The sequence below is a fragment of the Bacteroidales bacterium genome (genome assembly GCA_041671145.1).
Taxonomy (GTDB): domain Bacteria; phylum Bacteroidota; class Bacteroidia; order Bacteroidales; family JAHJDW01; genus JAQUPB01.
The window spans coordinates 1-115,343 of the sequence record JBAZBZ010000005.1; the positions used below are offsets into that span (position 1 = coordinate 1).

Sequence of the window (115,343 nt, forward strand, 5' to 3'; positions counted from 1 at the left end):
CACTGCAGAAATAATTACCGAACCGCCTGTGATTGTTAATGTATCTATATGCTTATATTTTATACATGAGTTATCTGTAATTGTTACTGTATAAATGCCGGATGGAACATTAAAGATACAGCTGGTGGTAGCTCCTGTATTCCATATATAACTATATGGAGGCGTCCCTCCGCTTAAAACTTCCACGCATGCCGTTGCGTTTGTGCAGGTTCCTGATATAGTATTATTAACGACTAACTGCTCACAGACAATTGCATTTGCAACAGTTAAAAATCCATTGCCGCCTACAATCAATCTGCTTAATGATTGATCCAACCTTACATCATAAACCTCACCGGAAATACCTGTTGTTATTGTGCTAACAGTGGTAAATGTGCTTCCATCAAAATTATAAACGTGCACTTTGTTTTTTCCTCCAACATAAACATTATTGCACTCATCCGCATCAATTCCCATTCGTTCAAGTGCATTATATGAAGCATCTGCGACAACACTGCCAAGTGCAGCTCCGTCTGTTTTTCTCCATGCTTTAACTGTTTTGCCATCATAACTAAATAAGTAATCCTTGTTTACTGCCAGAGCATTGAATTTACAACCTGAGGCAAGAGCCACACCCTCTATCGTATTTAAAAACTTTGTTTCTATGTTATTAAATGCAGTATAACCTGTAGGCACTATCCATGTTTCGGGAGCATTATAGTTTGGAGCTAATGATTTCATCAACTTGTTGTCAAAACTGGCGTTTATCATGCAGGTCAACAACAAATACGCATCTCCATTCACATCTTGCACAACATCAGAAATATCATTATCTTTTTGAGCATTGGTATTAATATTTTTTTTCTGAATAGCTGTAATAGTTGTATCAAGTATTTGGCAATTTGTGGCTTCCATGTTGCCTCCACCAAAACCATACAACCTATTTGTGCAATTATTATAGAACATGTTCCACATTTCGTTGTTTCCTGCAATTAGAGCATATGGACCCGACATTGTTCCGGCAGCATTAAGTTTCAACGTCTGTAAATTGGCAGGACCATCAAAATGAAGCCCTTCTCCTTTAATAACTGTACCGGAATGTCTTAAAATTGTAGGTCGTGAATAAAAATGATTTACGGGCGTATGTTCCCATGTAGCAGCCGTTGTATAAGAATAAACCAGCGTTCCGGCAGAGGTATATTTGGCTATTCTGTGGGGACCCGGTCTGTATCCTGAAACAAATACGTTTCCGAAATCGTCATAATCCACATTCAATGCAATATTGGCACCTCCGAAAGGACCTATTGTCCAAGGGTCGATAATTAAAGTTAGTTGTTGGTTGTTAGTTGTTAGTTGCTGGTTATTGGCACTTGGTATTTTGAATGAAACTGTATTTTCTTTTAGTTCAAAAAATGAAGGTACTGTTGCTCTGCTGTCTTTGTAATAACTTTGCGGAGCGTGGTCGGTAATGTCGCCTGCTTCGGTTTTTATTATTATATTTCCTTCATTATCTGTTTTTATTTTTTCTACATCTCCGGTATAGTTCATTTTTACTAAACTTAAGTCGGCTCCATGTTGCACAATCAATGAATATTTTATTCCTCCTTTTTCGGGAATAATGTATTCAACATCTATTCCCGGATAAAGATTCTTGTAAGTAAGTTTTTTATATCCTTTTGCTTTTACATTTTCATAGCCCTTTTCTCCAAAAGTGTAATATCCTTCAGATTGTTCGCTTACTTCCATGATTGCATTAGGGTTACAACCCTTCCAATTCATATTCACATAAAAAGTTTTTGCCTGGGACTTAGGTTTTTCTCCATGTTCTATTTTTTCAAATTCTTCTTTGCTAAAATTTATGACTTCATTTAATTTGAATGTTACACCATGTTGAGTGAAGAAAATCCCGGAACCGCTGTTAATGGCGTATTTAATAGCAGAAGGTGTTTTCGCCCATGTATTAAATTGTCCATCGTTCTCCACAAAAACATTAGCCCCGAATGGATCGGATAGAACTGTCCAGCTTCCTTTTTGTTGAGGATGTCGACTGTTTTTGTTTGACAAATTCTGAGCTGTAGCATTTCCGTTCAGGAATGGATTTAATAAAAACATGCAAATAATGCAATTGCGAACATTTATTAATCTTTTTCTCATAAAACTTTAATTTAAAATGTAAATTTTGAATATTGAAAGTTTGTTTTATTATATCATAGACATAATTATGGTGCGTAAAGTGTGGCAAAACATATCATTGCTTATGTCAATAATGACTTTTTTTATGTCATTAAATATGTCATATTTGTAAAATAATTTTATGATTATCAGGGGAGGATGATTTTTTTAGAAAAAATATCAGGTAGTGCGATTTTGCGGATTTTTCCTGCTAAATAGAATTTAAAAACGATGAAAGATTTTCATCTGATTCCAAATTCATTTTTTTCCTTGTCAAGTAGCGGTAATTATCAACACTTCTTGAATTAATATTGAAAAGAGCACCTATTTCCTTTGAAGAAAGATTATATTTTAATAAAGCACATAATTGTTTTTCATATTTATTTAATGTAGGAAATTTTTGAGCAAGTCTGAAATAAAAACCTTCACTGGAGAGTTCCAAATGCTTAATGAATTTTTCCCTGTCTTGTTCTATATTCAAATTGTATCTAATAGTTTTTGTAAGTTTTTTTATTTCGGATAAAGTCAAAGTTTGATTCAATTTTAGATTTTTCTCAATGTCCTTAAGATTTTCAATTATATTTTCCAGAAAATCATTTTTCTGAACAATTTGCATGCCTATACTCATCAACTCTTTGTTTTTATAATTTAATTCTGCTTCCATCAGTGATTTTTGTGTCTCTTGTATTTGCAGGTTCTTTTCAGCTTTTAGTGTTTTAATTCGTTGCCTGTTATAAATTAATATACCAACTATAACAATAAGCAATAAAGTTACAGCAAGCATATACAACTTTAACAGAGTAATCTTTTTATCGCGTTGTAATATTTCGATTTTTTTATTATTCAATATAATTTCCTTATCTTTTCTTTCGGTCTCGTATTTTGTATTGATTTCAATAATCTGTTTATGGGTTTCTTTATTGTAAACCGAATCGTTTAAAGCATAATATTGCCTAAGATATTTATCGGAAGTTTTATAGTCATTCATCTTTTCAAATAAATCGGACATGTCTTTATAATTTTTGATACTGAGGTCGCCAAATTTATTTATAGAATCTGTTATTGAAATACTTTGTTTGAAATATTTTAATGCAACATTATAATTTCCGAGTTTTTTATAAGTATTTCCGAAATTGTTCAGTAATCCGGCAATTATTTCAATACTTTTCTTATCCACTAAATAATAGGACTTCTTATAATAATATAATGCTTTCTGAAAATCACCTTGTCTTTCGTAAACATCCCCAATATTTTTATAAGCTGTGAGTATCACACCTTTGTTTTTTAATTCATTTTGTATATCTAATATTTTTGTAAAATTTTTCAACGCGTCGCCATACTTACCAATCTTTTTATAAATTAAACCAATGTTATTCAAAACCATTGAAATATTTTCTTTGTTTTTTATTTCTTCTGCTATTTTTAAAGCTCTTTGAAAATACTTTAATGCAGTTTCATTATTTTCCCACATAACATATATGGTTCCTATATTATTTAATACTCTACTTATTTCTTTTTTTAATCCTAGTTCGTATAATATTGTTAAGGATTTCTGATAATAATATTCCGCTTCCCTATATTGATTTTTAAATTTAAAAACATTTCCTATGTTTTTTAATGCTATCGCAATGTTGGCTTTGTCATTTAGCTCTTTATACGTTTGCAGAGCTTTCTTATATCTTTTCATCGCCTCGTCATAATTGTTCCAAGCAAGGTATATGGCGCCGGTATTAGTAGTGATTTTAGCAATGTCTTTTTTATCGGCTTTTTGAATATAAATACTTAATGCTCGTTCATAATAATTATTGGAAACTTTAAGGTTTCCTGTTTTATAATTAATTAATCCTAAAATTCCCAAAGCATTTGCTTTTTCACTTATGTTACCTGTTTGCTCAGCCATTTTTAATGCTTCATTGGCGTATTTGAGAGCTGTTTCATAAGAAACATCAATATATTTTTCAGCAAACTCATTATAAACCTTGGGTTTCCCTTTATTATCAGTAGTTTTTAAAACTTGCTTCAAACTGTCTATTGTGTGCAATTGTTTTTTTGTGAGTGGGGTGTTTTCGGCTGCAAAAGAAAATGAAGAATGAAGAATGAAGTATGAGGTAAGAATAAATATTGCGGAAATGATTTTTCTCATAATGAAATTAATTTGAAGACGTAAAAATAGAAAATAAAATGGAAATGGAAAGATTTTATTAGGCGAGACAGCTACAAATCATAAGCAGTCAATGTTATTTGTAAAAATGAAATAGCAAATAAATTTATAGGTATAGGTGTTTGAGATACTGCTTCAAAGTTTTTTTTAATTTATTCATATTATTTTTCGAAAGGATTATAAGCAATTTGCTTATTCAGTAAACGCCCACCGTCAGAGACAGTGGGTTTTTAAGTAAAACTAAAAAAAGTTAAATAACAATAATGTACATTCAAACCAGAAAAACACTAACTATTTTTTGCAGCATTACTTTTTTAAAATAACCTTAAGAATCTCTTGAGCAGCTTGAGTTTTTGTTTTCAAGCCGAACTTCACAATTTCGCCTTTCTTGCTAATGATGGTAATTTTATTTGTATCGTAACCGAAAGCCGAATTTTTATCGTTGGGCGAGTTTAAAATTATATAATCAAGATTTTTATTTTTAAGTTTTTCTTTTGCATTCGCAATTTCATTTTCAGTTTCGAGAGCAAAACCAATAATAATTTGATTTCTCTTTTTTCTTTTTCCGAGTTCTGCCAGAATATCTTTTGTTGGTACTAATTCAATAACGAGGTTTTTTCCTGTTTTTTTTATTTTTTGCTTTGATGTTTTAAGAGGTGTAAAATCAGCCACTGCTGCTGGCATTACAATAATGTCGCTTTGCAGAGCATACTTTAAACAGGCATCATACATCTGTTTTGCAGATATTACATTGGTTCTTGAAATTTTTGGATTTTTTACTTGAAGAGAAGTTGGTCCTGAAATTAATTTTACTTTTGCGCCTGCTTTTGCAAATGCTTCGGCTATGGTAAATCCCATTTTGCCTGATGAATGATTTCCGATAAATCTTATTGGGTCTATTGCTTCGTAAGTTGGTCCTGCGGTTACAAGAACATTTTTACCTTTGAAATTCATTGGAGTACTTTATTAATTGCTTCAACAATTTTTTCGGGTTCTTCCATTCTGCCTTCACCCTCGGTGCCGCAGGCAAGTTCGCCTTTTACGGGTTCAACAAAATAAATTTCGTTGTCTTTCAGATATTTTATATTTTGTTTTACTGCAAAGTTTTTAAGCATTTCGCTGTTCATTGCAGGTGCAATAAAAATTTTTTTATTGAAAGCAAGAAGTGATGTGGAAAGTGCATCATCAGCAATTCCATTTGCGAATTTTCCTATAATATTTGCAGAGGCAGGAGCAACAACAAAAATATCAGCCCATTCTGAAAGAGTAATATGTTCGGTAGAAAAATTATTTTGCTCATCGAAAACTTCCGAATAAATTTTATTATGTGAAAGTGTTTCGAGAGTGAGCTTTGTAATAAACTGCAAAGCATTTTTTGTGGTTACAACTTTTACTTCTGCCTTTTCTTTTATAAATAATCTTATAAGGTAAGCCGCTTTGTATGCAGCAATACTGCCAGAAATACCAACTATTATTTTTTTATTTTTTAACATATAAAAAACTATATTGCTAAATTGTTTTATTGTTAAATTGTTATTAAAAAATATTCAGCAGTATATAAAAAAAACAAAAACAACAATCACCGATATGCTTCACTTTAGTGATAACCTGCCTTAAAGAAAGAATTTAGCAATTTAACAATAAAACAATTTAAGTATTTGCAGTTTTAATCAATTAATTTATTCTTTTTCTTTTTCGTTATTAGGATTTCTGTGATAAATTTTACCATCAGCAAATTCACGTATAGCAATTGAAGCAGGTTTTGGCAGATGTTCGTAAAATCTTGAAATTTCTATTTGTTCCCTGTTTTCAAAAATTTCTTCAAGATTGTCGGTAGTTGATGAAAATTCTTCAAGCTTTGAATTCAGCTCTTCTTTAAGTTCCGAAGCAATCTGGTTTGCCCTTTTAGAAATTATCACAACAGTTTCGTAAAAATTATCACTCGATTTTCCAAAATCTTTTGTGTTTCTTGTAATTGTGGTTAAGTCGGCTTTTACTTTTTTGTAATCCATAAATTTAGATATTATAGTTTTTATTTTTAATTTCTTTTAATACGTTTTGATAAATTGCTTCAACTTCTTTTATGTATATCCCTTGCGGATATTTGCTTGTATATTGCTTGTATGCAGCAACTGTTAATTTCAATCTTTCCTGTTTTTTATTTTCAATACTGTTTTTTGCATAAAAATAATTTGCTTTTAGTGTCAGAAATATTATTTCTTCCCTGAATTTTGTGTCTGGAAAATCTTTAATTACATTATCAAATGCTACAATTGCTGCCTTATATTCTTCGGTTTTTAAATATAGTTTTGCAATTTCAAAAGCTTTCAATTCAAGTTTGTGGCGCAGTTCGTCAATAATTCTGTTACATTCTTCCACTTTGCTGCTCTTTGGATATTTGTTTACAAATAACTGAAGTTCATTAATTGCTTTGTAAGTATTTGTCTGGTCTAAGCTGTAAATCGGTGAATCGAAATAATAGCAGTACGCCGACATGAATAAGCACTCTTCTGCCTTGCTGCTTTGTGGAAATGTCATTGCAAAATTTTTGAAATGATAGCTTGCCATGACATAATCCTGCTGACCATAATAGCAATAAGCATAATAATAATAAACTTTTTCGGCTTTTTCTGTCCCGCGGAAATATGTCAGCAAATCTTCAAGCAATTGCTGGGCTTTGTAAAAATCTTCCTGCTTGTAATATTTTTCTGCTGCTTCAAATTTCTTTTCATTATCGTTGCCCTTTAGCAGTTTGTTGTATTTACTGCAAGAAGTGAAAAAAATAATAAAAGAGGAAATAAATAATATATATCTGAATTTAGACATGCTTTTCAAAAAGTGTGCAAAGTTATAAAATTTATTTAATTTTACACTAAAAAATTATGGTATTAACACAATATTTTTGAAATTATTGCCTTATTAATAATAAGTTCAGTTGAAATTTGTCTTTGTAAATTTAAAATTATTTAATTGTTTAATGGCTAAAAGTCAACTATTAACAGCATAAGTAAAATAAACAACAATTCAGCAATTAAACAATTTAACAATAAATACTAATAAAATATTATGATTTTAAAAAAAATCTTGTTAAGAATTTTAATATTTGTATTTTTCGTTTCAATGCTTTTTTCCTGCAGAAAAGAACCTGCCTTACTTGATAAAACTTCAATGCTTTCTTTTTCTTCCGATTCGGTATTGTTCGATACGGTTTTTACTACTGTGGGCTCAACTACAAAGCAATTGAAAGTTTATAACCACAGTAATAAAAAAATTCTTATTTCATCTATTAAGCTTGGCAAAGGGCAATCATCAAACTTTAAAATGAATATAAACGGAACACCTGCAATTTCTCTTTCGAATATTGAAATTGCTGCTAAAGACAGCATGTATATTTTTATTAAAGTTACTGTTGACCCTAATAATCAAAATTCACCATTAGTTATTTCCGATTCAATCATTTTTGAAACTAACGGAAAGATACAGGATGTAAATCTTGTTGCATGGGGACAGGATGCTTATTATTATACTCCTAACACTTTTATACAGGGATTTCCGGCATATTCGATAATAAATTGCAACGATACCTGGACAAACGATAAGCCGCATGTAATATATGGATGGGCAGTTGTTGACTCTGCTTCCACGCTCACCATGCAACCCGGAACAAGAGTTTATCTTCATGGTAATGCAGTACTTTGGGTATTTAAAGACGGCACATTGAAAATTAATGGCACAAATGATAATCCTGTAACTATTCAGGGCGACCGGCTGGAGCAGAGTTATAAAGATGTTCCCGGACAATGGGGGAAAATATGGCTTTCGGCAGGCAGCATTGACAATGAAATAAATTATGCAATTATTAAAAACGGTACAATAGGCATACAAATTGATACTTTAGGCAATTCATCAAACCCCACTCTGAAACTCAATAATACCATAATAAAAAATATGACGGTAGTTGGAATTTATGCTCAGGGAACTTCACTCGAAGCTGTAAATTCTGTTGTCGCAAACTGTGGTCAGTATTGCGTATTGCTGAATATCGGAGGTAGTTATGATTTCAAGCAATGTACATTTGCAAACTATTGGAATTACAGTACACGCGGCACCCCATCACTTTTGCTTAATAACTGGTATGAAGATATTTATCATAATATTCAGGTAAGACCTTTAACAAAAGCATATTTCGGCAATTGCATAATTTATGGAAGTAATGAAAATGAAATTACTTTCGACCATAAATATGGAGGTACCTTCAATTATAAATTCGACAATTGCATTTTTAAAACTTATGATACTCTAAACATATCTTCACCTGTGTATTACGAAAATGTTTACAAAAACACAGACCCTCAGTTCAATGATTATGCAAAAAACGATTATTCGCTTAAAAGCAATTCTCCTGCAATTGACAAAGGAAAAGATTTAGGAATACCATTTGATATTACTGGTACTAAAGCCCGCAGCAACCCTCCCGATATTGGTGCTTATGAATATTGATATACGAATAAAAAATTGTGAAGTAGTGAAAAACTTTTACCTTTTTTACAATTAACAATTACCTTTTTATGAATTATGTTGAACTAAAATGCAAACTGAAAAATAAAACTTATCCAAAAGATGTAATAATTGCACGCTTAAGTGAAATGGGTTTTGAAAGTTTTGTTGAAAATGCTCACGAAGTTTTGGCATATATTCCCGAAAATTATTTCAGTGAAAAATTATTGAAAATCCTTTCAAAAAAAATTCCTGAAGTTACTTTTAAAAAAAAAATTATAAAAAACAAAAACTGGAATGCTTTGTGGGAAAGCAATTACAAACCGGTTATTGTTTCCGAAAAATGTATTATAAAAGCACCTTTTCATAAAATTAAAAAAATATATAAATACGAAATTATCGTTCAGCCCAAAATGTCATTCGGAACCGGACATCACGAAACAACAAAACTTATGATAGAGCAAATGCTGAAAATGAAATTTAAAAATAAAAGTATTCTCGATATGGGCTGCGGTACCGGCGTGCTGGCAATTCTTGCTTCCATGGCAGGTGCAAAAAAAGTTACAGCAATTGATAATAATGAGTGGGCTTATAAAAACTCGCTTGAAAATGTTAAAATCAACAATGCCCGAAATGTAAAAGTTATTGCTGGAGATGCCCGAAATATAAGAAATAAAAAATTTGACGTTATCTTAGCAAATATTAACAGAAATATTTTATTAAAGGATTTTGAAAATTATGTAAATTCGCTTTCAGTTAACGGCATTATTTTAATGAGTGGTTTTTTTACAAATGATATTTACATATTAAAAAAAAAATCAACAAGTTTAAATCTGAAATTAATTGACAAATCTGAAGAAAACCATTGGGCTGTTTTAAAATTTGTTAAAAAACTTTTTTGATTTCATTATTTTAAAAATTTTATTTTATGATGTTTCCTCAGAAAATCAATTGTTAAATTAGGATTCATTAAAAATAATTAAAAATGAAAAATCCGAAATACATTTTTATTCTATTGTTCATTATTTCTTTTACTTGTCGTTTGCAGAGTCAGACAATTAAAAAATTTACTGAGGAGCCTCAGAAATTTATTGTAGAGCTGAAAGATTTTATGGGAAAAGAAGATAACCAGCTTACAAAAGAAATAATGGAAAAGTTCGAACCTGTATGGGTAGATAAATTAACACCCGAAAGAAAAAATAAAGTTTATTCTGTTGCCAACTACATGCTCAAAAAGAAAATGAAGGCATTTCCTCATTTCAACAATTTTTTGACAGCACTTGTAAATTTTACTAATTCAACTCAGGGCGAAAGCAGTTTCAATGCGTGGATTTCAAGTTTGGAAAAACTAATGCAGCGTTCTACAAGTTCAAAATTTCTGTTTTACATTGAAATGACCAATACATTACTTACGGAAAATGCTATTTATAAATCAAACTTCACTAAATGGGTTGTTACAAAATGCAATTATACTTTTGAATTTGATACTGTACCCAAATTGGTCTTTACTTCAAAAATAAATCTCAGATGTGTTTCAAAAGAAGACAGTACTTCAATTTATAATACGACAGGAACATATTATCCGACTGAAAATTTGTGGAAAGGTAATGGAGGAACAGTTTACTGGGACAGGGCGGGATTTAGCAAGGACTCGGTATATGCGGAACTCAGAAATTATAAAATTGAAATAAAATCAATTAAATACGATGCCGATTCAGTTACTTTTTATATGAAAATGTATTTCGACCAGCCATTGTTAGGACAGCTTACTGACAAAGTTCAGTTCGAAGTTACAGCTGATAAATCAAGTTATCCGTCATTCATTTCGTATAATAAACGGCTTCAGATACCCGGTATTTTCCCGGGAATAGATTATGATGGAGGTTTTGCTTTACACGGTTCAAAAATTATGGGCACAGGAATAAAAGAACAAAAGGCAATTCTGACTTTTTATAAAAATAATGAAAAATTCATTGTCGCCCGTTCACTCAGTTTCATGATTAGAAAAAACTTGATTTCAGGTGAAAAAGTTTCCGTATCAATTCGCCTTGAACAGGATTCTTTATTTCATCCTGCCATACAGTTGAAATACATGAAAGAAAAAAATGAATTATCACTTATGAGATTAGGTGAAGGCATAGTGCAAACATTTTTTTATGATTCTTATCACAAAATTGATATGAACATTGAATCGATAACATGGAAAATGGATGAACAGAAAATTAATCTTACAATGATTCAGTCTGTGGGCAGCGATAGGGAAGCAATAATACAGTCGGAAGACTATTTCACAGAAAGAGTATATGTGAGAAATCAGGGAGCAGCCGATATTCATCCTTTTCAGATGATTAAAAATTATGCCGAAACAGTTAAATCAAAAGAAATTTCCGTTGCCAAACTTGCCAATTACATGACATTACAAAACGAAGATGTGAGGGCTATGATTATTAACATGGCTTGCCAGGGCTTTTTCGAGTATGACCCGTTGACAGATAAATTCACCATCAAGAAAAAACTTTATCATTATCTAAAATCTCATACAGGGAAAGAAGATTATGATATCTTGCAGTTCCACTCAATTGTTACACGCGGAGCAAATGCAACAATTGACCTTACAAATTTTGATTTGAAAGTGAACGGGATTTACAGCATTCTCCTCAGCGACTCACACAATGTTGTTATTAATCCTTATGAACAAAAAATTGTTATCAAGAAAAACCGTGACTTTGACTTTCTTGGAAAAATTCAAGCCGGTTTATTCGATTTCTATGGAAAGGATTTTAATTTTTTATATGATGATTTTAAAATAAATCTTAATAATGTGGATTCTTTTGCTTTCAGGGTTCCCACAGGTGAAAAAGATGAAAACGGTCAGCCCAAATATGAACAAATTAAGACAATGATAGAAAGTGTAAACGGCGAACTTCTTATCGATGAACCTAAAAATAAATCGGGATTTAAATCATTGAAAAAATATCCGGTTTTCAACAGTAAAAAAGACTCGTATGCTTATTATGATAAAAAAACAATCTTTGGAGGAGTATATAATCGCGAAAACTTTTTTTATCAGTTAGAGCCATTTTCATTCGACAGCTTGGATGTATTTAAAACAGAAGGAATACGATTCGGAGGAACTTTTGCATCAGCAGGAATTTTTCCCGATTTCGATGACAGCTTAACTGTTCGCCCCGACTACTCTCTCGGTTTTGCACGCGTAACACCAAAAGATGGATTTCCTGTTTATGACGGAAAAGGAACTTATTTTAATAAAATTGATTTAAGTAATAAAGGACTTCACGGAGACGGTGCACTGAAATATATAACTTCTACTTCAAAATCTCCCGATTTTATTTTCTTTCCCGACTCTGCAAATGCTCAGCTTGACTCTTTTGATATTAAAGAACAGATTGGCAAAGTTGAATATCCTAATGTTAAAGGCGAAGATGTTTTTATGCACTGGATGCCTTATGAAGACCTTATGCAAGTTTATAAAAAACGAAAACCATTTGATTTTTATGCAGGACAATGTAAAATGCACGGAAGAATTGACCTCACGCCATTAGGACTCTCGGGTGAAGGTACAATGGAATTTCCTACTGCAGAAATAAAATCAAGAAATTTCAAATACCAGCAAATTGTCTTCGATGCCGATTCATCCGATTTCCAGATGAAATCTTTTGGACAAAAAGACCTTTCTTTTGTTACCGTAAATTATAAGGCACACATTGACTTGAAAGAAAAAAAAGGAGAGTTCAAATCAAACAGCGAAACTTCATCAAAAGTTGAGTTTCCCGTAAACCAATATATAAGCTTTATGGATGAGTTTGTATGGTATATGGAAAAAGAGGAAATTGAAATGACATCAGAAGAAAAAAACACTGTCGCAGTTAAAGATACAAGTAAGACACCTAATGAATATGCAGATATTAATTTGTCCGGTTCGAGATTTGTTTCTGTTCATCCGGCACAGGATTCATTAACTTTCTATTCTCCGAAAGCAAAATATAGTTTGAAAGAAAATACTATTTACGCCGAAGGTGTTAAATTTATAAAAGTAGCAGATGCTGCGATAATTCCCGACAGTGGTAAAGTTACGGTCTTGAAAAGAGCAGAAATGAAAACTTTTACAAAAGCTAAAGTTGTCGCAAATACAACCACACAATATCATAATTTCTATAATGCTACGGTCAACGTACTGGCACGAAATAATTACACGGCTTCGGCAAATTATGATTATATAGATGAAACAAATAAAAAGCAAATTCTCTTTTTTAATAAGATTACTGTTGATTCTACTTATCAGACTTATGGTATAGGCGATATCAGCGACAATGCCGTATTTACCTTAAGTCCCTATTTTGATTATTTCGGAAGCGCCAAGATTACTGCAAATAATCAGTATCTTAAATTTACGGGTTGCTGCAAAATTAAACACAACTGCTCGCTTCTTGCAAAAAGCTGGCTGCGTTTTTCTGCCGATATAAACCCTAATGAAATATACATTCCTATTCCCGAACAATCGTATAATGAAAAAGTCGAAAAAATATATACCGGTATTCTGCATGCAACTGACTCTGCAGTATATTCATCGTTCATTGCAAAAAAAATCAGAGAGTCGGATGAAGAATTAATTCTTTCAAAAGGATATTTATATTTCGATAAAAATCTGAAAGAATATCATATTGCAGAAATGGAAAGAATAAAAGATAATAAACTGACCGGCAATTTTCTGAGCTTAAACAATTATTGCGATGTTTATACTGAAGGAAGAATAAATTTCAGCCGCTCATTAGGACAGGTGAATCTGCTTGCTTTTGGCAATGGTGTTAATAAAACAAAAAGCAATACAACAAAATTCGATTTGGTTACAAGTATTGATTTCTTTTTCTCGGAAAAATGTTTGAAAATTATGGAAGATAATTTTTCAAACGACCCCAATGCACAACCTTTAAACATAAGCCGCGAAACTTATTATAAGGCACTTGTTGACATTCTCGGTCAAGCCGAAGCCGACCGACTGGTAGGTGAAATAAGCTTATATGGCACTTTTAAAAAATTGCCATCTGAACTTGAACATACACTTTTCCTTCCCGATATGAAATTAAAATGGAACCCATTAACTCAGTCGTATATATCGGAAGGGAAAATTGGTATAGGAAATATAAACAGAACTCAAATTAATAAGTTGTTTACCGGCTTCATCGAATTATACAAAAGAAAAAGCGGTGACCAACTTATAATTTATCTTGAAGACGGAAATAAAAATTGGTTTTATTTCGATTATAAAAGGGGAACAATGCAGGTGGTTTCATCATCCCAAGAATTTAATAATATAGTTAAAGAAATGAAGCCCGACGACCGCCAGAAAAAAGCCGAAAAAAACGATAAAGGCGAAAAAGAACCTTATACTTTCATGCTGACTACTGAAAAAAGGAAAAAAGATTTTCTTAAAAAAATGGGAGTGGAAAAATAATTTGTGAAATGGTGAATTTTTGGCATTTTTATAAAACATTATTTATTGTTAAATTAGGTTGCAATGTGGGTTAAGACAGCATCAACAGAGGTATGTCTTTTCAAACTACAAAAAACCCTGCAAGGGTTTGTAACCCTTGCAGGGTTCAAGATACAAACATCAAAATCCCAAAATTTTAAACATCAAACTTTTTATCGAACATCAAATGTCAAAGTTTTTTTACTAATGACTATTGTCTAATAAATAAACTTCTTAATAGCACTTTTCTTACCATCGCTCACTCTCATGAAATACATTGCACCCTTTGCCAGATTATAAGCCGGTAATTTTAAAACAATACTTTTATCATTACCTGTTTCGTAGGTCTTATAGCAAACCAATCCTCCTGTATAATCAATAATTTCTACACTTAAAGCCGAGCCATCAATGTTTGCAACGGTCGTATTGATTTCTTTTTCATTAAAATATGGTTGTGTTAATGATAAATTTGTATTTTTATCATCTGTATTTATTGCAATCACATTGCTGTATTCGTATTTTCCATCAAAATCAGTTTGTTTCAAACGGTAATAAATAATTCCTGTACCTGGCTCATTATCTTTTGTCGAATAGTTGAGAGTAGCATTGCTGTTGCCTGCTCCTTTAACAGTAGTTAACATTTTAAAATTCTTCGCATCCGTAGCTTTTTCTATTGTAAAGTAATCATTATTTATTTCTGATGCGGTTGCCCATCTTAAAATTGCCGTTTTCTCAGGTGCAATATATTCTGCTTTAAATTCAGTAAGTTCTATAGGTAATACTCCGTCTGAACCGCCAAATGCAGCATACGCATAAACAGTACCGTTTGCATAGCAACCTGTTCCTGCCTGAAAAGCATCGGAAGAAAACGCTTGAATGTAATTAGCTGCACCGGCACCCGCAGAAAAAGGCAAAGCATTGTCAGTTGTTATTGCTCCATTTCGCATGTGATTTGTTCCGGCTACTCCAAATTCATATGTAACAACAAAATTTGGTTGAAAACCTAAACCTGAAATATCTACGTTGTCACTTCCAGTGCCCGTATATTTGCCTACTTTCATTCCTCCTGAATACGCATTCCATGCTGCATAATTATATACCTTGCCGCTTGTATTCAAAACACTTATTCCTACTGCATAAAGAGCATTGAACCCATCAGTACTGGCACCTGCATATGAGCTGGTGCCACCACCGGAAGCCGAACCATCATAATAACCAGTGCCAGCATTATCAAATCCAAGGTGAGTGGCTTGGCAGCCCGAATAATACGCAGGTATTGTAATAATAAAATCTGCTCTCCACGCTCCACTACCCACAGTGATATTCCTACTGCCTGTTGTACCATCACCGGTATAAGAACCTACTACAAAATTAGTATTCTGTTTAAATGCTTCGTAATAATAAACGGTAGTATTGTTATTAACTCCTGTGTTTGTGCCAAGAGTGAAACCATTGGCATCAAACGAAGTTATGGCATCTGTTAAATAAGCCGAGGTAGAAGTTGCATCTTGTGATTCGTTTGAAGCCATAGTGCTGGTTTTTATTACCGCTGGATATGCGGCATCAGCTTTTATTATTACGAAATCGGGCATAAATCCAATTTCTGTAATTGATTTAGTAGAACCTGTACCCGTATATTTACTGCAATACCATGAATAAGAAATAATATTAAAACTGTTGCTTGTTACATCCCAGTCAAGCGTTCCGTCACGTTCAGCATTGAGAGTTACCCCCGTTGCTGTTGCGGAAAATTGCAGAGTAGAAAATGTTGCCAGACCACTGGAAGCAACAGCGGTAACAGGCGAACCGGTTAATGTTCCGCCTGAAGCTGTAATCCTGATGGTACTTGTAAAATCAAGGTCGCGCATACCATTGGCATCTTTTGCTTCAACTGTTACAGCAGGTGACACATTGGTGTTAGTAAGTGTGCCGGTAGGTTGTTGCACATAGCCGAGTGCCGTTGCCGTAACTTCTATCCTGTCGTTATCGCCGGTTACGCTGCTCGAAGCATCGCTGAAAGAGGCAAATTGCGAGGATGTACTTGATGTTGCAGCCGTTGAATTAGCACTGGTTATTTTAAACTGAAATTGCTGATTATCCGTGATATTGGTAGTTTCAAAAGTAAGGTATAAATCAAGTGTTTTGCTTCCCCCATCGGCAGCCGTAACATTTGCTCCACTCATACCCGAAAATGCAATGGACTCACCGGTTACCGACACTTCCTGTATTTTAGTGCTACCATCAAACAAAGCAGCTTCTTTTATTGTGTTTGCCCAACTAGTAACTCCATCACTGCTTCCTTTGGTTAAGGTAACAGCTGTGAGAATTGTTGGAAAAGCATCTGCATCGGCAGAGCCGCCGCCGTCGCGTACTGTGAATGACCACACACGTATAGCATCGGTTGTGGCTGTAATGGAACTTCCCGTTTTGGATGCGTAGTCAATATTGGCTGTTTCATTGCTGGCTGCAATGATATCTGAACTTGCGCTCGCTCCTAATACACTTATGCTTTGCGAAGGGTCATAAAAGCCCGATGTTGGCAAACTTCCTGCGGTACTAAAAGTAAGACCGCAAGTTGCAACCTTGCAACTGAGAATATCGGCATTTGTTGCCGTAGCCGAAACGTCATAAGCTACCCAAAGATAACGGGTAACACTGGTTCCTATTGCCCATGAGATGCTGCTGAAGACAGCATTTCCTCCTGAAAAAGACGCAGAGCCAATCAGGTTTGTGGTTGCAAAAGTTGTAGTTGTTGTCCAGTATAATTTTACTGATGTTACATCGGCATCGTTAGTATTTTTAGAAGTTATTGTAGCTGCAGTTAAAGTGGCACCACTAAAACCGGTAGCGATAGTCATATAAATTATAGCCACGTTTGAAGTGCCCGCATTAGCAGTTGTAACTGATGATTTCGTTGTAGTCACAGAAGAAACATAGAAAGCGGAAGGAGCAGAACAGCGATATTCTTGTGCGAAAGTACTATAGTTCGCCGCCGCTATCATTCCGATGGTGAGAAGCGAAAAAAATACGAGTTTATATATGTTTGTTTTCATAGCTTTGCGAGTTTTTCTTATGTTAATAAATAACAAAAAGAAGTATATTTTTACGTTAATATTAGATAAACTATTAAAAAGTACTTATCAAATATACAACATTTTTGTTTAAAAAGCAAATATTTTTAATAAAAAAATAGAAAAAATGCATTTTGTTAAATATTATGTATGAATTAATGTGTATTTTTCTTATATTTATCGATATTTTTTATTTTTAACTCTTGATTCGCACAATATACTAAATTTATAACTAAGAAGAATAAGAAGAATTTGTCAATAAAGTTAAAAAAATTAACCACATAGATTCTGTTTTAATATCCAAATTTATTTTTTGTTTTTTTCTTTGCGTCCCTGTGTCTTGGCAAGAAATACTTTTTTATCTCGCAGCGCTAAGTTTTTTGCAAAGTTCGTTAATCCTTTATTACTAATACTTTACGGTTTCATAAAATCTAATATTATGTACATACAATAGATTCTGCATATAAATTAAACTAATAATTGCCAGGCGGTAGCTATCGAAACCGTTAGCTTGCAAACAAACAATTAAATTGAAATAAACTTTATATTATTTTTCTTTTCCGTACGATAAACAGTATATATAAGAAAAGTTGCAATAATAGTACTTGTAAAAATAATTAACATTTGATTTTGCTGTTTACCGACATCATCAATATCTGAAGGCAGATATCCCTTGTTAGACAAGAATGAAAAAATCACAGCACTTGCATTATTTACAAAATGACAACAAATCGGCAGCCATAATGACTTGCTCCACAAAAGAAGATATCCGAAAAGTACACCCATAAGAAAGCGTGGCAGAAATGTAAAAAACTGAAAATGAAAAAAACCAAAAACAAACGAAGCAATAATTATTGATAAATGCTTTCGCTTTGTGGCTTCAATTAGGAGTTTCTGAAGAATACCCCTGAAAATGAATTCTTCTCCGAGTGCAGGTATTATTGCAACCATAAGAATATTCACAAAGAAATCTTTTTTATTGTTTACATCAAGAAAAACTTCAGTAAGTTTTTCTGCATCTTTTTCGGAGCTTCGCATCCAGCTTTCAATGCCACCTATGAATTTTGGAAGTACAAGCATTTTGTTTATTTCTCCCAGCCAGTTCATTAAAGGAAACCCCGCAAACATTATAAGACAGCAGAAAAATATTGATTGTATTTTTACTTTACCCGAAATACTTAAATATTCCAGCGGCTTGGAACTTGCAAGAAAAGAGAAAATCAAAGGGGGTAAAATAAATAATGATGTTGAACTTATTATTTGCAAAATTTTCATTGCAGATAAAACTTCTTTGTTATGGATTTCGGATAAAATATTGAGATTACCGATAATATTGACATTAGGTAAAAAATAAACCGATAATGATGTAAAAAAATAAAGAGAAATCAACATTATTCCGCCAAGAAATAAAAGTTTAATCGAAGCAGGTTTTTGTTCAAGAAAAGGACTGTACATAAATTTTGTAATTTTGCATTTAAAATAAAATGTTTTGGTAAATATAGGAAAAATTTGTTTAGAAAAATTTCCGTTATTTTTGGCGCCGATGGAAAACCTCACCGATTCTGCATTTCGTAGAATATGCAAAGCAATGGGTGCCGATGTGGTTTATACTGAATTTGTTTCTTCAGACGGCTTAATAAGGAATACTGAAAAATTCCAAAAAAAAATAAGTATTTTTGAAGATGAACGACCGGTTGGTATTCAGATATTCGGCGGTAATATTGATTCTATGAAAATGGCTGCGGAAATTGCAGAAAAAGAAGAGCCCGACCTTATTGATATTAATTTCGGCTGTCCTGTTAAAAAAATTGTCTTAAAAGGTGCAGGCGCAGGCATTTTTACCGATATAAAAAAAATGCTCGAACTGACGAAAGTTGTTGTTAACTCAACAAAACTTCCTGTAACCGTTAAAACACGCCTGGGCTGGGATGATAAAAGCAAATGTATAGTTGAAATTGCAGAACAATTGCAGGATGCGGGAATAAAAGCAATAACAATTCATGGAAGAACTCGCATGCAAATGTATAAAGGCAATGCCGACTGGACTTTAATCGGTGAAGTAAAAAATAATCCGAGAATGAAAATTCCTGTAATAGGTAATGGTGATGTTGATACTCCGCAGAAAGCAAAAGAAATGTTTGATAGATACGGAGTAGATGGAATAATGCTCGGCAGAGCTGCAATCGGAAATCCCTGGATATTTGATGAAATAAAACATTATTTAAAAACATCGGAAATACTTCCTGCTCCGGATTTAAAAAAAAGAATTCAGGTTTGTAAAGAACATTTGAGAAATTCTATTGAATGTAAAGGAGAAAAAACAGGCATTCTCGAAATGCGTCCACATTATTCGGGTTATTTTAAAGCAATAGAAAATTTCAAACCATATAAATTAAAACTTATGAGCAAAAATTCTTATGATGAATTGTTAGAAGTATTTTCGGAGATAGAAGAAGGTTTTTGCTAAAGATAAGTTTTATAATTTCAATTTTATTACTTCCAAAATCGTAGTAAAATAATTTCAAAAGCAAAAAATAGCAAATTAAAAATTACAAATAATTTCCAGAGTTTTTTTCCCTGATTGTATTCAATAATAGTTTTTGTCAAAGAAGAGTTTTTTGTATAAATTACAGATGAATTTGAAAGTTTTGCCTGAGCGGATAAATCTTCTATTTCTTTTTCATCATAATAATTCAGTATTGATTCTTTGCGATTGAAGTTAAATGAAACTCCCATTAAACTTTTATCTTTTACCGAAACAATATAATTTCCTGCATCAGCAATCTGATTATGAATATTCAGAAAATATTGAGAATTCAAAAATTTATGTTCGGGAATTACATTAAAGTCGGATGTAAAATTTTTTATTTTAAAAATATCTTCACCCGATAAATTAATATTGTTTATTTCAATATTTTCATCTTTACCAATAGTATAAAAAAGCGGATACACCGACTGACTCTGCAATGCAATATTATAAAGTGCAGGTACGAAAAGTGCCTGTTTTTGAAAATTTCCCGATTCATCATCAAGAGGCGAACATAAAAGATATATTTTTCCTTTATTGAAATTCTGTTTGCTTAAAAAAATGTCACCGTTCTGAAGCTTTAAAATATATTCCTCCATAGAATAGATATTTTTACTCAAAGAATAATGATATTCTACTTTCGGAAGTTCAATGTTATCGGGTATTTTATCAAAAACATCTTTAAAAATACTATTTTCAAAATTCACTTGTGCAACTTTCAATTCTGAGGAATCAGCTTTTTCGAAATACTTTGACTGAAGTGATGATAAAAAACTTTTATAAGAATCAAAATCAATTTTTCTGCCAGGAACAACAAGCAAACTACCGCCATTGCTGACAAATTTTTGCAATTCCTGCGACAAGCCACTTGATATTTTTTCAATTTCATTTATTGTTATGAATGAATTTTCAGGTAATTTTGAATAGTCAATTTGAGATTCCTGTGAATTTGCCAGCACAATGGCAGAGTCATTAAGAAATAAAGAATTCAAATATTTGTTTTCATTTTTTCCGTTGATAATTGCAACGTAAATTTTATTATTAACGGTGAATGAAAAATAAAATTTATCATCAAAAACAACAGGATAATCAGTTATCTCCAGCCGGCAGTTTTGAATTCCTGCTTCATTTATATTGAACGAAAGTAAAATATCTGTTTGTGAATTTTCACCGATATCAATGCTCGCAAGTGCCTTTTGTTTATTATTTATAAATAATTTAAGCGGGATATTTTCAAGAGATTTTCCGGAAATATTTTTTATTCTCACCATTAATTTTTCCACTTTGTTCAACTGCCTCACCGGTGATAAAAACCAACAGGAATCAATGTAAAGATTACTGCCTTCTTTAACATTCAATGGAATAAAATTAATATTTGTGCTGCTGTCTTTATTTATTTTTTCAATATTGGAAATGCTTTTCTGAAAATCGGAAATCAGATAAATATATTTTCCGATGGAATAATTATTTATTAAATCATTCTGCCGAGAAACTACTTCCGACAATGTTTTCACTGATGGTGAAATTTTTATTTCATTTATCATTTCCGGAAATTCATCACGATTAAAAAGGCGTTGGTGCCTGCCTTCAAAATCATTTGTCAGCAGTTGAAATTCGTCGCTTTGCCTGTAAGCCATTGCGATTTCTTTTGCTTTTCGTTTTGCTTCGTCAAATAGAGTGCCGTTTTCATTCACTGCTTCCATGCTGAAGGAATTGTCAACATAAATGCTAATAACTTTATTTTTTAAGTTTATTTCTTTATTGCCAAGAGGAATATAGGGTTGTGCAAAAGCAATAACAAGTGAACTTATTGCAAGAATCCGTGAAATCAAAACAAGCAAATGTTTAAGTTTCGACTTTGATTGTGTTTCCTGTTTTACCGATTTTAAAAATCTTATATCGGGAAAATTAACTTTTTTAAATTTCCTGAAATTAAATAAATGAATAATTATCGGAATTACAATCGCAGAAAGAGCAAAGAGAAACGATGGATAAATGAATTTCATTTTACAAAGGTAAAAAAAACTTTTCACCGCAAAGACACAGAGACGCAAAGAGAAAATAATTTTCTATAAAAACTCTGCGTCTCCGCGTCTTAGCGGTGAAAAAAAATTACATCTCCACAACTTTCTTATAAGCAACCTTATCGTTCACCTGTAACTTAATAAAATAAACTCCTTTCGATGAGCCAATATCTTTTGTAGAAAAACAATATTTGTAGTTTCCTGCGTTCTGCCTGCTGTTTATTATGGTACTTACCTTTTCTCCCAAAATATTAAATGCCTCAAGCTTCACATTTGAACTTTCGCTGAGCGAATATGTTATTTGAGCTTGGGTGTTGAATGGATTTGGAAAAATTTCAAATGCAATGTTTTTATCATTTATTTCTTTAACACCGTTTGTAACATTAACTATCGAACAAGCAAAATTAGTACAACCGTTTAAATCTGTTCCTGTAACGCAATATGTTGTATTTACTGTTGGTGCAACGGTAATACATTTACCTCCTCCGGCACTCCATTGATATGTGCCTCCTGATTGTTCTAATCCGCTTGCACATAAGGTTATTGCTCCTCCTTGTGTTATTGTTCCTCCATTTGCAGTTATTATTGGTTCAGGATTAACCATTATTACTTTGTAACTTGTGTTAAGAGAGCAAGAATTGGTGGCAGTATATGTTGTTGTTACAGTTGGGCAAACAGTTATATGCTGAAAACTATTTGATGTTTGCCCTGTACTCCATGAATATAATCCATCTCCTCCACTTATTTCCAAAGATGAACAATTTCCTGCACATATTGTATCCTGTGAGGAATAAATAGTAAAATACCCACCATAATCAACATTAACAACTGTATGTTCTATGCCCGTACAACCCGTTATGAATGTTACTGAAACAATATATGTAGTAGTAAAAGATGGACTAACTTGAATACAAGAAGTGTTTGCACCTGTATCCCACGTAAAAGTTGTATTTATGTTAGTTGCACAAATTAAAGCCATTTGTCCGTTACATATTGTTTTTCCCGGAATAGTTATATTAATTGGTTCACTAACAGTAACCACGCAAAAAGCAGAACCAGTGCAACCGTTCGCATCTGTTCCAGTTACCGTATATGTTGTGGTAACTGTCGGGCTGACTGTTTTTGGATTTCCTGTGCCTAAAACTGACCATGTGTAAGTGCTTGCTCCTCCGGCTGTGAGTATTGCCATATCTCCGAAGCATACTGAGGCATTGTTAGCTGTTACTATTGGATGCTGATTTACTACTACCATACAGGAAGCAGTATTCGTGCATCCTGTAGCGGTTCCTGTGACATAATAAGAAGCTGTGGAATTAGGACATATAATGATAGGATTCCCTGTCATTCCAGTACTCCAAGTATATGCAATTCCTCCGCTTGCTGAAAGTGATGTGCATTCACCCTGACAAACTATAACATTTGTTGCTGTGATTGTTGGTAAAGGATAAACTGTTACCACACAAGAAGCACTACCAGTACAACCAGCAAAACTCACTCCTGTTACTGTATACGTTGTGGTAAGAGTTGGACAAACTGTAATAAAATTTAAATTGCTTCCTACATCCCATGTATATGAATTTGCTCCGCTTGCTATAATTGCTGCACATGAACCGTTACAAATAGTAGGATTATTAGTAAAAATAGTTAAGTTAGAATTTACAACTACAACACACGTAGAAGTACCAGTACATCCATTTGCATCAGTGCCGGTTACTGTGTAAGTTGTAGTTATGCTTGGATTAACAGTAATACAATTTGATGGGTTTCCAGTATTCCAACTATAAATTATACCTCCACTAGCACATATTGCAATTGCGCTCCCCATACATATTGTTCCACCAGTTGCTGTTATATTTGGCGCCGGATAAACAGTTACCACTGCCTGAGTACTGGCAGTAGAAGGATTGCTATCGATTACAGTTAATGTGTATGTTGTTGTGTTCGTTGGAGTAACATTAATCGAAGAGGTTACTTGACCTGTATTCCACGAAAAAGAATATGGCGGCGCTCCACCACTTAATATTGGTATCAATGTTACAGAGTTTCCTGCACAAATAGGAACTCCATTAACCGATACATTTAACTGAGCAAAAACACTTGTAATTGCCAATGTTAAAGAAACTGAAAGAAGAATTAATTTTTTCATAAAAAGATAAGTTTTTTGATTTTAAATACGAACGGTATTTTTTATAAGACAAAATAAGTTATTAAATAGTTGCATGAGTTTTTGAAAAACTTTTCTTTACCGCTAAGACGCTGAGACACAAAGAAAAAATAATTTTAAAAAATAAAAAAGCCACAGATTCACAGATAAAATATAATTTATTGCTAAATTGTTTAATTGTTAAGTTGCTGAATTTTCATATTTCGTACTTCATACATCATTCATCATACTTATAGTATATCTATAACCATAAATCAATCTGTGAATCTGTGGCTGTTTTTTAAACAAATATAGATACAAAATATTTAATGTCAAGCATATTTTAGAATTTGCATGGGTTCTTTGAGAATTCGCTGTGATTTTTTTAGAATTCATTTTTTATCAATGAAATCTTTCACGAGTGTTATTGTTTCTTTCACCGCAGTTTCCAAATCATCATTTATAATTATTTTATCAAATTTATCTTTATAAGTCAGCTCCATTTTTGCTCTGTCAATTCTTATTTTCAGAGTTTTTTCGGTTTCAGTTCCTCTTTTTCTAAGGCGTTCTTCAAGAACTTCAATTGAAGGTGGCATAATAAAAATCAATAAAGCTTTTTCTTTGTATAATTTTTTAATATTAACACCTCCTATAACATCAACATCAAAAACTATGTTATTTCCATTATTCCAGATTCTGTCAGCTTCCGATTTTAATGTCCCGTAAAAACAATTTTTATAAACTTCAACCCATTCGAGAAATTCTCCATTATCAATTTTTTCTTTAAAGTTTTCAGCACTTAAAAAATAATAATCTTTTCCTTCTGTTTCGTAATATCTTTTAGGACGGCTTGTTGCCGAAACCGAAAATTCAAGATTCATTCCCGATTCGAGTAAACGTTTTGCAATTGTTGTTTTTCCCGAACCCGACGGCGCCGATAGTATGATTAGCTTATTATTCATTTAAAATATTTTTTTTCAAATTTTTGTGTTTAACTTTTTAAATGCAAGTTTTCAGTTTATAGTCTTCAGTTTCCGGTTATTGAAAAAAATTATTTTTCTTCCAGAGAATAATATGATTTTATTTTTTTGTTTATTTTATTATAACTAATTAGTCCGATAACTCCGGTAATTATAGCTATTACGATTAATGAAATTCCTAAAATGATTACAAAAATTTCCTTTTCAAAAAATTTTATTAAAGTAATTCCTGAAGCAAGCAACATAATTACAGTGCGTGAATATGCCAGAATTGTCCTTACATTTGCAAGTTTGGTTCTGTCAATTGCCAGACGGTCGCGAACTATTAATTTTGAATCTTCCATTTTTTATTTAACTGCAAACTAAAAACTGTGAACTGGAAACTATTAAAGTACATTCATAAGTTGTTCTTTTATTTTTTCAAGCTCATCTTTCATAATAACAACTTTTTTCTGAATATCGGCATTATTTGCTTTTGAACCAAGAGTATTGATTTCCCTGCCCATTTCCTGCGAAATAAAACCGAGTTTTTTCCCCTGAGAATTTTTATCTACTAAAGTTTCTAAAAAGTAATTGCAATGACTCTTCAGCCGCACTTTTTCTTCGGTAATGTCAATTTTTTCAATATAAAAAACTAATTCCTGCTCCAAACGATTTTCATCAATTTTACTTTTATCAATTACATCCAGCAGGTTATTTCGTAACCGCTGCTTTATACTTTTTAATCTTATTGGGTCGAGTTTTTCAATTTCTTTAAGAAGTTTAAAAATAAAATCTATTCTTTTTCTGAAGTCCCTTTCAAGTTTTATACCTTCATTTTTTCTTGATTTATCAAGTTCTTCCAACGCTTTTACAACTGTTTTATAAATGATGTCCCATTCTTTTTCATCAATTACCGATTTTTCAGGTTTCAACACATCAGGCAATTTCATTATTAATCCGATGTAATCAGTATTATTTTCAGTATTAATTTCTTTTGCGAGAGATTTAAGTTCTGAATAATATTTTAAAGCAAGCGTTTTATTAAATGAAAAATTTGGATTTTCTGCCGAATTTCCAATATATAGAGTTAATTCAATATTTCCTCTTTCGAGTGATTGAGCAATTAAAGAACGTAACAAAATTTCCTTTTCATTGTAAACTGAAGGCATGCGGATTTTTATGTCGGATTGTTTGCCATTAACTGATTTTATTTCCACAGTTACCTTAAAATTCGGACTTTCGCAAATTGTCTTACCAAAACCCGTCATTGATTTTATCATAAATTTTATTTTTAAAAGCCAAATTTAGCAAATACTCTTTATTTTTTTAATAAAATATATTCTTTAATCAAATTTTTCTATTTTTGATAAAATAATTTTTAATAAAATAATGAATATTCTTCATCCTCTTGATGAACTAAAAAAAAGACCAGTACTATTGAGCTTATTATGCATATTTACAATTATAGGAAATTGCATAATGATATTAAGCGGTTTATTTTCATTACTTGCTTTAAAGCTTGTAAATTATTTTTCCATATTGCCAGTTCACAATGAGTTTATTTCTTATATTTTATCAGGAGGTTCGGTTTTTGCAATAACCTCAATAGTATTATGTTTTTTTACTATCATTGGAACAATTAAAATGTGGAACCTCCGTAAAATGGGGTTTTATCTTTATCTGATTTCCAAAATTGCTTTTATTTTAACACCTTTCATTTTTTTGGTTCCTCAGATTTTAGAATTTAATTCTGTTTTAAGAGGATTAATTCCATATTTTGCATTAACTTTTTTATTTGTAATTTTATATTGTTTAAATTTGAAATATATGCATGCATAATATTGCTTAATTGTTAAATTGTCGTTTTTTTTAACAATTTAGCAATTTAGCAATCAACATCAATAGAAACATTAAACATAAAAATCACGTAAAATATAGTTTATAATTGAAAATTAAATTAATTTAAAAATTCAAAAATATAATCGGAGGAAATTTCAATGGCTAAAAAAAATGAAAATTCACAAAATAGTTTAATTCTGCATCTAGAAGATGTTATCAATGGTGAGCGTCGCTTCGAAAATGTTTTTCAGTCGGTATCAAGAATGATACTTGAGGATTCGAGAAAAATCGAAAAAGTTACCGTTAATGGCAGAAGTACTTATGACTTCAGAATTTTCCGCGAAGGAAAAAAACATATAATCGGAATGTTCGATGAAATCAATAGCTTTGTTTCTTTTGTGAAAGATGCTGCCGAAGGCGGCTCATCTGCGGAAATGGCTTATGTTTTAATAGGTGAACCCGGCAATGGTAAAACATTTTTTGTGGATTTTCTTTGCAAAACGTACAGGGAATTTATTTCTCTTCCTCAAAATAAAAGATATACTTTTCGATTTAAAAATCTTGCTCAACTCGGCGGATACGGCAAAATCACAAGTATAGAATCACAAACATTCGAAGACCCCATGATTCTTGCAATGAATCTTTTTGAAACAAAAGCCGAAAATGTTGAATTCCTTGCAAAAAACGGTGCAGACGAAAAACAAATCGAAAAATTTTATAAAAATTACAGAACACTTGGCGCTTGCACATATTATATTTTTAATCAAATTAAAAATCATTGCGATGGAAATATTGATAAAACACTTGATTTTATTGATATAATTCCTGTTCAGGTTAGTGAATCGCGCGGAACTATTACCGGAAAATATGCTGCAAAAGATAAAATAACTTCTTCTGCTGTTGATTTGCTCGGCGAAGAATCTATTTCACGACTTCTGCATATTGCCGAAACCGATAATCCTTATCGCTTTGATTTACGCAGAGGAGCTTTGGCAAGAGTTGCCGGCGGCGGAATTCACTTTGCCGATGAGGTTTTCAAAAACAAACGCGACCTTGTTCAGGTTTATCTCGGAGTTATTCAAAACAGAACAATAGAAATCGAAGGATTCAAATGGCCTCTCGATACTTTAATAGTTGCAACAAGTAATAATTCGGAGTTTGCCCGTTTTCTTGAAGAAAAAGAACAGGCACCGATTGTTGACAGATGCCGCTTGACCTATATGTCACATAATACAAATTTCCAAATGCAAAAAGAATTAACATCATTTTCCCTCGGCAGCTTGGAAAAAACAACATTTGTCGGTGATAAATTACATATTGACCCGAATTTGAATTATGGAATTTCAGTGTCGGTAGTACTTTCACGTATGCCTTCATCCGACAAACTCACTCCTGTTGAAATGATGAAACTCGCTGCCGGTGAAGTTGCAGGCGAAAAAAGTATCAGAACATTAGCCGAAGTTATTGACGAACTAAACCGCGACCCCGATATTACAAAGCGTTTCGGGCAAAAAGGTCTCGGTCACAGAAACCTCGGAAGAGCAATTCAGATTTTACTCGAACGCTCGGAAACGCAGGAAGGTAAGTGTATGTACGCAGGCGATGTTTTCAAAGCATTGGAAAGCGTTATTCTTGATTATGTTCAGGATGCAAACGACAGAATTAAATATTTCAACGATTTGAAAATTGCAAAAGGATTGCATCGCAAAAATGTAATGACAACAATTTTCAATGCCTACATGGACGAGCCAAATGCAGTTGAAAGAGATGTTATGAATTATGTAAATATGATTATCGGTATTGATGCTAAAAATCTCGGACCCGATAAAATATGGACATATCGCGACCCGCAAACAAATAAACTCATTCCACTGAAAATTGACGAAACATTTATCAACAGCGTTGAAGAGCGTATGGGTTTGAAAAACGAAGAACAGAAACAAAGTTACAGAACTACAGTTGCCAAGATATACGGACAAAAAATGATTACCGACCCTAACTATAATTTCATGGACAACAACGACCTTGTGAAAGCAGTTACCGATGTTCGTCTGAAATCTGATGTTGCAGGAGCAGGCAGTTTGGTTGGTGCTTTATCAAACAGAACCAACGAAGAAAATCAAAAACTTTATAACAGGATGATTGATACAATGGTTAATAAACTTGGCTATTGCACAACCTGTGCTCAAAAAACAATTGAGTATTTCTGCACACAGGATGATGCAAATTAAACACAATTGAAAAAAGCTTCGAGCTTTGAGTTTCGAGCCATGAGAAAGAAGAGAATAGTTAATAGTGAATAATGAATAGTTTAAAAATTTGTTTTTAAAGTCAATTTATTGAAATAAAACCCGTAGGGTTTAAATATTGGTAACCCCGTGCTTTAGCACGGGGGCAAAGAAATAACAGAGTTTAGCGTCGCAAGTAGAAAATTAATTAATTGTTAAAATGTTTGATGCGACGCAAAGTAGAAAGTTTATTAAAAAATATGAATTCTCAAATACAAAATATAAATATTAATACATCTGATAAACTTACCCGTTTTTCAGAAATTGTTGAATATTTTAAATCGAAAAAAAATACTGTAAAAATCTCAAGAAGCGAAAAATATTTAAAGTATGAACAGATAGTAAAAGATAAAGAAGAAATTAAACCTTAAATTATTAATGAAAACCTTAAATAAAAATATAATTATCTCAACAATTATTGCCGAAAAACAAAACATAAAAAAATTCGGTATTAATGAAATTGGTTTGTTTGGCTCGTTTGCAAAGGATAAGCAAACATCAAAAAGTGATATTGATATTTTAGTAAGCTTCGATAGCGATAAAGAAACTTTTGATAATTTTATAAATCTTTGTTTTTTATTTGATAAATTATTTAAAGGGAAAAAAGTTGAAGTTGTTACTAAGAATTCATTGAGTCCGTATATTTCTTCACGAATTTTAAAAGATATAAAATATGTGCAAATTACAGATTAGTTACATATTACATATACTTGAAGAATGTACTTTTATTATTTCTACAACTAAAGATGTAGATAAAAATGATTTTTTGAAAAATGAAATAATGAAAAGAGCTATTGTCAGAAGTATTGAGATTATTGGCGAAGCTACAAAGAAAACGGATATTGATTTTAAAAAGAAATGGAATGAAATAGAATGGAAGCAACTTGCCGGAATGCGGGATAAGCTTATTCACGATTATTTTGGTATAAACTATAACATTGTTTGGGATGTTGCAAAAAATAAAATACCACAACTTAAAATTGATATTGAAAAAATAATTAAAAACGAAGAAAAGTATAATCAAAAGAATTTATTCTGAAACTTACTATTTAATAAATGCAAAAAAAATACTTAAAAACATACAATAAACTCAAAAAGTCAGGTCTTTCAAAGGAGCAGGAAAAATTAATAAACCGCGAAATAGAAATCATAAAATCTTTTGAAAACAGCAAGGGTAAAATTCCCGAAAAGCCCAGTTTTCAAGGATTATATTCTCAAAATGATTTGGAAGTTTTTCAGAAAATAAAACCCGATTTTGAAAAAGATTTTGTACGCACTTCTTTAAGAACTCTTGATGAACTTCTTGACAAAGACAAAAAAAGAGAAGCAGACGGGTTTCCACGAAGAATTAGAATTGGCAAACTTGTTAAACCAGGCAAAGGCGATAAAGGAAAAGTTGTTGTTGTTCCATCTACTACCGAGCCAAAATTTTATCACGACGATTCAATAACCGAAGAAAACGAAACCGGTGGCAACGGCGAAGGCGAAGAAGGTGAAGTAATAGGTGAACAACAAGCACAACCTCAGCAGGGCGAAGGCGATGCACAAGGCGCAGGCCAGGGTGAAGGCGGCGACCACGATATGAGTCAGGAAGCATTTGATTTAGGTAGAGTGCTTACTGAAAAATTTGAATTACCGAATCTAAAAGATAAAGGAAAAAAACGTTCGTTTTCAAAATATACTTACGACCTTACCGATATTAATCGCGGTTTTGGTCAGGTGCTTGATAAAAAGGCAACTTTAAAAAAAATAATAGAAACCAATATTCAACTCGGAAAAATAGATGGAATAAAACAATTCTCGGGCGAAGACCTGCTGGCAAGTCCGCAGGATTACGTTTACAGAATTCTTTCAAGAGAAAAAGATTTTGAAACGCAGGCAGTGGTTTTTTTCCTTCGCGATTATTCCGGTTCGATGCAGGGAAAACCAACTGAAGTTGTAACAACACAGCATTTGCTTATTTACAGCTGGCTTATGTTTCAATATCAGAATAATGTTGTAACTCGATTTATTTTACACGATACCGAAGCAAAAGAAGTTCCTGATTTTTACACTTATTATCGTTCGCAGATTGCAGGCGGAACACGCGTTGCTCCTGCTTTTCAGCTTGTAAATAAAATTGTGGAAGAAGAACGTTTGGCAAAAGATTATAATATTTATGTTTTTCACGGAACCGATGGTGATGACTGGGATACCGATGGAAAAGAACTTTTAGATGCAATAGACAAAATGACACTTTATGCAAACAGAATAGGAATAACTGTTGCAAAAAATTCGTGGTCGGGAGAAAACAATACTGTAGTTGAGATTAATTTTGAAAATTCGGGAATATTAAAAGAAAAACCGCAGTTGGTAAGAATTGACGGCTTCTCCGCAGAAGAAGGAACAGAAGATAGGATTATTGAGGGAATAAAAAAGTTGGTGGGGTGATTTTTTAAAATCTGTGAATCTGTGGCATTTTTTTATTAAATATTTAAAAACTTGTAAATCTTTAATTTTTTTAATCTTTTAATTTTTCAATCTTTTAATGGAATTAATAGGACAACATACAAAAAAAATAATGGAGGAATGCAAAGTCAGGGCTCGTGGAGCCGGACTTAAGTTCGACAACGAATCACTTGAATATATTGTTTCGAACTCCGATATGCTTGAACTTCATCCGAAAGTTATGATTCCGACTTTGTACGATTACTGGGTTAACGATGTTGAAGTTCTCAAAGAAAAAGGGAAGTATTCGCTTTATCCTAATAATCCTTATGAAACGGTAATAAATTCACGTCCGGCAATTTCATTTTACAACGACAATAATCCCGATTGGATGAACATAATGATTTTTTATCATGTTCTCGCACATATTGATTGTTTTCAGAATAATATTTTATTTGAAAAAACATGGAATGATGATTTTGTGGGACAGGCACTTGCCGATAAGCGGCTTATTGCAAGTTTACGGAGCGAACATGGACGCTGGCTTGATTATGTGATTGAATTCAGCAGAAATATTGATAATCTTACAGGATATTTTAAAATTTTATCGCTTCAAAATTTCCCCAAAAACATTGAAACATCAACAAAAGTAAAATATTATTTTGCTACGTTTTTGCAGGAAAAAATTAAAATGCCTGCAAATGAAATTTTCAAGGAAGTTGAAAAATTTAATAACTTCATAGAAAAACAGGGAGAAATGGGAGAGATACTGTTTTTCACAGAAGTAAAAATTAAACACCCCGAATTTCAGGCGTTATATGAACGTTTTGGTGAAGTTGAAAAACACGAAGCAATAGATGTGATGGAATTTATTAAAGATAATTCCCCATTTTTAAAAAAGGATAGCAACGGCTGGATGAAATCTGTGATGAGTGTTGTGAGAAATACTGCATTATATTTTGCTCCGCAAATAAGAACGAAAATACTAAACGAAGGATGGGCAAGTTACTGGCACGACCGACTTTTCATTTCCGATAACAGAATTAAAGGACATGAAATAGGATATGCAAAATTAAATGCAGGTGTTACTTCAATAAGTCGTATCGGGTTGAATCCGTATGCTATTGGCTTGAGATTGATTCAGTATATTGAAATGCTTGCCGATAAAGGAAAACTTAATTATGATTTTCAAAAGCTCCAAAATATTGATGAACGCGGAAGTTATGATAAAAAAACAAAAAAAGGTAACGCAGCAATATTTGAAATAAGAAAAAATTTCTCCGACTTCATGCTCATCAATACTTTCGTTAATCAGGATTTTGTTGATATGCATGGCTTGTTTGTTGTCGGCATACGTTATAATCCGCAAAGAAATACTTACGAATATTATGTAAAAAGCCGCAAAGCCGAAGATTATAAAAAAATGCTGCTTGATTCACTTTATCATCCGCCTTCTATAACAGTGAATACAAAAAAAACTACCGATGAAAAAATTTATCTTGAACATAAATTTGAAGGCAAACAATTAATAAAAGATTTTATTCCAGATACAATGCTTGGTATTTCATATTTATGGGGCGGACAAGTTCAACTCGAAACCACCGAAATTATTAAAAAAGAACAAAACCAGCTTTTTGATGCAGAAGAATCACAGGAAGAAAAATTTGAATACAGAAAAGTACTTTATACATATCAAGATAAAAACATAAATAAAGTTTACTTGTAAAAATAACTTGAATAAAATGCTACAAAGAAACTAAGTCATTAAGTTTTTTTGCGATTTCTTTGTGTCTTAGCAACTTTGCGGTAAAAAATACTTCCGAATATGTTAAAAATAAATCTAAAAATAATTATTCTATTTTTTTCATTTTTAAATATTTTTTGTGCAGGCTCACAAAAATCAAATAAAAAAACAACTGACACTTTATCTATGAAAATTGTTTTAAAAAGCAACGGATTTAATGATGGTGAAATGATGCCCGCAAAATTTTCATGCGACGGCGAAAATGTTTCACCTCCGTTATCATGGGATTCAGTTCCAGAAAAGGCAAAAACATTCGCAATAATCTGCGATGACCCCGATGCACCAATGAAAACATGGGTGCATTGGGTGATATTCAATATTCCTTCAAATGTAAAAGAATTAAAGGAAGGAATGAAGAAGGACGCAGTTTTGGGAAACAAAATTATACAGGGTACAACTGATTTTGGTAAAAGCGGTTATGGCGGTCCTTGTCCTCCCGGTGGAACACACAGATACTTTTTTAAAATTTATGCATTGGATTGTGAAATGAATTTAAAAGCAGCTACAACAAAAGAACAACTCCTGAAAGCGATGGAAGGACATATATTAGCTCAAGGTGAATTAATCGGAAAGTATAAAAGAAAATAAAATTTTTATAAATGAGCATTTATTCTAAAATACTTGAAAACATTAAGAAAAATAAAAAGCAATTTGCTGTTTTAATTGACCCCGATAAATTAGAAAAAGAAGAAATTTCAAAAATTTCAAAAACCGCGATTGAGGCAGAAGTTGATTTTTTCTTTGTTGGCGGAAGTTTACTCACTAATGATAATTTTGCTCACTGCATTAAAATTTTAAAGCAAAATTCTGAAATTCCTGTATTGATTTTCCCCGGAAATAATTTACAGATAAACCAAAATGCTGACGGAATACTTTTCCTTTCGCTTATTTCGGGCAGAAATGCTGAAATGCTTATCGGGAAGCACGTTATTGCTGCCCCGTACATCAAAGCATTTGGACTCGAAACTATTCCTACCGGTTATATGCTTATTGACAGCGGAAAAGCAACTACCGCTTTATACATGAGCAATTCATTTCCTATTCCTTGTGATAAAGATGAAATTGCAATGTGTACAGCAATGGCAGGAGAAATGCTCGGTTTGAAAATGATATATATGGATGCCGGAAGCGGTGCTGCAAGTACAATTTCAACCAAAATGATTTCAAAAGTAAAACAAAATATTTCTGTTCCTTTAGTTATAGGTGGAGGAATAAAAACTCCCGAAAAAGCCGTTGAATGCTGTAAAGCTGGTGCCGATATTATTGTGGTTGGAAATGCAATTGAAGAAAACTTTCCGCTCATTAGAAATATTTCTGATGCTTTGAAAATGGTATAATTTGCTGCTGGATTTATACCAATCTTAGCTCAAAAGCACAAAACTAACAGGTTTTTAATCTGTTGAGCCAATCTCCTGACAGAGTCGTCAGACCTGTCAGAGTTTATAAGGTATCATAAATTTTTATCAATATTTTCTTGCTAAATCTTTATCCAGCACGTAAACACAAATTTGTTTTGCTCCGTCTTGCGTATAGCCGAATTTACATTTAAGATTTGTGATAAGCATTTTAATTTCCTTTTTGAGTTTTTCGTCATAAGCATTGAAAGTTTGCGAGCCGAAATCTATTATTCCCCTGCGGAAATTAGCGTTATCAATATATGGAGTTAAAGAATTTTCTTTCAAGTTTCTTGTAAATTTGCTCAAAAGATTTTTGTATTGTTCGGTATCAGTGATTTTCTTTCCCTGAAGTTTTATTTCCTGCGATAATGTTTTTGAAACATATTCGCTTTGCATATCTTTTCTGAATTGTATTCTTTGTTCTTCCGAGCTTGTTGTTCCGAGAAACATTGCTTCAAAGTTTTTGAAAAAATTATCAGTGATTTCAATTAAGTGTCCTGTATTAGTACATTTAACAGTTTCGCCAATTTCATAATTTATTGCAAACAGGTAATCCTGAATATCGTTTGAAATCTGGGTTTCGTTGAAATAATACATTGCTTCTTTCACTTCCTGCAATACATTGAAATCATATAAGTCCTCAAGCGATTGAACAAATCCATCGGGAATGTAATCAGTAAGCTTTTCGCTGTCTTGCAGGAAAAATGATTTTACCATATCCATTGTTATAGGTTTTCCTGTTTTTGTGTATTTTGAAATGAAAGAATTAAAAACATTAAGTGATTGACGCCCTGAAATGCCTCTTGTACCTTCATTTTCAGAATCGGCAATTATTTCTTTTCTTGTTTGCCTGTCGAAAGTTTTTATATCTTCTTCGGAAAGCCATGTGGGTATTTTGCCGGTATAAATGTCCATTTTCAATAACAACAAATTTCTGTCGATATATTTTCTGTATTTCTCAGAATCCTGTATCCATCGATTTATTGAGGGTGAATCTAAATTTAATCTTGTGGAAACAATAATTTTTGCAAAATTACTTAATACTCTCGGTAAAAATTTTGAAATAGCCGATTCGCCGAATTTGTTTTTATAAATTTCAACTTCGGTATTATAATCAAGAATATAAGGAATATTAACGGTAATAATTCTGTCCTGAAATGATTTTACATTTTCATAATGTCGTTTGTCTTCAGGATTTATCAAGCCAACGAATAAAGTTTTTATTCTTTCTTCAACAAGCTCAACTTTGTGAATTCCATCACTTATTATACCGTGCAAAGCCATCAATCTTTCCACGTTGTGTTCTTTGATGTCCATGATTGTATGAACGCCGTTATTAGTGCTTGCGAGATGAGAATGAATATATTTTATTTCATCGTTTTTAAATAATTCATTTATATTTTTTTGCAATGTGGGATTTGCTATCGGATTTTTAAGAACCTCATCTCCGGGATTATAAACGCTTATGCCGCTTCCGAATTGCCTGCTGAAATCCATTCTTCGTGCATTAATCATATTGAAAATTTCCAGCGGGTCACAAACTTTGTTTATTAAATTATTATAAATAGAGCTGCAGATATGGCAAGGCGAATCCTTTAATATCCATTCAAATTCTTTATCATTAAAAATTTTATTTTTAAATTTTTCATCAGAAATAAGTTCATCAATAAATTTTTTTCTGAATGCCTTTGGTATTTGAAGAATAGGATGGTCGTGGCTCGGACATGAAATATCCAAAAACTTTTTCGGATGAGTAGTTTTCAGATATTCTTCTGATGATTGCCTATCATTGTTTTTACTTATTTCTTCTTTGCAAAAAAGATTTATTTGATTTTGAAATTCCTGAAAATTGGTGATTTTATCAACATCTAATCTCCAGTATGTTTCAAACATAAAACCTTCAGGAGCTTTTGTATATGATTCGAGTTTCAGAAGAAGATTATTAAGAAAAGTACTTTTGCCGCTTCCCGGAGGTCCTTCAAAAAGATAAATATGATTGTTTTGTATTCCTTTTTTAAAACTTTTTGCAAGATTAATGAAACGATTTGCAAACAAGCGGTCGGCAAAGAAAGGGTCATCACAATCCTTTACAAACATTTTTGAAAAATCATATTGAACAAAACCTATTGAATCATTTGAAACCTCATATTCATCTTTACCTTCAGGGACATAGTAATTAACCATATCGTAGAATAACTGAAAAATATTTCTGAGTGCGAGTTCGGGCTGGTCTGCCACGTAATAAAGAAAATCGTTAAAGAGAATCGGCAACCGGTTTTCTTTTTCGCGAATATCATTGCTCAGGTTTATCAATACTTCGAGGCGTTTACCTCTACCTTGAACATCTTCGAAATTTTCGATTTTTTTTACTTTTATTTTTTTCTTCGGCTTTGCCATAAATTTTGTGTTTTATATTGTAAAGATATTATTTATGCAAAATAACTCCAAATAAATTTTATCTTCCTTTTTCAAATATTAAAAATCAAATTTACTTACTTTATTTTGAAGTACATTTAAATTCTTTGTTAATTTTGTTAATGATAAAACGATTTAATATGTCAATAAAAAAAATCATTGTAGTGATATTTATTTTAATTATAATTTTAGCTATGGCTTGGTTATTCAGGAGTCGTGGTTATTTAAAAAAAATATATATTGAATCACGAACTGAGTTGAAAATACCTTATTACACGGGTAAAGGAACAGCATCAAACATAAGCTTCAATAATATAAACTGGGTTCATAGAGTTGACGGCATTCAACGCTATTTTGAAGTTTGCGAAAAATATAACGGAATTGAAATTGATGTAAATTTTGATAGCAAAAAAAATTGTTTTGATGTATTTCATGCGCCAAAACCATCAATAAATCTTTGTTTGGATGACTTGATAAAAAACATTAAAAATCCCGAAGAAACTTTTTACTGGTTGGATTTTAAAAATCTTGATTCCACTAATTACATTGAAGCTTTGAATAATCTCAATGGTATTTGCAAAAAATTTAATATAAAAAACAATTTAATAGTTGAATCTTCAAATCCTGTTTTACTAACACATTTTACCGATTCGGGATTTTATACAAGCTATTATATTTTTACTTTCAACCCTTTTACTATTTCAGATTCTCTCGCAAATGATTATTATAAAAAAACATGTGCGATTCTTGATAAAAGCAGAGTATGCGCAATATCAAGTTATTCGGAGCAGCTTGTTTTTATGAAACATTTTCCCAATTACGATTTTTTAATATGGAACCTTGAAAGTAATAAATTCTGGAATAATTTCTTTTATAAAAGATATAAGTCAATAAAGAATGTAAAAGTAATTTTGGTTAAAGACATTACGAAAAGCTATATATGAGAATATTTGAAAGAAAATATGATTTGGCATTTATTTTATATGCGGTGTGCTTTCCTGTAATTGCATGTTTATATGCAGATGGCATCACGGTTAATGATTTTATATTAAGGTTAGCTTTATCTTTATTAATAGGAGCATTTGTTTATCTTATTTCACTTAATTTTGATGGAATAAGCAGAAAAATATTTTTATCATTATTTTATATTGTTGTCATAGTTCCTTCTATTATTGTTTTATCATACATAATAATTGACGGAACTCTGATAAAAGGTTCAAATTTTTTTATAGTATTTGAAACAAATTTTAATGAATCATCCGAGTTTGTGAGTGGGTATTTATCTGCAAAAGCAATAATCATATTACTGATTTACGTTTTGCCTTCGGTTGCTTATCTTGTCTTTTCGAAAAAAAGTATTCTCGGTTTCGGAAATAAAAAGCTTATTTCATTCGCAATCATAAAAAATAAAAAATTGTTAATATTAAAGTATAAATACACTGGAATTGCTTTATTGTTATGCCTTGTTTTTTTTTTAAAAAATGAAAATATTGCAAAAAATAATTACACTCTGGATTTCTATAGAAGCTTTTATTATTTCAGAAAAATAATAATAAAATATAAAGAATATGAAAGCAAAAGAAATGTAAAAAATTTTATTGTTACAACTTCTTTGCCAAATAATGAAGACAAGACATTTGTGATTATAATTGGAGAGGCGTTATCAAAACATCATTTGTCTTTATATGGATATAAAAGAAAAACAAACCCCTTACTTGAAAAAATTAAAAACGAACTTCTCGTTTATAATGATGTGATTTCTCCGCACACACATACACTTGAAGTGATGAGATGTTTATTAACTTTTGCCGATAATGAAAATATAAAACCTTACTTTGAAAAACCTTCAATAATTGAATTATTTAATAATGCTGGCTTCGAAACATATTGGCTCGAAAATCAGATTTCCGTGGGTAAATGGGAGAATACAGGAATAATTTCAAAAAAAGCAAAACATTTTTATATAACAAATTCTGATGATACATGGTTTTATAATAATTCTATTTTTGATGAAATCGCACTTAAATATCTTGATAAAATTTTAACAGATAAAACAAAGAAGAATAAAATGATTTTTATTCATTTGATGGGAAGTCATCCAATATATGATAAAAGATATCCTCCTTTTTTTGCGGCTTTTGATAACAATAAAAATTTATATCTGGTAAAAGATAATTTGAAAAATGACGAAAAAAAGATTGTTAATGAATACGATAATTCGGTATTATATAATGATTTTGTGGTTTCATCAATTATCGGTAAAATTAAAAAATCCGAAAAATTTTCATTTGTACTTTATATGCCCGACCATGGAGAAGAAGTTTATAATTTCAGAGAATATTACGGACATACTTTTTCCCACAAGTCAAGTTATATGTGTGAAATACCTTTTATACTATGGCGTTCGGAAGAGTTTAAAAAAGAAGTTGCTATTTCTGTTGACACAACAAGACCATATTCAACTGAAAATTTAATATACTCTGTATCCGATTTGGCAAAATTAAATTATAAAGATTATGATGCCGGCAAAAGCATATTTTCCGAAAAATTTATAGTAAGAGAAAGAAAAGTAGGGGAATTAAAATATGAAGAACTAAAAGCAAAAACGCAATTACAGTGCAAAAAATAATAGAATTATTGCCAAACCCTGCAAGGGTTTTAAACCCTTGCAGGGTTTGGCAATTATAAACTAACCTATAATTTCCTCTAAAACTTCATCTTTTTCTATTCGCAGATTTTCGATAATAAAATTTTGTCTTTCGGGAGTATTTTTGCCCATGTAATAACTGAGAATCGCATCAACGGAATCATCTTTCCGCATGATGACAGGGTCGAGACGCATTGATTTTCCAATAAATTGCTTGAACTCATCGGGTGAAATTTCACCGAGACCTTTAAATCGAGTAATTTCGGGTTTTACACCAAGTTTGTTTATTGCATTTGTTTTTTCTTCATCAGAATAACAATAAATTGTTTCTTTTTTATTTCTCACTCTGAACAGTGGCGTTTGCAAAATGTACAAGTGTCCGTTTTTCACAAGGTCGGGAAAAAACTGAATGAAAAAAGTAATAAGCAGCAGGCGGATATGCATTCCGTCAACATCGGCATCAGTGGCAATTATTATATTGTTATATCTTAAATTTTCAAGGTCTTCTTCAATATCCAATGCACTTTGCAAAAGGTTGAATTCTTCATTTTCGTAAACGATTTTTTTCGACATTCCGAAACAATTCAGTGGTTTCCCTTTTAAGCTGAAAACTGCCTGAACATTCACATCGCGCGCTTTTGTAATTGAACCGCTTGCTGAATCTCCTTCGGTGATAAACAATGTTGAATCGAGCCGGTCATCGTGATTTGTATTGTAATGAGTGCGGCAATCACGAAGTTTTTTATTATGAAGATTTGCCTTACGTGCAGTTTCACGCGATATTTTTTTAATGCTTGCAATATCTTTTCTTTCTTTTTCCGATTGAAGAATTTTTCCCAGCAGTGCTTCCGCAACATCGGAATGAATATGAAGATAATTATCCAATTGTCGTTTTACAACATCATTGATATAATTTCTCACAGTAGTGCCGTTCGGCTCCATCAATGTTGAACCGAGTTTTGTTTTTGTCTGTGATTCAAAAACCGGCTCATGAACTTTAACGCTTATTGCTGCAATTATTGAAGTTCTTATATCCGAAGGGTCAAAATCTTTTTTATAAAATTCGCGGGTTGTTTTTACAACAGCTTCTCTGAAAGCTGCCTGATGCGTGCCACCTTGCGTTGTATGTTGTCCGTTTACAAATGAATAATATTCTTCACCATATTGACTTGTTAAATGAGTCATTGCAAATTCAAAATCATTTTCAACAACATGAATAATCGGATAAATCAGAGAACTGCTGATATTTCTTTCGAGCAAATCGGCTAATCCGTTTTCTGAAATAAATGAATTACCATTATAATTTATTGTGAGTTGCTTATTCAGAAAAACATAATTCCAAATAAGGTTTTCAATATATTCATTGAAAAAATGATATTTCCCGAATATATTTTCGTCGGGAATAAAAGAAATTATTGTTCCGTCATCCAAATCACATTTGTGTTCTTTTTCTTCTTTTATAACATCTCCCTGCTGAAATTCCACAATCTTGGTTCTTTTATCCCGTATTGCCTGCACGCAGAAATAACTCGACAAAGCATTAACAGCTTTTGAACCAACACCATTCAATCCTACTGTTTTTTTAAAAACTTTTGAGTCGTATTTGGCACCTGTATTTATTGATGAAACGCAATCTATAACCTTGCCAAGCGGAATACCCCTGCCATAATCTCTTATGGTTACTTTATTTTCTTTAATTGAAATATCTATTTTTTTCCCGTAACCCATTATAAACTCATCAATTGCATTATCAATGGTTTCCTTAATGAGCACATAAATACCGTCATCATGGGAAGAACCGTCTCCAAGCTTTCCGATATACATTCCGGGACGAAACCGTATGTGTTCTTTCCAGTCAAGCGATTTTATACTATCTTCTGTATATTTTTCAACAATCATGACTTTTTTTTGCAAAGATAGTTAAATCCAAATTTAAAATTAAAGTAAAAATTTATTGAATTTTAAGAAAAATTCAATGTAAAATAACGTGAGTTAGAAATTATAAATATTAAAATTCAAAAGTTTAATTTAAGGAAATTATTAAATTTTGAGGAAACTCCAAAAAAATCAACAATTAAACGATTCGGTAATTTAAAGTATAAAAATAAATAACTTTGTATCCTTTTTTTAAAACTTAAACTTTTAAAATTATGGCAAAAATAAATTTTGGCGGAACAATTGAAAACATTGTTACCAGAGAAGAATATCCTTTAGAAAAAGCAAGAGAAATTCTTAAAAATGAAATTGTGGCTGTTATAGGTTATGGTGTGCAGGGACCTGCGCAGGCATTGAACATGAAAGACAACGGCGTGAACGTTATAATCGGGCAAGCACCTGAATTTAAAAAGGACTGGGACAAAGCAATTGCCGACGGCTGGGTACCCGATAAAACTTTATTTTCAGTTGAAGTTGCTGCGACTAAAGGAACAATTGTAATGTATCTTGTTTCCGATGCAGCTCAAAAAATTTTATGGACTAAATTAAAATCGTGTCTTAAAAAAGGCGATGCACTTTATTTTTCACATGGTTTTTCCATCACATACAAAGAACTTACAGGTGTCGTTCCTCCGGCAGATATTGATGTTATTATGATTGCACCAAAAGGATCTGGAACAAGTGTTCGCAGGAATTTTCTTGCAGGCACAGGAATAAATTCGAGTTATGCAGTATTTCAGGATGCAACGGGCAGAGCCGAAGAACGAACTATTGCCCTCGGGATAACCATAGGTTCGGAATATTTATTTCCTACAACTTTCCTGAGAGAAGTTCATAGCGACCTAACAGGCGAAAGAGGCGTGCTTATGGGAGCTCTTACCGGCATCATTGAAGCACAATATCAAACACTAAGAAAAAACGGGCATACTCCGAGTGAAGCATTTAATGAATCGGTTGAAGAGCTTACACAAAGCTTGATTCGTCTTGTTGATGAAAACGGCATGGACTGGATGTACGCCAATTGCAGTGCCACTGCACAAAGAGGAGCACTCGACTGGCGGCATAAATTCCGCGAAGCTGTTCTTCCTGTGTTTGACAAGCTTTATGAAAGTGTGAAAACAGGTAAGGAAGCTCAAATTGTTATTGATAAACTTAGCAGCCCCACTTACCAGAATGACCTTGCAAAAGAGTTAAAAGAAATGCACGATTCGGAACTTTGGCAGGCAGGTGCAGCAGTGAGAAAATTACGTCCATAAATTTTTATAGTTGTCTTTTGGTAGTTGTTAGAAAAAATTGTGAATTGTTTTATTGTTAAAATTGTCCCATCAGTATACGAATGTTTAATTTTTTTTGTTATTCATTTTTTTTATCTTTACAATGTTTAAAATTATTTTACTTTGCCCGAAAGTAACTACAATATATTAGTAAACAAACTTGATGAGTTCATACGAAAGTATTATAAAAATCAGCTTATTCGTGGAAGTATTTATTTTTTTTCTACTGCAATTTTATTTTTAATAATTATCGCAACTGTCGAATATTTCGGACATTTCGGAGCAACAATAAGGACAATTATTTTTTACACTTATATTATTTTAAATGCTGTAATTATTACAAAACTTGCTGTAATTCCATTATTAAATCTTAATAAAATAGGAAAATTCATTTCGCACAATCAGGCGGCAGCAATTATCGGAAGCCATTTTGCAGAGGTGCATGATAAACTTCTAAACATTCTTCAGCTTCATGAAATTTCAAAAATTTCTCAAAAACAAAAGGAGCTTATCGAAGCAAGCATACGCCAGAAAATAAAAGAAATAAAGCCCATTCCGTTTACGCTTGCAATAGATTTAAAACAAAACATAAAATATCTGAAATATGCACTCATTCCTGTTTTGGTGATTTTCTTCACTTTGTTTTCATCTACAAAGGTTATTCAAAAAGGCACAACACGAATTATTTCGCACAATAAATATTTTGAAGAAGAAGCACCTTTTAGATTTCAGGTTTTAAATAATAAACTTGAAACAGTTCAGCAAAAGGACTTTGAGCTTGATGTAAAACTTACGGGAAACGAAATTCCCGAAAATATTTTCATCGAAACCGGCAAAACACAATTCAAACTTGAAAAAGAAAACACCGTTCTTTTTCATTTCACTTTTAAAAGTCCGTTGAAAAATATAAAATTCAGATTTACTGCCGACGGTTACGAATCACGGGAATATGAACTTAAAGTATTGCCAAATCCCATTGTGCTTAATTTTCAGATTTTTCTGGATTATCCGAAATATTTAAACAAGAAATCCGAAACACTTAATAATACAGGTGATTTACTTATTCCCGAAGGAACAAAAGTTACATGGAAATTTCTGACTAAAGACACGAAAATTCTGAGAATAGGATATAAAGACAGCGTAATTTCGATAAAACCTTCGGATGAAAATCACTTTGATTATACGCGTCAAATCAGGGAAAATCTGAATTATAAAATTTCAACAACAAATGATTTTGTGAACAATAGTGATTCCATAACTTATCTTATAAATGTTATTTCCGATGCTTATCCTGTTATAAAAGTTGACGAATTCAAAGATACGCTGTCGCTGAAACGTCTTTATTACAAGGGAAACTTAAAAGATGATTATGGTTTCAGTAAACTCACTTTTAATTACAGGTATTTAAAACGCGAAGATTCTTTATCTACCGATGTTTCCAAAAAAATAATTTCAAAAAATATTATTATAAGTAATTCCATTACTCAGCAGGACTTTTACTATTACTGGGATTTGAATACAGTTGATATTTCACCCGGTGATGAAGTAGAATATTATTTTGAAGTTTGGGACAATGATGGTGTGAATGGCAGTAAATCCGCCCGTTCCGAAAAACTTATTTATAAAGTTCCTTCGCTAAAAGAATTAAATGAAAGTGCTTCGAAAAATAATGACAAGCTTAAACAGGATTTGGAAAACAATATCGCGCAAACAAAAAAGCTTCAGAAAGACATTGAAAATTTACGCCTTGATTTATTGCAGAAAAAAAACCTCGACTGGAACGACAAAAATAAGCTTAAGGATATAATCAGCAGACAAAATGAACTTCAAAAAAGTATTGACAATGCTGAAAAAGAAAATAAAGAAAATAATATCCGTCAATCCGAATCAGGCAAAACCGATGAAAGAATTCTTGAAAAACAAAAACAACTTGAAGAATTATTTAAAAATGTGATGACCGATGAAATGAAAAAGCTCATGGAAGAAATTCAGAAATTGCTTGACAAGGTTGATAAAAACGAAATACAGCAGATGCTTGAAAAAATGCAGTTGTCAACAAAAGACCTTGAAAAAGAAATTGACCGTAATCTTGAAATTTTCAAACAACTTGAATTCGAACAAAAACTCCAGCAGAATATAGACAACTTGAAGGACATGGCAAAAAAGGAAGAAAATCTTTCAAAAGAAACCGATAAAAAAAATCCGGACAACAAGCAACTTGAAGAAAAACAAAAAGACATAAATAAAGATTTCGAAGATTTTAAAAAAGACATGAAGGAGCTTGAAAAGAAAAATCAGCAACTTGAAAAGCCAAACAATTTGAAAAATACCGACGCCAAACAAAATGAAATACAACAAGAAATTAAAAACAGCACAGAACAACTTGAAAACAAAAAGAACAGCAAGGCATCACAATCGCAGAAAAATGCTTCCAATAAGATGAATGAGCTATCAGAGCAACTTGAACAGATGCAGAAAGAAATGGAGGAGCAAAATGATGCAGAAGATGCCGAAGCGCTGAGAGAAATTCTTGAAAACCTTCTCAGGGTGTCATTTTCGCAGGAAGCTCTTATGAACAAGTTGAATAAAACGAGTATTAATGACCCTCAATATCCAAAAATCATGCAAGAGCAGAAAAAGCTCAAAGATTATTCCCAAATGATAGAAGATTCGATGTATGCATTAAGCAAGCGTCAGGTCCAACTTCAATCTGTAGTAAATCGAGAAATAAGCTCCATAAACATAAATATTGGCAAGGCAATTGGATTTCTTGAAGCCCGTAATTCTTCAATGGCAAGCAGTCGTCAGCAGTATGTTATGACTTCGCTTAATAATCTTGCATTAATATTGGACGAATCGCTAAAACAGGCACAAATGAAAGCTTCATCAAAGAAATGCAAGGGCAATTGTAAGAAGAGCGGGATGTGCAGCAAACCAGGTTCGCAAAAGTCGAGTATAAGTTCGGTACGGCAGATGCAGCAAGAATTAAACAAACAAATTCAAAAACTTAAGGAAGAGCTTGAAAAACAAGGGAACTTAAAAAGCCCGAAACAAAATAATCAAAAAAGCGGAATGAGCGAAAAAATTTCTAAATTAGCTGCTGAACAAGAAGCTTTGCGTAATGAATTGCAAAAATTAAGTCAAGAGTTAAAGGATAATCCTAAAGGCAATTCTGGCGAGATTGAAAAGATTGCAAAGCAAATGGATGAGACAGAAACAGATTTGGTAAATAAAATTTTATCAAACGAAACTTTAAAGCGGCAACAAGAAATTTTAACACGTCTTTTGGATGCCGAAAAAGCTGAAAGAGAGAGGGGTGAAGAAGAAAAAAGAGAATCGAGGGAAGCAAAAGATGAAAATTATAGTAACTTTTTTAAAAAATTTAAGTATAATTATATAAAAATAAATGAAACGGAGTTGCTGAAAACAGTTCCACCTACATTTAATATTTTTTATAAGAATAAAGTAAACGAATATTTTAATAATTTTGGGCTAAAGTAAAAAATGATAATCACCGATAAGCATAATATAGAATTCAGCGCTTCGTTAAATAATATTTCGTTGGTTGAAAAGTTTGCAGAAGAACTCTGTGACTATTTCAATGTAAATAACGATTATTATGGAAATATTCTTATCGCACTTACCGAAGCCGCCAGCAATGCTATAATTCACGGCAATAAATCCGATGCAAACAAAAATGTCTTTATATCTTTTCAGGCAAAAAACGGTTGTTTGTCATTTACAGTAAAAGACCAGGGCGAAGGTTTTGATTTCAATAACATTCCCGACCCTACCGACCCCAATAATGAAAACGAAAATGCCGGCAGAGGTATTTATCTTATAAAATCACTTTCCGATGAAGTTAACTTTCTCGAAAACGGCAGAGTTGTTGAAATAAATTTTAAAATCACAAACATCAACAACAGCCTATCTACAAAACGCATACAGCAATATCAAAAGCATTTGCAGGAAAAGAAAGTTGGAGCGAAAAAGAAATAACAAGAATAATATTCTTAAATAAAAACCTTTGCGGAATTAGTGCAAAGGTTTTTTTATTTTGTTGTTCGTAGAACCCTTTGATTTTCTACTTTGCAATAATATAAATGCTTTTGAGTGAAAAGAAAAAGGTCTGATTGTTGATTTTAACAATCAGACCTGTGGGTTGTCCGTAGAGCCATTAGTTCGAACCGATTTGTTAGTGATCTGAAGATAATATGTGGAATTACTGGTTAATAAGCATTCATTATTTTATTTTGAATTACTAATATCCTCACAGGAAAATAAATAATTTTATTAATAAATTTATTTGTACTTTAGTAGCATTGATTGCTTAAGCATAAGCGGTTGACGGTTAATAATTAAAGAAAGCATCAAATGAAAATAATCTTTTACATTTTATTTTTTTTTAATTTAAGTTTTGTTACACAAGCTCAAGTTCGAGTATGGACAAATGAACAGCTTTCTGCGGCTAATACTGCCAAAAACGCCAATTATTTAACACAAGCTGAAAGGGATGTTATTTTATATATAAATTTAGCAAGATTATATCCTCAACAATTTTTAAAAAATGAAGTAATAAAATATCAGAGTCCTCCTAAATACGGTCATATTCAGGAAAATTCAAAATACATGAAAGCATTAATAGCAAATCTAAAAACAAGAAAACCTGTTAAAGCTCTTTTTCCTAGTAATGAGTGTTATGAGAATGCTAAATGCTTTGCAAAAGAGTCCGGAGATGCGGGTTATGAAGGACATGAAAGAAAGAAATGCCCCCGGAAAAACTTTGCAGAGTGTTGCTCGTATGGAATGGAAACTGGTAGGGATATTGTAATGCAATGGCTGATTGATTTAGATGTTCCGGAATTTGGACACAGGGAAATCTGTTTGGATAAAATGTTTACTAAAGTTGGAGTAAGCATACAATATCATAAAAAATGGGGTAAATGCGCTGTCGCTGAATTCCATTGATAAAAATTAATGAATATTAGTTACTATATATATTATGTTCATTATAAATTTATATAAGCATGAAGAAATTATTTATTAAAATTTCATTATTAAATTCGATTTTATTTTTTTGTTGTTTTAATTTGTTTTCTCAAATGGATTCTGAATATGCATTATTCAATTTACGAATGCAATCAAAGGCATATAATGAAAATGGAATATATGGCGTATCTCGGTCGAAATGCGAAAGTGAATCTGAGCATATAGTTAAATCGTTAAAAGATTTTGAGCAGAACACGGGATATTCTGTTGTTTTTGATGCTGAAAGTTTCTGGAAAAAACGAAATTTATGGAGCGATAACACAATATACAGGTATTATAAATTTGGCGATTATCTGGGAAAAGAAGATGGTTATTGCGAACCATACAGAACAGGTAATGAAGTTAAATTATATAATAATATTAAAAACTGGATTGTAAATCGTAAGCCCGGAGAAAGCCTGAGCATGGAAGAAATGCTGAAAATGGGCTTGAAGTCTTGTGTTGAACAAAATAATAAAGTTAATGTTCAGGAAGCATTATTAACAATACATAATGTGGTTCGTCTGCTTGCCAGGCCAACTCAGTGGAGCAATGATGTTGAAGGTGACTTTGGTCATCCCAAAACAGATCCTGTATATCCTATACTTCAAGATATAAGAGGAGTTGAATCAACAGAAGGAAAATCTATTGCTGAGCTTATGTTTAATAAAAACGGCAGATATTCTTCTTCCATGAGGGCTGAACATGTTAATGACTGGACAAACGATTTATTTGCCAAAGGCGAAGGAGGTATTTTCGAAATGCGTGAAGGTACTGAGTATGCTGCAAAATCAATGGGTGCAAATAATCCAAAAGCATGTGCAGGTGCGGAAGCAAAATGGAATGGCGGATGTCATTATTATTATTGGATGGGAGCATTGGCTAGAACTACAATGAATCAGTTGTCTGTAATATATGGCGGAACCAACGAGGAAGAGTTAAAATTGAATGAAAGCTATCAAGTTAAAGGAACCGACTTGCAGGGAATTACTGAAGTTAGCCATTTATACTGCGGTGCAGCATTGGGTTCTGAACTGGAAAAACGCAATAAAGACATAACATCGGAAACAATAAATGTAGAACCGGTTAAAACTGAAAATCAACCCGAAACTTCTAAAATTTCAGACTTTACAGGTATTTATGCTTCAATTAATACATATAGGGGTAATTCTGAAAGTGAAATACAAATAACTCATAAAAGTAAAACAATAAATATTAAAATGTTAAACTCAGGGAAGTCTCAATTTATTAATATATATGGAACATTGGCAGAAGTTGAACCGGAACTGGATTATACAAATGAGTTTAAGGGAAAATTAGTGTATGTTTATGCTGATGATAATTCCAAAACAGGTTATTCTCTCGAAACTATAATAATACTTTCTACTGCAGATTCTCGTCAATATGGTAGTATGCGTATATTAGTAAAAGGGAGTATAAATGGATGGTATCAGGGAAAACCTGATGGACCGCCTGATAATGACTGGAAGAATTTGTTTTATGAGAAAAAAAAATAACCTCAAACTTTTTATTGCTACTTTCTGCTGTTTGCCGAATAATTCTTATTTTCATCTAATTTACCATAAAAATTGTAATACTTCCATGTTCCACTCCTTTCTCCTTTCTCGTAAAATCCTTCGGCTAACTTTTCTCCATTAACATGAAATATTTGCCAGAAACCTATTTTTTTATTATTAAAATAATAACCTTTCTCACTATAAATTCCATTGGGATAAATGCTGTAATACTCACCTTCAAGATTACCATTTAACCATGTTTGTGATATTTTAATTTTGCCTTCTTTATTGTAAATTATTCTTTTGCCGTTAAGTTTATTTTTTTCATAAGAACTTTCTGATATCAATTTTCCTTCAGAATAGTACTTGCAAACACCGTTCTTTTCACCATCTTTATATTCTTTCTCAAATACAAGTTCGTTTTCTATAGAATAGTTATACCATTTACCATTTAATTTATCATCAATATAATTTTTAGAATCACTTAAGATTCCGTTGTCATACCAGTATTTCCATAGTGATTCTTTTTTGCCTTCTTTAAATAATCCTTGTATTTTGATTTTCCCATTTTTGTGATAATGAGTTTCAAACCCCTCTCTTTTGTTATTTACATAATTTGAAATAACTTCAAGTTGACCGTTATCATAATAAAAAGTCCATTTTCCATTTGGTTCCCCTTTTATATAATTACCTTGCGATTTTAATTGTCCGTTGGGATGATAATATGTGTTTGTTTCATTTCTAAGTCCGGTAACAAGAAATTCAACAGCTTTAAGTTGTCCGCTTTCATAATAGTATTTCCATTGGCCATTCTGCTTGCCATCCAAATAATTTCCTTGTGATTTTATTTGCCCGTTTTCATAATAATATGTTGTTTCACCATTAAGAAGGCCATCTTTAATATTCTCTATTGTATTTAAATTACCATCTTCAAACCAATATTTCCATGTTCCTGTTTTTTTTCCATTATCATAGCTGCCACTGGCTTTTAAATTTCCATTGCTATAGAAATACTTCCATAAACCTTGATTATTACCATTTTTATCTTTTTTGCCTTCTTCTTTCTGAGCTGAAAGAGAAAAAGAAATTAGCATTATAAATGTAAAAAAGGAATAATAAAGAAACTGGTTTAACCTATTAACTATGTTATTTTTTATCATCTTTAATAATATCTTACTTCTAATATTATAAGTTTTCAAAACCCTAAAAATTATAGCGGTGCACAAAACAGAAAAAGTAATTTAACAAAATTACTGAAAAATATTTTACTCCTCAAAAATAAAAATATAGTTCCCTGTATTTTATTTGCAACTATAAGTTTGCTCACGGTTGAAAATAATTATGTTTATAAACAGAATATTTGCCCTCTTTCTCGCCCCCTTAAAAAAAATAACCTTTGTAATTAATTAAATTACAAAGGTTTTATTTTCAACTTGTTGTCCGATCAGGGGTCGAACCTGAACTCTTCTGATCCAGAGACAGACGTGTTGCCAGTTACACCATCGGACAATTAAGTTTACAGTTAAAAAAAATTTAGTTTTCAGTTTAAATTTGGAAATATTAACAACTAACTGTTAACTATTATATGCCCATTTTAAATAAATAGAGCCCCATGTAAATCCACCGCCAAAAGCCGAAAGTATAATATTATCTCCTTTTTTCAGCTTTTTTTCCCATTCCCACAAACACAAAGGAATAGTAGCGTTAGTAGTATTTCCATACTTTTGAATGTTAATCATTACTTTATCTTTGTTGACTCCCATTCTGTTTGCAGTAGCATCAATAATTCTGAGATTTGCCTGATGCGGTACAACCCAAGCAACATCATCAGATTTCAGATTATTTTTTTCCATTATTTCAGCTGAAACGTCAGCCATGTTTTTAACGGCAAATTTAAAAACTGGTTGTCCTTCCTGATAAATATAATGTTCTCTTGCATCAACAGTTTCATGAGAAGGTGGTTTAACGGAACCACCGGCTTTCATGTGTAAATGTATTCTTCCGAAGCCATCTGATTTTAAAATAGAATCAATTATACCATAGCCCTCATTATTAGGTTCGAGTAGAACAGCTGTACCTGCATCACCAAAAAGAACACATGTCTGGCGGTCGGTATAATCGGTAATTGATGACATTTTATCAGCACCAACAATAATAACTTTTTTATATAAACCGCTTTCTATATATTTAGAACCGGTAATAAGTGCATAAATAAATCCTGAACAAGCAGCATTTAAATCAAAACTAAATGCGTTTTTAATTCCTACTTTATCGGAAATAATATTGGCTGTTGCAGGAAATAACATATCGGGTGTAACAGTTGCACAAATTAGCAAATCTATTTCATCCGGAGAAACACCTGTTTTTTCGAGCAGCGATTTAACTGCGCCTGCACCCATATCAGAAGTGCCTTTCCCTTCACCTTTTAAAATTCTTCTTTCTTTAATTCCACTTCGTGACATTATCCATTCGTCAGTTGTATCTACAATTTTTTCCAATTCCTGATTTGTAAGAATGTACTCGGGAAGAAATGAACTTATACCTGTAATTGCTGCTGTAATTTTAGACATTTTTGTTTAATTTTACTTTATACATAATTAAATGCATTTTTAATTTTTGCTGCTAATTTTGCTTCAAACACTTCCTTGGAAAGTTTGAGCATATTTTTAATAGCAGTTTCATTAGAAATTCCGTGACCAACGATAACTGTTGAATTTACTCCAAGAATTGCAGTTCCGCCATAGTTTTCATAATTGAATCTTTTAAAATAATCATCAATTAAGTTATGCTTTTGCATCATTCTGTAAAATCCTTCAGCTAATTTTAAAATAACATTACCTGTAAAACCATCACAAACTATAACATCAGCTTTATCTTTGAAGATATCCCTGCTTTCAATATTTCCAATAAAATTAAAATCTTTTGTTTCTTTCATCAACTTATAAGTTGACTGACACAGAAGGTTTCCTTTTTCTTTTTCTTCTCCGATATTTAAAAGTCCAACTTTCGGTTCCTTAATGTTATAAACATATTCGGCATATATTGAACCTAAAACGGCAAACTGGTAAAGAACTTCCGGCTTAGCATCAGGATTGGTTCCAACATCTAATAAAATACCAACACTGCCATTTTCTTTAGGAAGCATGGCAGTTGTGCAAGGTCTTAAAATTCCTTCAATCTGTTGTATGGAATACATTGAGCCAACAAGCATAGCGCCTGTGTTTCCGGCACTTGCGAAACTATCAATTTTATTGTTTTTAAGATAATGAAAACCCAATGCAATACTTGAATTCGGTTTTTGATTAAGAGCTTTGGTCGGAGATTCGCCCATAAGAATAACATCCGGGGCATGAATTATTTCGAAATAGCTTGAATCTGCATTGTGTTCTTTCAATTCTTTTTCGATAATAATTTTATCTCCAAAAAGTACTATTGTATCGGATGGCAGTTCTTTATGAGCTTGTATTGCACCACCAATTGTTGCTCTTGGGGCAAAATCACCACCCATAATGTCTAAACCAATTTTCATTTTAAAATAGATTTAAAAATTAATTGCTATTATTTTTTTCAATCACTAATTTTCCTCTATAATAACCGCATTCGCCGCATATTTTATGAGGCTGTTTTGCAGCTCCACAATTTGAACAAACAGTTAATGATGGCGCCTTGGCTTTATAATGTGTTCTTCTTTTATCTCTTCTTTGAGCAGAGTGTCTTCGTTTTGGATTTGGCATATTAAATTATTTTTATTTTTTTAATTATTGAAACTTATTTTTTTAAGAATTTCCCATCTTGAATCTGTAGAATTATAATTTGATAATTCATTTATTCTATTTATCATTTCCTTATTGCATAAGCTTTTCCCATTTTTAGCTTCAGGGTGAACTCGTTTTATAGGTATTAAAAGACAAATATATTCATATATGTAATTACTTATATCTATTTCATTTTGCGATTCTGAAATTGTTGATGTATCAAAACTCTCTTCGGTATTTTCATTTCCTATTTTTAATGTAAGAGATTCCTGTCCTTCAATGGGCTGATTATAATAATCCAGACATCTGTCGCACATTACCGTAACTTCTCCTGAGATAATAAATCTTAACAATAACAATTTTTCTTTTTTTTCAAGTTCTACATCTACTTTCACTTTACCATTTTTCACATCCGGATATTCATTTTTTTCAAAGAACCTATTGTCAATACAAAAACTATAATTGTGTTTCCCAATAGTTAACTTTTTATAATGCAATATAAATTGCTTAAAATAGTTCAATGCGATAACTTAAAAAAACGTGCAAATGTATAAATTATATTTTAAAAATAAAAAGTAAATCTCTTAAAAAAAATAATAGTTCTATCTCACAAATATTGCTGGAATTAAAAAAGACCTTGCATTTTTTTCAAGGTCTTTTTAACTTATTTATTAATTTGATTTGTTGTTATCTTGTAATGATTAATTTTGCAGTTGAAGATTTTTCAGTTGTTCTATATTCCAAAACATAAGTTCCGGATGACAAGCTGCTGCAATTAATTTCGGTATTGTGTTTTCCTTTTGTTTGTCTTGTCAAAACTATTGATTTAACAACTCTTCCCTGTAAGTCATAAACATTTATATTAACATCTGATGTATTTTGCAAAGTGTATGTAATAGTTGCAGAACTTGAAGCGGGATTTGGATAAACATCAAGAGAATTTTGTGTGGCAGATTTTCCTTTTCTATCTTCAACGCTCAAATAATTTCTTGCTTCAAACACACCTCTGCCGAGTGTACTTATATAAATAACTCCGGCATTGTTTGTCCAATATGGACTTTCGCCCACACTTGTTTGCTGTCTAATCATGTTAACAGGAATATGACAATTCAATTCACCGCCATTTTCATCTTCCCACACAGGCGAGGAATCCAATAAATTTGTAGTAGAAAAAACTCCGAAGTCAGTACCTACTAATGCCTTATCGGAATTCCACTGTAAAATAAGCGAACTGTATGCAGGAACTTTCAGAAGATTTCCTTGTTTTGAAGTGAATACTACATTTGGTACTGTATCTAAAGCATTATTTGAGTAATAAACATAATTAGTGTCACCGTAATTGCCTAAAGTTACTATTACATTATTTGTATCATTAGGGTCTGTTGATATTGAAGTAATAACTCTGTTGGGGAAATTCGCAATTGTTGCTGTATCCAAAGAAAAAGTGTCTGAACCAAAATAACAGTGCAAGGAATCTTCATATTGCAATAAATTAGTAATTCTATATAGTTTTCCTCTAGCGGTTCCTGCAAATAAAGTATTTCCATTTTTTGTTATTGCTATTGCAGTATAAGTGGTTTTAACCGGGTCGTTAGAGTCATAAATTTTACTGAATATTTTTATCCACCTTGTCAGATAACCTCCAAACATGAGTGGGTCTTTTGTCATCCATATATCACCGTTTCTTCCGATAAACATTTTTGATTGCACTACGTCCTGAAGCTTAATAGTGTCTTTATAATTAATCGGGGATTCAGAACTTAATACTATGTGGTTGAATGGAAAATCAAAATTTCTACTTTTTACATTAAATATAGTATCACCGGTAACATAAATTGAATCATTATCACTCACAGAATGTTGACTTTTTTTATTATTAATAAAAGTCACAGAATCTTTACTATAAAGATTATTAAAGCTTTCCCATAAAATATAAGGTGTAATATAACCCGATGTATTAACATTATTTCCCGTTGTACTGAAAGAAGTAAACTGTCCTCCTCTGTCCGGCGACCTGTATATATTTCCATAAGCAGTGGAAACCATCATTAAATTTCTATGAATTAAAGAAAATGCTGTATAGCCGCAATCGCTATAATCTGTCATGCTGGAATAAAAATTCTTTGCGCTTAGAGGAGTATTACCTTTTTTATTAAGATAAATTGCACCATTGGCTTGTGTTCCGGCGGCAACAAGTCCATCATAAGATTGTGAAATAGCAAGTGTTGCTGCAGTTTTGTAACCAATGTTTATCACTTTAAAATTAGCTCCTCCATCTGTTGATTTTGAAATACCGCCATCATCACCGATATAAATTATGTTGGGATTATTTTTATCAAATACATAAGTATGTTGGCTCGCATGCAAATAATAAGGATGAAGAGTAGATTCATTATATGATGATATTTTTAACCATGTATTGCCTGTTTCCCATTTCCACATATCTAATCCTCCGGCAAAAATTTTATTTGCATTTGTAGGATGAACTGCCAATGCGTTAGCATACCAGCCGTTGCTTCCATAAGGGTCAAATTGTGTACTTCCTCCGGGACCAATTACTGTCCATGTTTCTCCTTTATCGGTAGATTGATAAATATTACAAATTTTCCCATCATAAAGTGTTTGGCTTGATTTTTTTATTGCAGAACAATAAATATAGTTCGAGTTACTTGGAGCAATTGCAATTTCCAATCTTCCCACAATAAATCCAACGCCGCTTAATGGTAATTTTCCGGCTGCACTACCTGATTTACATACAAAACTTCCATCATCACCATTGGGAGAAATATAGAAAAAACATGTGTCGGGTTTTACAACTGCACAAGCTACACTGCCGTCAGAGCCAACTTCCACATCAGGTGCATTACCATTCAGATAATTTGCTGCATTATCTTTTGCATTTATCCAATTATTTCCGCCATCGGTGCTCATCATCAAACCCTTGTTGGTTGCTGCATATATCTTATCTGAATATCCTACACGCGGGTCAGCCACAATTTTATTTATGTATGCCCATGCTGCTCCACTGTCAATTGCGCTCGGTACTGTTGAAGCAAGTTGTGTAAAGGTAGTTCCACCATCAGTTGATTTCCAAACACCTTGTCCGACAATACCCAGTATCCTGTCGTAAACTGAACTTGTTGGCAAAGAAAAACCTTCTCCTGTGCCAAAATATATATCACCATTTGCTGCTTGTGTAATACAAGTTATTACAAGATTTTCAAAATTATTATATTGTGAACTTGAGCCGGTATAATTTACTTTCCACCATGTAACACCGCCGTTAACAGATTTCCATAATCCGCTTCCGCAGCTTCCGGCAAAGAGTACATTTGAATTATTTTTTGAAACCAGAATAGCTTTGGTTCTACCGCTGAAATTATCAGGACCCATTTCTTTCCATGTCAACCCGAGTGAACTTCGTGATGATTTTACAGGTGAATTTATTAATTGATTTTGCGCATTTATTACGTCAACAGCACTGATATTACCGGTAACCTGATTTGCCCTTAAAAGGTTAATGTAATCCAAAGAGGCTTTCACATTGAGAGAGGGCTCATCAGTTACTTCAGGATTTTTCTTTTTCTCGTTTGTATTTCTTGGGTCGGAAGCAAAAGCAATTGCTGAGAAAAACGTTGCAATAAAACTTAGTAATAAAATTTTCTTTTTCATCTGTTTAAATTTTGTAAGTAATTAATATTTCTGCTGTTAATTTGCTATTTTGGTTAATAAACTTTTTTAGTTACTCACTCCCGCAAAAGCCCACCTCTCAACCTGCTCGTGAATATCCATGCCTTTCTTCGTTGAAAACAGCACTGAATTTTTAATCATTTACGGTTTGTGCAACTTTTTTTAATTGCATGGATATTTCATATTAGTAATTTATATTTTGATTTTTTATTGATTTTCTGAAATTAGGTTCGCAAGATACAATTTTTTTAAAAAAAAATAAAAATTTATTAAAAATCACATTTTGTTTTCATAAATGAATTAGTAAAAATAGTTTGTAAACAAAATATTTAAAAGCATAAATCTGTTTTCGGTATAGATAAGTCAGTAAAAGATATGTTTTATCAAGTTAACGGTAAAATTTGCTTTAATAATTGATAGTATAAAACTAATAAACATTAAAAACTCAATAAAAAGCTCAGCTTATTTATCACATATTAATTTTTTAATAAACTCATCACCTTTAAGTATTCCATAATATCCGTTTTCGGTGCTGTTTTCATTATATTCTTTCACATTATCGGGAGATTTGTCGGAGTTATATATTAAAAACGGAACAGAATCATGAGTATGTGTTTTTATTTCACAGGGAGTGGCATGGTCGGGCAGTATGGCAATTGAAATTTTTTCATTTATTTTTTTAGTTTCTTCTACAATATATTTAACAACGCGTTTATCAAGATATTCAAGTGTTTTAATTTTTAATTCAACATTTCCATCATGACCTGCTTCATCTGATGCTTCGATATGAAGATATACCAAATCATATTTTTTTATTGCTTCAATAGTGGCTTTTGCTTTTCCTTCGTAATTTGTATCATATAATCCTGTTGCGCCTTTTACTTTTATCACTTCCATTCCTGCATAAACTCCAATTCCCTGAATTAAATCTACTGCCGAAATCACTGCACCTGTGAGTCCATACATTTCTTTTAAAGTTTTCATTCTTGGCTTATTTCCGGGCGACCAAAGCCAAATGGAATTTGCAGGGTCTTTTCCTTTTTTGAGCCGTTTAATATTTACAGGATGATTTTTTAAAATTTCATGTGACTTAAAAATTAAATTATTTAATAAATCGGAAGTATCTTTTCCGCTATTATCGGTTGGTTTTATAAGTACATCCCTGTATGGAGTCCCGGGAACATCATGCGGAGGTGTACAATTTATTTTATTCAATCCGTTTTTTAAAATTAATATATGACGATAGCTTACGCCGGAATAAAATTTTATATCATCAGTTGCTAATTGCTCATTTAATGTTTTAATAATTTCTGCCGCTTCTTTAGTAGATATATGTCCTGCTGAATGATTTTTTATTTTTTCATTTTCTATGCAAATTAAATTGCATCGCATCACAAGGTCTTCGGGCTTTACATTAATGCCAATACTTGCAGCTTCGAGAACACCTCTTCCCTGATAAATTTCTTTAACATCATATCCGAGAACAGCAAGGTTTGCAACTTCGCTTCCGGGCTGCATATCATCGGGAACTGTAATTAATCTGCCTGTTCTTGATTTGGCACATAATGAATTAATATTAGGTATCTTTGCTGCCATAAGAGGAGTTTTTCCGCCAATCCTTTCTATTGGTCTATCAGACATTCCATCACCTAATATTATTATATATTTCATTTAATAAGTTTGTAGTTTAAATTGTTTGTGGTTTGTTATTAAAAATATTAAAATTTATAAAGTCAATAGTCATTAAGTCATTAGTAAAAAACAATGAGTTAATTTCAAAATACTCCTCGCTCTGTGCTCTAAGCCCTATGCACATTTTATAAGATATCAATATTTTTTTACAAGCAATTTTTTAAATTCTTCATAATCATTCTTCATCTGCAAATAAGATTCCTCTTTACTTTCAATACCTTTAAGGCTTTCGGGCAAAGTTGGGTCGATGTCAAGTAATTCTCTTATTGTTTCCGGAAATTTTGCAGGATGTGCCGTTTCAAGGGAAATGCATAATTGCTCTTTATTATTATATTCTTTATGTTGTTTTAAAAATTCGTGTAATCCGCTCCAACCAACAGCACCATGAGGTTCAAGCAAAAGCTTATATTCGTCAAACTCCGATTTAATTATTTCTTTTGTTTTTTTATCGGTAATACTTACAGAAAAAATATCTTCACGCATTTTTTTCATATCGGGATTTTTATTTATTTTCCCTTTTTCATCCATCTCTCCGCCATAAAGTGAAACAACACGTGCGAGATTACTCGGGTGTCCGACATTCATTGCACTTGAGATGCAATTTTTGGATGGTTCTATTTTATTATAAATACCGGCATTAAGAAACGCGGGAAATTCATCATTTTCATTTGTTGAAATAATAAATTTTTTAACCGGAAGTCCCATTTTTTTTGCGAGCAAACCGCCCATCATGTTGCCAAAATTACCTGAAGGAACACTAAAAATAACATCATCATCAGATTTTCCCTTACGCAATTTTGCGAATGAATAAAAATAATAAACAATCTGTGGAATAAGTCGTCCGATATTGATTGAATTTGCTGAAGATAAATCCAAATAATCAAGTTCTTTGTCGGCAAAAGCTTGTTTAACCAACGTCTGGCAATCATCAAACTTACCGTCAACAGCAATAATCTGAACATTATTTCCAAGAGTTGTCATTTGTTTGCGTTGCCTGCCGGTAACTTCTTTGAATGGAAATAACACCACTACCTGAATATTATTTAATTTATAAAAAGCATTTGCAATTGCACTTCCTGTATCACCTGAAGTAGCTGTTAGAATTAATAATTTTTTATTATTTAATTCCAGAAAATATTGCATCAGACGTCCCATCATTCGTGCAGCAAAATCTTTGAATGAAGCGGTAGGACCTTGGTCAAGACGCATTAGCCATTTATTTTCATAAACATTTTCCAATGGGACAGGATAATTATATGCATCACGAACAATTTCTTTCAGAATATTTTCAGGAACATCACCAAGTATAAATCTTTTACTTACCTCATAAGCTATTTCGTGATATTCCATTCCTGAAAAATTCATGATTTCTTTTTCGGAAATAACGGGAATTATATTTGGCATGTAAAGTCCTTTGTCAGGAGCTTGTCCTTTAAGCAATGCTTCTTTGAAGGTAACAGGAGGTGCTGTTAAATTAGTTGAATGATATAAAATTTCTTTTCCCATTTTAAATTTGAATTAATTATCTTCAATGAAATTACTTATTGATATTAAACCTAACAGGTCTTGGAGACCTGTTAGGTTTTGCGCTTTTGAGACAAACAAGGGGTTGCAACCCCTTGTTATATAAAAAACCTATTTTCTCAATCTCGCCGAAGAAGCGCCGCCTGCAGAAAATTCGGGAGATGAAACAGCAATTTTTTTGCCATCCAGAACAGACAATGCCTGTTCCAAATCTGCAATTATATCATCGGGATGTTCTGCTCCAACACATAATCTTATAAGATTAGCAGGAATGTCTGCAATTTTTCTTCCTTCTTCTCCTTGCTGAAAGTGCGTGGAAATAGCGGGAATCGTTGCTACTGATTTTATTCTTCCTAAATCTGTAGCTCTCCAAATTCTTTGTAAATTATCAAAAACTTTTCTTGTTGCCTGTGCATCACCTTTGACTCTGAATGACATGAGATGACCGTAACGATTAACTTTCTTCCCATAAATTTCATCATATTCAGAGTCCACAAGAAACATGTATTTTGAAGCAATAGAATGAAGCGGATGTGAATCTAACCCCAAATAATGAACCTGTTCAATATGTTTGTGCTTTTGCAGGTATTTAGCTATTTTCATTGTATTCACGCTGAGGAAATCCATTTTAGAACGGATTGTTCTTATATCGTTTAAAGCTAATGCAGCATTCATCGGAGAAATATTAGGACCATTATCCCTGTTTGGCAGTTGTTTGAGGTAAGTACAAAAATCCGCTTTCATTTCATCATTGTCAATATTTGAAATAATATTCTTTTTTGAAATAACAGCTCCACTTATACCGAATCCTCCCGAAGTTAATGATTTTGTGACAGATTGTATAACAATATCGGCTCCATAAACAATTGGTCGCATCAATGCAGGAGTTGCAACTGTAGAATCAATTATTACAGGCAAATTATGACTATGAGCCAATTCTACAACTTTTTCAAGGTCAAAAAATGATTGCGACGGATTGCTTGGCATTTCACCATAAATAAAACGTGTATTTTTATCAATTTTTGATTCCCATTCGTCAATATCATTTGAATTAATAATTTTTCTCCATTCAATATTTCTTTCTTTATTTTTTCTCACAGAAAATTGCTGAAAAGTTCCTCCATAAATCTGGCAAGTAGCAACAAAATTCATTTTTTGTTCAGGATTTTTCGGGTCAATCACCAAAAGCTGGTCGGTTACACTTTGAATGGCTGATATTCCCGATGAAGTTGCCACGCACGATGTTTCTTCATTTGAACCGTAACCATCTAATAGCGAAAGAACTCCTTCAAAATAATACATACTTGGATTAGCAATTCGTGAATAACACCATGAAGGTATTTTATAAGCCAAAGCTGCTTCCATTTCATCTGAATCACGGTATGCCTGTGAAGTTGACATATAAATTGGCTCTATTATTGAACCCTGGTTAAAATCAAGTGCTTCCTGCATCGAATAAATTCCATGAACCGCAATTGTATCAAATCTGCATTTCCTCATTTTATTCAAATACTCTTTATGCCATTGCATTGAACGCTTTGCTGCATCAATATAATATTGTGTTCCGTCTGAGCTCATTTGGTTAGCGTTATTAAATATAATAAATAATTGCACAAATTAACATACTTTTTTTGAAATACAAATAAATGAAATCAAAAAAAATATTTTATACTTTTACCATTTATAAAAAGAAATTTTGAATTTTAGATTAATTGTTATCTGTGTATGAAGTTGAAAATTTTTACAGATTCACAGATTAAAATAAAAAGAAATGATTTTTATTGATACTCATTGCCATTTGTATTTAAAAGAATTTAAAAACGATTGGAAGGAATCTGTTGAAAATGCCAAAAAGAATAAAGTTGAAAAAATTATTCTTCCGAATCTTGACAGCATTTCGATTTCGGCAATGAATGAAATTGCCAGTACTTTTCCAAACAATTGCTTTCCTGCAATAGGAATACATCCTTCATCTGTTAAAAAAAATTATATCGAAGAATTAAACATTATTGAAGAGGAATTAAAAAAAACAAAATATTTTGCTATCGGTGAAATCGGTCTGGATTTTTATTGGAATAAAACTTTTATCAAAGAACAAAAAATTGCTCTTGAGTTTCAGCTTGAATTAGCAATAAAATATGAACTTCCCATTATCATTCACTCACGAAATTCGATGGACGAAATAATCGAAATCATGAAAAACTTTAAAGGACTTACCGGAGTTTTTCATTGCTTTTCGGGAAATTTAAAACATGCCGAAGAAGTAATTTCAATGGGATTTAAAATAGGAATAACAGGCATGGTTACTTATAAAAACTCCGGGCTTGCTGAAATAATAAAAAATATAAATATTGAAAATATCCTGCTCGAAACCGATGCTCCTTTTCTCGCTCCTGTTCCCCATCGTGGAAAACGAAATGAAAGTGCATACATTCCTTTAATAGCTGAAAAAATCGCAGAAATAAAAAATATTATGGTTGAAGAAGTTGCAGAAAACACCACTAAAACTGCTGGAAAGATTTTTAGAATTTGAAGAAAAAATAAAATGCCACAGATTCACAGAAAATAAAACTACTCTCTTTTTTATCTGCGAATCTGTGGCTAATTTCTTAACTTTGTAACTTCAAACTATTAGTATATAATTCATGAAAATATTTTATATTATTTTTTCAATAAAAGCATGGTTTATTTCAATACTTCCTTTTCGGTTGCTATATATTTTATCGGATTTTTATTACTTTCTTTTATATTATGTTATTGGATATCGCAAAAAAGTAGTATTTGAAAATTTAAGGAAATCCTTTCCCGATAAAACTTCGCAGGAGATTGAAAAAATCGCTAAAAAATATTTTCATAATTTATGCGATATGTTTCTGGAAGTAATTAAAGTAAAAAATATTTCCGAAAAACAAATTCTGAAAAGAGTTAAAATAAAAAATATTGAAGTGCTTGATGAACTTTATTTAAAAAATAAAAGTGTAATTGTTGCAATGGGACATCTTGGTAATTGGGAGTTTACTACTCATGCAGTTACATTGAAATCTGCTTATAATCATTACGGATTGATAAAACCACTGACAAATGATTTTTTTAATAATTATCTGAATAAATTAAGAAACAGGTTTAACCTTAAACTCGTTCCTTACAAGCAAACTTTAAAGTTCATGGCAAGGAATAAAAATAATTTATCATTATATTATGTTGCCGGTGACCAAACTCCTGCCAAAGGCGAAATAACTTACTGGACAAACTTTCTTAATCAGGATACACCTGTATATCTGGGTATAGAAAAAATGTCGAAAATGCTTGATTTCGCTGTAATTTTCATGGATATTCAACATTCGAAGCGAGGATATTATGAAATAGAATTTACTAAGTTTACCGACAAGCCGAATGAATTTAAAGAATTTGAAATTACCGAATGGCATGTGCGATTTTTAGAAAATATAATTATTAAAAATCCTGATAACTGGCTTTGGTCGCACAAAAGATGGAAACATAAGAAAGCATAAATGATTTACGAATTAGGATTTATGATTTTAGATTTAATATTAAAATAAAAAATAATCGAATATTGAAGTTGAACAACAAAATTGCGAAACTTTAAACTTTAAACATTAAACTTTAAACTATTTTTTATAGTGAACAATACTTTATATTCCGACAGGAAACATACAATAATTTTCATATTTATTTTTGCTGTTGCAATATTTGTCATACGATTGTTTTATATTCAGGTATTAACTGATGAATATAAAATTTCCGCCAACAATAATGTTCTGCGTTTTCAAACCGAATATCCGAACCGAGGATTGATATACGACAGGAAAGGAAAGTTGCTTGTTTATAATGAAGCGTCTTATGATTTGATGGTAACTCCAAGATATGCTAAAAACATTGACACTAATGAATTATGTAAAATTCTAAATATTGATAAAGTTGCTTTTATCGAAAGGATAGGAAAAGCCAAAGCATTTTCATCTTTCAGAGCTTCGATTTTTGATAAGCAAGTTTCAACGGAAATGTACGGAATGTTGCAGGAAAAAATGTACAAACTTCCCGGATTTTTTATTCAGGCACGAACATTAAGAAAATATCCCAAGCCAATTGCTGCACACATTTTGGGATATATTGGTGAAGTTGACCCTTCTTTTCTGGAGAAAAACAAATATTACAGAGCAGGTGATTACGCTGGAATAAGCGGTATTGAAGAATCTTATGAAAAATTCTTACGCGGAAAAAGAGGATTAAGAATTGTCATGGTAGATGCTCTTAACCGCGAAAAAGGTAGCTTTCGTGAAGGCAGGTATGATACAACAGCCGTGGCAGGAGAAGATATTTTTTCTACAATTGACGGTGCATTGCAGGAATACGGGGAAAAATTAATGCAAAATAAAAAAGGCAGTATTGTTGCTATTGACCCTGCAACCGGTGAAATACTTGCCTTGGTTACCAGTCCTACTTATGACCCAAATTTACTTGTGGGAAACTTGAGAGCCAAAAATTTCAATCAACTTAATACCGATGAATTAAAACCTTTGTTCAACAGGGCTTTGTTGGCTCAATATCCTCCGGGTTCAACATTTAAAATATTAAATGCTTTAATTGGACAGCAGGAAAAAGTATTATTTCCCGATACACGCTATTCATGCAGCGAGGGCTATCACATAGGTAGTTTGACTGTAGGATGTCACAGACACTCTTCTCCTTTAGACCTTAAGCAATCTATTCAATATTCATGCAATGCTTATTATTGCAATGTTTTTCGCTCAATTCTCGACAGGGTGAAACATCATGATATACGTGAAAGCTATACCAATTGGCGAAATCATGTGTTAAGTTTCGGTTTTGGAAATAAACTCGGAAGCGATTTGTACGAAAGCAAAGGAATAATACCTACTTCAAAATATTACGACAAATATCACAATAATCATTGGAATTCGGTATCGGTAATTTCATTAGCAATCGGACAAGGTGAAACAAGTGTAACTCCAATGCAGCTTGCAAATTTTACTGCAATACTTGCCAACAGGGGTTTTTATTATACTCCTCATATTATAAAAGCTATCGGGAAAAATAAATTTATTGATAAAAAATTTACCGAAATCCACTATACTTCTGTTGAGCCGAAATATTTTGATGTAATTATAGAAGCAATGTATGATGTTGTAGAATCGGGAACAGGAGTAACGGCAAAAATAAAAGGAATTCCTATGTGCGGAAAAACAGGTACAGCACAAAATCCACATGGTGAAGACCATTCGGTTTTTATTTTGTTTGCACCTAAAGATAATCCGAAAATTGCACTTGCAATTATTGTGGAAAACGCCGGATTTGGCGCAACATGGGCAGCTCCAATAGCAAGCTTAATGGTTGAAAAATACCTGACTAACACAATTAAACGACCTGACCTTGAAAAACAAATGCTCGAAACAAATTTAATGAACGTTATTCCAAAACCAAAGAAGAAAAAAATTAAACAAAATGAGTAGAGTTTAAAGTTGATAAAATTAGACACTGACAAAATATGAAAATTATGAAAAAACACAGATAAAAAAGTCATAATTTTTCAGCGTTAATCTGCGTCCTATTTTTTTGATATAATTTTTGATAAATTTCTTCAGCAATTTCAAAGCCCCTGTATTGTTTTGCAATTTCAACAATTTTATTTCTTAAAGTTTGTCTGTCATTATTTTTTATTAAACTGTCAATTTCCCTAATAGATTCAATATATTTGTCATAAGTAAAATCTTTAATTATTGAGCCGATTTTGTACTTTTCTATAATTTCCGAATCATCGGAAATATTTTGAGTAATAACAATAGGTAATCCCATTGCCCAGTATTCCCCGTCTTTAATTGATGTACAAAAACGTTTTGTTGGAACCGGTTTTACCGGATTCAGTGCAAAATCTGCCAAGCCAAGATATTTATGTATTTCTTTATGGTTAATAAATTCAGAGAAAATAATTTCAGGATTTAGTTCTGATGCAGAAATATATTTTTCGATTTTTTCTTTGCTGGCATCGGTAAGTAAAAGTACACGAAATTTTTCTTTCCAGAAATCGGAGCATGCTTTAAAAAAATCAAAAATTTCCTTTTCTAGATAAATACCTCCTATTTTTCCTGCATAAACACAAACTATTTTGTTTTCAAAACCTAATTTTTTAAGCAGCATTTCTTCTTTTGCAAACTGCAATGAAAACTGACTAAAATCGGTGCATGCAGGTTTTACATAATAATTTTTAAACTCAGTTTTATATTTTATTTTAGCCCAGTTTTCAAATCCTTTTGTTGCAGCAACAACTGCTTTTGCTCTGCGGCTTTGAAGTTTTTCGAAAAAAAACAAAATTTTAAAAGCAATACTATTTCTTTTCCAGTCGCCGTTTTCCACCATTGCTTCTGCATGGGGTTCATAACTGTCAATAATAAGCTGACGTCCGGTTAATACCGACAAAATATATCCGATAGCTCCTGCCGGTGTGCACCAACAATGAATGTATTTTATTTTTTTTGAGAATATTATTATCAGCAAACGAAGCAAATAAAATTTCCATTTAATGATTGCTTTTAAACCAAATTTTGAATAATAAAAAGGCAAAAGATAAATGTTTTCTTTTTGTAGGAGAACTGCTTCTTTTGTCAATTCTTCTTTTGAAAGTTTTAAATTTGGTTTTTCAAGCGTCTGCAAATAAATTTTACTGCCTGAAGGCAAATATTTATTAATAATTTTCAGATACGGCAGCGTATATGTTTGTATCAACGGCTCTTTGTAGCTCCAGTATGTTAAAACAAGAATGTTCATAAAAACAAATATCTGAGAAATACTTTAATTGCACTAATTGGTTTAAATAATTTGAGATATGATAAAAACATAATTTTTATTATTTTATATTTTACAAGAAATTTTATTTTTTTACCGATATCATTACGTTTTTTTATTTCTTTATAAAATATGCTGTAACCATCTTCAAAAGCTTTGATAGATGAAGTTGTTTGTTCATGTCCTCTGCGATAAAATAAAACGGGTTCGTCAATTATTGCAAGCAATCCTTTTTTTGAATAATTAACTGAAAAAAGTAAATCTTCAAAAACAGGCATGCCTTCTTTGAATTTGTATTTTATATTTTTATCTCTTCTTCTGAGCCACGAACTTGAAGTGTGAGCTTTAGGACTGAGTGTGATAAGTTTTAAGAAAGGATTTCCCTGAATTTCAGTTTTATTAACTGAAATTGGGTTTTTTAAAAATTTATCCATTAAAATTACCGTACCTCCAACGAAATAAATTTCAGGATTGAGATTTAAAATATCCACTCTTGGTTTTATTGAATCGGGCGGAAGTTTATCATCGGCATCAAGGAAAATAAAATAATCTCCCTGCATCGCATCAAGTGCTATATTCCGGGCAATGCTGACCCCAAGATTTTTTTGCTGTTTAAAATATATTATTCGCTTATCGCTGAATGACTTTATTACTTTCTCAGTATTATCAGTGCTTCCGCTATTTACAATTAACAATTCAAAGTTCTGATAGGTTTGTTCTAAAACCGACTGAATTGCTTCTGCAATATAATCAGCTTCATTGTGGGCAGGCATTATAATTGAAACAAGTTTTTCTTCCAAGGTTTGTTTCGGTTTTTTTTCAAAGATATGAGAAAAAAATGAAATTGTTAAATTGTTATACGTGAACTATAAGCAATATATGTAAAAATAAAAACAACAATTCTACAATTTAACAATTTAGCCATTTATAATATAAATTTTACAAAATAACCTTTTAACTTTGCAATCTTATATAAATGAGTTATGCAGTTTGATACCCTACATTGCTATAAACCCGTAGATTCTTTAATAAGTTCGGATTATAATTTTCCTGAAGAAAAACCTTATTATTACTTGCCTAAGAAAAACATAGTAGGAATAAAAAAACAATTAGTATATAAAGAATCTATTTTCAAAAATCATTTGTTAAAGACACAATCTATTGATGCAACATACTTTGACCAAAAACAGGATTGGATTACCTGTGTTTTAATTTTGATATTACTTTTATTTTCTTATGTAAAAGCCGCAACAAACAAGAGAATTAAAATAATTGGACTTTGTCTTGTTTCATTAAGATATATTTCGCAGCTCAATCGTGAAGGAAGCATTTTTTCGCAAAGAGGTGCCGTAGAACTTTTCCTGATTTTTATTACCACTTCGGCTCTGTTTGTTTATCAGATTGCAATATTTTACAAACTCAATCTGGTATCTGAAAACGGATTCATAGCTTACATCGTTTTATGCGCCGGAATATTTTTTCTTTATTCAATAAAAGCAATATTATTGAGAATTATCGGAGCAATATTCAGATTAAAAAAGGAATTTTCGGAATACATATTAAATGTTTTTGTATTTAACGAAGCTGTAGGCATTGCACTTATACCAATAGTTTTGGGAGTTTCATTCCTGAACTTCGGAAAAGCTGTATTATTGAATATAGGCATCTGCATATTTTTTGCATCATACATATACAGGATTTTTAGAGGAATTGAAATTGGCGGAGCTAATTTAAAATTTTCTAAATTTTATTTATTTTTATATCTTTGTGCCCTTGAAGTTTTACCTGTGATAATTTTAATAAAAATATTTACTGAATATTTCCGGTAAAAAAAGTTTAAAATCAAATTTTATTACTAAAGAATTTTAAAACTTTTTAAATGAAAGAAATTAAAAGCATGTTGGTTTCCCAGCCAAAACCGGAGAATGAAAATTCACCTTATTTGGAGCTTGCAAAAAAATTCAAAATAAAAATTGAATTTCATAAATTTTTTAAAATTGAAGGCATTCCTGCGAGAGATTTCAGAAAAGAAAAGGTAAATATTCCGGATTATACAGCAGTTATATTTACAAGTAGAAATTCTGTTGACCATTTTTTCAGAATGTTAGCGGAATTGAGAATTACCGTTCCGGAAACTACAAAATACTTTTGCCTTTCGGAATCAACAGCGTATTATCTTCAAAAATATATTATATATCGTAAACGCAAAATATTTTTCGGAAAACAAAACTTTGCAGATTTAACCGATATAATAAAAAAGCACAGAACCGAGAAATTTCTGATACCTTGTTCGGATACACCCAGCCCCGAAATATCGGAATTCATGCAGGAAAACAAAATTAATTTTACAAAAGCAACTTTTTATAAAACAACTGCCGATGATTTGGTACCTATTCTCGGACCAAAATTAAATTATGATATGCTTGTTTTTTTCAGTCCTATTGGCATAAAATCATTATTTAAAAACTATCCCGATTTTGTTCAAAAAGAAATAAAAATAGCAACTTTTGGCTCTACTACTTCAAAAGCAGCAAAAGAAGCAAAATTAAAAGTGGATGTATTTGCCCCAACTCCTCAAGCCCCTTCAATGACAATGGCTTTAGACCAGTTTCTGATGCAAGCTAATAAAAAAGCTTTTGAGTCGGTTCAGAAAAAAATTAAAGCAGTCAAAAAAACCGGGAAAAAATAAATATAAAAAAGTTGGCAGTGTTTTTTTATTGCTAAATTGTTAAATTAAAACTTTTTTATTTACCATACTATTTTTGTAATCTGTGAATCTGTTGCAAATTTTATTACCTGCAATATCCGTTATAAAACCTAAATTCACTTTTTTACTTACCTTTGTGTATCCTTAATTTCCTTTTATCATGCAAACATTTAAAAAAGATGAACGGCTTTGCAGCAGAAAAGTTATTTCGGAACTATTTGAAAAAGGAAATAGTTTTAATGTTTTTCCTATAAAAACAATTTGGTTGAAAACAAGTTTTGAATCCCCATATCCTGCCAAAATATTAATAGTTGTACCAAAAAAAAACATTAAAAAAGCAGTTGACAGAAATAAAATAAAACGTAGAATAAGGGAAATATATAGGAAAAATAAAGAATCATTATATGAATACCTTAAAAGAACTGAAAAACAATATGTATTTGCATTGATTTATCTCGATAAAAATATAATTTCGTTTAAAGAGTTGGAAGAAAAAATAATTTTAACTTTACAACGTTTAATAAATAAAACTTGAAAAAGATACCATCAGAAATAGCTATTTTATTATTAAAATTTTATAAATATGCCATTTCGCCTTATCTAATGCCGGCATGCAGATATACTCCTACATGCTCGGAATATGGGATGGAAGCATTAAAAAAATATGGTATTCTGAAAGGAGGGTACTTGACATTAAAAAGATTTTTGTCATGTAATCCATGGGGAGGAAGCGGCTACGACCCGATACCCTGAATTAAGTGGTGAAGTTTGCCAACCGTTAAGCAAAAATTTGGGATTTAGAATTAAGGATTTAGGATTTAAAAATAAAATAGAGAAAGTTGAAATTGTGGTTTTTTTAACTGAAAACTATAAACTGAAAACTTTAAAATATTTCAAGTACAAACAATTTAATAAATAAATTTTATGAAATTTTTCAAGAAAGTTCCGCGAAAAATAAAAATATTTTTATTAGCAGTTTTAGTAATTGCCGTTTCGGTTATTTCATTTAGTTTTTCCGATAATTATTTCGAAATATCAAAAAACATTGACATTTTCATTTCATTATATAAAGAAGTGAATATGCAGTATGTAGATGAAACAAATCCTTCGAAACTTATGGAGGTAGCTATTAATGCCATGCTTGACGAACTTGACCCATACACAACATATATTTCAGAATCGGAAATTGAGGACTACCGTTTTATGACTACCGGCCAATACGGCGGAATAGGAGCTATGGTTCAGAAAAAAGGCGATTATATTGTTATTGCCGAACCTTATGAGGGATATCCTGCACAAAAAAACGATTTAAGAGCAGGTGATATTATTCTTGAGGTTGACGGCAAATCGGTAAAAGGAAAAACCACAAGCGATGTAAGCACAATGTTAAAAGGACAGCAGGGAACATCATTTAAATTATTGCTCAAAAGAGAAGGTGAGAATAACCCTATAGAAAAAACTTTGACAAGAGAAGAAATTAAAATCGGTAATATTCCTTATTATGGCATGATTAACGAAACTACAGGTTATATAAAATTATCCGAATTCAAGGAAAATGCAGGAAAAGAAGTTCACGAGGCACTTGTTGATTTAAAATCGAAAAACAGCAAACTCAGCGGAATTATCTTCGACCTTCGCGGAAATGGCGGCGGACTCCTGAAAGAAGCGGTAAATATTGCAAATGTATTTCTGAAAAAAGGACAGGAAATAGTTGTTACAAAAGGAAGAGATAAAGACCAGGCAACAACTCACAACACTCTTAACAATCCCGTTGATATTGATATTCCATTGGTAGTACTTGTCAACAGCGGCAGTGCATCTGCTTCGGAAATTGTTACCGGTTCAATTCAGGATTTGGACAGAGGCGTTATAGTAGGTCAAAGAACTTATGGAAAAGGTCTTGTTCAGAATGTTTATCCTATTTCGTACAATGCAAATGTAAAAATTACAATTGCCAAATATTATGTACCGAGCGGCAGATGCATTCAGGCAATTGATTATTCACACCGCAATGAAGACGGAAGTGTTGGTAAAATTCCCGATTCGCTTATGCATCCTTTTAAAACAAAAGCAGGAAGAATAGTTTATGACGGCGGCGGAATATTGCCTGATGTTATTACAGAATCCCGAAAAATAAGCGAAATAGCAATCAGTCTGTTAACAAAACAACTTATTTTTGATTATGCTACCCAATATGTACTAAAACATAATTCTATTCCTCCGGCTAAAAATTTTAAAATTACTGATGAAATTTATAGCGATTTCATTGCCTTCCTTTCCAATAAGGAATACGACTATAAAACAAAAACCGAAAAGGAAATTGAAGATTTTAAAACCACAGCAACCAGCGAAAAATATTTCGATAAGGTAAAAGACGAATATGATGCATTGAAAAATAAACTCATACATAACAAAAACGAAGACCTGAAAACCTTTAAAGACGAAATAGAAGAATTACTGAAAGAAGAATTACTTTCAAGATATTACTACCAGAAAGGAAGAATTGAAGGTGCTTTGCAAAGCGATAATGAAGTTATGAAAGCCGTTGATGTGCTTAACAATAAAAACCTTTACACTTCAATATTAAACGGAAGTCATAAACCCGAAAAAAATAAGTAGAAATAAATTTCATATAATAATAGAATACAGATAACACAGATTTGACAAGATTTTCGCAGATAATATCAGCGTTTATTTATTTAATTCATTCTGCTATCTGAACATTGTGCAAAATAAAAACCCCTTGAAAAAACAAAACTTCAAATACGCATATATTGTTTGCTTTGTTCTTATCGTTGTTTCGCTTCCATTTTCCAAATTTACGCTTAGCATATCGCAATTTCTTTTGCTTATTACATGGTTTGTTGAAGGAAATATAGTTTCAAAATTTAAGAAATTTTTGCAAAATAAAATAGCTGTGACAGTTGTTTCGCTTTATCTGTTGCATTTAATCGGTCTTATTTATACAAGTGATTTTGATTATGCTTTTAAAGATTTAAAGGTTAAATTACCTTTACTAACATTCCCTATAATATTTTCTTCAATTGAACCATTAGAAAAAAAATGGTTTGAAAGGTTGATGTATTTATTTATTATCGGAGTTTTTACAAGCACAATCATAAGTGTATTTGTTTTATTGGGTTTTTCAAAACATGAAATAACCGATATACGCCAAATTTCAATTTATACTTCACATATAAGATTGAGTTTGATGATTTGTATTTCAGTTTTTTCATTATTTTATTTTATCATCAATAATTTTAAGTCGTTGCGATTTTGGTTAACTGCATTTCATACTATTTTTATTTTATGGTTTATTTCATTTTTAGTTTTGCTGGAATCTGTAACTGGTTTGATAATAGTAATAATAGCAAGTTTATTTCTTGTTGTTTATTATATGTGGAAATCAAAAAAGATTATTTATAAAATTTATCTTTTTACTTTGCTTGTATTAATTCCTGTTGCAATTTGTTTTTATTTGTTTTTTCAGATAAAAAATTATTATACTCCATATTCTTATAAAACTGATGTTCCTTTGAAATTAACCAAATCGAATAATTATTATTTCAGCGATATAAAAAATAATCAGATGGAAAACAGGCATTATATATGGAGAAATATTTGCTGGACAGAACTTGAAGAAACATGGAATAAAAAAAGTAAAATAAAATTCGACAGCATTGATGAAAAAAAACAATCTATAAAATATACACTTGTTCGTTATCTCACATCTAAGGGACTTACAAAAGATGCGGCTTCTGTAAATTCTCTATCCAATAAAGATATTAAAAATGTTGAAAAAGGAATTGCAAATATTGAATACACAAAAATTTTCAGTTTGAAACCGCGTCTTTATAAATTTTTATCCGAATACGACAATTACAGGCAAACTAAGAATCCAAGCGGTTATTCTGCAATCATGCGTTTTGAATTTTGGGAGACATCATTAAGAATAATTAAAAAAAATATTTTATTCGGTGTTGGAACAGGTGATGTAAACAGTAGTTTTAAAAATGAATACAAAAAAATGAATACAAAACTTGCTCCCCAATGGCAAGTTCGTTCACATAATCAGTTTTTGGCAATTACTGTGGCTTTCGGAATATTAGGACTAATATGGTTTTTATTTTCTTTATTTTATCCGTTATTAAAACTTAAAAATTTCGATTATTTTTATATTACATTTTTTCTTATTGCTTTTATTTCAATGCTTGCTGAAGATACTCTCGAAACTCAGGTAGGCGTTACTTTCTTTGCTTTTTTTAATTCGTTATTTCTTTTTGTTAAACCGAGGTATGAAGTTGAGGTATGATGACGGAGTTTCTTGATAATTGCTGATAATTATTATAAAAAACTTTCTAACTTTATTTTTACCTTTGCAACATGCCAAAAGAAAAAACAGATATACTTTCTCTATCTTTAAAAGAGCTTGAAACTTTTTTTATTTCCAACAATGAAAAATCATTTCGTGCAAAGCAGGTTTACGAATGGTTATGGAAAAAAGCAGTTCGTTCTTTCGATGAAATGACAAACCTTTCTAAAGAAACACGACAACTTCTGAAAGATAACTTTGTACTTACTGCACTTGAAATTTGTTCTGTTCAGAAAAGTACTGACCGCACTGTTAAAATTGCATTCCGTTTAAATGACAAATTAATAATTGAAGGAGTTTTAATTCCAGACAGGGACAGAGTTACAGCTTGCATTTCTTCACAAGTTGGTTGCAATCTCAATTGTAAATTTTGTGCAACCGCAAAACTCGGATTACAGCGAAATTTAAGTACAGCAGAAATTTTCGACCAGGTTGTATTATTGAGAAATTATTCGCTCCAACATTTTAAACAAAATTTATCGAACATTGTATTTATGGGCATGGGCGAGCCATTACTGAATTATGAAAATGTGAGCCATGCAATTAATTTAATTACTTCGGAAGATGGCTTGAATATTTCTTATCAGCGAATAACAATTTCAACAGTGGGGTTGCCAAAAATGGTTCGAAAACTCGGTGATGATAAAGTGAAGGTTAATCTTGCCGTTTCTCTACATTCTGCAAATGATAAAAAAAGAAATGAAATTATTCCGGTTAATATTCGCAATCCTCTGAAAGAACTTGCTTTTGCTTTAAAATATTATTATTCAAAAACAGAAAACAGAATTACAATTGAATACATTTTACTTAAAGATTTTAATGACTCGCTTGTTGACGCCAAAGAACTGGCAACATTTTGCAAAAGTTTTCCATGTAAAATAAATATTATTGAATTTAATAATGTTAAGAACACTGAATATTTTCCGACTACAAAAGAGAAAACAACTGATTTTGTTGATTTCTTAGAGAGTAAAAATATGATTGTAAATGTTCGCAGAAGCAGAGGAAAAGATATTGACGCTGCCTGCGGACAATTGGCAGGGAAATTAATTAATAATGAATAATTATGACTAAACTTGTTTTTGCAACAAACAACAAACATAAACTCGAAGAAATAAAACAAATTCTGAAAGATAAATTTGAAATTTTATCACTGAATGATATTGGCTGTTTTGAAGAAATTCCTGAAGACAAAGAAACCGTAAGTGAAAATGCCTCACAAAAGGCATTGTATATTTTTAATAAATATAAAATAAATTGTTTCGCCGATGATACAGGTTTAGAAATAGAAGCACTGAACGGAAAGCCCGGTGTTCATTCAGCCCGCTACGCTGGCGAAAGTAAAAATTTCGATGAAAATATAAATAAAGTTTTGCTTGAAATGCATGAATTGAAAAACAGAAAAGCAATATTTTTAACAGTTATTTCCTTAATTATTGACGGAAAAGAAATGCAGTTTGAAGGAATTGTAACCGGCATCATACTTGAGAAGCGATGCGGTACAGGCGGCTTCGGCTACGATCCGATTTTTCAACCCGCCGGTTTTTCAAAAACTTTTGCTGAAATGACAATGCAGGAGAAAAATAAAATAAGCCACAGAGGGATTGCTACGAAAAAACTTATTAAGTACCTTAACGAATCTTATCTCAACCAAGTTTAATATGTTATTAAAAGGAACAATTAAATTTTTAAAAGAGCTAAAGGAAAACAATAATCAGGAATGGTTTCATAGAAACAAATTACGATATGATTCCCTGAAGAAAGAATTTGAATTATTTTTAAATAAGTTAATTTCTGAAATTTCCAAATTTGATGGAAGAACAAAATATGTTATTCCAAAAGATTGTATTTTCAGGATATATCGTGATATAAGATTTTCGAAAGATAAAACTCCATACAAGACAAACTTCGGGGCGTACATTTCAAATGGTGGAAGAAGAAGCCGTTATGCTGGTTATTATTTTCATATTGAACCATCATCATCAATGCTTGCAGGAGGTATCTACATTCCCGATGCTGAAGTTTTAAAATGCGTTCGCGATGAGATTTTCTACAATGTAAATGAGTTTAAAAAAATTATTAACTCTCCTAAATTTAAAAATTATTTCAATGAAATAGACGGAGATAAACTTAAAAATATACCGAAGGATTTTCCGAAGGACTTTGCAGAAGCTGAATTTCTTAAGTTCAAAAGTTATAACATGGTTTATTTTTTGAAAAATGAAAAAATTCCATCCGATGATTTATTGGAATTATCAGTCGGAATTTTCAAGGGGATGTATCCTTTCAATGAGTTTATCAATAAGGCAATTGATATAATGTAGTGTTTGTGCAAGTAACAATTAATAAACAAAATTTTAGGAGTAAATTTTGTGTTTTTTGAGAAATTATTTTTCTAAAACATTTGCCTTACTTCATTTTTCAAATATTCAATTGCAGCAATGGTCGGCATTTTTTCAGTGCGATATTCCATTTCGAGTAAAACGCTGCATAAATCCTTGCCCTCGGCAGCATCAGGAAGTTTGCTTGCAGCAACATTTATCATTTTAATAATTTCCTCTTTTGAATTTTTAACCATTTCCCATGCTTCATCGGAAATATAAACCTGCTGAGAAAGGTTATGGTCAAATTCGCTGCGAACATTATTCATCAAATCCATTTGTAATTGTTGTGCAGTTGTTTTACTTTTTGCCACTCTTATTACAAGATTGCTGGGAGATATTCTTTCAAGCAGCAATGCCAATCTTTCATAAGCCTGCAAACGAATAGGAGTAACAATTTTTTGTCCTCCAACGCGAACATCAACAAGTTTTCTTTTATGTTCAACGTCAAGAAAATCTCTTACTAAAAGATAAGTTGTTGCAAGCACTACCAATGAAGGTAAAATGTACTTTGCTATTTCCAATAATTCATTCATTGTAAAAAAGATTTGAAAGGTTTAATTTTTGTTAAAATTAATAATAATAAAATAAAACAGGAAATAATTGCCGAAAACTTTGCAATATAATCGCCATGTTTTACATAAAAAGTAATTTCGTTATTTGCTGAAACATTTTGTTTAATAACCGCCGGTGTCCACCATTTTGTGGGTTGCTGAACATCTCCTCTTTGATTTATAAAGCATGAAATTCCTGTATTCGCAGCTCTTGCAATACTTTTTCTGCATTCAATAGTTCTCAATCTTGAGTATGCACAATGTTGCCTGTAGCCCGGAGTATCTTTCCACCAGCCGTCATTTGTTATTATAAAAATAAGATTTGCTCCATTTGCAATATATTTTGAAATAAAATTACCATAAATAGACTCATAGCAAACCACAGGAGCTATTCTGAAATTACTATCTATAGTTTTAAAAACCGTTCTTTCCTGCTGTGTTCCCAAACTTCCTGTTGTACCCCCAAGATTTATTGCAAATTTTTCAAACGGTTTGAATATTTCCGGAAACGGAATTCTTTCAACTCCTATTACAAGTTTTGACTTGTGATATAAAAATATATTCGTTTTATTATCAATAAACATTGCAGTATTGTAAGCATCATAATATTCTTTTTCATTCATTTTTCTCGCAGTATTGGGCAATTTTTCATCTTTTCTAAAAAGTTTATATGATGATAAACCTATAAGTGTGTTTAATTTAGGATATTGTTTTAAAAATGCTTTTAATGTAATTAAACTTTCGGAATTATCAAGTTCATTCTCCCAAATTCCATCTGCTATGGCTGTTTCGGGAGCAACAAAAAAATCGGTATTTAAATCAACTTTTGTTTTTGCAAGTGAAAGAAGTTTTTCTAATTGTTTCTCATAAGCCATTCCTCCGAACTTTTCATTATACGGGTCAATATTCGGCTGAACAACTACTACGCTTGCAATCTTTCCTTTTTCCTGATAATTATTATAAATAATATTTGAAACAGTAATGGGTGCAATAACCACAATGGCAGCGAGCAAAAATCTCACAGAAATTTCTTTAATTTTCTTTTTATCAATAATTATTTTTTTAAGAATAATAAAAAACAAAACATTTGTGAGCACAACCCACAATGAACCGCCAAAAACTCCCGAATACTCATACCATTGAACAAGATTTACGTTTGATGCAAAGCCATCACCAAGTGTCAGCCATGGCCACGAAAGCTCCCATTCGGTATGTAAATATTCAAACCCAACCCAGTAGAAAACAAATGCCATATATCCCTGTGTACTTCCAAGTAGCTTTTTTGTAATATGAAAAATTGTAAATACAATTGCCATAAAAAGTGAATTGAAAATAAATGCCAGAACAGCTCCCGCGAAAGAGGCATAACAAATCCACCATGTTGTAAGTAAATTCCAGATAAAAAAAGTCAGGTACGAATAGCTAAATACATTCCACCAATTATATTTTTCTTTATTTTCGGAAATAAAATGTTCAACAAATAAAAGAGGAACAAATGAAATGAAAAGCAAAGGTGCTAATCCATTCACAGGCCAGGCAAGCCAAAATAATATTCCGCTAAAAACAGAAAGTAAAATAAAATATTTTTTTTTCATTTTTTTATTTATGCATTACAAACTGGTTATCTTTTAACCATAGAGTCGTAAATATTAAATATTACATTATCATTTTTTTCTTTACATTTCTTGGTTCTACCACAAATTTAGTGGGAAAATTTAGATTTGCAAAAAAAGAAAAAATGTTTTCAGATTTCATTGTCTTTAATAAATTTATTATATTTGGAAAAGTTTGCACAACTCTAAACTGAAAACATATAACTATTAATAACATAATCCAACGGAGGTAAAAATGTCAGTAGAAATAACCGATTTAAATTTTGATGAAATCGTAACAAAAGCCAATAAGCCTGTAGTTATTGATTTCTGGGCTGAATGGTGCGGTCCTTGCAGAATGATAGGTCCGATTTTAAATGAACTTGCGGATGAATACGAAGGCAAAGCAATTGTAGGAAAAGTTAATGTTGACAATAATCCCGAACTTTCCCAAAAATTCGGTATCAGAAACATTCCAACAATTTTGTTTATCAAAAACGGAAATGTTATTGACAAGCAGGTAGGAGCAGCTTCAAAGTCAGCATTAAAAGCTAAAATTGACACATTGCTATAGCAAATTGTGAAGTAGTGAAATTGTGAAGTTAAAAATTTCTGCGAACCTTTGCGTCTCTGCGTCTTTGCGAGAAATATTTTTTGTCTCGCAAAGACGCAGAGACGCAAAGGAAAAAATTGATATTAAAAATAATATATTTTGGAAAGCAATTATATTCTAAAGCAGGTTCAGAAGTTCGGAAACCTTGAATTAGTTGCCCATCAGGTTGTGGAAGGATTTATTACCGGTTTGCATAAAAGTCCGTTTCACGGATTTTCGGTTGAATTTGCCGAGCACAGAATTTATAATCCGGGTGAATCAACAAAATATATCGACTGGAAATTATTTGCCCGCAGCGATAAGCTTTTCGTAAAACGATTTGAGGAAGAAACCAATTTGCGCTGTCAGCTTGTAATTGACAATTCCACTTCGATGTATTACCCCGAAATTGAAAAACCTTCAATTGAAGTGCTGAATAAAATTTCCTTTTCGGTTTATTGTGCGGCAGTTCTGATTCACTTACTCAAAAAACAACGCGATGCCTTTGGATTAAGTTTGTTTTCTAGTGAACTTGAACTACACACACCCGCAAAATCAAGTTCCGTACATCAGAAAATTTTATTTGCCGAACTTGAAAAAATTCTCAATAATATTGCAAATAAAAATCAAAAGAAAACTTCTGCAGCATCGGTACTACATCAAATTGCCGACAGCATTCATAAACGTTCGCTTGTTGTTATTTTCAGCGATATGCTCGATAACTCGGAAAAAAGCGATGAGCTTTTTAATGCCCTGCAACATTTAAAACATAATAAGCACGAAGTAATTTTATTTCATATAACGGATAAAAAAAGAGAAATAGATTTTAATTTTGAAAACCGCCCATATAAATTCATTGACATGGAAACCGGCGATGAAGTGAAAACATATCCTTCGGAAATCAAGGAAACATACATAAAATCCATAACCGATTATAAAAATCTTATTAAACTAAAATGCAATCAATATAAAATTGATTTTGTGGAAATAGATATTAACAAGGGTTTTCGCGATGTTTTGATTACTTACTTGCTGAAAAGAGAAAGGATGAAATGATTTATTTCATTTAAAATTAAAAATGGAAAAAAAGCTACATTCTCATTTAGATATTTGGAAAGGAAAATATATACTCCGTTATGTTTATACAAAATGGTATAAACAAATAATTTCGGATTTAAAGAAAGAAGGAAAAACAATTGAGTTAGGCGCAGGAAGCGGTAATTTCAAAGAATTCAAGCCCGATGTAATTTCAACAGATATCGAAAACCTTCCATGGCTTGATATGGCATTTGATGCTCATAAAATGCCTTTTAAAGATGAAGAAATAAAAAATATTGTAATGATTGATGTTTTACATCATTTGTCAAATCCGATTTTATTTTTTGATGAATCTTACAGAGTTCTTGAAAAAGGCGGTAGAATATTAATAATTGAGCCATATATTTCATTTTTTTCAAATATTGTTTTTAAAATTTTTCATCCTGAGCCGGTTATTAAAAACATTGATTATTTTACAAAAGAATCTGTTGAAAATAAAAATCCATGGGATTCAAATCAGGCAATAGCAATTCAAATATTTTATAAGGATATTGATAAATTCAAAGAAAGATTTAAAAATAAATTTAAAATCATAAAAAAAATAAAATCCGATTGTATTTTGTACCCGTTATCAGGAGGATTTGAAAAAAAACAATTAATTCCCGATTTTCTTATTCCATTATTCAATATATTTGAAGTCATTTTAAAACCTTTTTGCTTCTTATTTGCATTCAGATGTTACATAGTTATTGAAAAAAATGATTGTAAAAAGGACAATACAATGGATAGTTAAATTTGAACTAACAATTGCCACGACCTTCAGGTCGTGGAAAAGAAATAAAATAATAGCTCGGCTTCAGCCAAAATAAATATAAATATGCCTTACACCAAAGCATTGATACATTTTGCTCACAATTTTGAAAATATTTTGGCTAAAGCCAATATCAACTTTATTAAATAGTCCACGACCTAAAGGTCGTGGCAATTTTATTTACACAAACCATTGTAGAACATAAAAATTTTATACCCGTGCTAAAAAAATATCTACATAAATTATTAAAAAAATATTTGTCTTTTTATATAAATAAATCCGACAGTGTTCTGGAATTAAGTCCAAATAACGAAAAACTATTTAAAGACAATAAAAATTATTCCGAAAGTTCTGACTTTATTTTACTAAATGGCATTATTCATTACGAAAGCGACATTCAAAAAAACTTACAAGAACTATATAATAAAATAACTTCCGATACCCGTGTAATTATTGTTTATTACAGCAGTTTGTGGAAGCCGTTTATTAAATTATCTTCATATTTAAAACTAAGAAAAAAAACTCCCGAAGAAAACTGGATAAGTCATGAAGATGTTGAAAATTTTTTATTGCTTACTAATTTTGAAATTGTGAGAAGAGACAGTAAAATAATTCTTCCGATTTATATTCCTTTGCTGAGTGCCTTTTTTAATAGAATATTAGCACCTTTACCTTTGCTCAAATATTTTTCATTAGTAAATATTGTTATTGCAAGAGCATTAAAAAAAGAAGAAAATTTAAAAACAGTATCTATTGTTGTTCCTGCCCGAAACGAAGAAGGAAATATAGAGGAAATAGTAAAAAGTTTACCAAAACTTAGCGATGACGATGAACTCATTTTCATAGAAGGAAATTCAACAGATAACACCTGGGAGAAAATAAAGTCAGTTGCGGATAAATATAAAAACGAAAAAAATATAATTACCGGACATCAGGAAGGTAAAGGGAAAGGTGATGCAGTTAGAAAAGGATTTTTGCTCGCAACAAAAGATATATTTATGATTTACGATGCAGACATGACGGTTCCTGCAGAAGATTTAATAAAGTTTTATAATGCCATTAAAACCGGTAAAGGTGAATTTATAAATGGAAGCAGGTTGGTATATCCTATGGAAAAACAAGCAATGCGGTTTTTTAATATAATAGGAAACAAATTTTTTGCATCAGGTTTTTCATTCTTAATTGGTCAAAGATTTAAAGATACTTTATGCGGTACAAAAGTAATTTCAAGAAAAAATTATATAAAACTATCTGCAAACAGAAATTATTTTGGTGATTTTGACCCTTTCGGTGACTTTGATTTAATATTCGGAGCAACAAAATTAGGGTTAAAAATAATTGAAATCCCGATTAGATACAAAGAACGCATATATGGAAACACCAATATTCAAAGATGGAAGCACGGTATGATATTATTTAAAATGCTGTTTTTTGCGATGAGAAAAATAAAGTTTTTATAAAAATACAAATATTATATTTAACTTTTAAAATTATTATTATGGGAAAAACCAAGTATTTAATATTAGTAGTAGCAACAACTTGTTTTTTTAGTTGCTCAAATAAAAAATTCAATCCCACCTTCAAATCCAATATCGGCAATAACGGTGAATGGATTAATATGCAAACCATTGGTAAATTTGGTGGACACGAAGATGATATTTGTTCAAAAATAGATTCTTTAAATCCATATTCTTATGGGTTTCAAAAGCTAATGAGTGAAATTAGCCCAAATCCAATTAAGAAAGTAAAAGTAAGTTGTTGGATAAAATTAGAAAATTTAACTCAAAAAATTGGTTTAGTTGTTTCTTTAGATGCAAATAATAAAAATATATTTTGGATTGGACATGAAATAAATCCGCTTATTAAAGAAACAAACAAGTGGTTTAAAGTTGAATTTGAAGATAAATTTCCCGAATTTAAACCAAATGAAACTAATGTTGGAATTTATGTTTGGAATAATAATAAGAACATAGCTTTTGTTGACGATATTGAGATAAAGTTTTTGGAGGAATAATAAAATAAAAAATGTTTAAAAATAAAAAGCAAAAGCTTACAATTACTATAATCACAATTTTCCCTTTACTATTAATATTCTTAGGAATTTTATCAAAAAATGGCATTGGTGTTTATAACTTATTTACGCTTGACCCGGAATATAGTTATTTGTTTAATAGTTTAAATATTTCACGATTTAGTTTAAAAGTATTTCATGTTGACCACCCGGGCACCCCACTTCAAATATTCGGTGCGCTAATAATAAGGATAGTTCATTTATTTCATAGCAAGGAACCACTTCTGGTTGATGTTTTTAAAAACCCTGAGTTTTATCTTCATTCAATAAATATTTCTTTACTTTTAATTAACAGTATTGCATTATTTCTTTTAGGTTATTATGCATATAGAATAAGTAAAAATATAATTATTTGTATTTTTCTTCAGCTTACACCGTTTGCTTCAAATCAAGTAGTTTGGTTTTTTGACAGGGTTAATATTGAACAGATGTTAATTTTTACAATGATACTTTTTGTATGTTTGTTATTTAAATATTTACACGATTATGATATTGAAAATAAAAAGATAATTGACAAATATTTATTGTTATTTTCTGTAATAGTTGGATTCGGAATTGCCTGCAAAATAACTTTCTTCCCGATTTTTTTAATTCCTTTTATTTTAATGGATGGATTTAAGAAAAAACTTTTTTACACGATATTTTCCATTTCATTTTTTTCTTTTTTTATTATACCTGTTATTATATACAAACATGATTACTTTATTGATTGGATTAGAGTTTTGTTTTTTCATAGTGGGCAATATGGACGTGGAGAAAGTAATATTATTGATACGACCAATTTTATATTTAATTTAAAAACTATTTTTAATAATGAATTATTTTTTTCAATCGTTTTTTTATTGGTAATTTTTTCTTCAATAATTTATCATATACCCTTCTTAAAAGTTAAAGAAAAAAATGACAAATACTATAAAGCATTGTTGGGGATAGAAATAGCAATGTTATTGCAAATAGTGATTGTAGCAAAACATTATAGTTTTCATTATTTAATTCCTGCTTTAATGTTGACAATAATCGCCTTTTTTGTGATGTTAAAAATTTATTCCAGAAAATTTAATATTAGATTTATTAATTTAGCTTACATAGTCATTATTTTTTATATCATTTTATTCGAATCAAAAGAAGTTAAAAGAGAATATTCAAGTAATTTAAAACGAAAAAATACGTATCTGAAAACATATAATTTTATATTAAAAAATTATAACAATAAACCAACTTTAGTTATTCCTGATTATTATGTTTGCCCTTATAAAGAAAGTGCCTTTAAATTTGGAATATATTGGGGTGGAGATTATTTTAAAGATAAATATATTGAAGTTTTAGCAAAGCTTTATACAAATATATATATTTATAGCGGATGGAATAAAATGTTTAATGATTGGGAAAATGCCTATTCTTGTACTGATTTATTGAAAAAATATAATAATATAATTTTGTATTCCGATGATCCGGAAATTGAAAATAATATTGTATTGCATGAATTGAATAGTATTAATGAATTTTTTGATATTAAAATAATTAAAACATTTTATAATAAAGAAACAAATGAAAGTATTTATGAAATTTCATACTCTCCCAAATTCAATCGAAAGGTAGTAAGTATTTTTTGCGATGCAGAAACATTGAGTGACAATAAATATTCTTTTATCGGCACTAATAATCGAATTTTCAGCAATGGAAATACCCAAAGCAATGAAAAATTTCTTTCAGGAAAGTACTCTGCTAAATTGACTAAAGATTCACCGTATGGATTTACATATATAATAGGTAAACTTAAGAGTGGTGATGAATTATTTATTAGTGTTTGGAGATATAAATCAAACACTGATGCATCTTTAATTCTTTCCGCAAAAAATACTAAAAAATTATATATAGCGGAAAATAAGGCTATAAAAACTAAAAATAATTGGGAAGAAATAATTATAGATTATAAAGTTCCTGAGAATTTGAATAATGAAGAATTTGAAGTATATGTCTGGAATATGTCAAATAAAGTTGCTTATTTTGATGATTTGAAAATAGAAAAAATCCAACAAAACAAAAACCCATAATGGATTTAAAGGAAACAAAACGGTTTAATTATCATGCTTCCGAAAGACATCCCTGGGAAACGGCTCGCTTTGAGGTAATATGTGAAATATTAAAACAAAAATTTCCTGAAATATTAAAACAAAAACTAAAAATATTAGATGTTGGATGCGGTGATATATTTTTTATAGAAAACTTATCAAAACATTTTCCTTTATCTGAATTTTATGCCGTTGATACTGCCTTTGATGAAAAAATACTTAAAGAACTTAGAAACAAATTTACTGACAAACCAATTTTTATTGAGAACTCATTAAATAATATTGAATTAAAAAAAAATCATTTTTTTGATTTTGTATTATTACTTGATGTTATTGAACATATTGAAGATGATATTGGTTTTTTAACTGATTTGAAAAATAATATTTATATAAATAATAATACTTATTTTATTATTACCGCACCTGCCTTTAATTTTTTATTCTCATCACATGATGTTTTTCTTGGACATTACAGGCGTTATAGCAACAAAACTCTTTACAAATCTATAACTCAGTCGGGGTTTGAAACTATTTCATCAGGATATTTCTTTTTTAGTATTTTAATCTCGAGATTATTTAAAAAAGTTATTGAAAGGTTTTTTAATGTAAAAAAAGAAAATCAAAAAGAAGGTATTGGGAATTGGAATGGTAATAAAATTTTAACTTTAATTATTAAAAAATATTTATTATTTGATTTTAGAATATCTAATTGTTTTAGAAAAATTGGTATTAAAATTCCGGGTTTAACTAACTATGTGATATGCAAAAAATCTGTATAGTGGTTCCATGCTACAACGAAAGTAAGCGACTTCCTATAAAAGAATTTAATGATTTTATTAATAATTCTGAAGATATTTATTTCTGTTTTGTTAATGATGGCAGTAAAGATAATACTATTGAAATTTTATCTGCAATTAAAAAAGCAGTTGGAGAAAAAGCAAAAATTCTTGATTTGAAAAAAAATCAAGGTAAAGCAGAAGCAGTAAGAAAAGGCATTTTGGAATCATTAAATTGGATGAATTTTGAGGCAATCGGGTATTTTGATGCTGACCTTTCTACACCGCTATCAGAAATTTTAACATTGTATGATAATTTAAATAAGAAAACAAATTATAAAATTGCTTTTTGTTCGAGAATAAAAATTGCAAGTAATCATATTGAACGGAGTTCTTTTCGTCATTATTCAGGAAGGGTATTTTCAACTTTTGTAAGTATTTTTCTTGGAATGAGCATATACGATACTCAATGTGGTGCAAAATTAATAAGAACAGATATTATTAATGAAATTTTTAAATCTCCTTTTTATAGTAAATGGTTTTTTGATATTGAAATATTTTATAGAATTAAAAAAAGTTTTGGTGGCGAAGAAGCAATTAAAAATATAATTGAAGTTCCTATTAATCAGTGGATTGAAAAAGGTAAATCTAAAATATCTTTATTAGATTGGCTTAAAGTACCTTTTATACTTTTAAAATTGTATTTTAAATATATGTAATTGACGAGGCTGTATCAAAAGTCCTTTGAGTGCCTTTGAGAATACCTTTGTGCGACTTCGTGGTTAAGTTTCTTTTGAGACAACCTCGTTCACGGTCAGTTAAAAAATCAATTAAAATTTTAATTTCAGAATTTTAATATCATCAAAATACGCATCGGTTTTATTAGAGTTGAATAAATAAACCCATAACACATCTGAATTATAATTTTCAGGAATTATAAAATCCATAGAAACAATTTCCCATTCATTAGAAATAGATTTATTAGCAATACCCTGTGCTTGATAAAATATTTTAGTATCATTATTAGATGCAACAATACCTCCATTATTGTTATTTTTATAACGTTTTGCCTCAATATAAAAATGGTCGCCTTTTTTTATATTGCATATTTTAATTGTTGGATTTATTTGATTTGTTTCATTTAATTTAATTGAATGGGTTCCTGAAAATGCTTTTTCAGAAGAAATTGTAATGTCATTATTAACTAAAAATTTTCCACATTCGGGAACATTATTATTGAGCTTATCAATCTTTTCGGCATCTGTAAATAAGATATATTTAATAATGTTTTCATTAAGAACACAATAAAAAACATTATAAAATGAATTTGATAATGTATATATATAATCACAATTAAGTTTTATTTTATCAACTTCAGAATAACTGATTCCTTTTTCTTGCAAGCGTATTTTCCACATTTGAAAATCATTAAACTTTACAGCTATTTTATATTTTTTTAAATTATCAATCTCTTTAATAACTTTATTAGTTAAATAGTATTGACTATTAATATTAATATTTAAAATAAAACTTATGTTAAAAATAAGTACAATCAAACCAAATAGAGATAAAATATTTATTGAAATATCTTTTAACATTAAACCAAAAAATATTAATATAAAAGGAATTAAAAATAATTGAGGTACATATCTTGCCCACCAGCAAGCATCAGCATTTAAGAATGAAGAAAGTAAAATAAAAAACAATAAATAAAATAAAAACTTACTTTTTTTTGATTTTAAAAAAATTAAAAATAACAAAATGAACGAAATTATAATAGAAACATTATATAAACTGCCAAATCCTCCAACAAAACAATCGGCACCCGAAAAAACATTTTTGTCCTGAGTATCAAAAGGCATTTTTAGTTTAGTGCTTTGGTCGGAACCACCTGAATACGAAAAATACGACATGAAGGCACGTTCAAATCTGTTGGCTTTTTTGAAATTGGACGGATTAGCACCTTCTAATAATTTAAGAGTGTTAAGAGGGTAAAAAGGATGATGCTTATTAATAGTATTGGTTATATACGGATGGTAACTTATTATTCCTATTGAAAAAATAACAGCAATTATCGAGTAAATTGAAATTCTGAAAAATTTTTGTATTTCTTTTTTTATCAAAAAAATCAATGCAAATGCAAAAAATGCAATAACTGCATAAACTAATCCTGTAAATTTTAAACTTACCAGTATAGAAGCAATAAATATTCCAAGTAATTTGAATTGTAATGAGAAAGAATTTTTATAAATTATAATAAATATTGAAAGCAAACAAATAATTGCAGAAATTAATTGCCCGTCAATATAAAAACTTGCAAACTGCATAGTGCTCACAGGATTAAAACTTACAAGCAAACTTATAATGAGATTAAATATTAAAGAAACTTTATTTAGCTTTGTTAATGCCGCAAACGAAAGAAAAAAAGAAGCCATTATGAGTATAATATTAAAACATTTGGCATATTCAATTTTATTAAAATAACTATAAACACATGCTTCATATATTTCAGCTCCTTTTGCATAGTGGTCAACAATCCACGATTTATCATATCCACCTAAATATGCATTTTTTGGAGCGCCACCTTTTATAATATTCCAGCCCTTAGCTAAATAATAAATCTCGTCTTGATGGTACAGAAACCCATCAAATGAATTATCATAAAAAATTGAACTGATTATAATAGAAATAATAATAATTGATGAAAAGATTAAAGCCAATATAAAACCTTTTAGTATTATATTTTTGTTAAAAATATATTTTGAAAATATAAAGCATAAAATAATTGAAAATATAAAACTTGATGGGAAATAATATTTGTTAATGGTTATGTTAAACCAGTATAATAGTGTTGAAATAAACAATTGAAAAAAAATAAAAAATATTAAAATAAAACCGATAGAAAATAATATTTTAAAAAATTTATCATTAACTTTTTCTGAAGGATTAATATGAATTTTTATTCTATCAAAATGAAAGAAAATTTCGTTATTAAAAGGTGCAAGCAAAAATATAAAGTATAAAACTAAAATTATAATGAAATAAATTACACTAAAATTAAATACCGGCCATATCATTAAAAAAAATAATATTGAAGACGCAAGCGAAATTTTTTCATAAGTTTTATCCAAATCAATACTTTGATTTGCTTTTTTAATCAATAGAACCAAAAACTCAGCAATGGCTAAGGTTAATATTCCAAATAGTAAAGGAGAAACAGTAACTCTTAGCAAATACGAATCAACAGTATTTATCAATTTTTCACCAAAAAGAACATAATTACAAGCCAAAAACATCCAGTTTAGTTGAATAAATAACCCTAAAATGAATCCTGCGAGAAATATTATTATCTTATTTTTTAAATGATTAAACATATTTTAAAAAAATTATTTAAAAGTGAATTTTATAAAACCTTTCTTTACAAAAAAATCCTTTATTCTCAGTAGTTTTTTCATTTCTTTTATTTTTTTGTAAAAAATGATACGGTTAAATCATCAAAATAAACATCTGAATTAACATCTGGCTGCCAAGTATAAAGCGATAATTCTTTAATTGAAGTATCATTTGAAAAATATTCCAATTCAAGAAGTTCCCATCCATTTTTATCTGTTTTTTTAACTTCAGATGTTCCTTTCCAAAGTTTACTATTATTATCTATAACTAATGAACCAGTATGTTTATCATTCTTTCTCCAAACATAAAAAAAATAGCGTGTGTTTTTTATTAATTTAATTTTACAACCTATTCCGTAAGGATTGTATTTGTTAACCTTTGTTAGATACTTATCCGAATAGGTTACCCTTTTTGATGTCTTTTCTATATCACTTGAAGAAATATATTTATTAATAAACTTTATTCTTTTAAGAGAATAAAACAATATCTCTTTAGAAGCGTTAATATATTTCATAATAATAATTGCATCATCTCCACTCCATGTAGGATAGTAATTTAAATTTATATCATCAATACCTATAACTTTTTGAAATTGATTATAAATATTTGCAGTATACATTTCATAAGGTATTTCACTCTTATAAAAAACCAAATACGCATTTTTTAAAGATTTTGGAGGTTTGTTATTTTCATTGACTATATTAGAAACATTTAAAGAAAGAATGAATTCTTTATCAACATTTTCCTTTATATATTTGTTTAATTCTTTTTTTAAATCAAATGATTTTTTATTATATATACTTAAGGAAGAAGCTAAAACATTTGATGTTGAATATAAAAGTACTATGAGCAATAAAATATTAGCAGATATTCTTAATTTAAATTTCTTAAAGATGCCGCTTATGTTAATAAACCCAAAAGAAGATAATATTGCAAAGTAAGGAAGGATATATAATAGATTTCTTACTATCATTAACTTATAAAACGAAACGTATATTGCATAAATTAACATAACAATAAATAATCCTAACATATTCCATTCTTTTCTGATAAATACAAAAATAAATCCTATCAATGAAAAAATAAAAATAAGTATTGATATAATAACATTTTTTGAAAACAAAACAAAAATTACATATTGAAATATTTTATTAAAATGATATATGCCCGGTTGAATAGCATATCCAAAATGCCCATTTGAATAAACATCTTTTTGCCAAATTAAATCATCAATAAACATTTTAAATTCAAACACTGCTCCTGGAGTAGTAAAAATAAAACCAACTAAAAAGCATAAACACATAACAATAATGCCTTTTATTATTATTTTAATATCTCTTCTGTTTAGTATAAACTCAATAATAATAAAAATTATAATATTCAGGCAAACTAATCCTGCTGTATATTTAGTACCTGCCGCAATACCAGCAATTAGTGAACTGAAAATTATTTTTTTATTTGCATTTAAATTAAAAAAAAGAATCAATGTTGAAAGTATTGCAAATTGAACAGCAATACAATCTGTTACAGCCCATTTTGAATGATAGCTGAATTCGAAAGAAGAGCATATTATCAAGCCTGCAATCAGTGATGCAAAATAATTTTTTGTTACTTTAAACGTTAAAATATATACCCATATAACGCACAAAGATGAAATTGCCAGAAAAATATATCTAATATAAACATAAAATTCATAATTTGTATCTAATGAATTTATATCGCTAAAACTATAAAAAAATTTATAAATAAATCCTGAAATTAGAATTAAATAATAACAGAATGAAGGATAAATATATTTATGAGGTAAATATGTTCCTGATATTATTGATTTTTTAACACAAATAATAAATATAGATTCGTCCCAATGTCCTCCGAATCGAATACCAAGTGCTCCGTTTATAAAGAGAAAAATATATAATATAATAGGAGTTATTGCAAGCAAATATTTATTTTGAATAAATTTATTCATTTTCGATAAAATAAAAAATCTTAAAAAATTTATTTCTACAAAAAGCTCCTTTTAATTTCAAGATTGTCAAAGTAAGCCGGATTATTTCCGTTATTCCACAAATAAATTACTATTATATTTTTATTTAAACTTTTATCTATTCTGAATTCCAGATTAATTAAATCCCAACCATTAGTTTCACTTTTAATAACTCTGTCGCTGCCCATATAAAATTCTTTTCCTTCAAGAGATGACGCAACAATTACCCCTTTTTTATCATCAGAAAAACGCCAAACGCTAATATCAATTTTTTCTCCTAATTGAATGTCTTTTAATTTTATTGTCATTCCATAAGGATTGTCTTTTGTGAGCTTTGCAGAGTATTTACCATTATATGCCTTTTCATTACTTTGAGTATTCCCGTTTTCAAAAATTATATCTGAACTATTTCCCATAAAAAATTCTTTATTATCTGTTATTTTTTCTGCATCGCAAAATAAAAATTTTTCTTTTATTAAAGCAGTTTTATATTTATCAGATAAACCAGACTTTTCGCCTCTCTTAAAAATCACCAAAGGATAATCATATTTAATTATTCCCCATTCACTACTTTCCTTATATTTATTTAATTCTTTTTTGTATTCTTCGTCGTTCAAAGGATATGTACCATCCGATAATAATAATACAATATAATCGGCATCTGCAACATAAGGATATGTATATATGTATTCTCTGAATGAAAGATGGGGAGCTAACATTGTTTGTGCGCTTACTTTTGCATCCTTTGGTATAACCTTTAATCCTTCATAAACCTTTTCAACATTAAAATCTCTTTTCCAATGAGGTTTAGAATAAAATTGAATAGTTTCTTTACTAAACCAATCAACTTGGGTTTCCATTAATTTATATGATGTATTAATGCAAATCGCAGTAAATAATATAGAAATAATAATTTTGGTTTTTATTTTTAAATTATTCAATCCGTTTATCCACCAAAATAAAGCAATAGTCAAAATAGGTACAAATTCTATTGAATAATGTCCACCCACGCCCCATTTACCATAGTCGTTATTAAATAACTTTTGTCCAAATATTGGCAACAACATAATTAAAAATTGGGGTTTCCAAAGCAGAACAATGCCTCCCGAAAGCAAAACAGCATAATGTAATTCTGATTTTATTCCAAAAGTAGAAGGGTCATTTAAAGGGCTTTCAAATAATAAATTAAAAACATATTTCGGCTTACTAAAACAAGTTTTAATTGCCTCAAGCATGTTTTTTCCAAGAACTGAATATTCGAAGTGTCTGTAACTATTTTCACCCGGAGAAATAGTTGGAATTAATTTCATAATAAAATAAAAATACAATACTGAAAATATTGCATAAAATGAAAGAAATTTAATTTTTCCCTTGTCTTTGTAAAACAACATAATCGCTCCCAGACAAATAAAAAACATCCATAATGCCATATTTTCTTTACTTATTAATATTAGCAAACAAAATATTGATGCATATTTCCATTTGTTGTTATAAACATAATAAAAGAACCATGGAACAAACATTGCAGCCATAACATTATCGTGATAATCAAAACTTAGTGCAGAGTAAATCCCAAAAACAGAATAGAAAAATACGATTGCTATATCTGATAAAACTTTATTCTTAGTCAAATCAAAAATTAATTTATATATTCCTATTCCGCCAAAAACGATTCCCAGAATTTGTACTATAAGCATTGTATATGTCCCTAAAATCCAATATAAAGGAGAAAAAAGTATTGGCAAAAGAGAAAAATGGTCGCCAAGAACATTTTTAAAATGTGAATTGGGATACATTATAACTGCATTATTCCAGCGAAAATGAGCATAATCAAAAATTGCATTATTATTGATTCCCAAATCCCAAGCTGCAGTTCTGAAATTATAATGATTTACCAACGAAATTGAGCAAAAAAGTGAAGAGTAAATAACTATTATTATTAATAAAACTAAGTTGTTTTTTATATTTTTATACATATATAAATTACATTTAAGAAAATTTTGAATATTTTATTTTTTTTCATGTTCCACCGTCCATATTGCATTTAGCTTTATAGCTGAATCCAATGAAATATTACTTTTATTTGCTTGTTTTGCTATAAATTTTAGCCATTCGGGATTACTTCGAATACCATTTTCAAAATTCTTTATTTTTTCTTTATAAATAATATTTTCCCCATTATTCAAAAAAACATCATAAGCATTTTCAATAAATCCCCATCCGAAATTTGAAATATTAGCTTCAGTTGCCATTATTATAATTGCATCTTGCTTTTCTATTTCTTCTTTTAAATTAATTTGACTAACGTCCAATGGTTTTGGGGTTCTTTCAGGATTGATTTGCCTGTTATAAAACCAAAATTCCCCATCATTAAATATTCTTCGAGAAACACCTATACCAAACATTCCCCAATAGTAACTATCGGCAATAACCAAAACTTTTGGCTTTGTCTTATTAGGATTTTCCTCAAAAATATATTTCGGATATGCCATTTTAAATGTTTTTAATTTAAATAACAAGTTCATTCCATCGGCAATATCATAATCTGCATCACGACAGGTATCTGGTAACTCAATATCATTCCAATAAAAGTTTATCATTTTTATATTTCTTTTTTGTTCAATATATTTTATAATAGAGTCGATTGCTAAACACACTCCATAAGAACTCCAATGTATTCCATATTGTGGATATAAAGGATACTTAGATTTATTCTTATTAGCCACAAAATATGAATTAAAATCAATAAAATTAATTCCAAGTTCTTTAGAATACTTTAAATAACATTCAAGATTTGTTTGTTTTTTTTCGGACTTCACTCTATCGGGGATATATTCGGGATAAAAAGAACCTTTGCCGGCAGCAAAAATTAAAATTAAATCTTTATTTAATTTCTTTAAAGTATCTTGTAGAAATTTTATTCTTTTTGTTTGTTCTGCAATTTTTTCTTCACCTATAAAATCCTCTCCATAATAAGCATTAATATAACCTTTTTCATATAAATAATTATTTTTCCCAATGATAACTCCATTTGCTTTTGCAATTTTGTATAGCGAGAAAGCTATCTGATTATTTATTCTTACAGCTGTTTTTCTGAATCCAAAATCTTCATTTAAATATTTTTCTTTACATAATTGATATCTTGCATCGAACCATCCTTTTATTGTAAAGACAGTATCGGGAGCTATTATAATATCTCCTTTTAAAGGATTTTCATTAAATATTTTTAAAGTTGATTGAATATAAGGTGAAATCAACACAAGCAGTAAAAATCCCAATAATATCTTTTTAGTATTTATACTTCTTTTCTCCATTAAAATCTGAAATAAATAAAAGGATTAAACCCGGAACCTGTTATTGAGCTAACTGACAATATCAATAACAGCAAAGAAACAAAAGACATAAAATAATAACGTTTCATACTATAATTATCACCATAAATCATTAGCTGAATTTTTTTGCCTTTTTCGGAATATGCAAAAAAAGCAAAAAATATTGCGATAAATAAAATTGTAATAAATTCTCTATTAAAATAAAAATCATATTTAAATTCAAATGCAAACATTCTTTTTATAAATACAAATGTATCGGATAATTTTTCTATTCTAAAAAATACCCAACCGATAATTACCAAAAGAAATGTTAATACTGTACTTAAAAATTTACCAAGTTTTTTATAAACTTTTAGTAAGAAAATTTTTTCGAGAATTAAAAAAACACCATAATATAAGCCCCACAAAACAAAACTCCATGAAGCACCATGCCATAATCCACAACAAAAAAATGTAATAAGTGCAGCATACATATAAATCCATTGCTCTGATTTTATGTGTATATATTTTTCTTTAGGTAATTTTCTTGAAAAAGAAAATGCTAAAGGCAAAAAGATATATATCCTTAACCATTTAGACAAGGATATATGCCAGCGTGTCCAAAATTCTGTGATGTTTTTGGATATATATGGATTATCAAAATTTTCAGGAAACCGGAAACCTAACATTTTGCCAATACCAATTGCCATATCAGAATAACCTGAAAAATCAAAATAAATCTGAAAAGTATATGCCAGAATTCCTATCCATGCGGTATAAGAACTGATTTCATTATAGTTTAATGCAAATACTTCATCTGCCACTTGTCCCATTACATTTGCAATTAAAACTTTTTTTGCTAATCCTAAAACAAATCTGAAAAATCCAGTCAATCTGTTATCAATTGTTTCATTATGTTCGCGATTTGTTATCTGGTCGGAAATTTCATGATAACGAATTATAGGACCGGCAATAAGTTTTGGAAATAATATAATATAAAGCTGATAATCCCAGAAATTTTTTAATGGCTTAAGAGTCCTTCTGTACACATCTACTACATAAGTAATTGTTTCAAATGTAAAAAAGGAAATTCCTAACGGTAAGATTAATTTTGTCCAGTGAATTGAATTTATTCCAAATACAGAAGAAATTGCATTTACATTTTCTATAAAAAAATTTGAATATTTAAAATAAAAAAGTAATCCAAGATTAATACTAATAGAAAGTGCAAGAATCAATTTTCTTTGCAAATCATTTTTAGATTTATCCATCCATTTAACTAAATAAAAACCTAAAAATGTTGTTCCAAGAATTACAAAAATAAATTTGGGTGCACCCCAACTATAAAATAAAATACTTGAAATTAAAAGAAATATATTTTTATACTTCTTGTTAATTAAAAAATATCCCAGTAATAATGCAGGAAGAAAATATAGGAGAAAAACAATAGAACTAAAAACCATAAATTACTTTATTTACAATGAACTCCTAATTATGTTTTTCCACAATTGTTTTTTTGAAAAAGCAAAAACAAGCAAATTTTGCTTAATAGAAAAAGCATTTTAAAATAATATCTCCTAAAAATCTTTAGCTTTTATTTTTGTTATTTTTCCATCAATTGAAAATATAAATTCACCATCCTCTTTGATTTTTGATTTGAGCAATTTCTGAAATGCCAAATCAATTCCCTTCATTATTTTATCTCTTAATTCGTTTATTTTTTTATTTTTTTTCATTTTTTCTTGATTTCATTATTTGAAATTTTTTTTCATTATAAACTTTCAATTGTTTATTATTATTGCCTTCTGCAATGAGTATTGACGGAGATTTTGAATTATCAATAATCATCCAGTAATCAGAAACAGGCATATAAATTTTAAAGAGATTAATAATTCCTGATTTATAACGACGTATAATAACATCTTCGGGAATACTATGCCCTCCGGAATTTTTTCTTGCTTTAACTCTTTTAATTGCTAAATCAACAGATTCTAAATAGAAGAAAATTAAAGTTACAAAATAATTATTATCTTTTGCTTTTTTTATAGTATTGATAAAACTTATACTTGATAATGTTGTTTCAAAAGCAAAATTAGTTTTCTTATTTATTAAGTCATCAACTCGTTGTAACATTATTTTACCTGCTTCAATTGCTGATTTTTCGGGTTGGAAAGGAGATAACCCACGGGCAATTTCGTCAGCATTAATAAATTCTCTACATTTTAGCATATCGGGTAAAACAGTGTAAGAAGCCGTTGTTTTTCCTGCACCATTACATCCTGCTATAATATATAAATTTGGCATTATTCGATTTTTTTATTCATTATTTTTTTATGCACTCCTCGTCACTGCATCCTTGTTCACTTTTTTAATCAATCCTTGCAAAACCGTTCCAGGTCCTACTTCAATAAATTCGGTGGCACCATCGGAAAACATATTTTGAGCAATTTGTGTCCAGCGGACAGGAGATGTTAGTTGAGAAATTAAATTCTTTTTAATTTCTTCGGGTTCGGTAACTCTTTTTGCGTTTACATTCTGATAAATAGGACAAACAGGAGTATTAAATTTAGTGAAATTAATTGCAATTTCGAGTTCTGCACGTGCCGGCTCCATGAGTGGCGAATGAAATGCACCACCAACCTGCAAAGGCAATGCACGTTTTGCGCCAGCTGCTTTTAATTTTTCGCAGGCAATATTTATTCCTTCCATTGAGCCCGAAATAACAAGCTGTCCGGGACTGTTATAATTTGCCGGAACAACAATTTCATTTATTGAAGCACAAATTTCTTCAACAACTTTATCATCCAATCCGAGAATTGCCGCCATAGTTGAAGGTTGTGCCTCGCATGCCTTTTGCATAGCCATTGCACGTTTTGAAACTAAAATTAATCCATCTTCAAAAGTCAATGCCTGATTTGCAACCAATGCCGAAAACTCACCAAGCGAATGTCCCGCAACCATATCGGGTTTGAAATCATTAATTGTTTTGGCAAGAATTGTGGAATGCAGAAATATTGCCGGTTGAGTAACTTTTGTTTGTTTTAAATCTGCATCAGTTCCGCTAAACATCAAATCGGTGATTCTGAAACCGAGAATTTCGTTTGCCTTTTCGAAAAGTTCTTTTGCAAGTGAAGAATTTTCATATAAATCTTTGCCCATTCCAACGAACTGAGCTCCCTGACCGGGAAATACGTATGCTTTCATTTTAAATTAGTTTAAAGTTTAAGGTTTAAAGTTATCGTCGCCATTAATTAATTTTTTATACTTATGACTTACGACTAAATACTTACTACTTTTTTAGTCTCTTCTTCCGAGAAATCTCAATAGAAACAAGAACAAATTAATAAAATCAAGATAAAGAGTCAATGCTCCGAGGATAGACAATTTACGGGCATTTTCAGTGCCTGCTTCTATTTGTCCACCTATATTTTTTAATTTCTGAACATCATAAGCCGTCAAGCCGGTAAATATGAGAACTCCTATAAAGCTTATTATATAATCAAATCCACTGCTTCGCATAAACATATTAATAATACTTGCTATTATTATTCCAACTAAACCCATCATCATAATAGAACCAAATTTAGTTAAGTCGGTTTTTGTAGTATAGCCGGCAACAGCCATTACTCCGAACATTGCAGATGTAACAATAAATGTTGTAGCTATTGAACTTGAAGTATAAATCAGAAAAATAAAACTCAAACTCATTCCCATAAGAACAGAAAAAACAACAAAAAACAATGTCATTACAATTGCAGATAGTTTATTAATCCCAAATGACATTAATAAAACAAATCCCAATGGAGCGAGTGTTACGAGCCAACCCAAGCCGGTCATTCCTCCTTTTTCTGTTTCGGGATTAGCATAATATAATACACTCATTAATCCTTTATTTGCTGCAAAATAATATGCAACAAAAGCAGTAATTCCCAATGCTAAAAACATCCACGAAAAAACATTCGATACAAATGTTTTTGGTACTGAAATATCCTGATATTTTTCAGGCGAGTAACTAAAATTACTTTTTTGAAATTCCATAGTTATTTAGTTTAAAAATTTAACGTGCAAAAATAAGAAATAATTATAATAAATAAATGCTTGTATGGTTTAAAAAGTTTGTTGTTTGTTGTTTCGCATCATGGAAAGGTATTTATCAATTTCAGAAAGTTTAAAGATTACTAAATTGAAAAAATATATGTTTATTTTTAACTACAAATAACAAACATTTTTAAACGACAAACTCATTATTCCTTAAATTAATTTTAGGTATTGATTTGCAAAATCAATGAAGCTTTGAACCTATGATGTTCAAGAATTCCGCTCTTGTTTTGTTACTTTTCATAAAAACTCCTGTAAAATCGGAAGTAGTTGTAACTGAATTTTGTTTTTGAATTCCACGCATTTGCATGCACAAGTGCTGTGCTTCAATGACAACAGCAACTCCCAATGGTTTAAGTGCATTATTAATACATTCTTTTATCTGCGAAGTCAAACGTTCCTGCACCTGAAGCCGTCTTGCATAAGCATCTACAATTCGTGCTATTTTGCTTAATCCTACAATATATCCGTTGGGAATATAAGCGACATGAGCTTTGCCAATGAACGGAAGCAAATGGTGTTCGCAAAGTGAATATATGTCAATATCTTTCACAACAACCATTTCCCGATATTTTTCTTTGAACATTCCTGATTTCACGAGTTCTTCGGGATTTATTCCGTACCCGTGAGTAAGAAACTGAAGTGATTTTGCAACTCTTTCGGGTGTTTTTAAAAGTCCTTCTCTATTGGGGTTTTCACCAATTGCTTTTAAAACTTTTTTATAATTTTCTGCAATTTCAGCCGTAACAACAGGATTACACATTTCAACTCCATCATAATTATCCATTATGTTCTGTCTTGCCATCTGCTTATTTATTTTTTTCATTGTAAAAAATTTAGTAAAACTGTTTATTTATAGAACTCCCCTCCTGTTTTAGGAGGGGAATTGCTGCTTATTTTAAATTTTCTACTATCTCTTTTGCCTTATTCAAAGCTTTTTCGATACCCTCAATATTTTTCCCTCCTGCGGTTGCAAAAAATGTTTGTCCGCCGCCGCCGCCATCAATTTCTTTTGCCAGCTCTCTTATAATTTGTGAGGCATTCAAATTTTTATCTTTAACAATATTTTCTGAAATAATCAATGTTAAGTTTACTTTTCCATCAAACTCCGAGCCGATAATAAAAAATAAATTTTGAATATTGTTTTTTAAATCAAACGCTAAATCCTTTATAAAATTATTATCAAAATTTAATTTTGCTGAAATGAAGTTCAGTTCGTTAATATTTTCGATTTTGCCTGTTAATTCAGTTTTCAGTAACTTTATTTTTTCTTTATTTAACTCTGTAATTTGTTTTTGCAAATTATTATTTTGCTCCTGTAAATCTCTAATTGCTTTTGATAAGTCCTTCGGATTTTTTAATATTTCCGATATTTCCTCAAGCAACTGGATTTTTGAATTATAAAACTCTTCAGCTTTTTCAGCAGTAATTGCTTCAATTCTTCTAACTCCGGCTGCAACTGCCGATTCTGAAATTATTTTAAACAATCCGATTTGACCGGTTGACCTGACATGCGTACCTCCGCATAATTCAACAGAATATTTTTTATCGAATGCAACTGCTCTCACCGAGTCACCGTATTTTTCGCCGAAAAGTGCCACTGCTCCCATTCCTTTTGCTTTCTGAATAGTAATGTTTCTGAATTCTTCGAGCAAAATATTTTCACGAATTTTTTCATTAACTATTTTTTCAACTTTCAGAATTTCTTCATTTGTAAGTTTTGAAAAATGTGAAAAATCAAAACGTAATCGTTCGTTGTCAACCAATGAACCCTTTTGCTCAACATGTGTTCCGAGAACTTTTTTAAGGGCAGCATGAAGCAAATGTGTTGCGGTATGATTATTTTCGGTTAAAGTTCTTTTGTGTTTATCAACCTTTACTAAAAATGTTTTTGTAACATCTTTCGGAAGTTTCTCGGAAATATGAATAATTAAATCATTTTCTTTAAGAGTATTTATAACTGAAATTTTTTCATCATCAGAAACTAAAAAACCACTATCACCAGCTTGTCCACCCGATTCGGCATAAAAAGGAGTTTTATTTAAAACAATCTGATATTGCTCTTTTTCTTTTGTTTTAATTTTTCTGTATTTAACTATTTCAGCATTACATTCAAGAAAATCATATCCCACAAATTCGACATTCTGTTCTTTTTTTAATTCAATCCAATCTTCTGTTTCAACAGCTGCCGACTGACGTGAGCGGGTTTTTTGCTCTTCCATGAATTTATTAAATCCTTTCATGTCAACACTGAGATTATTTTCTTTTGCCATAAGTTGTGTTAAATCAACCGGAAATCCATAAGTATCGAATAATTCAAAAGCAAAATCACCTTTTATTTCTTTTGATTTAATGCTGCTGATATAATTTTCAAATTTCTGTATGCCGTTGGAAAGAGTTCGCAGAAAAGCAGTTTCTTCTTCTTTTATAACTTTTTTAATTAAAGTTTTTTGTGAAATAAGTTCAGGAAACATATCGCCCATTTGAGTTGTAAGCGGAGAAACTAATTCAAACAAAAAAGGTTCTTTTAAATCCAGATAAGAATACCCGTATCTTATTGCCCGTCGTAAAATTCTTCTGATAACATAACCCGCTTTATTATTTGAAGGAAGTTGTCCCTCAGCAATTGCAAAAGAAATGGCTCTGATATGGTCGGCTGCAACACGCATTGCAACATCATGCTTTTGATTTTTCCCATATTCTTTTCCGGATATATTTGCTACATTCTGAATAAGCGGTTGAAAAACATCGGTATCATAATTTGATTTTTTATTCTGAATAGCCATACACAGCCGTTCAAATCCCATGCCTGTATCAACATGTTTGTTTGGTAATAATTTCAAACTTCCATCTGCCAAACGATTATATTGAATAAAAACCAGATTCCAGATTTCTATAACCTGCGGATGACCTGTGTTTACTAATTTTGAACCATCAATTTTTTTTCGTTCCGATTCATCGCGCAAATCAATATGAATTTCGGAACAAGGACCACAAGGACCGATATCGCCCATTTCCCAAAAGTTATCTTTTTTATTTCCTAAAAGTATTTTGTCTTCGGAAATTATTTTTTTCCAGTAATTAAATGCTTCGTCGTCTTTTGGTAAATCTTCTTTTTCATCACCTGCAAAAATTGTAACATATAATTTTTCTTCATCTAATTTGTAAATCTTTGTAAGCAATTCCCACGCCCATTCAATTGCTTCTTTTTTAAAGTAATCGCCAAACGACCAGTTACCAAGCATTTCAAACATTGTATGATGATAAGTATCAATTCCCACTTCTTCCAAGTCATTGTGTTTACCCGAAACACGAAGGCATTTTTGTGTATTTGTAATACGTGAATGTTTTGCTTGAGTGTTGTCAAGAAAAATATCTTTAAATTGGTTCATTCCGGCATTTGTAAACATCAGTGTCGGGTCGTTTTTAACAACCATCGGTGCTGAAAGTAAAATACGGTGTTGTTTCGATTGGAAAAAATCCAGAAACGCTTTTCTTATTTCGTTTGAAGTCATTTGAATCAATTATCTTTGAAAGCAAAATTAGAAAAAATAGATGATTTGCAGAAATTAATTTATTTCAAAATTGACAAGTGATAAATGATTACTTTCTGCTCTGTGCACTTCAATCTTCTTCAACTAAAACAAAGTCGAGTTGTTTTTTTGTAAGGTCAGCATTTGCAACTTTTATTTTTACTTTATCGCCGAGTTTGTAAACATTTCTGTTACGACGACCTATTATCATGTAATTTTCTTCATCAAGATAGTAAAAATCATCATTAATATCTTTTAATTTTATCATTCCTTCGCAGTGGTTATTTATTAATTCCACATATATTCCCCACTTTGTAACTCCCGAAATAATTCCGTCAAAAACTTTTCCTATTTTATCCGATAAATAAAGAACCTGCATGAATTTTATTGATTCGCGTTCGGCTTCGGCTGCCTGCATTTCCATTTTTGAAGAGTGTTTGCACATTTCTTCAAGTTTTTCAATATTTTCTGCTGGCTCGTTGTTCAGATATTTTTCAAGAAGACGATGAACAAGAACATCGGGATAACGGCGGATAGGTGAAGTGAAATGAGTATAAAACCTGAAAGCCAGTCCATAATGACCTACATTAATTGTAGAATAATGTGCTTTCGCCATTGTGCGAATGGCAAGATTTTCAATCATGCTCTGCTCGTTTTTTCCTTTTACATTTTCGAGCATTTCATTCATTGATTCGGAAATATTCTTAGTAGAATTTGTTTTAATTTTATATCCTAATTTTCCTACAAATCGCGCTAATTCAATTAATTTTTCGGGGTCCGGTTCATCATGTATTCTGTAAACAAATGGTTTTGTTTGTTTATTTTCCTTTTTCATTCCTGCAAGTTCGGCAACTTTTTTGTTGGCAAGCAGCATGAAATCTTCAATGAGCATGTTTGATTCTTTCTGTTGCTTCAAAAATACTCCTACCGGTTTCAATTTTTCATCAAGTTCAAATTTCACTTCAGCCCTGTCAAATTCAAACGAGCCACGGCTGATTCTTTTCTTACGGAGTTTTTTTGCAAGTTCATTTACTACAGATAATTCATCTGCAAAATCACCTTTCTTTTTTTCAAGAATCTCCTGCACTTCATCGTAATTAAATCGTCTGTTTGAATTAATAATGGTTTTTCCGAACCATTCATTTTTTATTTCAGCATCATCATTCAACTCAAAAACTGCCGAAAAACAAAGCTTGTCTTCATTCGGACGAAGTGAACAAATATTGTTTGATAAATTTTCGGGCAGCATCGGAATCACCCTGTCAACAAGATAAACTGAAGTTGCACGATGCAATGCTTCTTTATCAAGAATAGTATCTTGTTTTATATAATGTGTAACATCGGCAATATGAACGCCCACTTCACAATTTCCGTTATTTAGTTTTTTGAATGAAATTGCATCATCAAAATCTTTTGCATCAATTGGGTCAATTGTAAAAGTCGTGATATTCCTGAAGTCCCTGCGTTTTTTAATTTCGGGTTCGGAAATTATTACAGAAATTTTATTTGCTTCTTCAGTAACTTTTTCGGGAAATTTAAGTGGAAAATTATAATCGACAATTATAGAATTTATTTCAGTGCTTGTTTCACCAGGATTTCCGAGCACTTCAATAACTTCACCAAAAGGACATTTTGAATTTTCTGCCCAGTCGGTAATTTTTACAACTACCTTTTGTCCGTTTTTCGCATCTTTAAGACTATTCAATGGAACAAAAATGTCTGTTCCAATGTTATTATCGGAAACAAAAAAAGCAAATCGTTCGGAAATTTTCAGAGTGCCAACAAATTCGGTTTTTGTTCTTGAAATAATTTCTATTACTTCGCCTTCGGGTTGTTTATCTTTCTTTTTCGGATACAGAAAAATTTTAACGGTATCGCCGTTTAATGCTGTTTTCAGGTTTGATGCAGCAACTTTAATATCTTCTTCCGATTGTTCGGATATTATGAATGCTCTACCAGAAGAAGTCATATCAACTATTCCGGTAATATATGCCGATTGCTTTTTTATTTTTTCAAGTTCTTTGGGATTTATTTTGAATTTTCCCTGATATTCCTGAACTAAATATCCTTTTTTTGAAAGTTCGGAAAGTGTATTAATTATTAATTGTCTGAATGATTTATCATTCTTACCAAGTCGTTTGCATACTTGTTTATAATTTAAAGTTTTTTTAAAACTCTGAACAAAAACTCCGAAAACATCTTTTTGTAATGATTCAAGAGGTTTGTTTATATCTGATTTGTTTTTTGGCATTAATTTAATTATTGAGTAAGATTTATTATGGTAAGAATTTGCCACAGATTAAGTTAATAAAAAGAAAAAATATCAAACACCGAATTTCGAATGTCGAAATTTAGCAATTCATTAATTTAACAACAAAACATATTTAATCTGTGAATCTGTGGCATTTTTATTTTTCAAATTTCAAAAATTTCAAATTCGTAGTTTTCCATTATTTGATTTGCAAGAAGAAGTTTACAGGCGGCATCAACTTTTTTAGTTGCTGTTGTTTTATCGGATGCTTCTATTTCAAGTGTAATATGTTTGCCAATTCTTATGTTTGTAATTTCTGACAAATTGAGATTTTTCATGCTTGAAGTTACGGCTTTACCTTGTGGGTCGAGTAATTCTTTTAATGGCATAACATTTATTTCAGCTCTGAATTTCATGGCTATTATTTTGTTTGGAGATATTGTTAAACAAAGATAAAATTATATATAAAAATATGATTAATGGTATCGCAATAAAATAAAATATTGCGAGCAGAATTATTGAAGCGAGCAAAAAGGAATAACTGAGTTTATTATCTTTGAATGAGAAAGTTTTAATTTTAAGCGAAAATAAAGGAATTTCCGATACCAGCAATGCAGAAATTATAAGCGTAATGGAAATTAAAACTATAGGATTTAAAATAATCGTAACAAAAAAATATTCGTTGCGGAATAAAGTGCAATACGGGTTTTGAAGTATTAGTGGAAATGACATGATAAAAAGTGCGCTTGCAGGAGTGGGTAAGCCGATAAAATATTCTTTTTGCCTGATATCCAGATTAAATTTTGCAAGACGCAACAATGAAAATACGGTAATAATAAAACCGAAACATGAAAAATAAGGTGAAATATTGATATTACCGATGCTGATGCTGATAAAAATCAATCTGTACATCAGAATTCCCGGAACTAATCCAAAGCTTATAGCGTCAGCTAATGAATCAAGTTGTTTTCCAAATTCCGATTTTGCATTAAGAGCACGGGCAACAAAACCATCAATAAAATCAAACACCATTGCAAGATAAACAAAATACGAAGCCATCCATAGCTCTCGGTTTATAAGAGAAATCACAGCAAAGCATCCGCAAACAATGTTAATACAGGTTACTGCATTTGCAATATGTTTATCAAATTTCATAATTTTATTTATAAAAAATCAAAAGGTTGTAAGAAAAATTTGATTGATAATTTTTACTTTACAACCTTTAAAATTTATTTTATTTATTTTATTTTTTAGGATTTTTTTCCTGTGTTTTAGGTGCTCCTATTTTTAAAAGTTCAACTTTGAATATTAAAGTTGAGCCGCCCGGAATTACCTGATTTCCGGTATCTCCATAAGCCAAATCAGATGGAATATATAATTCATAAACAGAACCTTCTTTCATTAATTGCAATCCTTCAATCCATCCTTTGATTACACCATTTAATCCGAATGTAGCAGGTTCGCCTCTTTTATATGAAGAATCGAAAACATTACCGTCAATTAATCTTCCTTCGTAATTAACAGTTACCATATCGCTTTCGGTAGGAATTTTACCTTTCCCTTCTTTAATTACTTTATATTGTAATCCGCTTTTGGTTTCAAAAACTCCTTCTTTTTTCCTGTTTTCGGCAAGAAATTCAGCACCTCTTTTTTTATTTGGTTCTGATGCTTTGGTTGCTTTTTCTTTTTCTTTTTGCATCATTTCCTGTTGAAACGACATAAGTATTTTTTGTTTATCAACTTCCTTGAAAACAAGGGAATCTTTACCATTTACTGCATCGTTTATTCCTGCTGAAATAGCTTCGGTATTAAATTTTACCGATGTATCAGTTTTAAGATTGCGTCCGATATTTGTACCTATAACATAACTAACCGAATCCATTTTTGTTTTTAATTCAGTTTTTTTATCTGTTTTTTTATTACATCCTATGAACATAATTATCGACAAAATTGCGAACCCTGTAAAAAAATATTTTTTCATTTTAATTAAAGTTTGGTTAATAAATTATTTGAAATTTTCAGCAAAGGTAAAATATTATTATTTAAAAAATAATATTTTTTTTGTATTCATATAAGATTTATTTTTACAGATTATTCGGATTAAATAGTGTTCGTCCATAAAGTCGAAAGTTTGGTTCAGAATGTCCGAGTTCGAGGCTTTCGAGGTTTTGCAAATTAGGAGTATACTGGAGTATTCGACTGATTTGCAAAACGAGAGTAACGAAGAAATCGGACATTATGGACAAACTCTAAATATATGATTTCGGCATCAATAGTAATAATTACATTAAATGAAGAGCGGAATATTGAACGCTGTCTCAATTCTGTTAAAGATATTTCCGATGATATTATTGTTGTTGATTCGTATTCTAACGACAAAACAAAAGAAATCTGCAAAAAATATGATGTAAATTTTATAGAATATGACTGGAAAGGATATTCCGAAACCAAAAATTACGGAAATAGCATTGCAAAATATGATTGGATACTTTCAATAGATGCAGATGAAGTTGTTTCAGAGAAATTAAAAAAATCTCTTTTAAATGTTGATTTAAATTCGGGTTTTGACGGATTTTATCTTAAACGTTTAAACAATTATTGTGGTAAATGGATTAAACATTCTGGTTGGTATCCCGATAGAAAAATAAGATTGTGGAATAAAAATAAAGCAAAATGGGAAGGCGAAGTTCATGAAAAAATAGTTTTAGAAAAACAATCTGAAATCGGCTGCCTGAAAGGAAATTTATTGCATTATTCCTACTATACAATAAAAGAACATATAAAAAGAATAGAAAAATATTCCGATATGTCTGCACAGGAATATTTCAAAAAAGGTAAAAAATCAAATATTTTTAAAATTTACGTTGCTCCTGTTTTTAAATTTATTTTGAATTATTTTATAAGATTGGGGTTCTTGGATGGATATTACGGTTTCATAATTTGTAAATTAACGGCGTACACTACCTTTCTTAAATATTATAAATTAAAAAAAATATCGAACATCGAACACTGAATATCGAATGTTGAAGTTTTCAATTTTTTGTTTTTTTGCTTTCTCGCACAAACAATAAAATTCCGAAACTTTAAACTTTAGACATTAAACTTTAAACTATTTTAACATCGAACACTGAATGTCGAAGTAGTTGGCGTTTTCTTGCAGCAACTAACTAAAACCTGATTTTTTATAGAAGTGTCAAACAAGCTGCCAAAGCTCCAAAAATTACAGTAATAAATTTTTGAATGTTATACTGGTGGTTTTCGCTTGTTTCGAAAAGTATCGATGTGGATACATGAAGAAAAACTCCCACAACTAATGCCATTATGTAACTAAAATACTGAGATAAATTTCCTACAATATTATCATTGATAAGATAACTTGTAACCGAACCCGCGGGAGTAACTAAAGCAAATAATATAAGTAAAAGAAAAGCATTGTTTTTTTTCATTCCCGAAGCGAGAAAAAGAGTCATAAGTAAAATAGAAATCGGAACATTATGAATCACAATTCCTATTAGCAAAGTATGTTGAACTTCTTTGTCAAAAGTATCGACCAACGGCATTCCCTCTAAAAATGAGTGGATGCACAAGCCAAGCATAATTGCTAATGGAAATATTTTATTTTCGTGCGAATCAATATGTGAATGTCCGTGTTCAATGCCTTTTGTGAAAAAGTCGAGCAGAACCTGAATTAAAAATCCGAATAAAATAAAAATACCTGGATTTAAAGAAGTTTTAACAGAATATATTTCGGGAATAAGATTTAATGCACTTATTGCAAAAAGAAATGCACCGCTAAAAGATAATAGCAATTTCAACAATTTTTCATTTTCTTTTTTTATAAAGAAAACAACGGAACCGCTGAGCAGCACTCCAAAAAATAATATTAAATAAATATATAAATTATTTAGCATTGTGTGTAATCAAATTTGCCACAGATTATTTGCATATTTTCTTTTTTTATAAGATGTTATGAGAATATTTCGCTAAAGTTCAGATTATATTTATAAAAATACTCTTTTTGTAATTAATGAATTTTTATCATAAATATAAGCATATTTTTGGACTTCAGTCCAAATTATAAATGCCATACAAATTTACTAAACTTTGAAAACTTAGTAAAGCTTTTTTGCAAATTTAATCAACATTCATAAATTACATAACTTTGTAGAAATTATATAAAATTTATGAGTAAAAATTTTTCAGTTGATAAGTTTTTAAACGATTCATTAAATAAAAAAGAAAAAGAAAATTTGCTACGAAATTTACGTTGCGAAAATAATCTTATTGATTTTTGTTCCAATGATTATCTTGGTTATGCTCGTTCTGATGACTTAATTAAAAAATTTAATGAAGCTAAGCTTTTTTTAAATAGAATTGGTTCTACCGGTTCACGTTTGATTTCAGGAAATTATAAATTCACCGAAGAGCTCGAAAAATATATTGCTGAATTTCATGGTGCCGAAGCAGGACTGATTTTTAATTCGGGATTTGATGCAAATTTAGGATTACTTTCAAGTATTCCGCAGCGTGGTGATACTGTAATTTATGATGAATTGTCGCATGCTTCGGTAAGAGAAGGTGTTCGTTTGAGTTTTGCAAATTCATACTCCTTCAAACATAATGATATTTGTGATTTACAAAGCAAACTTGAAATTGCGAAAGGAAATATTTTTGTCATTGTTGAGTCGGTTTATTCTATGAATGGCGACTTTGCATTATTAGAAGAAACTTCTGTCGCCTGCAACGCATACAATGCAAATCTCATAGTTGATGAAGCACATGCAACCGGAGTTGTAGGAAATAAAGGAGAAGGATTGGTAAAACTTTTAAATTTACAGGGAAAAACTTTTGCTCGAATGCACACATTCGGCAAAGCAATCGGCAGCCACGGGGCAATAATACTTGGAAGTAGTTTATTGAGAAAATATCTGCTCAATTTTTCACATTCATTTTTTTACACTACTGCATTGCCCTTGCATAGTTTAGTTTCGGTTAAACTTGCTTACGAAAAACTTTCTGAAGATGTTGAAAATATTAATAAATTAAAGGAGCTGATTAATCTTTTTAAATCTTCAGCAAAAGAAATCAACAGTTTGGAATTGATAAAAAGTGAAAGTGCAATTCAGTCGGTTATAATTCCCGGTAATGATAATGTAAAAAAAATAGCACAACATTTACAGGAAAATGGACTTGATGTGCGCCCCATTCTCAGTCCAACTATACCTAAAGGAAAAGAACGCCTGAGAATTATTTTACATAGCTTTAACAAAGAAGAGGAAGTAAAAAAGTTGATTGATGTTTTGAAACAGAAAATTTGAAATTTTCAAAAAACCCCTCCAAGCATGCTGTCTCAAAAGCAAAATTTTAGTACTTCTTTCTCTGTGGTTCTCAGCGAATACTCTGTGAATCTCTGTGTAACAATAAAATAAAAAATAACACAAAGAGCCACAGAGAATGCACAGAGTTACACAGAACACTTTTAACACCCTACTGGGAAAATATCGACAATTTCAATAATAATATTTTTCGGGAGCTTTTTTATACATAGGTATCAGCCAGCAAACTTTGAAGCCATAAAGTAAATCTAAGCGTCTGGAAGTATCTTTTTTCATTTTATTAAAATCATAGCGGCGGCTTTGGGTAAAACCCTGGGTAAAATCAAATCCTGCAATAAAACTAACAAGCCGTTTATTTCCCAGAAATATATATCCGATGAATTCATTCAGGGCAAAACCGTTTGTAAGGCGGTCGTAACCTTTTTTATAATCACCACGCAGCTGATAAGCACTGTTATTGGTATTTTCAATTCTTATTTTATGCTGCAAAAAACCGGGACCAAGTGTAAATAAAAATCCCGAATTCGGATTTGGTCCAAAACCTTTAAATACTTTACCGAATTTTGTTCCGATATAAAATCCTCTTTCAAAAAGATAAACTTCTGCGGGTTCTCCATTAGCATCAATAATAAAACCAACATTTGTAGAAATAGAATCGAAAATATTATCTTCTTTAATTTTATTGCCGAACATAAAATTAAATTCGATTCCGTAAAGAAAATTCTTTTTGTCTTTTATCGAAAAAGCACCACCAACATTTGAATTTAATCCGAATCGTTTTGCCAAATCTCCACCGGGAATTTGCAATGTATAAGAAGCCGAAATAGCGGAAATAAAAATACTTGAATCTTTAATACTTGCCTGAGGAAATGCATAAATAAAAGAAAAAAGAAAAAAGAATATTATTGAAAATTTCTTCATTTTATTAATGTTAAATTTAATCATTTGCATATAAACTCTTTTATAACAGAAAAATTGTAAAAATATTTTTTTAAAAAATGTAAACTTCCAGTAATTTCGATTCTGTTTCGGGCTTCAGTATTATATTTTTTAAAACTGCCGGAACCAAAACGGTTTCTCCTTTAATCAAATCAATTGCGTTTTTTCCGTACTCAAGTTTCATTTTTCCTTCAACACAAATATAAATTACAAAAGAATCTATAAAATTATAATCCAATGAAATTTCTTTTGTAAGATGAATTACGTTTGTTGTAAAATAAGGACATTCAATAATGTTTGACGATTTATTTAATTCCGTTTGATAATATGTTTTATAATTATTGTAATGTTTGTAATCCATAACATCAAGTGCAAAGTTGAGATGTAATTCGCGTGATTTCCCTTTTTTATCAACTCTGTCCCAATCGTAAATGCGGTATGTTATATCAGATGTCTGCTGAATTTCAGCGAGACAAATTCCCGCACCTATTGCATGAATTCTACCTGCCGGATTGAAAAATACATCATCTTTTTCGGCGTTTTCAAAGTTCAGAATATTTTTCAGTTTATTATTTTTCAGATGTTCCAGAAATATTTCTTTGTTCACTTCTTTGTTGAAGCCATTTATAATTTGTGAATTTTTGTCTGCATTCAGAACATACCACATTTCAGTTTTTCCATAACTATTATGATTTTTTCTTGCTGTTTCATCATCGGGATGCACCTGAACAGAAAGCATTTCCTTAGCATCAATAAATTTTATCAATAAAGGAAATTCTATTCCAAACTGTTCATATATTTTATCACCAACCAAATCGCCCATGTATATTTCAACGAGTTCCTCAAGATTATTTCCTTCAAGGAAACCGTTTTTTACCAACGACAAGTCGCCCTGAATTGCTGATATTTCCCATGCTTCGCCGCAATTTGGCAACGGTGAGAAATCTTTTCCCAGAATAGTTTTAATTTTATCACCACCCCAGATTTTATCTTTAAATATTGTTTTGAATTTTAACGGATATAATGAATTCATAAATAAAATTTAGGATTAAGGATTTAAGATTTAGGATTAGAAAAATAATTTCAACAATTCAACAGTTCAACAATTAAGCAATTAAATAATTTTACTAATCTAATAATAATATTATAAATCATGCAAAAATAAAATAAATCAATTTTTTATCACCTATATCTTAAATATCTTCCGATTTTAAGTGGTGTTGTTGATTTCATTCTGTTCAATCTGTATAGTGTTTTTACAGGAATTCTTAATTTTTTTGATATTTTACCTATATTATCTCCTTTCTTAACTTTATAATATCTCGGTTGCCGTGCTTCTACCAAGTATTTAAAAGAATTTTTTGTAAGGTTAAGTTCATTTGAGAGCAATTTATAATTTGTAAAATCAATCACCATTACAGGATTTATAGGTTGTCCGAGGTATCTTATTTCGAAATGCAGATGTGGTCCAGTTGAATGGCCTGTGCTGCCGCCATATCCGAGCAAGTCGCCTGCTTTTACAACCTGATTTGTTTTTACATTTGATGCTGATAAGTGGGCATAAACAGTTTCCAAACCATTATTATGCCGCACAACAATTACATTTCCGTAACTTTTACTTCGCTTTGTAACACGCACCATTCCGTCAAAAGCACAAAGAACGCTATCACCAACATTAAGTTTTATATCAGTACCGAAATGATAATGCCTCCACCGATAACCAAAACCCGAAGTAATATAATTTTTCATCGGATGAATATATTTACTTTTATTATTCACTAAAGTAATTGTTGTGGAATCGAGCATTTTAAAAATATCGAACTTATAAGGATGTACAAATACTGTATCCCAAAGTTGATAAATATCCTGACAAGGAGCTTTTGTGAAATTATAAATTACAGTAGAATGAGAAAAAAACCAATCATTAAAAGCAACTGCATTACTGTCATATATTAGTTCGTCTGTAGTTAAAAGTTCATCGTTGAAATAATCATCATTGAAAGTAGTATCTTGAGCTTCCTGGTCAAAATTATCTTCAATTTCCTGAGCTTTTAAAGTATTATTTAGCAAAAGATAAAAAGATAAAAAGATAAAAAAGAATTTAAAAAAAAGAAATGTTTTTTTTAATCTGTTTTGATATTTATTTTTTATTTTCAACTGTAACTTGGGTTTCAAAAAATATATTCTACAAACGATTATGATTTAACTTTTGTTGAAATAATATAGTTTAATTGTTAAAAAATCAAAAGCAGTACAGATAAATTATAGAAACAACAATTTAACAATTTAGCAATTTAAAGTTTTTGTTAAAAATCAATTTCATTTTCCTTTTCTTTTTTTTCTGAATCATCAGTATTGCAATTAAGTTTTGATGAAACTTTTTCTATGCCGTCAAAATCTTCCTGTCGGATTCTTAATGATTTATCGGCATATACTTTTTTCATATATAATGCCCATATTGGTAAAGCCATTGTGGCTCCCTGTCCTAAATCGGTGCTTCTGAAGTGTACACTTCTGTCTTCGCAGCCAACCCAGACGCCCGTAACAAGCTGTGGCACTACTCCCATGAACCAGCCGTCGGAGTTATTTTGAGTCGTTCCTGTTTTTCCTGCAATAGGATTTGACAAATTATATTTATACCGTAATCTTGCGCCAGTTCCCCATAAGCAAACGCCTTTCATTAAATCGAGCATTAAAAATGCAGTATTTTCGTTAAAAGCTTCTGTTGTTTTTGGCGAAAATGTTTCAAGCACGTTGCCATTTTTATCTTCAATTTTTGTAATTAATATTGGCTCAATCCATCTGCCTTTATTTGCGAATGTTGCATAAGCTCCAACCATTTCATATAAACTTAATTCCACAGTTCCAAGACATATTGAAGGTACAGCAGGAATAGAGCTTGTAATTCCCATTTTTCTTGCAATTTGAACCACTGCTTCGGGTTTGTATCTTTTCATCAAATAAGCAGAGATATTATTTATAGAATTTGCAAGTGCCCATTTTAAAGTTACCATTTCTCCTTCTCTTGCATCGCTTGAATTTTTTGGCGTCCATGGTTCACCCCCGGGATTTTCAAAACTGACAGAAATATTAGGAACTTTAGAGCAAGGTGTAAATTCTCCTTCCTGCATCGCAAGTGTATATAAAAATGGCTTAAATGTTGAACCCACCTGTCGCTTGCTTGAAATCACATGGTCGTACTGAAAAAATTTATAATTTATCCCTCCTACATAAGCTCTCACATAACCCGTTCTCGGCTCAACCGACATTAAACCAGAAAGTAAAAAATATTTATAATATTTTATCGAATCCATTGGCGACATGGTAGTATCTTTGATTCCCTTCCATGAAAAAACTTTCATTTTAACAGGTTTTTTAAATATTTTTGAGATTTCAAATTCACTATATCCCTGTGCTTTCAGAAACTGATAACGGTCGCTTCGTTTCACTGACTGGTCATAAGTTTCTTTTATCATTTCAGGTTCCATGGATTCATCAAAAGGTGCATTTTTAATGCCTTTCCAGTGTCGGTAAAATTGCGATTGCAGTTCTTTCAAATGTTCAACAACAGCTTCTTCGGCATATTTCTGCATTTTTGAATTTATTGTAGTATATATTTTTAGTCCGTCTCTGTATAAATTATAAGGAGTGCCATCTGCTTTTAAATGGTTATTGCACCATTCGGCAAGAACTCCTCTCAGATATTCGCGCAGATATGTTGCCAATCCTTCTGTATGGTCTTGTATTTTAAATCTTGATAAATCTATTGGAAGGGTTTTTAATGAATCATATTGTTTTTCGGATATGTAATTGTATTTGTACATCTGGTGCAAAACAACTTCACGTCTTTTTATGGCTCTGTCATAATTTCTAACCGGATTGTACCACGAAGGAGCTTTTAAAAGTCCTATCAGTAATGCTGATTGTTCTGCTTTCAGTGCATCGGGAGTTGTATTGAAATATGTTTTTGCTGCCGACTTTATTCCATACGATTGATTACCGAAATCAACTGTACTAAGATACATTGCAACAATTTCTTCTTTTGTATAGTTGCGTTCTAATTTTATTGCTGTGAGCCATTCTTTAAGTTTTATGATAACAAGTTTGAAAAAGTGAGGATTTTTTTCGCGCGGGAAAAGATTTTTTGCCAATTGCTGTGAGATTGTGCTGCCGCCGCCTGCATTTTTATTTCCAAACAAAATATTTTTTGTAACAACTCTGAATAAACTTTTGAAATCAATTCCTGAATGTTTTTGAAACCTGTAATCTTCGGTAGCCACAAGTGCATTTATAACATTTGATGAAAGTTCGTTATAACGGGCATTAGAACGATTTTGAAAAAAATATTTTCCCAAAATAACATTATCTGCAGAATAAACTTCGCTGGCAAGACTGCTTTTGGGATTTTCAAGTTGTGTGAAAGTGGGCAATTGTCCGAACCATCCGAA

General features: G+C 30.8%; 90 protein-coding genes and 1 tRNA gene (1 of these 91 running past the window's edge). 42 read left to right on the forward strand and 49 right to left on the reverse strand.

The genetic code is table 11. The annotated features are described in order from the left end of the window. The 6 genes from WC223_02760 to bamD all read right to left on the reverse strand — a co-directional run. Nucleotides 1–2,133: hypothetical protein (locus tag WC223_02760; protein ID MFA6923151.1), on the reverse strand; the 2,133-nt coding region annotated here is incomplete at its 3' end. A 229-nt stretch (nt 2,134–2,362) separates the two neighbouring features. Beyond that, nucleotides 2,363–4,294: a tetratricopeptide repeat protein gene (locus tag WC223_02765; GenBank protein ID MFA6923152.1), complete on the reverse strand. Its 1,932-nt coding sequence runs from the start codon at nt 4,292–4,294 to the stop codon at nt 2,363–2,365. A gap of 324 nt (nt 4,295–4,618) precedes the next feature. Next, a complete protein-coding gene (coaBC, locus tag WC223_02770) occupies nt 4,619–5,266 on the reverse strand; it encodes a bifunctional phosphopantothenoylcysteine decarboxylase/phosphopantothenate--cysteine ligase CoaBC (GenBank protein ID MFA6923153.1) in 648 nt (215 codons plus the stop codon). Then, nucleotides 5,263–5,805, reverse strand: a complete 543-nt coding sequence (gene coaBC, locus WC223_02775) for a bifunctional phosphopantothenoylcysteine decarboxylase/phosphopantothenate--cysteine ligase CoaBC (GenBank protein MFA6923154.1) — start codon at nt 5,803–5,805, stop codon at nt 5,263–5,265. The genes coaBC (WC223_02770) and coaBC (WC223_02775) overlap by 4 nt, the downstream gene beginning before the upstream one ends. Nucleotides 5,806–5,991: 186 nt before the next feature. Continuing rightward, nucleotides 5,992–6,324 (reverse strand): DNA-directed RNA polymerase subunit omega, encoded by a 333-nt coding sequence (locus WC223_02780; protein MFA6923155.1) that lies wholly within the window; start codon nt 6,322–6,324, stop codon nt 5,992–5,994. Nucleotides 6,325–6,328: 4 nt separating this feature from the next. Continuing rightward, nucleotides 6,329–7,138, reverse strand: coding sequence for an outer membrane protein assembly factor BamD (bamD, locus tag WC223_02785; GenBank protein MFA6923156.1), 810 nt, complete (start codon nt 7,136–7,138; stop codon nt 6,329–6,331). Between the two features lie 240 nt (nt 7,139–7,378). Here bamD and WC223_02790 point away from each other — a divergent pair, with 240 nt between their 5' ends. The 3 genes from WC223_02790 (at nt 7,379) to WC223_02800 (ending at nt 14,282) form a co-directional block, all read left to right on the forward strand. Next, the gene (locus WC223_02790; protein ID MFA6923157.1) at nt 7,379–8,812 is read left to right on the forward strand and encodes a choice-of-anchor Q domain-containing protein; all 1,434 of its coding nucleotides are present in this window, start codon (nt 7,379–7,381) and stop codon (nt 8,810–8,812) included. Between the two features lie 68 nt (nt 8,813–8,880). Continuing rightward, the gene (gene prmA, locus WC223_02795; GenBank protein ID MFA6923158.1) at nt 8,881–9,711 is read left to right on the forward strand and encodes a 50S ribosomal protein L11 methyltransferase; all 831 of its coding nucleotides are present in this window, start codon (nt 8,881–8,883) and stop codon (nt 9,709–9,711) included. 83 nt (nt 9,712–9,794) lie between these two features. After that, nucleotides 9,795–14,282, forward strand: coding sequence for a hypothetical protein (locus WC223_02800; GenBank protein ID MFA6923159.1), 4,488 nt, complete (start codon nt 9,795–9,797; stop codon nt 14,280–14,282). 236 nt (nt 14,283–14,518) lie between these two features. On the opposite strand, the gene WC223_02805 is transcribed toward WC223_02800, so the two are convergent. Beyond that, nucleotides 14,519–17,353, reverse strand: a complete 2,835-nt coding sequence (locus WC223_02805; protein ID MFA6923160.1) for a T9SS type A sorting domain-containing protein — start codon at nt 17,351–17,353, stop codon at nt 14,519–14,521. 543 nt (nt 17,354–17,896) lie between these two features. Then, nucleotides 17,897–18,826 (reverse strand): CPBP family intramembrane glutamic endopeptidase, encoded by a 930-nt coding sequence (locus WC223_02810; GenBank protein ID MFA6923161.1) that lies wholly within the window; start codon nt 18,824–18,826, stop codon nt 17,897–17,899. Between the two features lie 34 nt (nt 18,827–18,860). Here WC223_02810 and dusB point away from each other — a divergent pair, with 34 nt between their 5' ends. Beyond that, nucleotides 18,861–19,838, forward strand: coding sequence for a tRNA dihydrouridine synthase DusB (gene dusB / locus WC223_02815; protein ID MFA6923162.1), 978 nt, complete (start codon nt 18,861–18,863; stop codon nt 19,836–19,838). A gap of 26 nt (nt 19,839–19,864) precedes the next feature. Here dusB and WC223_02820 read toward each other — a convergent pair whose 3' ends face one another. The 5 genes from WC223_02820 to WC223_02840 form a co-directional block, all read right to left on the reverse strand. After that, nucleotides 19,865–21,904, reverse strand: a complete 2,040-nt coding sequence (locus WC223_02820; GenBank protein MFA6923163.1) for a BatA domain-containing protein — start codon at nt 21,902–21,904, stop codon at nt 19,865–19,867. Between the two features lie 106 nt (nt 21,905–22,010). After that, complete coding sequence (locus WC223_02825; protein ID MFA6923164.1) at nt 22,011–24,068, reverse strand: T9SS type A sorting domain-containing protein; 2,058 nt, start codon at nt 24,066–24,068, stop codon at nt 22,011–22,013. Nucleotides 24,069–24,457: 389 nt separating this feature from the next. Next, the gene (gene gmk / locus WC223_02830; GenBank protein MFA6923165.1) at nt 24,458–25,027 is read right to left on the reverse strand and encodes a guanylate kinase; all 570 of its coding nucleotides are present in this window, start codon (nt 25,025–25,027) and stop codon (nt 24,458–24,460) included. Between the two features lie 89 nt (nt 25,028–25,116). Continuing rightward, nucleotides 25,117–25,389, reverse strand: coding sequence for a DUF202 domain-containing protein (locus WC223_02835; protein ID MFA6923166.1), 273 nt, complete (start codon nt 25,387–25,389; stop codon nt 25,117–25,119). Nucleotides 25,390–25,431: 42 nt separating this feature from the next. After that, nucleotides 25,432–26,307 carry a YicC/YloC family endoribonuclease gene (locus WC223_02840; GenBank protein ID MFA6923167.1) on the reverse strand — a complete coding sequence of 292 codons (876 nt, stop codon included), beginning with the start codon at nt 26,305–26,307 and terminating at the stop codon, nt 25,432–25,434. A gap of 109 nt (nt 26,308–26,416) precedes the next feature. Between WC223_02840 and WC223_02845 the strand changes: the two genes are divergently transcribed. The 9 genes from WC223_02845 to WC223_02885 all read left to right on the forward strand — a co-directional run bounded on the left by WC223_02845 (nt 26,417) and on the right by WC223_02885 (nt 34,722). Continuing rightward, nucleotides 26,417–26,866: a hypothetical protein gene (locus WC223_02845; GenBank protein ID MFA6923168.1), complete on the forward strand. Its 450-nt coding sequence runs from the start codon at nt 26,417–26,419 to the stop codon at nt 26,864–26,866. 158 nt (nt 26,867–27,024) lie between these two features. Then, a complete protein-coding gene (locus tag WC223_02850) occupies nt 27,025–29,097 on the forward strand; it encodes a hypothetical protein (GenBank protein ID MFA6923169.1) in 2,073 nt (690 codons plus the stop codon). A 257-nt stretch (nt 29,098–29,354) separates the two neighbouring features. After that, nucleotides 29,355–29,525, forward strand: coding sequence for a hypothetical protein (locus WC223_02855; protein ID MFA6923170.1), 171 nt, complete (start codon nt 29,355–29,357; stop codon nt 29,523–29,525). A gap of 7 nt (nt 29,526–29,532) precedes the next feature. Further along, on the forward strand, nt 29,533–29,847 hold the full coding sequence (locus tag WC223_02860; protein ID MFA6923171.1) for a nucleotidyltransferase domain-containing protein: 315 nt from the start codon (nt 29,533–29,535) through the stop codon (nt 29,845–29,847). After that, complete coding sequence (locus tag WC223_02865) at nt 29,828–30,193, forward strand: DUF86 domain-containing protein (GenBank protein ID MFA6923172.1); 366 nt, start codon at nt 29,828–29,830, stop codon at nt 30,191–30,193. Before WC223_02860 ends, WC223_02865 begins: the two co-directional genes overlap by 20 nt. Nucleotides 30,194–30,210: 17 nt before the next feature. Next, complete coding sequence (locus WC223_02870) at nt 30,211–31,584, forward strand: DUF444 family protein (protein MFA6923173.1); 1,374 nt, start codon at nt 30,211–30,213, stop codon at nt 31,582–31,584. Nucleotides 31,585–31,681: 97 nt separating this feature from the next. Beyond that, nucleotides 31,682–33,307, forward strand: coding sequence for a SpoVR family protein (locus tag WC223_02875; protein ID MFA6923174.1), 1,626 nt, complete (start codon nt 31,682–31,684; stop codon nt 33,305–33,307). Nucleotides 33,308–33,511: 204 nt separating this feature from the next. Then, nucleotides 33,512–33,973, forward strand: coding sequence for a YbhB/YbcL family Raf kinase inhibitor-like protein (locus WC223_02880; protein ID MFA6923175.1), 462 nt, complete (start codon nt 33,512–33,514; stop codon nt 33,971–33,973). An 11-nt stretch (nt 33,974–33,984) separates the two neighbouring features. Further along, entirely contained in the window at nt 33,985–34,722 is a 738-nt protein-coding gene (locus WC223_02885; protein MFA6923176.1) for a geranylgeranylglyceryl/heptaprenylglyceryl phosphate synthase, read from the forward strand. 126 nt (nt 34,723–34,848) lie between these two features. Here the strand turns inward: WC223_02885 and WC223_02890 are convergent, their stop codons facing one another. Further along, the gene (locus WC223_02890) at nt 34,849–37,179 is read right to left on the reverse strand and encodes a hypothetical protein (protein MFA6923177.1); all 2,331 of its coding nucleotides are present in this window, start codon (nt 37,177–37,179) and stop codon (nt 34,849–34,851) included. A 158-nt stretch (nt 37,180–37,337) separates the two neighbouring features. Between WC223_02890 and WC223_02895 the strand changes: the two genes are divergently transcribed. Then, the gene (locus WC223_02895; protein ID MFA6923178.1) at nt 37,338–38,141 is read left to right on the forward strand and encodes a hypothetical protein; all 804 of its coding nucleotides are present in this window, start codon (nt 37,338–37,340) and stop codon (nt 38,139–38,141) included. After that, on the forward strand, nt 38,138–39,826 hold the full coding sequence (locus WC223_02900; protein ID MFA6923179.1) for a sulfatase-like hydrolase/transferase: 1,689 nt from the start codon (nt 38,138–38,140) through the stop codon (nt 39,824–39,826). The genes WC223_02895 and WC223_02900 overlap by 4 nt, the downstream gene beginning before the upstream one ends. A 60-nt stretch (nt 39,827–39,886) precedes the next feature. Here the strand turns inward: WC223_02900 and WC223_02905 are convergent, their stop codons facing one another. Next, complete coding sequence (locus WC223_02905; GenBank protein ID MFA6923180.1) at nt 39,887–41,743, reverse strand: DNA topoisomerase IV subunit B; 1,857 nt, start codon at nt 41,741–41,743, stop codon at nt 39,887–39,889. 251 nt (nt 41,744–41,994) lie between these two features. Here WC223_02905 and ilvC point away from each other — a divergent pair, with 251 nt between their 5' ends. The 5 genes from ilvC to WC223_02930 all read left to right on the forward strand — a co-directional run bounded on the left by ilvC (nt 41,995) and on the right by WC223_02930 (nt 49,598). After that, a complete protein-coding gene (gene ilvC, locus WC223_02910) occupies nt 41,995–43,035 on the forward strand; it encodes a ketol-acid reductoisomerase (GenBank protein MFA6923181.1) in 1,041 nt (346 codons plus the stop codon). A 141-nt stretch (nt 43,036–43,176) separates the two neighbouring features. Next, on the forward strand, nt 43,177–46,554 hold the full coding sequence (locus tag WC223_02915; protein MFA6923182.1) for a hypothetical protein: 3,378 nt from the start codon (nt 43,177–43,179) through the stop codon (nt 46,552–46,554). Nucleotides 46,555–46,557: 3 nt separating this feature from the next. Beyond that, nucleotides 46,558–47,052, forward strand: coding sequence for an ATP-binding protein (locus WC223_02920; GenBank protein MFA6923183.1), 495 nt, complete (start codon nt 46,558–46,560; stop codon nt 47,050–47,052). Between the two features lie 375 nt (nt 47,053–47,427). Beyond that, complete coding sequence (locus tag WC223_02925; GenBank protein ID MFA6923184.1) at nt 47,428–48,021, forward strand: CAP domain-containing protein; 594 nt, start codon at nt 47,428–47,430, stop codon at nt 48,019–48,021. Nucleotides 48,022–48,155: 134 nt separating this feature from the next. Continuing rightward, nucleotides 48,156–49,598 carry a hypothetical protein gene (locus WC223_02930; protein ID MFA6923185.1) on the forward strand — a complete coding sequence of 481 codons (1,443 nt, stop codon included), beginning with the start codon at nt 48,156–48,158 and terminating at the stop codon, nt 49,596–49,598. 17 nt (nt 49,599–49,615) lie between these two features. On the opposite strand, the gene WC223_02935 is transcribed toward WC223_02930, so the two are convergent. From WC223_02935 to WC223_02980, 10 genes are all read right to left on the reverse strand, one after another. Then, a complete protein-coding gene (locus tag WC223_02935) occupies nt 49,616–50,758 on the reverse strand; it encodes a hypothetical protein (GenBank protein ID MFA6923186.1) in 1,143 nt (380 codons plus the stop codon). 276 nt (nt 50,759–51,034) lie between these two features. Further along, nucleotides 51,035–51,107, reverse strand: a tRNA-Gln gene (locus WC223_02940). A 65-nt stretch (nt 51,108–51,172) separates the two neighbouring features. Continuing rightward, nucleotides 51,173–52,168: a beta-ketoacyl-ACP synthase III gene (locus WC223_02945; GenBank protein MFA6923187.1), complete on the reverse strand. Its 996-nt coding sequence runs from the start codon at nt 52,166–52,168 to the stop codon at nt 51,173–51,175. 17 nt (nt 52,169–52,185) lie between these two features. Beyond that, nucleotides 52,186–53,127: a phosphate acyltransferase PlsX gene (plsX, locus tag WC223_02950; GenBank protein ID MFA6923188.1), complete on the reverse strand. Its 942-nt coding sequence runs from the start codon at nt 53,125–53,127 to the stop codon at nt 52,186–52,188. Between the two features lie 19 nt (nt 53,128–53,146). Further along, complete coding sequence (gene rpmF, locus WC223_02955; GenBank protein ID MFA6923189.1) at nt 53,147–53,332, reverse strand: 50S ribosomal protein L32; 186 nt, start codon at nt 53,330–53,332, stop codon at nt 53,147–53,149. A 20-nt stretch (nt 53,333–53,352) separates the two neighbouring features. After that, nucleotides 53,353–53,763: a DUF177 domain-containing protein gene (locus tag WC223_02960; GenBank protein ID MFA6923190.1), complete on the reverse strand. Its 411-nt coding sequence runs from the start codon at nt 53,761–53,763 to the stop codon at nt 53,353–53,355. A 277-nt stretch (nt 53,764–54,040) separates the two neighbouring features. Continuing rightward, the gene (locus WC223_02965) at nt 54,041–57,025 is read right to left on the reverse strand and encodes a T9SS type A sorting domain-containing protein (GenBank protein MFA6923191.1); all 2,985 of its coding nucleotides are present in this window, start codon (nt 57,023–57,025) and stop codon (nt 54,041–54,043) included. Nucleotides 57,026–57,505: 480 nt separating this feature from the next. After that, entirely contained in the window at nt 57,506–58,714 is a 1,209-nt protein-coding gene (locus WC223_02970; GenBank protein ID MFA6923192.1) for a cofactor-independent phosphoglycerate mutase, read from the reverse strand. Between the two features lie 156 nt (nt 58,715–58,870). Further along, on the reverse strand, nt 58,871–60,241 hold the full coding sequence (gene thrC, locus WC223_02975; GenBank protein MFA6923193.1) for a threonine synthase: 1,371 nt from the start codon (nt 60,239–60,241) through the stop codon (nt 58,871–58,873). 129 nt (nt 60,242–60,370) lie between these two features. Then, nucleotides 60,371–61,837, reverse strand: coding sequence for an aminotransferase class I/II-fold pyridoxal phosphate-dependent enzyme (locus tag WC223_02980; GenBank protein MFA6923194.1), 1,467 nt, complete (start codon nt 61,835–61,837; stop codon nt 60,371–60,373). 193 nt (nt 61,838–62,030) lie between these two features. On the opposite strand from WC223_02980, the gene WC223_02985 reads away from it, so the two are divergent. The 3 genes from WC223_02985 to mrdA all read left to right on the forward strand — a co-directional run bounded on the left by WC223_02985 (nt 62,031) and on the right by mrdA (nt 65,751). Beyond that, complete coding sequence (locus WC223_02985) at nt 62,031–62,792, forward strand: TatD family hydrolase (protein ID MFA6923195.1); 762 nt, start codon at nt 62,031–62,033, stop codon at nt 62,790–62,792. A 112-nt stretch (nt 62,793–62,904) separates the two neighbouring features. Next, a complete protein-coding gene (locus WC223_02990; GenBank protein MFA6923196.1) occupies nt 62,905–63,771 on the forward strand; it encodes a lysophospholipid acyltransferase family protein in 867 nt (288 codons plus the stop codon). A 129-nt stretch (nt 63,772–63,900) separates the two neighbouring features. Continuing rightward, on the forward strand, nt 63,901–65,751 hold the full coding sequence (gene mrdA, locus WC223_02995; GenBank protein ID MFA6923197.1) for a penicillin-binding protein 2: 1,851 nt from the start codon (nt 63,901–63,903) through the stop codon (nt 65,749–65,751). 67 nt (nt 65,752–65,818) lie between these two features. Here mrdA and WC223_03000 read toward each other — a convergent pair whose 3' ends face one another. Both WC223_03000 and WC223_03005 read right to left on the reverse strand, forming a co-directional pair. Beyond that, a complete protein-coding gene (locus tag WC223_03000) occupies nt 65,819–67,063 on the reverse strand; it encodes a glycosyltransferase (GenBank protein ID MFA6923198.1) in 1,245 nt (414 codons plus the stop codon). Then, the gene (locus WC223_03005; GenBank protein MFA6923199.1) at nt 67,060–67,881 is read right to left on the reverse strand and encodes a glycosyltransferase family 2 protein; all 822 of its coding nucleotides are present in this window, start codon (nt 67,879–67,881) and stop codon (nt 67,060–67,062) included. Before WC223_03005 ends, WC223_03000 begins: the two co-directional genes overlap by 4 nt. A 183-nt stretch (nt 67,882–68,064) precedes the next feature. Here WC223_03005 and WC223_03010 point away from each other — a divergent pair, with 183 nt between their 5' ends. The 9 genes from WC223_03010 (at nt 68,065) to WC223_03050 (ending at nt 76,484) form a co-directional block, all read left to right on the forward strand. Then, nucleotides 68,065–68,910 carry a DUF4271 domain-containing protein gene (locus WC223_03010; protein MFA6923200.1) on the forward strand — a complete coding sequence of 282 codons (846 nt, stop codon included), beginning with the start codon at nt 68,065–68,067 and terminating at the stop codon, nt 68,908–68,910. A 50-nt stretch (nt 68,911–68,960) separates the two neighbouring features. Beyond that, nucleotides 68,961–69,770, forward strand: coding sequence for a uroporphyrinogen-III synthase (locus tag WC223_03015; protein MFA6923201.1), 810 nt, complete (start codon nt 68,961–68,963; stop codon nt 69,768–69,770). Nucleotides 69,771–69,948: 178 nt separating this feature from the next. After that, nucleotides 69,949–70,323 carry a ribonuclease P protein component gene (gene rnpA, locus WC223_03020; protein MFA6923202.1) on the forward strand — a complete coding sequence of 125 codons (375 nt, stop codon included), beginning with the start codon at nt 69,949–69,951 and terminating at the stop codon, nt 70,321–70,323. Further along, entirely contained in the window at nt 70,320–70,541 is a 222-nt protein-coding gene (yidD, locus tag WC223_03025; protein MFA6923203.1) for a membrane protein insertion efficiency factor YidD, read from the forward strand. The genes rnpA and yidD overlap by 4 nt, the downstream gene beginning before the upstream one ends. Before the next feature lie 171 nt (nt 70,542–70,712). Continuing rightward, on the forward strand, nt 70,713–72,407 hold the full coding sequence (locus tag WC223_03030; protein MFA6923204.1) for a S41 family peptidase: 1,695 nt from the start codon (nt 70,713–70,715) through the stop codon (nt 72,405–72,407). Nucleotides 72,408–72,531: 124 nt separating this feature from the next. Further along, on the forward strand, nt 72,532–74,100 hold the full coding sequence (locus WC223_03035) for an O-antigen ligase family protein (GenBank protein ID MFA6923205.1): 1,569 nt from the start codon (nt 72,532–72,534) through the stop codon (nt 74,098–74,100). Between the two features lie 71 nt (nt 74,101–74,171). Then, nucleotides 74,172–75,224: a 23S rRNA (adenine(2503)-C(2))-methyltransferase RlmN gene (gene rlmN / locus WC223_03040; protein MFA6923206.1), complete on the forward strand. Its 1,053-nt coding sequence runs from the start codon at nt 74,172–74,174 to the stop codon at nt 75,222–75,224. Beyond that, nucleotides 75,224–75,820 (forward strand): non-canonical purine NTP diphosphatase, encoded by a 597-nt coding sequence (locus WC223_03045; GenBank protein MFA6923207.1) that lies wholly within the window; start codon nt 75,224–75,226, stop codon nt 75,818–75,820. Before rlmN ends, WC223_03045 begins: the two co-directional genes overlap by 1 nt. Nucleotide 75,821: 1 nt before the next feature. Further along, complete coding sequence (locus WC223_03050) at nt 75,822–76,484, forward strand: DUF2461 domain-containing protein (protein ID MFA6923208.1); 663 nt, start codon at nt 75,822–75,824, stop codon at nt 76,482–76,484. 71 nt (nt 76,485–76,555) lie between these two features. Here WC223_03050 and WC223_03055 read toward each other — a convergent pair whose 3' ends face one another. Both WC223_03055 and lnt read right to left on the reverse strand, forming a co-directional pair. Beyond that, nucleotides 76,556–77,077, reverse strand: coding sequence for a hypothetical protein (locus WC223_03055; protein ID MFA6923209.1), 522 nt, complete (start codon nt 77,075–77,077; stop codon nt 76,556–76,558). Beyond that, nucleotides 77,074–78,690 (reverse strand): apolipoprotein N-acyltransferase, encoded by a 1,617-nt coding sequence (gene lnt / locus WC223_03060; protein MFA6923210.1) that lies wholly within the window; start codon nt 78,688–78,690, stop codon nt 77,074–77,076. The genes WC223_03055 and lnt overlap by 4 nt, the downstream gene beginning before the upstream one ends. A gap of 253 nt (nt 78,691–78,943) precedes the next feature. Between lnt and trxA the strand changes: the two genes are divergently transcribed. The 8 genes from trxA to WC223_03100 all read left to right on the forward strand — a co-directional run bounded on the left by trxA (nt 78,944) and on the right by WC223_03100 (nt 86,766). Further along, complete coding sequence (trxA, locus tag WC223_03065) at nt 78,944–79,261, forward strand: thioredoxin (protein MFA6923211.1); 318 nt, start codon at nt 78,944–78,946, stop codon at nt 79,259–79,261. 138 nt (nt 79,262–79,399) lie between these two features. Beyond that, entirely contained in the window at nt 79,400–80,335 is a 936-nt protein-coding gene (locus WC223_03070; protein ID MFA6923212.1) for a DUF58 domain-containing protein, read from the forward strand. Nucleotides 80,336–80,357: 22 nt separating this feature from the next. Beyond that, nucleotides 80,358–81,110: a class I SAM-dependent methyltransferase gene (locus tag WC223_03075; GenBank protein ID MFA6923213.1), complete on the forward strand. Its 753-nt coding sequence runs from the start codon at nt 80,358–80,360 to the stop codon at nt 81,108–81,110. A 236-nt stretch (nt 81,111–81,346) separates the two neighbouring features. After that, nucleotides 81,347–82,588, forward strand: a complete 1,242-nt coding sequence (locus WC223_03080; GenBank protein ID MFA6923214.1) for a glycosyltransferase family 2 protein — start codon at nt 81,347–81,349, stop codon at nt 82,586–82,588. 38 nt (nt 82,589–82,626) lie between these two features. Continuing rightward, nucleotides 82,627–83,142 (forward strand): hypothetical protein, encoded by a 516-nt coding sequence (locus WC223_03085; GenBank protein MFA6923215.1) that lies wholly within the window; start codon nt 82,627–82,629, stop codon nt 83,140–83,142. A gap of 11 nt (nt 83,143–83,153) precedes the next feature. Next, nucleotides 83,154–85,253 carry a hypothetical protein gene (locus tag WC223_03090; GenBank protein MFA6923216.1) on the forward strand — a complete coding sequence of 700 codons (2,100 nt, stop codon included), beginning with the start codon at nt 83,154–83,156 and terminating at the stop codon, nt 85,251–85,253. Next, complete coding sequence (locus tag WC223_03095; GenBank protein MFA6923217.1) at nt 85,253–86,050, forward strand: class I SAM-dependent methyltransferase; 798 nt, start codon at nt 85,253–85,255, stop codon at nt 86,048–86,050. Before WC223_03090 ends, WC223_03095 begins: the two co-directional genes overlap by 1 nt. After that, the gene (locus tag WC223_03100; protein MFA6923218.1) at nt 86,032–86,766 is read left to right on the forward strand and encodes a glycosyltransferase; all 735 of its coding nucleotides are present in this window, start codon (nt 86,032–86,034) and stop codon (nt 86,764–86,766) included. Before WC223_03095 ends, WC223_03100 begins: the two co-directional genes overlap by 19 nt. Before the next feature lie 111 nt (nt 86,767–86,877). Here the strand turns inward: WC223_03100 and WC223_03105 are convergent, their stop codons facing one another. From WC223_03105 to WC223_03175, 15 genes are all read right to left on the reverse strand, one after another. Beyond that, nucleotides 86,878–89,421 carry a hypothetical protein gene (locus WC223_03105; GenBank protein ID MFA6923219.1) on the reverse strand — a complete coding sequence of 848 codons (2,544 nt, stop codon included), beginning with the start codon at nt 89,419–89,421 and terminating at the stop codon, nt 86,878–86,880. Between the two features lie 86 nt (nt 89,422–89,507). Then, nucleotides 89,508–91,409, reverse strand: a complete 1,902-nt coding sequence (locus WC223_03110) for a hypothetical protein (GenBank protein ID MFA6923220.1) — start codon at nt 91,407–91,409, stop codon at nt 89,508–89,510. Nucleotides 91,410–91,444: 35 nt separating this feature from the next. Continuing rightward, nucleotides 91,445–93,403 (reverse strand): DUF2079 domain-containing protein, encoded by a 1,959-nt coding sequence (locus tag WC223_03115; GenBank protein ID MFA6923221.1) that lies wholly within the window; start codon nt 93,401–93,403, stop codon nt 91,445–91,447. Between the two features lie 33 nt (nt 93,404–93,436). Beyond that, the gene (locus WC223_03120) at nt 93,437–94,741 is read right to left on the reverse strand and encodes a hypothetical protein (protein ID MFA6923222.1); all 1,305 of its coding nucleotides are present in this window, start codon (nt 94,739–94,741) and stop codon (nt 93,437–93,439) included. Then, nucleotides 94,741–96,009, reverse strand: a complete 1,269-nt coding sequence (locus WC223_03125) for an MBOAT family O-acyltransferase (protein MFA6923223.1) — start codon at nt 96,007–96,009, stop codon at nt 94,741–94,743. Before WC223_03125 ends, WC223_03120 begins: the two co-directional genes overlap by 1 nt. 306 nt (nt 96,010–96,315) lie before the next feature. Continuing rightward, the gene (locus WC223_03130) at nt 96,316–96,474 is read right to left on the reverse strand and encodes a hypothetical protein (protein ID MFA6923224.1); all 159 of its coding nucleotides are present in this window, start codon (nt 96,472–96,474) and stop codon (nt 96,316–96,318) included. After that, nucleotides 96,461–97,042, reverse strand: coding sequence for a zeta toxin family protein (locus WC223_03135; protein MFA6923225.1), 582 nt, complete (start codon nt 97,040–97,042; stop codon nt 96,461–96,463). Before WC223_03135 ends, WC223_03130 begins: the two co-directional genes overlap by 14 nt. Before the next feature lie 27 nt (nt 97,043–97,069). Next, nucleotides 97,070–97,942, reverse strand: coding sequence for an ACP S-malonyltransferase (gene fabD / locus WC223_03140; GenBank protein MFA6923226.1), 873 nt, complete (start codon nt 97,940–97,942; stop codon nt 97,070–97,072). Between the two features lie 93 nt (nt 97,943–98,035). Further along, a complete protein-coding gene (locus WC223_03145; protein ID MFA6923227.1) occupies nt 98,036–98,776 on the reverse strand; it encodes a Bax inhibitor-1/YccA family protein in 741 nt (246 codons plus the stop codon). Nucleotides 98,777–99,020: 244 nt separating this feature from the next. After that, entirely contained in the window at nt 99,021–99,599 is a 579-nt protein-coding gene (gene folE / locus WC223_03150) for a GTP cyclohydrolase I FolE (protein ID MFA6923228.1), read from the reverse strand. Nucleotides 99,600–99,729: 130 nt separating this feature from the next. Continuing rightward, a complete protein-coding gene (gene alaS / locus WC223_03155; protein ID MFA6923229.1) occupies nt 99,730–102,351 on the reverse strand; it encodes an alanine--tRNA ligase in 2,622 nt (873 codons plus the stop codon). 109 nt (nt 102,352–102,460) lie between these two features. Then, nucleotides 102,461–104,620, reverse strand: a complete 2,160-nt coding sequence (gene rnr, locus WC223_03160; protein ID MFA6923230.1) for a ribonuclease R — start codon at nt 104,618–104,620, stop codon at nt 102,461–102,463. Between the two features lie 164 nt (nt 104,621–104,784). Continuing rightward, the gene (purS, locus tag WC223_03165; GenBank protein MFA6923231.1) at nt 104,785–105,036 is read right to left on the reverse strand and encodes a phosphoribosylformylglycinamidine synthase subunit PurS; all 252 of its coding nucleotides are present in this window, start codon (nt 105,034–105,036) and stop codon (nt 104,785–104,787) included. Beyond that, on the reverse strand, nt 105,020–105,775 hold the full coding sequence (gene pssA / locus WC223_03170) for a CDP-diacylglycerol--serine O-phosphatidyltransferase (protein MFA6923232.1): 756 nt from the start codon (nt 105,773–105,775) through the stop codon (nt 105,020–105,022). The genes purS and pssA overlap by 17 nt, the downstream gene beginning before the upstream one ends. Before the next feature lie 88 nt (nt 105,776–105,863). Next, entirely contained in the window at nt 105,864–106,601 is a 738-nt protein-coding gene (locus WC223_03175; GenBank protein MFA6923233.1) for an FKBP-type peptidyl-prolyl cis-trans isomerase, read from the reverse strand. Nucleotides 106,602–106,877: 276 nt separating this feature from the next. Here WC223_03175 and WC223_03180 point away from each other — a divergent pair, with 276 nt between their 5' ends. Next, nucleotides 106,878–107,633: a glycosyltransferase family 2 protein gene (locus WC223_03180; protein MFA6923234.1), complete on the forward strand. Its 756-nt coding sequence runs from the start codon at nt 106,878–106,880 to the stop codon at nt 107,631–107,633. 169 nt (nt 107,634–107,802) lie between these two features. Here the strand turns inward: WC223_03180 and WC223_03185 are convergent, their stop codons facing one another. After that, nucleotides 107,803–108,531, reverse strand: a complete 729-nt coding sequence (locus WC223_03185; GenBank protein ID MFA6923235.1) for a ZIP family metal transporter — start codon at nt 108,529–108,531, stop codon at nt 107,803–107,805. 273 nt (nt 108,532–108,804) lie between these two features. On the opposite strand from WC223_03185, the gene WC223_03190 reads away from it, so the two are divergent. Further along, a complete protein-coding gene (locus WC223_03190; GenBank protein ID MFA6923236.1) occupies nt 108,805–109,938 on the forward strand; it encodes a pyridoxal phosphate-dependent aminotransferase family protein in 1,134 nt (377 codons plus the stop codon). 192 nt (nt 109,939–110,130) lie between these two features. Here the strand turns inward: WC223_03190 and WC223_03195 are convergent, their stop codons facing one another. From WC223_03195 to WC223_03210, 4 genes are all read right to left on the reverse strand, one after another. Further along, nucleotides 110,131–110,877, reverse strand: coding sequence for a hypothetical protein (locus WC223_03195; protein MFA6923237.1), 747 nt, complete (start codon nt 110,875–110,877; stop codon nt 110,131–110,133). Nucleotides 110,878–110,947: 70 nt separating this feature from the next. Then, on the reverse strand, nt 110,948–111,928 hold the full coding sequence (locus tag WC223_03200; GenBank protein ID MFA6923238.1) for a type I phosphomannose isomerase catalytic subunit: 981 nt from the start codon (nt 111,926–111,928) through the stop codon (nt 110,948–110,950). Nucleotides 111,929–112,077: 149 nt separating this feature from the next. Beyond that, nucleotides 112,078–113,052 (reverse strand): M23 family metallopeptidase, encoded by a 975-nt coding sequence (locus WC223_03205; GenBank protein MFA6923239.1) that lies wholly within the window; start codon nt 113,050–113,052, stop codon nt 112,078–112,080. Nucleotides 113,053–113,201: 149 nt separating this feature from the next. After that, nucleotides 113,202–115,343 carry the 3' portion of a transglycosylase domain-containing protein gene (locus tag WC223_03210; GenBank protein ID MFA6923240.1) on the reverse strand. It continues 99 nt past the right edge of the window, so 2,142 of the gene's 2,241 nt are visible here — the last part of the coding sequence; the start codon falls outside the window, past its right edge; the stop codon is at nt 113,202–113,204.

Coding starts and splice junctions, on each gene's coding strand:
- rnpA (MFA6923202.1), top strand. CDS start 69,949: ATGCAAACATTTAAAAAAGATGAACGGCTTTGCAGCAGAAAAGTTATT.
- WC223_02850 (MFA6923169.1), top strand. CDS start 27,025: ATGGCTAAAAAAAATGAAAATTCACAAAATAGTTTAATTCTGCATCTA.
- WC223_02900 (MFA6923179.1), top strand. CDS start 38,138: ATGAGAATATTTGAAAGAAAATATGATTTGGCATTTATTTTATATGCG.
- WC223_02980 (MFA6923194.1), bottom strand. CDS start 61,837: ATGAGCTCAGACGGAACACAATATTATATTGATGCAGCAAAGCGTTCA.
- WC223_02970 (MFA6923192.1), bottom strand. CDS start 58,714: ATGAAATATATAATAATATTAGGTGATGGAATGTCTGATAGACCAATA.
- WC223_03185 (MFA6923235.1), bottom strand. CDS start 108,531: ATGCTAAATAATTTATATATTTATTTAATATTATTTTTTGGAGTGCTG.
- prmA (MFA6923158.1), top strand. CDS start 8,881: ATGAATTATGTTGAACTAAAATGCAAACTGAAAAATAAAACTTATCCA.
- WC223_02990 (MFA6923196.1), top strand. CDS start 62,905: ATGAAAATATTTTATATTATTTTTTCAATAAAAGCATGGTTTATTTCA.
- rnr (MFA6923230.1), bottom strand. CDS start 104,620: ATGCCAAAAAACAAATCAGATATAAACAAACCTCTTGAATCATTACAA.
- WC223_03015 (MFA6923201.1), top strand. CDS start 68,961: ATGAAAGAAATTAAAAGCATGTTGGTTTCCCAGCCAAAACCGGAGAAT.
- WC223_03135 (MFA6923225.1), bottom strand. CDS start 97,042: ATGCCAAATTTATATATTATAGCAGGATGTAATGGTGCAGGAAAAACA.
- WC223_02985 (MFA6923195.1), top strand. CDS start 62,031: ATGATTTTTATTGATACTCATTGCCATTTGTATTTAAAAGAATTTAAA.
- WC223_03105 (MFA6923219.1), bottom strand. CDS start 89,421: ATGTTTAATCATTTAAAAAATAAGATAATAATATTTCTCGCAGGATTC.
- WC223_03180 (MFA6923234.1), top strand. CDS start 106,878: ATGATTTCGGCATCAATAGTAATAATTACATTAAATGAAGAGCGGAAT.
- plsX (MFA6923188.1), bottom strand. CDS start 53,127: ATGAAAATTGGTTTAGACATTATGGGTGGTGATTTTGCCCCAAGAGCA.
- WC223_03095 (MFA6923217.1), top strand. CDS start 85,253: ATGGATTTAAAGGAAACAAAACGGTTTAATTATCATGCTTCCGAAAGA.
- folE (MFA6923228.1), bottom strand. CDS start 99,599: ATGTGTAATCCTGTTGTTACGGCTGAAATTGCAGAAAATTATAAAAAA.
- WC223_02810 (MFA6923161.1), bottom strand. CDS start 18,826: ATGTACAGTCCTTTTCTTGAACAAAAACCTGCTTCGATTAAACTTTTA.
- WC223_02835 (MFA6923166.1), bottom strand. CDS start 25,389: ATGGAAGATTCAAAATTAATAGTTCGCGACCGTCTGGCAATTGACAGA.
- WC223_02965 (MFA6923191.1), bottom strand. CDS start 57,025: ATGAAAAAGAAAATTTTATTACTAAGTTTTATTGCAACGTTTTTCTCA.
- WC223_02935 (MFA6923186.1), bottom strand. CDS start 50,758: ATGATAAAAAATAACATAGTTAATAGGTTAAACCAGTTTCTTTATTAT.
- WC223_03090 (MFA6923216.1), top strand. CDS start 83,154: ATGTTTAAAAATAAAAAGCAAAAGCTTACAATTACTATAATCACAATT.
- alaS (MFA6923229.1), bottom strand. CDS start 102,351: ATGACTTCAAACGAAATAAGAAAAGCGTTTCTGGATTTTTTCCAATCG.
- WC223_02905 (MFA6923180.1), bottom strand. CDS start 41,743: ATGATTGTTGAAAAATATACAGAAGATAGTATAAAATCGCTTGACTGG.
- WC223_03030 (MFA6923204.1), top strand. CDS start 70,713: ATGAAATTTTTCAAGAAAGTTCCGCGAAAAATAAAAATATTTTTATTA.
- WC223_02790 (MFA6923157.1), top strand. CDS start 7,379: ATGATTTTAAAAAAAATCTTGTTAAGAATTTTAATATTTGTATTTTTC.
- purS (MFA6923231.1), bottom strand. CDS start 105,036: ATGAAATTCAGAGCTGAAATAAATGTTATGCCATTAAAAGAATTACTC.
- WC223_03145 (MFA6923227.1), bottom strand. CDS start 98,776: ATGGAATTTCAAAAAAGTAATTTTAGTTACTCGCCTGAAAAATATCAG.
- WC223_02845 (MFA6923168.1), top strand. CDS start 26,417: ATGAATATTCTTCATCCTCTTGATGAACTAAAAAAAAGACCAGTACTA.
- WC223_02860 (MFA6923171.1), top strand. CDS start 29,533: ATGAAAACCTTAAATAAAAATATAATTATCTCAACAATTATTGCCGAA.
- WC223_02820 (MFA6923163.1), bottom strand. CDS start 21,904: ATGAAATTCATTTATCCATCGTTTCTCTTTGCTCTTTCTGCGATTGTA.
- trxA (MFA6923211.1), top strand. CDS start 78,944: ATGTCAGTAGAAATAACCGATTTAAATTTTGATGAAATCGTAACAAAA.
- WC223_03200 (MFA6923238.1), bottom strand. CDS start 111,928: ATGAATTCATTATATCCGTTAAAATTCAAAACAATATTTAAAGATAAA.
- lnt (MFA6923210.1), bottom strand. CDS start 78,690: ATGAAAAAAAAATATTTTATTTTACTTTCTGTTTTTAGCGGAATATTA.
- WC223_02945 (MFA6923187.1), bottom strand. CDS start 52,168: ATGTCTAAAATTACAGCAGCAATTACAGGTATAAGTTCATTTCTTCCC.
- WC223_03125 (MFA6923223.1), bottom strand. CDS start 96,009: ATGGATAAATCTAAAAATGATTTGCAAAGAAAATTGATTCTTGCACTT.
- thrC (MFA6923193.1), bottom strand. CDS start 60,241: ATGGGAAAAGAAATTTTATATCATTCAACTAATTTAACAGCACCTCCT.
- WC223_02765 (MFA6923152.1), bottom strand. CDS start 4,294: ATGAGAAAAATCATTTCCGCAATATTTATTCTTACCTCATACTTCATT.
- WC223_03050 (MFA6923208.1), top strand. CDS start 75,822: ATGTTATTAAAAGGAACAATTAAATTTTTAAAAGAGCTAAAGGAAAAC.
- WC223_02780 (MFA6923155.1), bottom strand. CDS start 6,324: ATGGATTACAAAAAAGTAAAAGCCGACTTAACCACAATTACAAGAAAC.
- coaBC (MFA6923154.1), bottom strand. CDS start 5,805: ATGTTAAAAAATAAAAAAATAATAGTTGGTATTTCTGGCAGTATTGCT.
- gmk (MFA6923165.1), bottom strand. CDS start 25,027: ATGAATAATAAGCTAATCATACTATCGGCGCCGTCGGGTTCGGGAAAA.
- rpmF (MFA6923189.1), bottom strand. CDS start 53,332: ATGCCAAATCCAAAACGAAGACACTCTGCTCAAAGAAGAGATAAAAGA.
- WC223_03195 (MFA6923237.1), bottom strand. CDS start 110,877: ATGAAGAAATTTTCAATAATATTCTTTTTTCTTTTTTCTTTTATTTAT.
- WC223_02800 (MFA6923159.1), top strand. CDS start 9,795: ATGAAAAATCCGAAATACATTTTTATTCTATTGTTCATTATTTCTTTT.
- WC223_02925 (MFA6923184.1), top strand. CDS start 47,428: ATGAAAATAATCTTTTACATTTTATTTTTTTTTAATTTAAGTTTTGTT.
- bamD (MFA6923156.1), bottom strand. CDS start 7,138: ATGTCTAAATTCAGATATATATTATTTATTTCCTCTTTTATTATTTTT.
- WC223_03110 (MFA6923220.1), bottom strand. CDS start 91,409: ATGAATAAATTTATTCAAAATAAATATTTGCTTGCAATAACTCCTATT.
- WC223_02875 (MFA6923174.1), top strand. CDS start 31,682: ATGGAATTAATAGGACAACATACAAAAAAAATAATGGAGGAATGCAAA.
- pssA (MFA6923232.1), bottom strand. CDS start 105,775: ATGAAATTTGATAAACATATTGCAAATGCAGTAACCTGTATTAACATT.
- WC223_03055 (MFA6923209.1), bottom strand. CDS start 77,077: ATGAATGAATTATTGGAAATAGCAAAGTACATTTTACCTTCATTGGTA.
- WC223_03120 (MFA6923222.1), bottom strand. CDS start 94,741: ATGGAGAAAAGAAGTATAAATACTAAAAAGATATTATTGGGATTTTTA.
- WC223_03130 (MFA6923224.1), bottom strand. CDS start 96,474: ATGAAAAAAAATAAAAAAATAAACGAATTAAGAGATAAAATAATGAAG.
- rlmN (MFA6923206.1), top strand. CDS start 74,172: ATGCCAAAAGAAAAAACAGATATACTTTCTCTATCTTTAAAAGAGCTT.
- WC223_02920 (MFA6923183.1), top strand. CDS start 46,558: ATGATAATCACCGATAAGCATAATATAGAATTCAGCGCTTCGTTAAAT.
- WC223_02890 (MFA6923177.1), bottom strand. CDS start 37,179: ATGGCAAAGCCGAAGAAAAAAATAAAAGTAAAAAAAATCGAAAATTTC.
- WC223_02855 (MFA6923170.1), top strand. CDS start 29,355: ATGAATTCTCAAATACAAAATATAAATATTAATACATCTGATAAACTT.
- WC223_02930 (MFA6923185.1), top strand. CDS start 48,156: ATGGATTCTGAATATGCATTATTCAATTTACGAATGCAATCAAAGGCA.
- WC223_03000 (MFA6923198.1), bottom strand. CDS start 67,063: ATGAACATTCTTGTTTTAACATACTGGAGCTACAAAGAGCCGTTGATA.
- WC223_03075 (MFA6923213.1), top strand. CDS start 80,358: ATGGAAAAAAAGCTACATTCTCATTTAGATATTTGGAAAGGAAAATAT.
- WC223_03010 (MFA6923200.1), top strand. CDS start 68,065: ATGCAGTTTGATACCCTACATTGCTATAAACCCGTAGATTCTTTAATA.
- WC223_03100 (MFA6923218.1), top strand. CDS start 86,032: ATGCAAAAAATCTGTATAGTGGTTCCATGCTACAACGAAAGTAAGCGA.
- WC223_02880 (MFA6923175.1), top strand. CDS start 33,512: ATGAAAATTGTTTTAAAAAGCAACGGATTTAATGATGGTGAAATGATG.
- coaBC (MFA6923153.1), bottom strand. CDS start 5,266: ATGAATTTCAAAGGTAAAAATGTTCTTGTAACCGCAGGACCAACTTAC.
- WC223_02825 (MFA6923164.1), bottom strand. CDS start 24,068: ATGAAAAAATTAATTCTTCTTTCAGTTTCTTTAACATTGGCAATTACA.
- WC223_03190 (MFA6923236.1), top strand. CDS start 108,805: ATGAGTAAAAATTTTTCAGTTGATAAGTTTTTAAACGATTCATTAAAT.
- fabD (MFA6923226.1), bottom strand. CDS start 97,942: ATGAAAGCATACGTATTTCCCGGTCAGGGAGCTCAGTTCGTTGGAATG.
- WC223_02865 (MFA6923172.1), top strand. CDS start 29,828: ATGTGCAAATTACAGATTAGTTACATATTACATATACTTGAAGAATGT.
- WC223_02885 (MFA6923176.1), top strand. CDS start 33,985: ATGAGCATTTATTCTAAAATACTTGAAAACATTAAGAAAAATAAAAAG.
- WC223_02895 (MFA6923178.1), top strand. CDS start 37,338: ATGTCAATAAAAAAAATCATTGTAGTGATATTTATTTTAATTATAATT.
- WC223_03085 (MFA6923215.1), top strand. CDS start 82,627: ATGGGAAAAACCAAGTATTTAATATTAGTAGTAGCAACAACTTGTTTT.
- WC223_02870 (MFA6923173.1), top strand. CDS start 30,211: ATGCAAAAAAAATACTTAAAAACATACAATAAACTCAAAAAGTCAGGT.
- ilvC (MFA6923181.1), top strand. CDS start 41,995: ATGGCAAAAATAAATTTTGGCGGAACAATTGAAAACATTGTTACCAGA.
- WC223_02805 (MFA6923160.1), bottom strand. CDS start 17,353: ATGAAAACAAACATATATAAACTCGTATTTTTTTCGCTTCTCACCATC.
- WC223_03115 (MFA6923221.1), bottom strand. CDS start 93,403: ATGTATAAAAATATAAAAAACAACTTAGTTTTATTAATAATAATAGTT.
- WC223_02840 (MFA6923167.1), bottom strand. CDS start 26,307: ATGATAAAATCAATGACGGGTTTTGGTAAGACAATTTGCGAAAGTCCG.
- WC223_03175 (MFA6923233.1), bottom strand. CDS start 106,601: ATGAAAAAATATTTTTTTACAGGGTTCGCAATTTTGTCGATAATTATG.